115 protein-coding genes and 1 pseudogene (2 of these 116 cut by a window edge) are annotated in these 115,343 nt (G+C 50.7%); 37 read left to right on the top strand and 79 right to left on the bottom strand.

The features are described from left to right. On the top strand, positions 1-1,315 hold the 3' portion of the coding sequence (locus IPP75_02100) for a hypothetical protein (protein QQS69907.1). The gene continues 191 nt to the left of window position 1, outside the view; only the last 1,315 of its 1,506 coding nucleotides appear in the window; its start codon lies beyond the left edge, outside the window; it ends in the stop codon at positions 1,313-1,315. Here the strand turns inward: IPP75_02100 and IPP75_02095 are convergent. The 11 genes from IPP75_02095 to IPP75_02045 form a co-directional block, all read right to left on the bottom strand. Continuing rightward, positions 1,312-2,283 carry a glycosyltransferase family 2 protein gene (locus IPP75_02095; GenBank protein ID QQS69906.1) on the bottom strand — a complete coding sequence of 324 codons (972 nt, stop codon included), beginning with the start codon at positions 2,281-2,283 and terminating at the stop codon, positions 1,312-1,314. The two genes, IPP75_02100 and IPP75_02095, sit on opposite strands and share 4 nt — an antisense overlap. Positions 2,284-2,575: 292 nt before the next feature. Further along, the gene (locus IPP75_02090) at positions 2,576-2,839 is read right to left on the bottom strand and encodes an RNA-binding protein (GenBank protein ID QQS69905.1); all 264 of its coding nucleotides are present in this window, start codon (positions 2,837-2,839) and stop codon (positions 2,576-2,578) included. A gap of 254 nt (positions 2,840-3,093) precedes the next feature. Further along, entirely contained in the window at positions 3,094-3,732 is a 639-nt protein-coding gene (locus tag IPP75_02085; protein ID QQS69904.1) for a GIY-YIG nuclease family protein, read from the bottom strand. Between the two features lie 33 nt (positions 3,733-3,765). After that, a complete protein-coding gene (locus tag IPP75_02080; protein ID QQS69903.1) occupies positions 3,766-4,194 on the bottom strand; it encodes a GIY-YIG nuclease family protein in 429 nt (142 codons plus the stop codon). Next, positions 4,169-4,987 carry a Bro-N domain-containing protein gene (locus IPP75_02075; GenBank protein ID QQS70151.1) on the bottom strand — a complete coding sequence of 273 codons (819 nt, stop codon included), beginning with the start codon at positions 4,985-4,987 and terminating at the stop codon, positions 4,169-4,171. Before IPP75_02075 ends, IPP75_02080 begins: the two co-directional genes overlap by 26 nt. Before the next feature lie 26 nt (positions 4,988-5,013). After that, a complete protein-coding gene (locus tag IPP75_02070) occupies positions 5,014-5,418 on the bottom strand; it encodes a hypothetical protein (GenBank protein QQS69902.1) in 405 nt (134 codons plus the stop codon). Beyond that, the gene (locus IPP75_02065; GenBank protein ID QQS69901.1) at positions 5,396-6,124 is read right to left on the bottom strand and encodes a DUF4065 domain-containing protein; all 729 of its coding nucleotides are present in this window, start codon (positions 6,122-6,124) and stop codon (positions 5,396-5,398) included. The genes IPP75_02070 and IPP75_02065 overlap by 23 nt, the downstream gene beginning before the upstream one ends. Positions 6,125-6,353: 229 nt before the next feature. Next, positions 6,354-6,743 (bottom strand): hypothetical protein, encoded by a 390-nt coding sequence (locus IPP75_02060; GenBank protein QQS69900.1) that lies wholly within the window; start codon positions 6,741-6,743, stop codon positions 6,354-6,356. Positions 6,744-6,752: 9 nt separating this feature from the next. Continuing rightward, a complete protein-coding gene (locus IPP75_02055; GenBank protein QQS69899.1) occupies positions 6,753-7,610 on the bottom strand; it encodes a hypothetical protein in 858 nt (285 codons plus the stop codon). A 76-nt stretch (positions 7,611-7,686) separates the two neighbouring features. Continuing rightward, positions 7,687-10,812, bottom strand: coding sequence for an N-6 DNA methylase (locus IPP75_02050; protein ID QQS69898.1), 3,126 nt, complete (start codon positions 10,810-10,812; stop codon positions 7,687-7,689). A 219-nt stretch (positions 10,813-11,031) separates the two neighbouring features. Next, positions 11,032-12,681 (bottom strand): hypothetical protein, encoded by a 1,650-nt coding sequence (locus tag IPP75_02045; protein ID QQS69897.1) that lies wholly within the window; start codon positions 12,679-12,681, stop codon positions 11,032-11,034. A gap of 314 nt (positions 12,682-12,995) precedes the next feature. Here IPP75_02045 and IPP75_02040 point away from each other — a divergent pair, with 314 nt between their 5' ends. Beyond that, positions 12,996-13,175 (top strand): hypothetical protein, encoded by a 180-nt coding sequence (locus tag IPP75_02040; protein ID QQS69896.1) that lies wholly within the window; start codon positions 12,996-12,998, stop codon positions 13,173-13,175. Positions 13,176-13,180: 5 nt separating this feature from the next. Here IPP75_02040 and IPP75_02035 read toward each other — a convergent pair whose 3' ends face one another. From IPP75_02035 to IPP75_02015, 5 genes are all read right to left on the bottom strand, one after another. Further along, on the bottom strand, positions 13,181-13,813 hold the full coding sequence (locus tag IPP75_02035; GenBank protein QQS69895.1) for a DUF4352 domain-containing protein: 633 nt from the start codon (positions 13,811-13,813) through the stop codon (positions 13,181-13,183). Positions 13,814-13,854: 41 nt separating this feature from the next. Next, positions 13,855-16,323: a hypothetical protein gene (locus IPP75_02030; protein QQS69894.1), complete on the bottom strand. Its 2,469-nt coding sequence runs from the start codon at positions 16,321-16,323 to the stop codon at positions 13,855-13,857. Continuing rightward, positions 16,323-16,931, bottom strand: a complete 609-nt coding sequence (locus IPP75_02025; GenBank protein ID QQS69893.1) for a DUF4352 domain-containing protein — start codon at positions 16,929-16,931, stop codon at positions 16,323-16,325. Before IPP75_02025 ends, IPP75_02030 begins: the two co-directional genes overlap by 1 nt. Before the next feature lie 27 nt (positions 16,932-16,958). Next, a complete protein-coding gene (locus tag IPP75_02020; GenBank protein QQS69892.1) occupies positions 16,959-17,729 on the bottom strand; it encodes a hypothetical protein in 771 nt (256 codons plus the stop codon). 229 nt (positions 17,730-17,958) lie between these two features. Beyond that, positions 17,959-19,359 (bottom strand): ferric reductase-like transmembrane domain-containing protein, encoded by a 1,401-nt coding sequence (locus IPP75_02015; protein QQS69891.1) that lies wholly within the window; start codon positions 19,357-19,359, stop codon positions 17,959-17,961. A gap of 255 nt (positions 19,360-19,614) precedes the next feature. Here IPP75_02015 and IPP75_02010 point away from each other — a divergent pair, with 255 nt between their 5' ends. Both IPP75_02010 and IPP75_02005 read left to right on the top strand, forming a co-directional pair. Then, entirely contained in the window at positions 19,615-19,806 is a 192-nt protein-coding gene (locus IPP75_02010; GenBank protein ID QQS70150.1) for a type II toxin-antitoxin system HicB family antitoxin, read from the top strand. After that, the gene (locus IPP75_02005) at positions 19,799-20,005 is read left to right on the top strand and encodes a type II toxin-antitoxin system HicA family toxin (protein QQS69890.1); all 207 of its coding nucleotides are present in this window, start codon (positions 19,799-19,801) and stop codon (positions 20,003-20,005) included. Before IPP75_02010 ends, IPP75_02005 begins: the two co-directional genes overlap by 8 nt. Positions 20,006-20,007: 2 nt before the next feature. Here IPP75_02005 and IPP75_02000 read toward each other — a convergent pair whose 3' ends face one another. From IPP75_02000 to IPP75_01975, 6 genes are all read right to left on the bottom strand, one after another. Further along, positions 20,008-20,895, bottom strand: coding sequence for a hypothetical protein (locus IPP75_02000; protein ID QQS69889.1), 888 nt, complete (start codon positions 20,893-20,895; stop codon positions 20,008-20,010). After that, positions 20,892-21,449 (bottom strand): serine hydrolase family protein, encoded by a 558-nt coding sequence (locus tag IPP75_01995; GenBank protein QQS69888.1) that lies wholly within the window; start codon positions 21,447-21,449, stop codon positions 20,892-20,894. The genes IPP75_02000 and IPP75_01995 overlap by 4 nt, the downstream gene beginning before the upstream one ends. Further along, entirely contained in the window at positions 21,446-22,354 is a 909-nt protein-coding gene (locus tag IPP75_01990) for a hypothetical protein (protein QQS69887.1), read from the bottom strand. The genes IPP75_01995 and IPP75_01990 overlap by 4 nt, the downstream gene beginning before the upstream one ends. Before the next feature lie 323 nt (positions 22,355-22,677). After that, entirely contained in the window at positions 22,678-23,613 is a 936-nt protein-coding gene (locus tag IPP75_01985; GenBank protein QQS69886.1) for a Fic family protein, read from the bottom strand. 57 nt (positions 23,614-23,670) lie between these two features. After that, entirely contained in the window at positions 23,671-24,318 is a 648-nt protein-coding gene (locus IPP75_01980; protein ID QQS69885.1) for a Type 1 glutamine amidotransferase-like domain-containing protein, read from the bottom strand. Further along, positions 24,315-24,659: a cupin domain-containing protein gene (locus IPP75_01975; protein QQS69884.1), complete on the bottom strand. Its 345-nt coding sequence runs from the start codon at positions 24,657-24,659 to the stop codon at positions 24,315-24,317. Before IPP75_01975 ends, IPP75_01980 begins: the two co-directional genes overlap by 4 nt. Positions 24,660-24,722: 63 nt before the next feature. Here IPP75_01975 and thrC point away from each other — a divergent pair, with 63 nt between their 5' ends. Genes thrC through IPP75_01960 form a run of 3 tightly spaced genes read left to right on the top strand, consistent with a single transcriptional unit; the run spans position 24,723 to position 27,612 of the window. After that, complete coding sequence (gene thrC / locus IPP75_01970; GenBank protein QQS69883.1) at positions 24,723-26,009, top strand: threonine synthase; 1,287 nt, start codon at positions 24,723-24,725, stop codon at positions 26,007-26,009. A gap of 25 nt (positions 26,010-26,034) precedes the next feature. Continuing rightward, complete coding sequence (locus tag IPP75_01965; GenBank protein ID QQS69882.1) at positions 26,035-26,874, top strand: ATPase; 840 nt, start codon at positions 26,035-26,037, stop codon at positions 26,872-26,874. Positions 26,875-26,886: 12 nt separating this feature from the next. Continuing rightward, on the top strand, positions 26,887-27,612 hold the full coding sequence (locus IPP75_01960) for a zeta toxin family protein (GenBank protein ID QQS69881.1): 726 nt from the start codon (positions 26,887-26,889) through the stop codon (positions 27,610-27,612). A 181-nt stretch (positions 27,613-27,793) separates the two neighbouring features. On the opposite strand, the gene IPP75_01955 is transcribed toward IPP75_01960, so the two are convergent. From IPP75_01955 to purK, 14 genes and pseudogenes are all read right to left on the bottom strand, one after another. Next, on the bottom strand, positions 27,794-28,348 hold the full coding sequence (locus tag IPP75_01955) for a hypothetical protein (protein QQS69880.1): 555 nt from the start codon (positions 28,346-28,348) through the stop codon (positions 27,794-27,796). Beyond that, on the bottom strand, positions 28,345-29,049 hold the full coding sequence (locus IPP75_01950) for a DsbA family protein (GenBank protein QQS69879.1): 705 nt from the start codon (positions 29,047-29,049) through the stop codon (positions 28,345-28,347). The genes IPP75_01955 and IPP75_01950 overlap by 4 nt, the downstream gene beginning before the upstream one ends. Positions 29,050-29,108: 59 nt before the next feature. After that, positions 29,109-30,014 (bottom strand): PepSY domain-containing protein, encoded by a 906-nt coding sequence (locus IPP75_01945; protein ID QQS69878.1) that lies wholly within the window; start codon positions 30,012-30,014, stop codon positions 29,109-29,111. Continuing rightward, positions 30,011-30,523: an RNA polymerase sigma factor gene (locus tag IPP75_01940; GenBank protein ID QQS69877.1), complete on the bottom strand. Its 513-nt coding sequence runs from the start codon at positions 30,521-30,523 to the stop codon at positions 30,011-30,013. The genes IPP75_01945 and IPP75_01940 overlap by 4 nt, the downstream gene beginning before the upstream one ends. A 44-nt stretch (positions 30,524-30,567) precedes the next feature. Next, positions 30,568-32,328: an alpha amylase C-terminal domain-containing protein gene (locus IPP75_01935; GenBank protein ID QQS69876.1), complete on the bottom strand. Its 1,761-nt coding sequence runs from the start codon at positions 32,326-32,328 to the stop codon at positions 30,568-30,570. 299 nt (positions 32,329-32,627) lie between these two features. Next, complete coding sequence (locus tag IPP75_01930; protein ID QQS69875.1) at positions 32,628-32,960, bottom strand: hypothetical protein; 333 nt, start codon at positions 32,958-32,960, stop codon at positions 32,628-32,630. 111 nt (positions 32,961-33,071) lie between these two features. Further along, complete coding sequence (locus tag IPP75_01925) at positions 33,072-34,703, bottom strand: hypothetical protein (GenBank protein QQS69874.1); 1,632 nt, start codon at positions 34,701-34,703, stop codon at positions 33,072-33,074. A 29-nt stretch (positions 34,704-34,732) separates the two neighbouring features. Then, the gene (locus IPP75_01920) at positions 34,733-35,188 is read right to left on the bottom strand and encodes a four helix bundle protein (GenBank protein QQS69873.1); all 456 of its coding nucleotides are present in this window, start codon (positions 35,186-35,188) and stop codon (positions 34,733-34,735) included. Continuing rightward, positions 35,155-36,147: a phosphoribosylformylglycinamidine synthase subunit PurQ gene (locus IPP75_01915; protein ID QQS70149.1), complete on the bottom strand. Its 993-nt coding sequence runs from the start codon at positions 36,145-36,147 to the stop codon at positions 35,155-35,157. Before IPP75_01915 ends, IPP75_01920 begins: the two co-directional genes overlap by 34 nt. A gap of 30 nt (positions 36,148-36,177) precedes the next feature. Beyond that, positions 36,178-39,204, bottom strand: a pseudogene (gene purL, locus IPP75_01910) (phosphoribosylformylglycinamidine synthase). A 145-nt stretch (positions 39,205-39,349) separates the two neighbouring features. After that, on the bottom strand, positions 39,350-40,456 hold the full coding sequence (locus tag IPP75_01905) for a phosphoribosylformylglycinamidine cyclo-ligase (protein ID QQS69872.1): 1,107 nt from the start codon (positions 40,454-40,456) through the stop codon (positions 39,350-39,352). After that, a complete protein-coding gene (gene purE / locus IPP75_01900; GenBank protein ID QQS69871.1) occupies positions 40,456-40,974 on the bottom strand; it encodes a 5-(carboxyamino)imidazole ribonucleotide mutase in 519 nt (172 codons plus the stop codon). The genes IPP75_01905 and purE overlap by 1 nt, the downstream gene beginning before the upstream one ends. After that, positions 40,971-41,636, bottom strand: a complete 666-nt coding sequence (locus IPP75_01895; GenBank protein ID QQS69870.1) for an HAD family hydrolase — start codon at positions 41,634-41,636, stop codon at positions 40,971-40,973. The genes purE and IPP75_01895 overlap by 4 nt, the downstream gene beginning before the upstream one ends. 94 nt (positions 41,637-41,730) lie before the next feature. After that, entirely contained in the window at positions 41,731-42,876 is a 1,146-nt protein-coding gene (gene purK, locus IPP75_01890) for a 5-(carboxyamino)imidazole ribonucleotide synthase (protein QQS69869.1), read from the bottom strand. Between the two features lie 538 nt (positions 42,877-43,414). Between purK and IPP75_01885 the strand changes: the two genes are divergently transcribed. After that, the gene (locus IPP75_01885; protein ID QQS69868.1) at positions 43,415-44,368 is read left to right on the top strand and encodes a phosphoribosylaminoimidazolesuccinocarboxamide synthase; all 954 of its coding nucleotides are present in this window, start codon (positions 43,415-43,417) and stop codon (positions 44,366-44,368) included. Between the two features lie 133 nt (positions 44,369-44,501). Further along, positions 44,502-45,887, top strand: a complete 1,386-nt coding sequence (purB, locus tag IPP75_01880; protein QQS69867.1) for an adenylosuccinate lyase — start codon at positions 44,502-44,504, stop codon at positions 45,885-45,887. Positions 45,888-46,588: 701 nt separating this feature from the next. Here the strand turns inward: purB and IPP75_01875 are convergent. The 10 genes from IPP75_01875 to IPP75_01830 all read right to left on the bottom strand — a co-directional run bounded on the left by IPP75_01875 (position 46,589) and on the right by IPP75_01830 (position 54,307). Next, a complete protein-coding gene (locus tag IPP75_01875; protein ID QQS69866.1) occupies positions 46,589-46,888 on the bottom strand; it encodes an RS21-C6 protein in 300 nt (99 codons plus the stop codon). Between the two features lie 9 nt (positions 46,889-46,897). Beyond that, complete coding sequence (locus IPP75_01870; GenBank protein ID QQS69865.1) at positions 46,898-47,857, bottom strand: hypothetical protein; 960 nt, start codon at positions 47,855-47,857, stop codon at positions 46,898-46,900. Between the two features lie 1,012 nt (positions 47,858-48,869). Next, positions 48,870-49,343 carry a hypothetical protein gene (locus tag IPP75_01865; protein QQS69864.1) on the bottom strand — a complete coding sequence of 158 codons (474 nt, stop codon included), beginning with the start codon at positions 49,341-49,343 and terminating at the stop codon, positions 48,870-48,872. A gap of 114 nt (positions 49,344-49,457) precedes the next feature. Further along, a complete protein-coding gene (locus IPP75_01860) occupies positions 49,458-50,339 on the bottom strand; it encodes a WhiB family transcriptional regulator (GenBank protein ID QQS69863.1) in 882 nt (293 codons plus the stop codon). 70 nt (positions 50,340-50,409) lie between these two features. After that, on the bottom strand, positions 50,410-50,718 hold the full coding sequence (locus IPP75_01855) for a hypothetical protein (GenBank protein QQS69862.1): 309 nt from the start codon (positions 50,716-50,718) through the stop codon (positions 50,410-50,412). 191 nt (positions 50,719-50,909) lie between these two features. Beyond that, entirely contained in the window at positions 50,910-51,155 is a 246-nt protein-coding gene (locus tag IPP75_01850; GenBank protein ID QQS69861.1) for a hypothetical protein, read from the bottom strand. A gap of 192 nt (positions 51,156-51,347) precedes the next feature. Next, positions 51,348-51,578, bottom strand: a complete 231-nt coding sequence (locus IPP75_01845) for a hypothetical protein (protein ID QQS69860.1) — start codon at positions 51,576-51,578, stop codon at positions 51,348-51,350. 322 nt (positions 51,579-51,900) lie between these two features. Continuing rightward, complete coding sequence (locus IPP75_01840) at positions 51,901-52,776, bottom strand: IS3 family transposase (GenBank protein ID QQS70148.1); 876 nt, start codon at positions 52,774-52,776, stop codon at positions 51,901-51,903. 5 nt (positions 52,777-52,781) lie between these two features. Continuing rightward, the gene (locus tag IPP75_01835) at positions 52,782-53,039 is read right to left on the bottom strand and encodes a helix-turn-helix domain-containing protein (GenBank protein QQS69859.1); all 258 of its coding nucleotides are present in this window, start codon (positions 53,037-53,039) and stop codon (positions 52,782-52,784) included. A 236-nt stretch (positions 53,040-53,275) separates the two neighbouring features. Next, a complete protein-coding gene (locus IPP75_01830) occupies positions 53,276-54,307 on the bottom strand; it encodes a hypothetical protein (protein ID QQS69858.1) in 1,032 nt (343 codons plus the stop codon). 221 nt (positions 54,308-54,528) lie between these two features. Between IPP75_01830 and IPP75_01825 the strand changes: the two genes are divergently transcribed. Both IPP75_01825 and IPP75_01820 read left to right on the top strand, forming a co-directional pair. After that, on the top strand, positions 54,529-55,110 hold the full coding sequence (locus IPP75_01825; GenBank protein QQS69857.1) for a hypothetical protein: 582 nt from the start codon (positions 54,529-54,531) through the stop codon (positions 55,108-55,110). Positions 55,111-55,239: 129 nt separating this feature from the next. Continuing rightward, complete coding sequence (locus tag IPP75_01820; protein QQS69856.1) at positions 55,240-55,851, top strand: hypothetical protein; 612 nt, start codon at positions 55,240-55,242, stop codon at positions 55,849-55,851. A gap of 13 nt (positions 55,852-55,864) precedes the next feature. On the opposite strand, the gene IPP75_01815 is transcribed toward IPP75_01820, so the two are convergent. After that, complete coding sequence (locus tag IPP75_01815) at positions 55,865-56,938, bottom strand: polysaccharide deacetylase family protein (protein QQS69855.1); 1,074 nt, start codon at positions 56,936-56,938, stop codon at positions 55,865-55,867. A gap of 112 nt (positions 56,939-57,050) precedes the next feature. On the opposite strand from IPP75_01815, the gene IPP75_01810 reads away from it, so the two are divergent. The 8 genes from IPP75_01810 (at position 57,051) to IPP75_01775 (ending at position 68,150) form a co-directional block, all read left to right on the top strand. Then, positions 57,051-57,926 carry a hypothetical protein gene (locus IPP75_01810; protein ID QQS69854.1) on the top strand — a complete coding sequence of 292 codons (876 nt, stop codon included), beginning with the start codon at positions 57,051-57,053 and terminating at the stop codon, positions 57,924-57,926. Positions 57,927-58,269: 343 nt separating this feature from the next. After that, a complete protein-coding gene (locus IPP75_01805; GenBank protein QQS69853.1) occupies positions 58,270-59,370 on the top strand; it encodes a hypothetical protein in 1,101 nt (366 codons plus the stop codon). A 318-nt stretch (positions 59,371-59,688) separates the two neighbouring features. Then, complete coding sequence (locus IPP75_01800; GenBank protein QQS69852.1) at positions 59,689-60,756, top strand: hypothetical protein; 1,068 nt, start codon at positions 59,689-59,691, stop codon at positions 60,754-60,756. Beyond that, on the top strand, positions 60,753-61,289 hold the full coding sequence (locus IPP75_01795) for a hypothetical protein (protein ID QQS69851.1): 537 nt from the start codon (positions 60,753-60,755) through the stop codon (positions 61,287-61,289). Before IPP75_01800 ends, IPP75_01795 begins: the two co-directional genes overlap by 4 nt. Beyond that, on the top strand, positions 61,289-62,743 hold the full coding sequence (locus IPP75_01790; GenBank protein QQS69850.1) for a hypothetical protein: 1,455 nt from the start codon (positions 61,289-61,291) through the stop codon (positions 62,741-62,743). Before IPP75_01795 ends, IPP75_01790 begins: the two co-directional genes overlap by 1 nt. 16 nt (positions 62,744-62,759) lie before the next feature. After that, entirely contained in the window at positions 62,760-63,752 is a 993-nt protein-coding gene (locus IPP75_01785) for a hypothetical protein (GenBank protein ID QQS69849.1), read from the top strand. A gap of 26 nt (positions 63,753-63,778) precedes the next feature. Continuing rightward, positions 63,779-67,111 carry a C39 family peptidase gene (locus tag IPP75_01780; GenBank protein ID QQS69848.1) on the top strand — a complete coding sequence of 1,111 codons (3,333 nt, stop codon included), beginning with the start codon at positions 63,779-63,781 and terminating at the stop codon, positions 67,109-67,111. A gap of 28 nt (positions 67,112-67,139) precedes the next feature. Further along, positions 67,140-68,150 (top strand): M15 family metallopeptidase, encoded by a 1,011-nt coding sequence (locus tag IPP75_01775; protein ID QQS69847.1) that lies wholly within the window; start codon positions 67,140-67,142, stop codon positions 68,148-68,150. A gap of 19 nt (positions 68,151-68,169) precedes the next feature. On the opposite strand, the gene IPP75_01770 is transcribed toward IPP75_01775, so the two are convergent. Continuing rightward, entirely contained in the window at positions 68,170-69,078 is a 909-nt protein-coding gene (locus tag IPP75_01770; GenBank protein QQS69846.1) for a DMT family transporter, read from the bottom strand. A gap of 289 nt (positions 69,079-69,367) precedes the next feature. Here IPP75_01770 and pyrF point away from each other — a divergent pair, with 289 nt between their 5' ends. From pyrF to IPP75_01755, 3 genes are read left to right on the top strand one after another with little or no spacing between them, the layout of a single operon-like run. Continuing rightward, complete coding sequence (pyrF, locus tag IPP75_01765; GenBank protein QQS70147.1) at positions 69,368-70,180, top strand: orotidine-5'-phosphate decarboxylase; 813 nt, start codon at positions 69,368-69,370, stop codon at positions 70,178-70,180. Continuing rightward, on the top strand, positions 70,149-70,856 hold the full coding sequence (locus tag IPP75_01760) for a hypothetical protein (protein ID QQS69845.1): 708 nt from the start codon (positions 70,149-70,151) through the stop codon (positions 70,854-70,856). The genes pyrF and IPP75_01760 overlap by 32 nt, the downstream gene beginning before the upstream one ends. Next, positions 70,856-71,938: a diguanylate cyclase gene (locus tag IPP75_01755; GenBank protein QQS69844.1), complete on the top strand. Its 1,083-nt coding sequence runs from the start codon at positions 70,856-70,858 to the stop codon at positions 71,936-71,938. Before IPP75_01760 ends, IPP75_01755 begins: the two co-directional genes overlap by 1 nt. 453 nt (positions 71,939-72,391) lie before the next feature. On the opposite strand, the gene IPP75_01750 is transcribed toward IPP75_01755, so the two are convergent. Then, positions 72,392-73,240: a zinc metalloprotease HtpX gene (locus tag IPP75_01750; protein QQS69843.1), complete on the bottom strand. Its 849-nt coding sequence runs from the start codon at positions 73,238-73,240 to the stop codon at positions 72,392-72,394. A 509-nt stretch (positions 73,241-73,749) separates the two neighbouring features. Here IPP75_01750 and IPP75_01745 point away from each other — a divergent pair. The 6 genes from IPP75_01745 to IPP75_01720 are packed head-to-tail and all read left to right on the top strand — an operon-like array spanning position 73,750 to position 78,081. Continuing rightward, positions 73,750-74,715 (top strand): ATP-binding cassette domain-containing protein, encoded by a 966-nt coding sequence (locus IPP75_01745; protein QQS69842.1) that lies wholly within the window; start codon positions 73,750-73,752, stop codon positions 74,713-74,715. Positions 74,716-74,717: 2 nt separating this feature from the next. Further along, positions 74,718-75,527 (top strand): ABC transporter permease, encoded by an 810-nt coding sequence (locus IPP75_01740; protein ID QQS69841.1) that lies wholly within the window; start codon positions 74,718-74,720, stop codon positions 75,525-75,527. A gap of 26 nt (positions 75,528-75,553) precedes the next feature. Then, complete coding sequence (locus IPP75_01735; protein QQS69840.1) at positions 75,554-75,976, top strand: DUF1801 domain-containing protein; 423 nt, start codon at positions 75,554-75,556, stop codon at positions 75,974-75,976. Continuing rightward, a complete protein-coding gene (locus tag IPP75_01730; GenBank protein ID QQS69839.1) occupies positions 75,973-76,347 on the top strand; it encodes a DUF1801 domain-containing protein in 375 nt (124 codons plus the stop codon). The genes IPP75_01735 and IPP75_01730 overlap by 4 nt, the downstream gene beginning before the upstream one ends. Beyond that, on the top strand, positions 76,344-76,739 hold the full coding sequence (locus IPP75_01725; protein ID QQS69838.1) for a DUF3052 domain-containing protein: 396 nt from the start codon (positions 76,344-76,346) through the stop codon (positions 76,737-76,739). The genes IPP75_01730 and IPP75_01725 overlap by 4 nt, the downstream gene beginning before the upstream one ends. A gap of 49 nt (positions 76,740-76,788) precedes the next feature. Further along, a complete protein-coding gene (locus tag IPP75_01720) occupies positions 76,789-78,081 on the top strand; it encodes an adenylosuccinate synthase (protein ID QQS69837.1) in 1,293 nt (430 codons plus the stop codon). Here the strand turns inward: IPP75_01720 and IPP75_01715 are convergent. From IPP75_01715 to IPP75_01695, 5 genes are all read right to left on the bottom strand, one after another. Next, positions 78,078-78,884 (bottom strand): aminotransferase class IV, encoded by an 807-nt coding sequence (locus IPP75_01715; GenBank protein ID QQS69836.1) that lies wholly within the window; start codon positions 78,882-78,884, stop codon positions 78,078-78,080. The genes IPP75_01720 and IPP75_01715 overlap by 4 nt on opposite strands. A gap of 53 nt (positions 78,885-78,937) precedes the next feature. Next, positions 78,938-79,186, bottom strand: coding sequence for a hypothetical protein (locus tag IPP75_01710; GenBank protein QQS69835.1), 249 nt, complete (start codon positions 79,184-79,186; stop codon positions 78,938-78,940). A gap of 2 nt (positions 79,187-79,188) precedes the next feature. Further along, entirely contained in the window at positions 79,189-80,385 is a 1,197-nt protein-coding gene (locus IPP75_01705) for a DEAD/DEAH box helicase (protein QQS69834.1), read from the bottom strand. 289 nt (positions 80,386-80,674) lie between these two features. Next, positions 80,675-81,550 (bottom strand): IS3 family transposase, encoded by an 876-nt coding sequence (locus IPP75_01700; GenBank protein QQS70146.1) that lies wholly within the window; start codon positions 81,548-81,550, stop codon positions 80,675-80,677. 5 nt (positions 81,551-81,555) lie between these two features. Further along, positions 81,556-81,813, bottom strand: coding sequence for a helix-turn-helix domain-containing protein (locus IPP75_01695; GenBank protein ID QQS69833.1), 258 nt, complete (start codon positions 81,811-81,813; stop codon positions 81,556-81,558). Positions 81,814-81,908: 95 nt separating this feature from the next. Here IPP75_01695 and IPP75_01690 point away from each other — a divergent pair, with 95 nt between their 5' ends. Further along, a complete protein-coding gene (locus IPP75_01690) occupies positions 81,909-83,120 on the top strand; it encodes a transposase family protein (protein QQS70145.1) in 1,212 nt (403 codons plus the stop codon). A gap of 76 nt (positions 83,121-83,196) precedes the next feature. On the opposite strand, the gene IPP75_01685 is transcribed toward IPP75_01690, so the two are convergent. The 14 genes from IPP75_01685 to smpB all read right to left on the bottom strand — a co-directional run bounded on the left by IPP75_01685 (position 83,197) and on the right by smpB (position 99,657). Beyond that, a complete protein-coding gene (locus tag IPP75_01685; GenBank protein QQS69832.1) occupies positions 83,197-83,451 on the bottom strand; it encodes a YdeI/OmpD-associated family protein in 255 nt (84 codons plus the stop codon). Positions 83,452-83,512: 61 nt separating this feature from the next. Beyond that, positions 83,513-85,228 carry a cytochrome c biogenesis protein DipZ gene (locus IPP75_01680; GenBank protein QQS69831.1) on the bottom strand — a complete coding sequence of 572 codons (1,716 nt, stop codon included), beginning with the start codon at positions 85,226-85,228 and terminating at the stop codon, positions 83,513-83,515. Positions 85,229-85,240: 12 nt separating this feature from the next. Continuing rightward, complete coding sequence (locus IPP75_01675; protein ID QQS69830.1) at positions 85,241-85,783, bottom strand: thioredoxin family protein; 543 nt, start codon at positions 85,781-85,783, stop codon at positions 85,241-85,243. Positions 85,784-85,866: 83 nt separating this feature from the next. Continuing rightward, positions 85,867-86,232: a hypothetical protein gene (locus IPP75_01670; protein QQS69829.1), complete on the bottom strand. Its 366-nt coding sequence runs from the start codon at positions 86,230-86,232 to the stop codon at positions 85,867-85,869. Next, a complete protein-coding gene (locus IPP75_01665; protein ID QQS69828.1) occupies positions 86,219-86,443 on the bottom strand; it encodes a helix-turn-helix transcriptional regulator in 225 nt (74 codons plus the stop codon). The genes IPP75_01670 and IPP75_01665 overlap by 14 nt, the downstream gene beginning before the upstream one ends. 539 nt (positions 86,444-86,982) lie before the next feature. Beyond that, positions 86,983-88,404, bottom strand: coding sequence for a hypothetical protein (locus tag IPP75_01660; GenBank protein ID QQS69827.1), 1,422 nt, complete (start codon positions 88,402-88,404; stop codon positions 86,983-86,985). Between the two features lie 922 nt (positions 88,405-89,326). Then, the gene (locus IPP75_01655) at positions 89,327-90,088 is read right to left on the bottom strand and encodes a hypothetical protein (protein QQS69826.1); all 762 of its coding nucleotides are present in this window, start codon (positions 90,086-90,088) and stop codon (positions 89,327-89,329) included. Continuing rightward, positions 90,088-90,918: a hypothetical protein gene (locus tag IPP75_01650; GenBank protein ID QQS69825.1), complete on the bottom strand. Its 831-nt coding sequence runs from the start codon at positions 90,916-90,918 to the stop codon at positions 90,088-90,090. The genes IPP75_01655 and IPP75_01650 overlap by 1 nt, the downstream gene beginning before the upstream one ends. Further along, a complete protein-coding gene (locus tag IPP75_01645) occupies positions 90,893-92,782 on the bottom strand; it encodes a hypothetical protein (protein ID QQS69824.1) in 1,890 nt (629 codons plus the stop codon). The genes IPP75_01650 and IPP75_01645 overlap by 26 nt, the downstream gene beginning before the upstream one ends. A gap of 261 nt (positions 92,783-93,043) precedes the next feature. Continuing rightward, a complete protein-coding gene (gene dcm / locus IPP75_01640; GenBank protein ID QQS69823.1) occupies positions 93,044-94,084 on the bottom strand; it encodes a DNA (cytosine-5-)-methyltransferase in 1,041 nt (346 codons plus the stop codon). A gap of 243 nt (positions 94,085-94,327) precedes the next feature. Beyond that, a complete protein-coding gene (locus tag IPP75_01635; GenBank protein ID QQS69822.1) occupies positions 94,328-95,227 on the bottom strand; it encodes a hypothetical protein in 900 nt (299 codons plus the stop codon). A 761-nt stretch (positions 95,228-95,988) separates the two neighbouring features. Beyond that, positions 95,989-96,237 carry a GIY-YIG nuclease family protein gene (locus IPP75_01630; protein ID QQS69821.1) on the bottom strand — a complete coding sequence of 83 codons (249 nt, stop codon included), beginning with the start codon at positions 96,235-96,237 and terminating at the stop codon, positions 95,989-95,991. Positions 96,238-96,627: 390 nt separating this feature from the next. Continuing rightward, positions 96,628-99,069 carry a hypothetical protein gene (locus IPP75_01625; protein ID QQS69820.1) on the bottom strand — a complete coding sequence of 814 codons (2,442 nt, stop codon included), beginning with the start codon at positions 99,067-99,069 and terminating at the stop codon, positions 96,628-96,630. A 102-nt stretch (positions 99,070-99,171) separates the two neighbouring features. After that, complete coding sequence (gene smpB / locus IPP75_01620; protein QQS69819.1) at positions 99,172-99,657, bottom strand: SsrA-binding protein SmpB; 486 nt, start codon at positions 99,655-99,657, stop codon at positions 99,172-99,174. 66 nt (positions 99,658-99,723) lie between these two features. Between smpB and IPP75_01615 the strand changes: the two genes are divergently transcribed. Further along, positions 99,724-100,536 carry a hypothetical protein gene (locus IPP75_01615; GenBank protein QQS69818.1) on the top strand — a complete coding sequence of 271 codons (813 nt, stop codon included), beginning with the start codon at positions 99,724-99,726 and terminating at the stop codon, positions 100,534-100,536. A gap of 109 nt (positions 100,537-100,645) precedes the next feature. Here the strand turns inward: IPP75_01615 and IPP75_01610 are convergent, their stop codons facing one another. Genes IPP75_01610 through IPP75_01600 form a run of 3 tightly spaced genes read right to left on the bottom strand, consistent with a single transcriptional unit; the run spans position 100,646 to position 104,372 of the window. Further along, on the bottom strand, positions 100,646-101,338 hold the full coding sequence (locus IPP75_01610) for a hypothetical protein (protein QQS69817.1): 693 nt from the start codon (positions 101,336-101,338) through the stop codon (positions 100,646-100,648). 5 nt (positions 101,339-101,343) lie between these two features. Further along, positions 101,344-103,425 (bottom strand): DUF87 domain-containing protein, encoded by a 2,082-nt coding sequence (locus IPP75_01605; protein ID QQS69816.1) that lies wholly within the window; start codon positions 103,423-103,425, stop codon positions 101,344-101,346. Between the two features lie 38 nt (positions 103,426-103,463). Continuing rightward, positions 103,464-104,372 carry a hypothetical protein gene (locus IPP75_01600; protein QQS69815.1) on the bottom strand — a complete coding sequence of 303 codons (909 nt, stop codon included), beginning with the start codon at positions 104,370-104,372 and terminating at the stop codon, positions 103,464-103,466. A gap of 49 nt (positions 104,373-104,421) precedes the next feature. Here IPP75_01600 and IPP75_01595 point away from each other — a divergent pair, with 49 nt between their 5' ends. Next, the gene (locus IPP75_01595) at positions 104,422-104,634 is read left to right on the top strand and encodes a hypothetical protein (protein ID QQS69814.1); all 213 of its coding nucleotides are present in this window, start codon (positions 104,422-104,424) and stop codon (positions 104,632-104,634) included. Here the strand turns inward: IPP75_01595 and IPP75_01590 are convergent. Further along, positions 104,624-105,769: a hypothetical protein gene (locus tag IPP75_01590; protein QQS69813.1), complete on the bottom strand. Its 1,146-nt coding sequence runs from the start codon at positions 105,767-105,769 to the stop codon at positions 104,624-104,626. The genes IPP75_01595 and IPP75_01590 overlap by 11 nt on opposite strands. 55 nt (positions 105,770-105,824) lie before the next feature. Between IPP75_01590 and IPP75_01585 the strand changes: the two genes are divergently transcribed. After that, entirely contained in the window at positions 105,825-106,628 is an 804-nt protein-coding gene (locus IPP75_01585) for a glycosyltransferase family 2 protein (GenBank protein ID QQS69812.1), read from the top strand. A gap of 2 nt (positions 106,629-106,630) precedes the next feature. Here IPP75_01585 and IPP75_01580 read toward each other — a convergent pair whose 3' ends face one another. From IPP75_01580 to IPP75_01560, 5 genes are all read right to left on the bottom strand, one after another. Continuing rightward, positions 106,631-107,197 carry a thermonuclease family protein gene (locus tag IPP75_01580; protein ID QQS69811.1) on the bottom strand — a complete coding sequence of 189 codons (567 nt, stop codon included), beginning with the start codon at positions 107,195-107,197 and terminating at the stop codon, positions 106,631-106,633. Positions 107,198-107,234: 37 nt separating this feature from the next. Further along, positions 107,235-108,389 (bottom strand): hypothetical protein, encoded by a 1,155-nt coding sequence (locus IPP75_01575; GenBank protein ID QQS69810.1) that lies wholly within the window; start codon positions 108,387-108,389, stop codon positions 107,235-107,237. 10 nt (positions 108,390-108,399) lie between these two features. Beyond that, positions 108,400-108,969, bottom strand: coding sequence for a cob(I)yrinic acid a,c-diamide adenosyltransferase (locus IPP75_01570; protein QQS69809.1), 570 nt, complete (start codon positions 108,967-108,969; stop codon positions 108,400-108,402). A 71-nt stretch (positions 108,970-109,040) separates the two neighbouring features. Next, a complete protein-coding gene (locus tag IPP75_01565; protein QQS69808.1) occupies positions 109,041-109,490 on the bottom strand; it encodes a GNAT family N-acetyltransferase in 450 nt (149 codons plus the stop codon). A 36-nt stretch (positions 109,491-109,526) separates the two neighbouring features. Beyond that, the gene (locus IPP75_01560) at positions 109,527-109,769 is read right to left on the bottom strand and encodes a glutaredoxin family protein (protein ID QQS69807.1); all 243 of its coding nucleotides are present in this window, start codon (positions 109,767-109,769) and stop codon (positions 109,527-109,529) included. An 84-nt stretch (positions 109,770-109,853) separates the two neighbouring features. On the opposite strand from IPP75_01560, the gene IPP75_01555 reads away from it, so the two are divergent. The 5 genes from IPP75_01555 to IPP75_01535 all read left to right on the top strand — a co-directional run bounded on the left by IPP75_01555 (position 109,854) and on the right by IPP75_01535 (position 113,176). Then, positions 109,854-110,009 (top strand): hypothetical protein, encoded by a 156-nt coding sequence (locus tag IPP75_01555; GenBank protein ID QQS69806.1) that lies wholly within the window; start codon positions 109,854-109,856, stop codon positions 110,007-110,009. Between the two features lies 1 nt (position 110,010). Beyond that, complete coding sequence (locus IPP75_01550; protein QQS69805.1) at positions 110,011-111,462, top strand: AarF/ABC1/UbiB kinase family protein; 1,452 nt, start codon at positions 110,011-110,013, stop codon at positions 111,460-111,462. A gap of 94 nt (positions 111,463-111,556) precedes the next feature. Beyond that, on the top strand, positions 111,557-111,748 hold the full coding sequence (locus tag IPP75_01545) for a hypothetical protein (GenBank protein ID QQS69804.1): 192 nt from the start codon (positions 111,557-111,559) through the stop codon (positions 111,746-111,748). A 71-nt stretch (positions 111,749-111,819) separates the two neighbouring features. After that, the gene (locus IPP75_01540) at positions 111,820-112,740 is read left to right on the top strand and encodes a site-specific DNA-methyltransferase (GenBank protein QQS69803.1); all 921 of its coding nucleotides are present in this window, start codon (positions 111,820-111,822) and stop codon (positions 112,738-112,740) included. A gap of 13 nt (positions 112,741-112,753) precedes the next feature. Beyond that, entirely contained in the window at positions 112,754-113,176 is a 423-nt protein-coding gene (locus IPP75_01535; protein ID QQS69802.1) for a hypothetical protein, read from the top strand. A 15-nt stretch (positions 113,177-113,191) separates the two neighbouring features. Here IPP75_01535 and guaA read toward each other — a convergent pair whose 3' ends face one another. Both guaA and IPP75_01525 read right to left on the bottom strand, forming a co-directional pair. Then, on the bottom strand, positions 113,192-114,733 hold the full coding sequence (guaA, locus tag IPP75_01530; GenBank protein ID QQS69801.1) for a glutamine-hydrolyzing GMP synthase: 1,542 nt from the start codon (positions 114,731-114,733) through the stop codon (positions 113,192-113,194). 154 nt (positions 114,734-114,887) lie between these two features. Next, positions 114,888-115,343: the 3' portion of an IMP dehydrogenase gene (locus tag IPP75_01525; GenBank protein QQS69800.1), read on the bottom strand. Its footprint extends 675 nt past the window's final position; the window shows 456 of its 1,131 coding nt (coding positions 676-1,131); the start codon falls outside the window, past its right edge; its stop codon occupies positions 114,888-114,890.

The raw sequence follows: 115,343 nt of genomic DNA, 5'->3' as shown, positions 1-115,343 counted from the left end.
CCCATGGCAGGTAACGCAACCGCCCGGCCCGGCAGAACTGAGTGCTTTTACGGCTGATGGGTCTTATCTGTACCACTACCTAATGAGCTGGCCGTATCGCCTTATGGCTCTTGTTACAGACTCAGTGACGGCGCACATCATACTCATACGCCTTTTCGATGTTGGATTGGTCGCGGTTGGCTTTATGCTGTTTCGACGGTTATTGCTGGAGCTACGCGTTAGCAAGGCGGGGACACATACCGTTCTTGGACTTATACTGCTCATGCCGATGACACCGTTTCTGGCCGGGCAGCTTACCTACGACGCGCTCTTTTTCACCATGTGCGCGGTAACCATGCTGCTGATGTTTCGTCTTGCGCGCGGGCTGCAAAGCTCTCATACGATTCCTTTACCGCTTCTGCTTTGGACGGGAACAGCTGTACTCGTGACGCTGCAGACAAAATACGCGTTTTTCCCGGCCGTGCTAGGCGCTGGGCTGTACTTAATGGGCTTGGTTGGGTGGCTATGGAGGGCAAAAAAACTCAATGTGGCTAACATGTGGCGCGCCTGGGTTTTGGCCGCAAAAAGTGGCGCTGGCATGGTTGCGCTGGGGGTATTTCTGCTTGCTAGTGTGCTGTTTTTGCAGCGCTATGGTATGAATTACGTGCAATACGGCAGCTTGGTGCCGGAGTGCCCTGCTGTGCTTGGGCACGAACGGTGCCTTGGTTTTGCGCCGTATGGCCGCGATGCGGAAATTCGCGAACAGGGTTGGTATACTTCTATATCTTCAGAACAAAAGCGAGAGTATGTGGGGGTGTGGTACGAAAAAATGGTATACGAGTCGTATTTTTCGGTTGGGCCAAAAGAAGTAGGATATCCTACGGCCGACCCACTTCGTGTGCCGTATACAACTGGTCGGGTGCTTGCGGCAGTCGCGCTTGCTGTCATTGTGTTTCGACTGCCGTGGATTATCCGTTCAGGCGTCTCGGCGCAGCTGAGCATAGCACTGCTAGGTACCTACGTGGTGTTTTTATTTCTAAAAAACTACGGAGCTTTTTTGTCGACTGCTGTGCCGCTTTCTATACATGGTCGTTACGTGTTACCGTTCTTGCCCTTGGCGGGATACCTTGTATACGTTGGCATACGGCCACTAGTCGGCCGAAGAGTTATCCGAAAGCTGGCAATCGCTTTGACTTGCTTGCTGCTCGTGGGAAGTCTCTGGGGCGGTGGTATTGCCGCCTATGTCATTCGCTCGACTGACACGTGGTATTGGCCAAGCGCTCAACCGGTAACCCGGGTAGTGCGCAGTGCCGTCTGGCCTTTGGTTATACGTTAGTTACGGGGGTAGCGGAGGTGTTTGACGTCTTCGTATGTTTTTTCGCTGGTTCCCTGCAAACGGACAAGCATGTCGGCAACGAGTCCGAGCGACCAAAAGAAAATGCCAAGGGTCGTTAGATACAGTCCGGCTATGCCAAACGCTTTATACGGCGAAATAGTGCCAGTTTGTACCCAATGCCAGCCCGCGACAATGATGCCGAGCATCCCGACTGCAAATGGGATGAAGCCAACAGAGAAGAAAAAGCGTAATGGGGCGAAATCGCGGTAAGCGCGCAATATGTTGAGGCTGCTGATGGCGATGTAGCTGACGAGGCTTTTTACAACCCGCGACTTACGGCCCTTGTAGTAGGTGACGTGTGTGGGGATGGTACGAATGCGCATGCGTTTGGCGGCAATAATCTGGAATGATTCTTGGGTGTAGGTGTGTGTGCTGTTGAGGTTAAGGGCCGTGAGGGCGCGGTAGCTGTAGGCGCGGAAGCCGCAGGTGACATCGTTGAACTTTTGGCGAGAAAAGTTGCTTACTACTCTAGCGCCTACTTTGTTGCCATAGTATTTTCCGGCAGGCATGTTTTCTGGGCGGCGCTGTTCGCCAGTCTTTGGGTCGGTAAAGCGGTCGGCGGCGACAAAGTCGGCCTCGTTTTTCACGATGGGTGCGACGAACTCAGGGATGTCTTCGGGTCGAAACTGCAAGTCGCCGTCTATATTCACTAAGACGTCGGCGCCGCGTTCGAGTGCAATATCTATGACTTCCCGGAACCGAAATGCTAGCCCCTTGCCTGCCCCGTCGCTGTAGACTTTGGTCGCGCCGGCTTTTTTGGCCGCTTCGGCTGTGCCGTCGGTGCTGCCGTCGTCTACGATGCAGATATCGAGTTCGCTGATACCATCGTATTTTTTTGGTATACGCTTAATCAGTTCCGCAACGGTTTCGGCTTCGTTTTTACATATGGAAACAATAACTAGTTTCATGGGTACTCCTGTATCTGCCCTATATCATACCACCGCCAGACCGAATATCTACTGATATTTCCGTGCTACAACCAGTTAAACTGGACTTACGAAACTCCCACTACACCAGAACCATTACCAGCGTTCATAAAACAGTTTTCTCTCGTCAGAGTAGCTACGGCTACTCTTCCTCCAGATAAACTGTCTTCTGAATCACTGCTAGAGGAATCTGGATGCGGTGCGATTTTGCGTGAGTCCAGTTAAATAAAAATAAGCACCCCCTTGAGGGAGTGCTTATTACCAACATTCGCAATTAGCGACGGTTGTCTTCGCGTGGGCGAGCTTCGTTGACTACGATATTGCGGCCATTCATTTCGCTACCGTCAAGTTTGGCGATAGCGGCCTTAGCAGCAGCATCATCTTCGAATTCGACGAAACCAAAGCCCTTTGAGCGGTTGGTGTCGCGGTCTATGATGACCTTGCTGTAAGACACTTCACCGAATTCGCTGAAGAGGTCTTTTAGTTGTTGGTCGTCGACTGCCCATGGAAGTGAGCCGACAAATAGTTTGGTTGCCATTAAGTATGGATAACCCTTTCTTTTCTCGTCATGCACGTAAGTGGATGCCGAGATTAATTCTGTCGCTGAAGGTAATCTTTACAAAGAAAGGATTAGCTGCGCCTTGCATCGAACATAACTTGTTAAATCTTTCTAGAACCTGATCTGTAAACCTACAAAACCCTTTTTCGCAGCCTTCTAGTAACCCGAAGCATAACATTAATCCGCTTAGAATACAATCAGATTTGGTCCAGAGAATCTTTTATAGTCAGATATTAAGAGCGAGTACTCTTGGGTAGATAGTTCTGGTCGAACGATTTTCGAATATTTGAGAGGATTTTACCGTTGAATTTATAGACCTGGAACCCATTCCGGTGCCCACCTACAGCGTCTATCACGGCCCTTGATATGGATTTTATACTACCGTCCGGCAGCCGCACCTGATTTATTTCATCTAATACGGTCACGTCCGGGATATTTTTGTTGGTTGCCACCAATTTACTTCCCACGGGCACCCCGAGCATTTTGAATGTTGTCCTGTTACCCTGTTGTGCTATAGTTGCTTCGCTCTTTTCTTCTACGCTGCTGAGATTGCCATACTCGACTATTTCGGCATCGTCGAGCAGCCGTGCCAAGTTTTTGAGCAGGTCCGCGGCGTCTACTGGGTCAATTTCAAAGAATTCACGGTTTTCTCGAGTTCTGAAATCAGTGAGCTTATCGAGTTCGTGGTGAATAACTTTTTCTAGCTCTTTATACTTTGCGGTTTGTACCGTCATGTACGGGTCGAAAGGTGTTGGCACCCCCGTTTTGTCAAGCTGCGCCAGCCGGTCCTTGAGATTGGTTGTAAACCCAATTTTGATGATGTTATCTTTGTAGCTCGGATTGGTCAGTATGTACACGAAGCCTTTTTGCATAATGACTAGTATACGGTAGCCTGAGAAAGTTCGCTACCGAATATACAGTACTACTGTTTGATATAGAATGATAAGGATGAGGAATGAAATCACTACTATTGCCTCCCAGTCATCCTTGGGAAAAATGCGGTTGAAACGTGCGACTAATACATTTGGCGTGGTTATATCGCCGCCTCGAACATTGTTAATTCCTTTCTCCGTAATGTACTTCCGGACGACACGATTTTCGTAAGCTAGGGCTGCTTCCCGGTCTAGCCCTCCTAGGTCAACGGTCTGGATGATTTTTATCGGAGGGTATTTTTCTGTCCAGTAGCTTTTTCGAGCATGCAGATGTTCCTGAAACCGCTTTTCTGGGGTTTGTGACGTTATGCCCACGTAGTACTTGCCCTCTTCTAGAAGTAAAACGTACAACGTCCAGCGCTTTGTACTTGCAGGTTTAGTGTAGTTTTTTGCGTTTATCATTTTGTAGAAAGTTATTTTTGCTTATAACACGTCGGCCGGTTTCGGTTTCTAGCTGCTTGCGGGCGTTTCCGGCCACCGCTCCGCCTCGGTTGGCGGTGCTCATGTTTTCGTTCATACCTTGCGCATCGTCAGCTCGGGCTATTTCGGTGGTTGCGGCTTCGCCGAGCTGGCTAAAAATTAGTTCGAGGTCATTCATGTGATATCGCAGGTTTTCTCGCTGCAGTCCCTTCAGTTTCTTGTACTGGCTAGGAGTAATACCAAAGGTGGCTTTGGATATTTCTGCCGTCAGGATGGCATAGTCGCGCTCATTCTGCACGCCACGTTTGTCCCGTTCATCGGTGAGTTCCTGTCGTATGGCTATGCCGCGGACCCGCCGCTCGATCCACGCTTCGTCGTAGCCCTTTGCTTTGTACAGTGCCTTCATGCGTTTCTGGGCAAGTTCCGGATTCTCAATCTCTTGCGCACGCTCATACCCTACACGCGCCAACCACCGCTTGAATGGCTCTGCTTTTTTACTCGGGATCGATTGGATGAGGCGGAAGAGGTCATCTGTTTTCATAGCGTCGGTTCGGCGCTGTTTACCGTCGGCTGCTGTCATTTTCAAACCGTGACAATTTGTCACGGTTTGCTCAGACCCTTCACTTACCAGCCTCTGTTTTAGTTTGCGCCAATACGCACCCGCATCGGCCGAATTAGTTAAAACCGCCACAACATCCGCCACAGCAAACCACCACTCACCATTATGCAACTGCCGTCGAATTCCTTTCCTACGAAATACCGCGATTTTATCCATATCATGCTTCATTTTGACGATCTCTTTCATAACGGGATTAGCTTCATTATTTCTGGATACTGCTTTTTTATCAATAGCTGCCATTTTGCGGTTTCATTTGGCGGGCCGATATCATTTTTAGAGTATGCGAGCAATATTTCTACGTGACGCACAGCTTCGTCCACGAAGAGTATACAGCGGTTTCCTGAAGCCTTTGCGGAAATCTTTGTGCCAGCGATAGCAAAATCAAGCTTCACTATTTTGTACTGCTTGTGTGTGGCGATGAGGTCTGCGCGTGCATAAGCCAGCATACTATCTATGCGCTTGCACACCTCATCAATAGTGTCTCGTGTTTGTAGCCAGCCAGCTTTGTACTTTTTGGAAAATACTTTTGCATAATGACGCTCGGCATATTCCCGCCAGCTGCAGCTATAGTTCAGCGACTCGGGCATTTCCATACACCTTTTTTGGGTCTTCCTGTGTGATGAGCCCGTATGGAATTACCTCGCCCTCCCGGCAGATTTGCCACGGTAATTGTTCGTGCGTAAAGTTTACTATTTCCTGGGTTTGTTTACCTTGCCAGGCCTTGCCGATTCGCTGAAGCATTTGTTTTTCTTCTGGCTTGAGTTGATTACTTGGCGCGCTCCCTGTATCGGCCATACTGAGCATGAAAGCCCTGCCCCGTTCTTCCATATTGAGCGCGCCGCCTTCTATCAGCTCGTCTATAGCGCGAAAGTATACATCTGGCACCGGACCCTGTGGCAGGCGGCGGTAGCTCATGCCCGACATCGGTACAAGGTGGTTGTAAAACCAGGTGAAATCGGCGAGATATACTAGCTTGGCAAGCTTTGTTTTGGTGATTTTACCATCCCTATCCGCTCCGGTTTCCAGAGCGTTAAGAATCATCTGCTTGTATTTTTCCATGCTTGCTTCAGGATTTAACTGAGCTACAACTCCATCGGCTGCACCGCGCAGTTCGTCAACGCTCACTCGCAGCATGGCAGCCAATGTTTCGGCTTGCCCAAGCGTAATATCGCGTTTATTTACTTCTACCAGCGCATACGTCGGCCGAGTCAGCCCAATCGCCTCTGCCACCTGCGCCTGCGTAAACCCCCGCGCGAGTCGCGCTGCCTTGATGTTACTTCCAAGCCTGCTCATCGCCATTCCTTTCTGCTATTTTCTATTTTCATGCTACTGAAATAACAGATGAATGTCAAATTTTTTTACACATATTTTATCACACAATAACTATACAATACTTGCAACACTTAACATATCGTGCTATTATAGGATTGTGTTCGTGGGGCTTGCCCTAGAACCGACCAAGGTTAAATCTCCTAAGTCTGGAAGCGAACACATTAAAAACACCTTTAGCACAAAGGTGTTTTTAATATTTCATTATACTTTGAAAATAATGCTTACCTTTATCGCCAACTTTCCGGGTGACGACTCGCACGCGTACGCTATCTTTGCCGACATGCGCTTCAAGGGCGTAATAAGTCACGCGGATTTTCTTGCCATCTATCGTTTCCCAGCGTATGCGGATTTCAACTTCTTCCGAACAGTTGCGTATAACGGGTACAATAAGCGGGATTAGTACGAGTCGATTCAGGATGGCTTTCGTCTCTCGACGATGCTTGCCCTTAAATAGTAAATGCTTAAATCCGTACATATTGAAGTAAACTTTGTCGCCAATAGCTTCCGACTCAAGAGGTCTGAGCTGCTTATATGCAACACGGTACTTTGCAATGATATCTTTAGTCGATAGACGGTCCATGTTTGTCGCCTACTCTCTGGTCCCTGTAGAGCCTATTAGGTAGCGGCTCCCAGAGTATAAGATTTTGTATCCATCCGCAGTTTTTGATACATTGCTTTTACTGACGTGGCCCGAGAGGGTAGCTGTAATCTGATTACGCTGAATATGATCTGCGAGCCCATCGGCGACAGCTGTTATGTCTGCCGCCGTAACTCGTTCGCGACCTTTTGCTGTAGCCCATTGCACTATCCACAGGGCCTTGTCGCTCTTAGTGTTCATTTGCCGATAGGTCGGGTAGCCTTCCATATGGTCGTCAATTTCCACCGAGTCTAGCCATTCAGGTTTCGGTGCAATTTTTGGGTTGCGTCTTTTTCTACTCTTACGCCCTCCGTTAGCACTAGGGGTTGACGAGTGTTCGGTGGCCTCAAAACCGTTTTCGAGGACATTGTAGCCCGTGTTCGTTACTATATACATGTCAGATCCAGACATACTCTCAGTTATATAGCCAGATTTTATTGCATATTTCAGATCCCTTGAAAGATTGCGGGGGGCCGATTCACCGGCTTTGATAAAAAGATTCTTCAGCTCAGTCGAGGCAAACTCTTCGGCACCATCTCTTTCTACTATATATGCTCCCAAGACGAGAATTTTTTGGGCATTTGTTCTTGCGCGGGCATGTATAATCGCCTCCCGCGGCGAAGAGACCACTTTGTTCTTGGGTGGATCGATAAAATTCGTTGCTCCTTGGTGCGGAGTATTTTGGTAGCTGTCGGCCGCACCAAGCGGCTCTTCTGTATTAAGGAATCCAATAATTTTCGCGGCTTGAATAATATTTATATTTGAAGTATAGCTCAACCCTTCCCCGTCGATCGTAATTTGTACTGCCATAATAACTCCCTATGTAATCTTATGTGATTATCATACAGTAGGTAGGATTGTGTTTCAATACGACAGTGTTGTAAAATTAGCCGATTTCCTGCATGATTTCTTGGGTTTTGGTGAGGATAGTGATAATGCGTTGGTAGTGGGTTATGTCGTTACTAGTGAGTTTGCGGCCTTTGCGGTCCTTGAGCCACTTTTGCGCCGGCTGGTAGCCACCTATGTAGAAATTCCATGCCGCTTCAGGTACATTGCCAAAATATTGCTGAGAATTAATGTATACTCTGCCATTGCCATTTGGCTCACGAGTATCTTTTGAAAATAAGGGTAAATTTACTTCATTTTGCCACTCTTCTGAGCTTTCTGGATAAGTGGTTGTAACTTCATGCGATTCGCCAGATGTCATTAAGTGCAGTTCACGCAGCCGTTTACCAAGTGGGGTTAGTCGTTCAAATTCTTTCTGGATTGGAATCGGGATTCTGGGAAAATCGGATTTAAGAAATTCTTTATATTTTTTGCGATAACTTGGCGAGTGTAAGGTAGCATATACATAGTCAAAAACGTCTTCTGGTTGATGTGACACTTCCGAGACTTCGTTATTACTGCATAACCGAAGTAGTTCACTAAGTCTTATTGGGTTGTAATTCTCAATTTTTTCGCCATTTTTAGCGTAGGTATATAGTGGAAACGCATAGCCAGTTTCCTTTGTCTGTGACGAGATGGAACATATATCGGTAAGGTCGGTGCTCACCAATGCATGTTGATAATCAAAACTACTAAGTTGCCTTGTTGAGATTAGCATTGGATTGTCTTCTTGCTGATGAGACATTACAGCATAACCCGGGCGACTAATTACAGAGCGATCATAGTATATATATCTGTAATCAAAAGGCCTGTATTCTTCTAGCTTAATATGCTCAGCTGAGAAGCGGTTTTTTTCTAAAATGCTGGTAAGTTTGTAGCTACTGGAGTCTTCTACTCTATAGTCTGTTCTAAATCCCTCGTTCAAATCACCGCCGAATAATTTTTCGACACGTTTGCTCAGAATATCTTGTTCGAAATCGATAAATAATTTATCCCTATCAGTCTTGATGCCAGAATTGCTGACTATAAACAACTCATTGAGCCCGATACCTCCAGCGTACTCGCTACTTAGGGTCAAGTCTTTTTTTACAAAGAAGTAGCTTGGTTCATGAGTGGTTAGTTTTTCAAATGCGATTTCATCTCGACTTAACATTATGAACTTGTCTCTGCGAGTGCCGAAAAGTTCAGCATGGTAGACTTCACCAATAGCTGAATCGTGTTTGGCTCCAATCTTGACCATGAGAACGATTGAAACTCCCTGCATGATTGAGAAGACGTTTTCGTCTTTGCTCCCATCGGGTGCTTTTTCTTTCTTCATAGTACTTCCATGTAAATCCAAGATATAGATTTTATCGAATGTTTGTAGCAAGTGTTTACGCATTCTACGATGTGTGATGCCATCGATGTAGCTATTATTGGTAATCATGGCAACGATTCCCGAGCCATTTTTCTCAATCATCTGTTCCGCGAAGCGGATGAATTTAATATAGTCATCATCAAGGTTTATTTTCTTCTCGTTAAGATTCTTTTTGTAGTCTTTTATGAGATTTTGGATCCATTCACTTTTGTTATTGCTACTCACTGAGTATGGAGGGTTGCCCACTACTATCATGATGGGTTGGGTGGTTTTGACATCGGCGGCAAGGCGGGATTCTTCGCTGATGGCTTCCGAGAAGCCAAAATCGAAGCTATGCTGGGTGGGCACGCCCTCTTCGAGAGTATTTGTGAGGTATATGTTGAGACGTTCGTCGCCTAGGTCGGTTACGCCCTGTTCCGCAAGAGTCATGCCAAGCTTTAGGTGGGCTATGGTATACGGTGCCATCATCAGTTCAAAGCCAAAAAGTCTCGGAATAAGGTGTTCGCGCACATAGCTAGGCCACTGTCCTGCTTGGGTGCTCCGCTTTTGTTCGTAAATGTACTTTATGGTCTCATTCAAAAAGGTCGCGGTGCCAACGGCTGGGTCAAGAATTTGCACGCGGTGACTCTTTATTTGTTTAGTCGTACGGTCTTTGCGCTCTCCGGGCATACGCCACGGCTGTGTTTCGACTTCACGTTCAACCATTTCACCGCTGGCTATGCCATCGGCTATATCGAAATCCTCTTTGAGTATCCGGTCGACTTCGCGAATTATGAAGCGCACCACGGGAGTCGGTGTGTAGTAGGCGCCCATCTTTTTTCGCAGGCTGGGGTCGTATTCTTTCAAAAAGTCTTCGTAGAAGTGAATGAGTGGGTCGCGGTCATTTTCCACTTCAAAGAGTCGCAAATGTTTTTCTATGATGCGCCGTACATCGCTGACAGCAAACACGGCGCAAAGTTCATCTACGACTACGGCGAGTCGCTCATCGAACTCTATCCCTGCTATGTGGTCGAAAAACTGCCTTAAAAAAGGATTGCTGCGCGGTATGTTTTGCTGTGCCTCATGCCGTGTGAAGTCTTCCAGTGAAGTGTCATTGTAGCGCCCTACAAAAAGCCCGTAAACAAGCGTCTGAGCGTACATGTCTGCAAATTTCTCTACGTTGAGGTCGTGAACGAGTAGTTCCTTCATTTTGGAATAGATTTTCTCGAGAGATTCATTTTTTTCGTTCTCGGTCGATAGAAAACGGGTAACATTGCCCTGAATGCGCCGGGCGTACCCGCCCATGATGACAGCGAGGCGTTTGCCGGAGCGAATTTGTTCAGGTGCTCCTCCTAGAAACGACTCAAGCTCGTCGTGAAGCAGCTGGCTATGCTGTGGCGTGAGAGCCAATTTGCCATCTTTCACGTGCCCTAGTGAGATAGTCTGATATTTCTCGCCGTTTTTGAAGAAGCGGAATTCCAAATAGTCTGTCAGGAATAGATTGTCATATCCACTATAACGTTCCATCTGGTTTGACTTTTCAACTTTGTCTAACTTGATTCCTATATCTTTAGCTTCGGCGTAGCCTTTGAAGATTTTTGTGTTGGACTTTTGGATAAACACAAAATCTGGTGCCCCATGCTCGCTGTGCCGAGGGTCATTTACGGCTATAACATCGTCAAAGGATGACATAAGTTGTTTGAGGGCGGGACGATATGCGTGTTCAATCGCTTGTCCAGATAAAAACTGCTCTTGAATATCAGACAGGTATTTTTTGATTGCCTCGTTCATACGTTGAAGTATACGATGGATTCAATCTGTTTTAAAGCTTGGTTTGTATGCTCCTATGAGTTCCAAATCATCCAAGCATCTTTTTGGCGGCTGGCGGCTAGTAAGGAATTTAAAATTAACGGCCGCTTGTCAATTAAGCGTTAATTTTGCATGAAATCGGGATAAATTAACGGTATCACAGGCTGGCTACATAGGCTTCTTGGGTATGTTCAAGGGGCTTTAGCGCACAAACTGTTCGCATATGGTTACGAGTTTTTTGCGCGTTGGGTAGGTAGCAATGAGATGTGTGAGCTGGGGGCGAAGCCAAACGTCGTCGCCGGCGGCGTGTAGTTTTTCGCAGTAAAGCGTGAAGCGGGTGTAGTTCGACGAGGTGGTGACGCGGCCTTTTTCCTGCGTAAATAGCTCTCGCCATACGGTGAGACCGTCTTGAGCAGAGACGGCAGATAGTTTTTGGGCAAAATTTGCTATGATGTCAGCGACGACGGGTGCATTGTACATGTAGCTCACGGGAGGCTTGGCGAGTACTTGCAGGCAGTACACGGCAGCTTCGTTGAATCGTTTCAGCTTGAGAAGCAGATCGAGCCTAGACTCATACGACAGACGACCCTTGGTAAGGATTTCTTCGATGATGGCCGGTAGTTCAGCGCTCCTTCCGGCAGTTTTTAGCATGTGCTCTAGCTTCGGCAGTGCGCGGTTTGGGTTTTGAAGAGCAAGCACTTCATCTGTTTGCATGATGATGAGTTTGTCTGTGTCGCCAACGGCCTGCAAAGCTTCGCGCAGTGGCCGGTGATAGTACTCATCACCTCGTTTTGGCCACAAAAGCGCGACTACCTCTTGCCATTCACCGCGTTTGCCGTGATACACAACGAGTGCGTGCAGGCGAGTGTTTTTGTGAAATGATGCGTCTTTCAGTACATCGAGCAGCCGAGTATCGCCGTGGTTTGCGTAGTGTTGAAGCAGTGTGTATTCTGCACTTTCACGGACGATAGCTGCGAGGTTTTGGTCGCGTGCGTTGCGATGTTTGTCGAGACGCTGCACGCAGTTTTCTTGGACATGCTGGTCACCACTGGCCAATATGGTGTCTATGAGCGGTAAATCGGTTTTCTGAGCAAGAGGTTCGTACAGGAGTGGTGTCCATGCATGTTGTGCATTGACAATGGTGATAGCGCGGTTCGTAAGCGCTGCGATACCATCTTGTAGCTCACCGTCAGAGTCATCTAAATGGTCAAGTCTACTATATGCCCAGACGGCAGCCTGCAAGAGTCCTTGAACGCTAGCCTCAGATATTGGTGCTTCGCTTGCGATATATTCCATATCTTCGGTTGCGCGCAAGGCAGCATCGACTTGTCGCTCCCAGCTGCGGGCTCGTTCTACTGGGGCAAATGCTTTTTTGACGAGCGCAAGTATATCGTGGGGAGTGCTGATAGTAGGTGGATACAGCACGCGTTCCACGATATCCCATATGTCGGGATGGGTATCGGCGGCTGTTTTGATAATGCCCGCCAGTGTGTTGGCAGCTTGTGCGCCTAGCTCTTGCTCGAGCGTGTCGGCTTTCAGTTGCTTTTTCTTGCCGGAATTTTTGACGGCGGGTTGCTCTGTCGCATGTACAGTACCATGCGCGATTGTCAATGCCAGCGCAACAACGTGCTTGCACCATATATCTCCGCCAGCGACGTAGCAGTTGCAGCCCTCTTCCAGGTTTGCGGTATCGAGAGAAACGTGATATTTGTCAGTGCCCACAACAGTCGCTTCGGCGACGGCGCCAGTTTGCGTGAAATCAACTACTCTGCCCTGCTTGTAATATTTCAGTCCGCGTTCGTATGAAGCTGTATTTGTGCACGCTTGGATGGTTTCTGTGGTAAGACTCATGAGAAAAGTATACAACTGTTAAACCTATATTTCCTGGGTACATTCGAGAGAGTGATGCTTCTTTTGATATTTTGTATGACCTCGAGCCTGAGAACTAGCGATTCTGCTGCAGAGAACTCTTAAAGTAAACAGGCATTCTAGTATTTGCTATGAGGAAGGGTTCTGCGCCGAAGACTAGCACAATATATTGGGAAATCTGTAATCTAGCTCTCAGACAAACATAAGGGTTTTGGTGTATGGTAGGGGTGATGCGCATGACACTGTGCCGATGCGCCCCAACGTAAACTAACATCGTCGAAAGGAACTCTCGCCCTATGAAACGATTACCATACATCAAATCACTCAAGAGACTGCAGATTCTCAATAAGCCTGTACAAGTTGCAGATATCTCTACCGAACTCGATAGCGACGCTTACACTGACACATGGCTGCTGCAAGCCGAAAAAATCCAAGCCAAGCGCCTGCGTCGCTTCCGCCAGCAACTCGCCAGCTAGTTTTTCTAGTGTAGGACGTCTATAACAAGGGGGGTGGCGCGGTTCCACATGGTGTCGACGTAGAGTAGCGGTGTAGCGGTGCGCTCTGGGATAGCAAAGCTGAGCTGACCACTGGCCGATTGCCCGGGCCGAAGGTCTTGTGGCAACAGAGCTTTCGTAATCTTTGTGCTTGGGTACAACGTGGCGTACTGACCATCGCCGCTGCGTACATAAAACTGACTGACTGGTATCAGCTGTTGGTCGCTAGCGGTTCGGTTTGTGACGGTAACGTCCATAATGAGGAGTGTTTTACCCGGCTCGAGTGGGAATGCCCTGTCCTGCTCTGTTTTTGTGCCAACATTGCTAACCCGGGCAGATATGGCAAAGTTATGGGCAGTTTGCAATGAAGTACTGCTGGTAAGGTTCGCAACGGTTGTGGTGACCCGGTTTTCTTTTTCGTAACGCCGGTTGGTAAACTGTACCCAAAACAGTGTGTTGACAACTAGTATAGCCACAACGGCCGCAACAAAAATGCCAAATAACAAGCTGTTTTCATCGCGAAATCGTTCAAAACGTCTATACTCTCTTTTGAGTTCTTTTGCCTCATCTTCGATAGCGCCTTCTAGCTTTTCGATGGGTGTCTCTTGCTTTTTTCTCATCTCAGGGTTTCCTTTCTTGTCTCATGACTCATACCTCTTATTTATGGTTTTGTCGCATCGTAGTACCCTACCCTATAGGCGGTGAGGGTTGTATTGGTGTTCTGTTTGGTGTTTGTGGCGTGGTTGCGGCTGCCGACGCCGGTCAGGCTTGTCCCTGCCAGGAACGGCGCAATATCTTTTGCTCCGCACAATACGCCGGCGGTGGTGGTGCTGGGCAACAGATTTTGGCGCGATTGGTGCCAGCCACTATTGAAGGTAGTGATATTGTACACCGATTTATTTGACGCGCTGGCGGTCGAGGTATTGTACGCCCAGCAGTTCGCGAGTGTGGTATGGGTGTTGAGATCGGCCGTGCTGTAGCATGGGGTGAGTCCACCGCAGTACACGGCCGCATTGACAGTTACGCTTGCGGTATTGCTTGTGGTTGAGCCACCTGCATTGGTACATGTCAGGGTAAACGTATAGGTGCCGGCTGTGCCGAGCGTTACACTTTGTGAGCCGCCTCCCACGGCTTTGCTTCCTGACCATCCGGTGCCGCCTGCGGTGCAGGAGCTTGGGCTATTGCCTGTCGTCCAGGTGACGGTTGTGCTGCTGCCTGCGGTAATCGTGCTTGGCGAAACTGCTACAGAAACGGTTGGCGTAGCTATGACGGTCAGTGTCGCCGAACCCGAACCAGACCCGGCTGCGTTTGAACAACTCAGACTGTATGTGTGCGTACCAGCTGTCGTCTGAGAAACGTTTTGTGATCCACTCGCACTTTTTGCACCAGTCCATGCTCCACTTGCCGTACAACTGGTGGGGCTATTTGTGGCAGACCATGTCAAGGTTGCGGGAGCGCCTGTTCCGACACTTGTTGGGCTTAGGGCTACCGAAACCACCGGCGGGCTTGATGCGCCACCACTCGTCGCCGTGACACTAGTGCTGGCGCTTCCCGTTCCGCCCGCATTTGAGCAAGCGAGCGTGTAGGTATATGTTTGCGCGGTTCCGAGTGCGCCAGTGCTCTGGGTACCGCTGCTGGCTTTTGCACCGCTCCAACTGCCGCTGGCGGTACAGCTCGTGGGGCTGTTTGTGGCTGACCATGTTAGGTTCGAACTGCTACCGACACTAACAGAGATTGGGTTTGCACTGAGGCTGACGACTGGTGCTGGAGGGTTCGAAACGGTTAAGGGTACATTATTGGCGTAGCCAGTGCCGCCTGCATTGGTGCAGCTTAGGTTGTATACGTAGCTCCCTACGCTCATTGCCCCAGTACTTTGTGACCCGCTGCTGGCTTTCGCACCGCTCCAACTGCCGCTGGCGGTACAGGTCGTGGGGCTGTTTGTAGCCGACCAACTGATGGTTGATGATTGACCATTCAATATACTGCTCGGACTGAGTGTGAGTGACACGTTCGGCGGACTTGGAATAACCTGTACTGTTGCGGAATCTTCTATGGTGCCTGTTTGGTTGGTGCATGTGATGGCAAAGACGTATTCCTTTATGGTCGACAAGTTTGTGATGATTTGGCTACCGCCGCTAACTGCTTTCGTGCCGCTCCAATCGCCACTAGCCGTACAGCTCGTGGGTGAGTTTTCGGTTGTCCAGCTGAGCGTAATGTTTGCCCCTGGTTGTACAGGGCCGGTTGGGTTGCTACTGAGGAATACTACGGGGCTTCCTGGTGGCACTGACTGAACAGTGAGTTTTGCACTAATTGCCTGACTGCTGCCGCCCGCATTGCTACATACTAGTGTATACGTATATGTCTTCGCCGTGGTCAGTGCGCCGGTACTAATGCTGCCGCTCGCGGATTTTGTGCCGCTCCAATCGCCACTAGCGGTACATGAAGATGCACCGTTTGTTGCCTCCCAACTGATTGTTGAACTATCGCCAGCAAAAATCAGGTTCGGTTTTGCGGCTATGCTCACGGCCGGTACGCCTGAAGAGGTCGTAGATGTGCTACCTGGCTTTGTGGTGTTTGGGGCGGTCACACTAACTGCAACAGTTTTGAAACCCGTCCCGGTATCTGTTTTGCAGGTAAGTGTGAACAAGTAGTTTTGGACTTGGGTGAGTGCGGCAGTTGTTTCGGTGCCGCCACTGAGGTTTTTTGCCCCGCTCCAATCGTCGCTGGCAACACACGATTTTGGATTGTTCGTGACGCTCCATTTGAGGGTACTTGTCTGACCTTGTACTACCGATGCGGGGTCGGCCGTGAGCGTAATTTCTGGGGCATTTTTGCCCGTGGTGCCGCCTATGCCTACTGCAATACCGCCACCAGGTAGCGCCGAGGAGTTCTTTTCGGTACCACTTGTTTGAGGGGCATTTATATCAAGTCCATGCTTTTTGCTGAAGGCTTCGTTATTGCTCTGGACGGTAAAAACCGCAAAACTTACCATGCTCGCAATCATCACAAAAGACGTGATGACTATCATTATCTTCGTACCGCGTGGCCCGACGTGGGGTAGTTTGTCGCGCCACCTTCCTATAGGCGTTTTCGGTGCGTTAAATTCGACGACAACTGGGTCAAATGCCATTAGGGTGAATCCTGCTTGTGTTTATCTGATTGTACCATGAATGACACGGCGCCGCCCGACCAGCCCGATTCAACGTAGAACTTGTACGCGGTGTTTTTTGGAACAAGGTAGCTTAATTCGCCCGTCGTTGACTCCCCTGGCAGTACTTGCCCACTTCGAAATGGGCGCGTCAGCGCAAACGGTGTAACGTAACTCACCTCACCGCTACTTGTCTTTACATACGTATCTGTTGTCGGTAGAACGTCGAATGGTTTTTCGCTGTTGTTTTTTATGGTGAGTGTGAGCAAAAGATATTCGAATTCTAGTGGAGCGACAAATGGTTTTTTGCCACTTGTATGCTGGACATTGGTTACTGTCATACTACTAACTCCGCTCGTAACTGGCTTGCCTATTTCCATGCCCACAAATGGCACGCGTGTTCGCTCGCCCGCAATGGACACGGCGGCCAGGAGCATAGCGAGCGATATCGTGAAGAGTATTAGACTGCCCGCGAACAGCTTTTTTTCAAAATTCCACCTGGGACGGCGTTTTACATCTGAAAGTTTTACCTCATTTATGGACTGACCTTGCTTTTTACCCTTGGCCCTCTGTGTTTTCTCTTGACTCATATCTCTTACTTCTTATCTCTCAATTTCTTACGGTTTATTTGCATCGTAATACCCCACAAAATACGGAATCATGTTGCGGTCGGCGTTCGATTTTGTGGCTGAGTTGTGGTTTCTGGTTTGTCCGTCAGCGCTAACGTTCCCGCCCAGGGAGCCAGTGAGGTCTTTACCGCACACGCCTCCAACCTCGATACTGCTGATGCCACTTTTACCTTTATGGTATGCGGCATCAAAGCCGGTGATGTTCAAGATGCGCCCGGCGTTGTAGCCCCAACAATTCCCGGCACCGCTATGCGACGCAACTTCGCGTGGGCCGTAGCACGGACTTGCACCGTCGCAGTAGACGACTGTCTTAGGTGTCGAACCGGTTGTTGGTGTAGTGGTGCTAGTTTGGGTAGGTGTGGTCGCAACCGTGGCCGCTGGCTTCACCGTAATTGTTGCAGTAGCGGGTTGGCTTTGGCCAGCTTTGTTAGTGCAAATAAGTGTATACGTTTTGGTACCTTCGGCGGTGAGTCTGCCGGTGCTTTCGCTGCCAAAGGGCGTTTTTGTACCACTCCAATCGCCGCTGGCGGTACAGGCTGTGACATCGCCTGTGACGTCCCACTTAAGGGCGCTAAAGGAGCCAACGGAAGATTCGGCAGGCTCTGCCGTGAGCGTGACTGTCGGTGGTGTAGCGGACGTTTGTGAAAGCGCAAAATTGCCTTTATTTTTATCGGGCCCAAAAAATCCGGCGAGAACTATGGCGTTCATGCCGACGAGGGTGATAAGCATGCTCAGGCCCACGAGTTTCTTTAGCCACATACACGTGCTCCGCACCAGCCGGCCGGCTTGTCGGCAGAGCCGCCAACTCTGCTGGCTTCTTCGGCTCCTGCACATTTTTCCGCTACAGTACTCACTCGCCGTACCCTAGTACGGCTCCTTCCGTGCTTCGCCGAGAAAATGCGCATGAACTCGAAGTGCGAAGCCCGTGACATGAGCGTGGCTGTTGTGGATTTTTCATGATTCATCATTCATTATTCTCCATTCTTTCTTATGACATGCCGAATTCTTCGCTGTGGATACTGGTGGCGGGAACACCGTGAGCACGGAGCTGCTTTTTCAGTCCTTGCATCATGGGTGGCGGGCCGCATATGTAAAAATCTTTGCCCTTCAGTTCGCCGCTGTTTTTTTCTATAAAGTCTACGTCAAGGTGCCCTGGTTGCTGGTCGCCTATGTAGGGTATAACACGCACGTTCTCCCGTGCATGCGAATGCTGGGCAAGTTTGTCTCGGTCAATCATTTCGCTGGCGGTTTTGACCGCGTAGTACAAATCTACCCGATGTCCCTCGGGTGGCAAATCCTTCAGCATAGACAGAAACGGTGTTATCCCTATGCCTCCGGCAATCCAAACCTGGTCTTTCACTTTGTAGTTCACATAGCTAAAGCGCCCGTAGGCTCCCTCGACGGTGGCGGTAGCACCGACCTGGAGGTTTACCAGTGTGTTTGTGTAGTCGCCCAGCCCCTTGATACTTAGTTCTAAGCCAGGGTCTTTCGGGCTAGAGCTAATAGAAAAGGGATGCCACTCGCCTGTTACATGCGGTCCGCCGCCGCTAAACTTTACGAAGACAAACTGGCCCGGCTTATAGTGCATAGTAGCAGCGAGCGGTGTCATGAGTACCTGAACGACATTGCCGGCTACAACTTGCACTGAGCTTACCTTGTATTTGTATTTGCGAATAACAATATTGCCGACCAGTGTTTTATAGACAAAAGCGGCCAACCCAATGGCAACAATGGTAAGAATGTACCATTTCATCGCTGCATCATTTGATGTGTCACTGCTGATGAAAAATATATGAAGTCCGGCTATGAAAAAAGCGACGCCCAGGAACTTATGCGTAAACAACCAGAGGCGATATGGTAGTTTTATAAAAAACGTTACTAGCAAGAGTCCAACCATGCCCCAAAACGCAATACTCCCGAACATGGTTGCCCATTGCTGGAGCACTACGGCGTGGTATTCATGCTTGGTGTCGAACAGTGCGCTCAGCGGAAATAGCCCATTCGGCACGAGCAACAGTGCTGCCTGTTTGATGTTTGTCGTGACGTAGCGCAGTGCTAAAAAAAGTGGGTGAAACGAAAGCATAATGAGCGCTAGCCCCCCCAGTAGGTGGTGGGCAATGTATACGCGGTTCAACCCGCCAAACCAGTACTCCAGAAATCGTAAGCGGGTGGCATACACTAGGTTCAGCGCGTACATAACCGTGCCGACCAGTCCGGCTATGCGACCAAGATTGAGCATGGTCGGTATGAAGCCATGAATGGTGCTAAGCGGATGAATTCGCATCCAGAGCGCAACGGGCACCAGGCAGAGTATAATAGTCACGCCCCAACCAACCAGGTGCTCTGGTCGAAAACTCATAACGACTTTTCTATTTCCGTTTGGCTGCATGGACTACTCTCGTCGTGCTCTATGTATCTAACTTATGTTTTATTGTACCGAATAATCCTCATTTTTCCAGTGCCATAAATTTGCCCCCCTGTTCCTTAAAATAAATCGTACGGCCGTACGATTTATTTTAAGATAGCTTAGTGTACGGTGTCTTGAGCTATTCCTTGCCGGAGCGCTTTATACGATACAGACGCAAGCGTGAAACCTTGTGATATACTTATACATGTGAAAAAGCAAGTTACCTACCAGTCGGTGATGTATCAGGAAGGTGCCTACTATGTGGCGCAGTGTCTGAATGTTGATGTGTCGAGCTTTGGTGTAAACCCCGAAGAAGCCTTGGCAAACTTGCACGAAGCGCTCGAACTCTATTTTGAGGACGCGCCCAATTCTGTCGTAACAGATGTGAAAACTCCTTCAATACATACGCTTCGTCTGCGCCATGCCTAAACTGCCATCTTCTAAAGAGATTATTCGTACGCTCGAAAAACACGGGTTCGAGTTTGTTTCACAGCGTGGAAGTCACGCAAAATATCGCAGTGGTGAGCGCACTGTCATTATCCCGACGCCACGCAAAGAAATTCCACTGGGAACCTTCCGCTCTATCGTTCGCCAATCTGGCCTCTATGCCCGAGATTTCAAAAAATAGGGCTACTGCGCCGACGCGATATACTTTCTGAGATTATCGACTACAACTGTTCCGCGGCGTTCATCTGTTTCATAGGTATCACCACCAATTTTATCTGAGAAAATTACGCGAGGGATGTTCTTGAGTTGCTGGTAATTTTCTTCACCAGCAGACTTGTCAAATATGGCAAAATTGCCTTCTTTCGAAATCCACCGGGAAAACGCCTCCTTATCAAACGACGTTCCTGAACTCGTCTGTACTAGTACGCTGCCGGGTCTCATCATTTCAAATTCAGCAGTACCAAGTACCTGGATATTCGTTGGAGCACATAAAACCACAAAATCACTGCTTTGCAAAAGCCCATTTACTTCACGATAGCCCACGCCACGTTCTTCCCATTCTGGTTTATGATGCGGACTGCTATATAAAACGTTCATTTTGTAAGCGAGTGCCATATGGGCGATTGCTTCTCCGACGTGACCAAGCCCAATGATACCTATTGTGTGCCCCATAAGGTGATGCTGCTCGGCTTTCCACTGGTAGTCACCAACTCCACGAGCAAGCCGTACGAGCTGCATAAATACAAACTCCGCAACAGATTCTTTGCCGTGACTCTCTACATTTGTAAACGCAATATTTCGCCTTTTGAGTTCCTCCAGATCTATATTTGCCGTGGATGTGCCACAAAGACCGATATATTTGATAAAAGAACACGCGTTTAGATAGCTCGCAGTAATTTTATCCCACGGGCTGACGAGGACGATATCCGCATCGCCCGTACGCAGGATAAGTTCTTTTTCGGAAATATTGCGTTCGACTGGGAAAATTATAGGCTCTGCCGTAAAAGACTGGATTTGTTTTTGCGCTTTTGGCTGCAGCCGATTATCAAAAACTACTATTTTATGGTTCATAGCTTTGACTCTATTATATTGAGCAATTGTGGGAACTTAGTATGGCCTGATGCGGTGTTGAAATGCCCGGCGTTTTGCAGCATGTGGAAGTCGGTGCCAAGTTTTTCTGCGATTAATTCGCCGTTGCCGAGCGATATATATGGGTCGTTGTCGCTATGAAAAACAGCCGTCTTACCAGCTACGCGGTGAATTGCGCCCCAGTTAAATACGAATCCGCCACTAAAAGCCGCGTCTAGCTCGTAAAATTTGATTGGCTTTACGCCGGCAGAAGCCGCTACGAATATGGAGCTACCCACAGCGCGTTTGAGCTGCTCCAAGTAGCGCAGTAGGAATAATCCGCCCAAGCTGTGGCCAATAAGGATTGTTTCGGCGTTCACCTCCTGTTCGTACGGCTTCATGATTTCTAGCCATGCCTGCAACGACTGTCCTTCGGGCGTTGGAAACTTTGGCACAGTTACCACAATACCGCGTTTTTCAAGTTTGTTCTTGAGCCACGGAAACCAATTTTCCTCTGGGAAGCCGCTCGTACCATGAAAAATAAACGCGTTTTTCATATATTTACATCTTTCGCAAGATTATTGATTACATTTGCTTGTGGCAGTTTCTGAAGTTCTTTCGGGTCAAGTACAATTTTGCTGGTGCGGTTGCCGCCGCCCATGACTACCTTTTCTTGCTCGAGAACAAGGCTGTCTATATAAACTGGAATCTTTGGGTTTGTGCCTATGGCCACGACACCGCCTATTTCCATACCGGTAAGCTCCCGTGTGGTTTCGGCATCGGCAAAAGATGCACGCTTGACGCCCAGCAGTTCGCACACTTTTTTATTTACGTCCAGCCTGGTCGTGCCGAGCACAACACACAAAGCATACTTAGTTGGTTCGGTTTTGCGTGATGCGACCAAAAGGGTATTTGCTGCCTGCTCCAGTGTGAACCCATAGTGTTCGCAAAATGCAGCCGTATCAGCCATGCTCGGGTCGCAGGCCAGTACTTCGTGTCGGATGCCATACTCATCAAGGGCGGTTTCCACTTGGGATTGCAGGGTTGAGGTGCTCGAAAGACGTGCTTGGTAGTCTCGGATGAGTTTACGGTCTGCCACATCCTTCGGTCGGTCGGCGGCTTCTTTCCAACGGCGTACGTCTTCTAGCGAAGCAAACGGCACGCCGTTTTGCACGACTGCGCGAGACAGTAGTTCGTCCAGCGTTGGCTGATATGCGTCAAAGTTCCAGGCATCATGCGCCTCGAAAACATCATGTGTTACGGGGTGGTCATTTTCACCTTTCCGCACCTCGGCCCACCCAGAATTCGCCAGCTGCTCGCGCACCTCAACAGTTACCAACAGGTCAATATCATTGGTTTCGCGCAGCCCGGCCAGTGCCATGGGCGCAGATCCAAACACAATATACTGACCCTCAGGCAAACCAAGTTCTTTTACTCTTTCGATGATTGCTTGCCAGGTCATAGCATCTAGCATACACTACCCCGGATTGGCAAAATAGCTTACGCGCGGTACTACATAAGCAAGACTTTCGGCCGGTAGTTTCTCGCCTACCCAGTGCGGAAGGCCTTTTTATTTGCTAGTAAACTCATCGAAAAAACGTTAATATCATGGAAAAACCCTACCTGTTCACGTTATATTGACAAAAAAGCGTGAATGAGGGTCCAGAAAACCATCAAATATAGCCTTAAGCACCCAGCTGGTATTGGCAAGAAGGGGGTGTGCATGCAAGTATTTCACCAAGACCTTCGGCCGGTAGTTTCTAGGCTACAACGCGGAAGGTCTTTTTATATTGCCGGGCTTTCCGGTACCTTTGTTTTTGCAAGGGATTTGTATGCTTCCAAGGTTTCTCTGGCGAGTAGATAGGTCAGTGGCTGGTAGTTTTCTTCTAACTGGGCAATTTCAAGGTAGCGGTAGTAGGCGCTGCGTGACTCACGGCGGATAATGACGGGTGTTATGCCCGCAGAGAGCAATAGTCCTGCTAAAAGCAGCCGTCCAACTCGACCATTGCCGTCGCTAAACGGGTGGATTTTTTCAAACTGTGCATGAAACTTAGCCAAACTTTCAAAATCGGTTGGCGGTTCGTGCCGGAAAAGAGCTGCCATTTTTTCGGGAACCTTTTGGTAATTTGCCACAGGCGTGTGAGAACCCATGATGCGTACACCATGCCCACGGTACTGCCCTGCATCGCTGAGTAACCCGTTCATGAGCCGAACGTGTAGCTCACGAGCAACGTGTTCTCCATAGCACGCAGTCATACCGCCGTCTGCAACTTGCTGCAGCAGCCAAAGTAGGGCTGCCTGATGGTTTCGTGCTTCTAGCTGCTCGCGGGCGCTACGATTCCTGAGGGTTTTTTGGCTTAAAAGTACCTTCTTGTTATCGGCGAGGGTCATCGTGCTGCCCTCTATGGAGTTTGTGTTGTACGTCATGAGAACGCACAGTGTATCAAGGGTACGTTGTTCCTGTAGTATGTCTTCCAGATGTAGTTTGGCATGGCTTGCTGCCCGCACCGTCTCATCTACAAGCGATGCGCTGACCGTCCCAATCCCAAGCAACTCAAAAGCCGCTGCCTGTACGCGCTCGGCCGCATCCTTTCTGGGAGTGCTTTTACCGTGTAGCCATGCGCTGAACGTCGGGTGCGAGACGCCGAGTCTTTCCGCAAGCTCAACTTGGGTCAATCCACTCTGCTGAAGGAGGGCTTTCAGTATTTGTGTCGTTTTCATACGCTATAGTTTATAAAACTTTATAAACTTTGTCAAACTTTATAAAGTTATGTAAAGCTATAGCTCCGAGGCTTGAAGTACGAAATGCTGACCTGTTCCAACAACTTCAATTACCGCACCGTCAACTTTTATAGCCGTTTCGTCGTCAAGCGCATATACGGGATAAGGACAACCCTTGGCTCTTTCTCGAACAAGAGCTTCGGTTTCTGCGATTGCAAACTCGGGGTTTAGATAATGCGCCTGGATACCAAAGTGCACAAGTCCTAAACCCCGCAAGACTGAATTGGTCTCATCAGAGTTAAGTCTGGTGTCTGGCGTGGCTATATAGCTTCCAGCGCTTACGCCTACATATAGCCTTTCCTGCAAGAGACGCGGCATTTCTGCCGCAAGACCGGAATCGGTTACACGCTCCATGAGGTACGTTGTGTTGCCACCGTTTACAAATATCACATTGCTTTCCTCAAGCCGAGGTAGCCATACGCGCTTTGGCGATGCCGTGATGTCGACGATGTCGAGCTGAGCAATCCCCATATCGCGAAGCCTATTCATCTCGTCGACAACCCAGCTCTTGTCGCCCGACTCAACATTCATGGCAGTGGGGATGAATGCAATTTTCAGCTTGGAGGCAGGGGCATTGGCCAAGTCTAACAGCGCTTGCCTGATAGCATTGTTTCGTAGTCCGCCGGATGTAAGCAGTAGTTTCATGTCTTGACCCTGACGAATATAAACTCGTTTTCGTGGGTGGTGGGGTTGGATATTTTGTGGCGGACACCCGCTGGAAATACAAAAACATCGCCTGGTTCGTAAGGGTATTCGCCGTCCTCGTCGTGAACAAACCCAGTGCCTTTCACGGCCACCATTATTTCTTCAACGCCCGGGTGGTCGTGCCAGTCATACATCCCGCCAGCGGGCATAAACCCATGCGTCATCATTTCAAACGCCGTACTTTGCAGGTGTTCGGGCGAGGCATACACCTTTCGCTGCCCACTCCCCCCATGTGCTTCTTCTTTTGCAATTGTGGCTTTCGCTCTTTTTACAATCTTCATGCTTTTAGTATGCCATAAATAACACCATTTGCAGCCACGGGAGGATAGAGTAGTATTAGGGTTATGAAGTTTGTGAGTTTGGGAAACCCGGAAGATGTTGTTTCCTTTCAAGAAGCGCTGTCGCGCGGCATTCCGGCCGATGGCAGTTTGTACTTCCCGGTGGAAATTCCGAAACTGACCGCAGAACAAATAGCGTCGCTGCCGGGGCTTGATACGAAGGCAATTGACCGGCTTGTGCTCTCGGCGTGGCTGGGTGATGAAATACCGCCAGAAGACATTGCAGCCATAGTGGAGCGTGCAGCCACATTTGAAACGCCAACTGTGCCGGTGGCAGACAAACACGTGCTCGAGATTTTTCATGGCCCAACCATGGCGTTCAAAGATGTTGCGGCGCGGTACTTGGCCGCGCTCATGGGCTATTTCAATGCTAAGACTGGCAAGACCTCAACCGTACTCGTCGCCACTAGCGGTGATACGGGTGGCGCGATTGCCCATGGTTTTGGCGATGTAGCTGGCACAAATGTTGTTGTGCTCTACCCGAAAGGTCGCGTCAGTCAGTTGCAGCAGGAGCAGCTGCGGCGTGTCGCTGGCAATGTTCACACGCTTGAAGTTGACGGCGATTTCGATGCGTGCCAAGCGCTGGTGAAGCAAGCTTTGGCCGATACGGCGCTGGTCAGTCAGGTTGGCTTAACCTCGGCAAATTCCATTACCGTTGGGCGCTTGCTGCCGCAAACTCTCTACTATGCACGGGCCTTCACACAGCTTGGTGGGAGAACAGATTTGCGGTTTGTGGTACCGAGCGGCAACCTCGGCAACATAACGGGCGGCGTGCTCGCGCAGCAAATGGGCGTGCCAATTGCCTCGTTCTTTGCTGCAAATAACGCAAATAACGCCATAGACCAATACGCTCGCACCGGCAGCTTTACCCCATTTGCGGCCGTTGCCACCATGTCAAACGCTATGGACATAGGTGCGCCAAACAACCTGCCTCGCTTGCAACGAATATTTGGTGGTGATGTGGGCGCTTTTCGTGCAGACATTCAAACGGCTCAGGTTTCAGATGAGCAAACAGTTGCTACCATACAGAAAGTGTACGAGGAAACAGGCTACCTGCTCGACCCGCACACGGCGGTGGCATGGTATGCAAGTGAGCAAAACCCGGGTAAGACTACGCATGATGTCATTGTTTCTACTGCTGCACCCGAAAAATTTGCCGAGGAAATCACCCACGCCACTGGCATAGCAGTCGATAATTCTGCTGAACTTGCCAAACTCCGACAGGTCCCAGAGCGTTGTACGGAGATTGCCAATTCCCTGGACGAACTGAAGAAAGAAATTCTTAACTCTTAACTCATATCTCTTATCTCTCATAACTATGGACCACCCCATAAACCCCCGCCAACCCATCCGCATCGCCGTTATGGGTTTGAGTGGTGTTGGCAAGACGACGCTGGCGCGCTGCCTACCCTCGTCGCGGTGGTTTCACTACAGTGTGGACTACCGCATATGGACGCATTACTTGGGAGACGAGCTGAATGACTACCTCAAAAAACTCGCCATGTCTCACCCGCTGCTGCGCGACATGCTGCAGCGCGATGCCATTACGGTTGAACACCGCGTCCATTTTGACAACCTGCTCGCAACTTCGCTGTATATGGGCATGCTGGGCAATCCAAAGAAACACGGCTCCACGCTGCCGGATTTCACGCAGCGCATGGCTACGCACGCTACTGCTGAAGTGGCTGCCATGCTCGATATGCCTAAGTTTATTGCCCGCGCCGAAGACCTTTACGGCTATCCGAATTTTCTGGCTGACCTTTCTGGTAGCTTATGTGAAGTTGTTGAGCCGGCTGCCAAAGACGATGCGGTGTTACGCATGCTAGACGAAACGGTTACTCTTATTTACATTCGCGCTACGAAAGCGCACGAAAAAGTGCTTATAGAACGCAACATTGCCGACCCGAAGCCTATTTACTATCGGCCAGATTTTGTGGCGGCCGAGCTACCCGGCTTGCTTGAAAAATTGCAGGCACGCGATGTAACAGAAATCGACCCACGGAAAGTCGGCGCGTACCTCTACCCACGCCTGCTCGCTCACCGCGTGCAGCGCTACGAAGCCATTGCGGCCCGCCACGCCCTCACCCTCACCATGGAAGAAGCCGCCGCCATCCGCAGCGAATCCGACCTGTTGCGGGTGCTCTCTGAGCAGAATTGATATACTGCTTCTATGGATAGTAATAGCAATCATAGCAGTAATACCCAGCTTTCGCTTAGAGCGAAACAGTGGGTTCGTGAAAATCGCAAAAAGTTAATCGCTGAATTTTGTAATCCAGAAATTTATCCGCCTTCAGACAATCCCATTACTATCTTTATGGCGGGCACTCCAGGTGCCGGAAAGACCGAATTTTCCATAACCCTTATTGAGACATTTGGTGGTAGTTTTGTCAGGATAGACGCTGATGAAATTCGTGAACGTATGCGGCCGCTTGGCTATGATGGATTAAATGCTGAGCTATTTCAAGAGGCCGCGAACAAAGGAGTTAATGTACTTTTTGACCATGCAAATCGCAAAGGTGGCCAAAATGTCGTCCTTGACGGCACGTTCGCATATGGTAATTGGAGGGAAAATGTTGAACGGTCACTCGACCATGGACGTACGGTCGAGATCTATTACTTGCACCAAGACCCATTAGTTGCCTGGGATTTTGTGCAGAAAAGACAGGCTGAACACGGTAGAGCTGTACCGGTTGATGTGTTTGTGCGGTCATATCGTCAGTCAATCGAAAATGTTCAAAAAGCAATCGAGCTTTTCGGCAAGAATGTCACAGTATATTTTGCAAAAAATAACTACATGAAAACGGTCGAATCAATAGCGGTTGATGTGTATAACATTGAAAAGCTGCTTGGTAAACGGTATACTGAAGATGAATTAAAGGAACTCCTCCATGCGTGAAGCCATCGTAAATTACCGAGCAAAAAAAATTGTCGACAAGTACAAGACGTATTCCGACTTCTCTTCGCGCGCGACTCCATCTGAAAAAAAGACTGTGTTAGAAAGTACTCTATTTGCTGCGAATAAGCTGCAACGTCGCACCGTTTCTCGCCAGAAATAGTGCAAGTTCGTGACACGCAAATTAGGTTTTTGTTGGGGTTTGCAGGGTGATTTTGTATATGGAGTACAGAAGAAGGGCGCTGCCTATGAGGCTAAAGGCTGCGCCGATGTTGTGGACGGCACTCAGTGAGGTGGCGCCAAACGTGGCAAGGAGCGGACCAAGCAGTGAAGTTCCGCAAGCCGCACACCCGCTGCTAAGTATGCCGAGCGTGGCGGCAATGCCGCTGGTGCCGGTAGCTCGCGCCGAAGCAGTTTTGCGCCTGAGTGCGTACACTAGGACGGCTATGTTTATGCCGAACAAAAAAGCTAACGAGATGACACTGACAGAGAGAAAACTATCAAATGAAGTGAAAAGTGTCTCGTAGCCATAGCTAAAAAAGCGCAGTTTTTGCGCTGGTGACATATCTGGGTTGGTGAGTATATACCCAACGAGCTGGTAGTTTAGTGACCAGATGATGATGGTGAGCATGAGAAATGCACACAGCAGCGCGAGTAGCCCGTACAGTGGCTTTGTGCCGATTATTTTAAAGGTATTCCTCGCTGCAAGCTTCAACTTTAGCCAAAGTGGGAGTTTCATGACCGTTGTTGAATCTCAAGCAGTGCTTTGTAGACATTGTACGGCTGCGGACCCACCACTTTTTGCCCGCCTATGATGAGCGTGGGCGTGCCCTGCACCGAGTCGCCCGCGGCTTTGTCGACGGCGGTGTTGTAGGCGGTAGCATGGGTGCGTCCACCTGCGCAGGTGGTAAATTGCTCCGCGTCCAAGCCGGCCTCGCCAGCCAATTGGCCCAGTTTTTCAGGGCTGAACAGTGTGCGCACGGTGGCATCGGTGTCACCACGACTTAGGAAGTTTATCCACATGTAGTTGAACATTTTATCGTGGTAGGCACTAAACTTGCCCTGCTCTGCGGCGCAGTACGAGGCGTAGAGCGCAAGGCCGGAATCTTCACCAAACAGGGGGTATGGCCGGTAAATTATCTTCGCCTTGCCGGTGTCGACCCAGTCGCGGCGGATGTCTTTGCCAGCCTTTTGGTGTAGTTCGTTGCATTTCGGACATTTGTAGTCCCCGTATTCAATGATGGTAATGGGCGCGGTGGCCTTGCCAATCAGAAGTTCAGTTGTCGAGCCAGCCGCCTCGCTGGGAGCGGGCGTGCCGACCATGTTTGATGGCGTGGTGGACGCTTTGCGAGTGGGCTGGGTAGTCCGAAACACTGAGGCATAGAGGGCGCCACTAACCAGAACGCATGCAATAACGATTAATGCCGCGTGTTTCTTCATATACATAGTATAGCAAAATGAGCCCCCCCGGGGCTCATTTTGCGGCGGAAGTCGGCTGATTAATCGTCCGAGCTTCCCCCTCCTGAAGAACCGCTGTCATCTGAACCTGACCTCGAGTTTGAGTCTGAACCGCTGCCAGAGTTATCACTGTCTTCGTCGTCATCTGAGTTGGTGTCATCGGAACTAGACCCAGAGCCAGATGTGCCTGACGAATCATCATTTGCATCATCGGAGCTATCCTCGGCGCTGGTGCCAGCTTGACTGCCACTCCTCACGCGGAGGACTGCACCACTCGTAGCATTTACATCGACACGACCACCGTCGCTAAACCGCACACTGTATACAACAACGCCGTTTTCTGTTTCTAGTTCAATCTTCGTAATACTACCGCTGCGCTGTGCAAGGGCAATGTCTCGGGCTTGCTGCACGGTAATACCCGCTATAAAGCCAGCTGGAACGCTCTCGTCTTGTTCGGTTTCGTCCTGTGAGCGCATAACGGCAACGCCGGTTTTTGCGTCGTAGTAGCGGAAACTTCCATCGCTAAATCGCACCTTGTACAATAACGCGCCTTCTTCTTGTTCGAGCTCAACGCCGGTTATCGTGCCGTCTGGAACGTCTTTGAGCGCAGCTGCACGGATGTCTTCTATGGGAAGGACATCTGCTAGGTTTGTTGGTAGTGCGGTCTTCTGCTCGCTGTTCAGCCTAGTTTTATTTGCCGCGACAAATGCCGACATACCGCCAACTACAATCAGTACTGCCAAGGCGGCAAGGCCTGTTGCGGTTGAAAGTTGTTTGAATACGCTGCGGAAAAGTGACCGCGCAGATACTTTGGTTTTCTTCTGTGCCATGGAGCCTCCTTGTGATTGAGTGAATAACTGTTCCTTCAAATTTTGCTTAAATGTTTTATCTATGGCGAGCTGTTGGTTCCCCACCCGCCGACGAAGGTCTTTTGGTAATTTGCTCATACTGTCTCCTTTCTTTCCAAGTATGGGTTATCGACTATGGCGCGCAGGCTTCGTATGGCGCGGGCGTATGTGGTCTTAATGTAGTTGGCGTCCTTGCCGAGTGCGTCGGCGGCATCTTTAACGCTAAGATGTTGAAAAGCGCGTAGCATGACGACGGCACGTTGTTTTTCTGGTAGTCGTTTTACATAGGGCATGAGCCGCGAAACAGGCTCCTCGCTTGCTTCAAAATCGGTTATTTCGCTAGTGGCGTATTCCTCGAAGTTCTCTATTGACTCGATATCGGTCAGTTGGGCCTCGTATTTTTCGCGTAAGAAGTTGGTCCAGATGTGACGCATTATGCCGTAAAGATACTTTTTGTGGTCCTCTACCTCAGTGTTTTGGACTTTTTTTAAAAACGCAGTGAAGGCATCGGCCGTTAGGTCTTCAGCGACATGACGATTCAAACACTTTATGTAAAAAAACTTGTATACCGTGTCAACGTATTCGTCATAAAAAGTTTCTAGATTCATATACCCTCTACTATACATGTCGGAGGAGGTGTACACGTGCGTGGTTACTGCGAGAGAATGAGGGCGGCGTAGGCGGGGAGATTAAGGGTAATGAGACGGTTTTCGTCGGTAGCAATTTCGCCTAGTGCAACTTCGTGAAAGTCCGGGCTGTAGCCTTTCCAGGTACTATTGAAGCGGACGCGCCATTTCCCGGGAAGCGGCACCTGTAGCTGATACGTTTCGTGCGCATCACCGCCAAAGTTGGCAATGACAAGGACATCGTCGCCCGGGCCGCCTTTGTCCCAACGGTGATAGCCAATGACGCCGTTGTTGTCGTCTTGGTGAAATACGGCGGTGCTTTGGCCAAGCAGCCCAGCAGTTGTTCCGCCTTGGTTTAGACGGAGGTTTACGAGGTGCTGATGCGCGAGCACTATGCCACTGTAGGTTTCGGCTTTATCCCACTCAAGTTCTTGCCAGTCATTGAAACTGCCTTCCTGCATGAACTCTTGGCCCTGAAGGAACATCGGTATGCCTGGTGCGGTGAGCATGACGGTGTTTGCAAGGACGGTTTTTTCGCGGGCATGTTTGTCGGCGGCATCACCGCTACTGGCGGCTTCGTTGAGCCGAACTGAACCGTTGGCGGCGGTATCATGCGAGTCGCTAAAGACGACTTTTTCGAAGGCGTTGCCGTTGTAGCGGCGCTCTAGTTCGTAGCGTACGCCCGCGAGTGTCCGGCCGCCACGGAGACCGAGGCCATCGCGTAAGGCATGCGGAAAGCCAAGTTCCCACTGGGCATCGAAGGCGCAGCCGTTTTCGCTGCGTGGCTTAGTAAGGTACGCGCTATTCGCGCAATCTTCGGCCACAACAATAGCATTTGGATTGAGTTTGTGAGCAAGCTCGGTGATGTCTTGCAGTAGGTACCAGGCATGGGAAATATCGTGCGCCGGGTCGTTGTCATGACCTTCGGTGTTGCGCATGTAAATGGTGGAGTCGACACGGAGTCCGTCTAGGTGGTATTCCTCTAGCCACATGGTGACGTTGTCGAGTATGAACTGACGTACCTCTGGCCGGCCATAGTCTGGACGTCCTCCCCACGGCGTGTCGCCGCGTGTGTCGTTATAAAAATATATGCCGCCGCGACCATTTTCACTCCATCCGTCAAACTGCCAGAGGTCGGTTTCACCTGAGAAGTGGTTGTACACAACGTCGAGAATAACAGCAATTCCCTGTTTGTGGCATTCGCGCACAAACGTGAGCAGCCCGTGACGCCCGCCGTAGGCGTTCTCTACCGAATATATGTGGTTCGGGGCGTAGCCCCAGCCGTAGCTGTGTGCCATGCTGGTAACGGGCATAAGTTCTATAACGTTGACGCCGAGGGCTTTCAGGTAATCGAGCTTCTCGAGTGTATCGCTAAAGGTGCCTATGGTGGCGGCATCTGGTCGGTTGAATGTGCCAACATGGAGCTCATACATAACCTGCTGCTGCGGAAGTACAGGGGTGAAGGCATCTCCTTGCCAGTCAAAGTCTGGATCGATTATGACCGACGCGCCGCTGTCAGATGTGGTGAGTTGCCGAGCACGCGGGTCGTTGCGCGTGAGCACGGTGCCGTCTGCTGTGGTTATGAGAAACACGTAGTTCTGCCCCGGTTCGACCCCTTTTATGCTCACCGACCAGTAGCCGTCGTTTTCGCTTTTAAGGGCTATTTCTTTCTCGCCGGTGACGGTACCTGCCAGATTCACGGCCGAAGCAAACGGCGCCCACACGCGGAACTCAGTGTCATCCCCGTGCCGGGTCACCCCTAAATTTTTCTTCAGTTGATGCTGCATCCACTTCTAGTATGAAAGCATGAGCAGTATTAGGCAAGATCCTTACACTTAATTATTTCAAAATGCAGCGCTTGATTTCTGTTTTATCGAATCCAAGTTCAAGAAGTTTTTTACATTGAGATTCTGTGAGGCCATTACTTAGTGTATTGTGGCGGGGGATGGCAAGTTCGACATCTTCTGAACCAGGTAAGGAAGCTATCATATGACCTCCACTCTCTCGGATTGTAAATCCCTTTTTCCTCAAGAATTTCTTAAATGCTCGGTAGCTAGAAGGTTTGTAGAACTCGCCCATATGGCAGCTAAACTTTAACTAATAACATTTCTTTAGCATTGTTTTTATAACCTTCGGGCTTAAAAACGTTGCCATAATATGGCCGAATCTGGGCTGGCATATTAATCTTTGTGTAGATTAAATCATTCACGTTATTTACAAGAGTTTGAATGTCTTTCGCCTCCGTCATCAACGAGCCTTTTATGGGTGTATCTTCTATTGTTTTAATAGTTGCGATAAAATATTTCCCGTCTTTGCGGACTGTAACGTCAATTTGTCTCGGCAAGACAGTCTGATAGGCTGCGACAGCTTCTGGGTCGACTCCAATTAGCTTACTTCGGATGCTAGAAAGAAAGTTCATTTCTGTATTATACCATTTATTGTAGATATCAGCAACATACATTGCAGCTGATATAGAAAGTATAGACTAAATAATATAGTCACTGCAAATTTACGATGATATACGAATGACTTAGTGGCCGAAGAAGCCGCGGCCGGTTTTGTCGGGGAGCATCATGACGGTGACGTTCTTTTTGGCCAGGGTTTCCACGACTTCTGGGTCTTTCACTGAACCGCTGCTGGTAAGTATGGCCGTGATACCGGCGTCTGCCAACACAAGCGGGCCGTCGGGGAATGGGAAAAAGCTGTCGCTGTAGGCAGCTGCGCCGGTGACATCGTGGTCGCGTGAAGTTGCACGGGTGACGGCAAGTTTGGCTGCTCCGACCCTGTCTTGCTGGCCGACGCCGTTGCCGAGCATGCGGCCATCTTTCACTATGCAAATGGTGTTGCTATTGCTGGTGCTGCCAACTGCCCAGGCGAGCAGCATGTCTTTTTTGGCCTGTTCGCTTAGGTCGCCGTGTTGTTCCATGTAGTCGGCGCTATAGTCGACTACAAAGGTGTAGTTGGGCTGCACAAGCATGCCACCACGAACGTTTCGGAGTATTGGCGCTGTTTCTAGAGTGTCTTTGCTAAGGTTTGCCAACGCCGGGTTGGTGACGATGCGGAGTTTGGCGCGAGAAAGGATTTCCATGGCTTCGGGTGTGACTTCGCTTCCCACGACGCCGTCGAGCAAGCGGTTTTTGCCTTCGGGCATGTGGTGTGTCATGAGTGCGGCCGCGACGTCGGTATCAATCGGGCCATTTATCATGACCACGCCGCCAAATATAGCAATCTCATCGCCCTCCAGCATCTTCTGCACGGCTTCCACTGCTGTGTCTGCTACGCCAGCGCCGCAGGCATTACCGTGCTTAACGCCCACCGCAACGCTTGGAACTTTACCAAAATTCACTTCGAAGCCAGCGGCAACGTGCGTGAGTGTTTGCAGCAAACGGTGCATGTCAGTTTCGTTTATGTAGCTCAGTTCCCAGCCTTTTTGGTGTGTAAACTGGTCGAGTCCGAGCGGGTCGGCAGCGACGCGGTTGTCGGCATACAGCCCCGCAGGGGTTTGCCACGGGTTTTCGCCGTATTTGGTGGGAGCGACCCGCTGGCCTATCCAGCCAGCCACGTCTTCGCCGCCGTGGTACTTGGCGCTGATGAGGATGTAGCGGGCGCACTCGTACTCGGCGACGGCGCATAGTTTGTCTCGGAAGGCTTTTTCGTCTGGTTTTCCATCTGTTAACCATTGGAGCACTTCACTTCGTTGGCTGGCACGCGACAGCACAATCCGACGTGCTTTAGCGCCAGCTCGTAGCATAGTTGGGCCGCCTATGTCAGTCTTTTCTATGACGCTTGCGAGCGTGGCGTTGCCGCTGGCAATTTCTTTCTCCAGTGGGTACATATCTACTGCCACGAGGTCAATGAGTGGTATACCGCGTTCTTTCAGCTCGGTCAAATCTTCCGGCTTGTCGGCGTCTGCCAACAGTCCGCTGTGTACTTCACGCGAGAGCGTTACCACGCGGTGGCCCAATATGGCCTCCCCGCCCACCAACTCAGCGACGTCCGTTACCGGCACGCCAGCCTCGGCTACCACTTTTGCGGTGCCGCCAGACGAAATGATATTCCAGCCTAGTTCGTGTAGGCCTTTCGCAAACTCGGCAATGCCTGTTTTATCGTAGACGGATAGTAGTGCATTGTTATTTGTTTTTAGTAGGTGGTCGATGGACATTTTTACTCCTTGTCTAATTGAATCTTGAATTATGAATTATGAATCTTGAATCTAGAATTTGGAATTTTGTGGTGTTTTTGTTTGGTTGATTTTATCAGACCGTTGAGTAGTTTGTGTATTACTACAGTTTGTTCGGCTAATTTGTCAAACTCAGCCTGGGAAAGATAGCCAACATCACGACTTATCAAAAGCTGATTTTGCACTTCAGTCAGTGAGCCATGAGCAATTGTGAAAAAATGGCCTTTATCACCGTAAGATGATCTCGAAAAGCCCTCTGCAATATTTGACGTTACCGAAACGGCTGCCCGACGAATTTGGCTTGTAAGACCAAACTGCTCATCTATTGGGAATTGTTTTGTGACACTGTATATATGAATTACTAGCCTATGGCCCTGCTTCCAGGTATCTAGGTCGGTAAAATTCCGGATTGTTGTTTTACTAGATTCAAGATTCAAGATTCCAGATTCCCTTTCTCCGCGACCCATTCCCGGGCATTCACAAACATCTGCATCCAGGGCGAATCTTCTGCCCAGTCGGCAGGGTGCCAGCTGAGTTGGCGGGTCAGGAAGGCGCGTTCGGGGTGTGGCATCATTATGGTGGCGCGGCCGTCGGGGGTGGTCAGTGCGGTGATGCCTTCGGGTGAGCCGTTGGGGTTAGCCGGGTAAGCCTCGGTGACCTTGTGATGGCCATCTACGTACTGGGCGGCGACAAGGCCGCTTTTTACCGCGGATTGCTTTTCTGCCTCTGTTGCAAACACCGCATAGCCTTCGCCGTGTGCCACCGGAATAGGTAAAATAGAACCCTCCATGCCGGCAAAAAATATTGACGGCGTTTTGTTCAGTCGCACCTGTGGGAGGCGCGCTTCAAAGCGTTCGCTGCGGTTTTGCAAGAACTGCGGCCAGGTTTCTGCGCCGGGAATGAGTTCTTTCAGTTCAGAAAGCATTTGACAGCCGTTGCAAACGCCGAGAGTGAAGGCGTCTGGGCGTTCAAAAAACGCCTTGAACTGGGCGCGCAGTTTTGGGTCAAGCAAAATGGTTTTTGCCCAGCCGCCGCCAGCACCAAGGACATCGCCGTAACTAAACCCGCCGCAAGCAACCAGACCGCTAAAGTCTGCGAGGGTCACGTTGCCCTGTATGATATCGTTCAGGTGAACATCGACGCTGGTAAAACCGGCGCGGTCGAAAGCGGCAGCCATTTCGACTTGACCGTTGACGCCTTGTTCGCGGAAGATTGCGACGCGTGGTTGTTCCTTCTTTGTTTGACTAAGAGGGGCTCGCCCCTCTTGAGGTGGACTCATCGCTTTGCTCGAGTCCAGCCTCCACTCCCCCGCTCGCTGCTCGCTCGCGCCGCCGCTACGCAGCGGTTCGGCCACTGGCGTGACCTCATTGGCACTCAAAGCCTGCGTGCCTCCAGTCTGTGCCATTGTAGCCATTCCAGATTCCATATTCCAGATTCCAGATTCCACCCTGGGCGTCAGCCCAGGATCGGCGTCATCGCCGATCGAAGCGTACTCTTCATCCGCACATTCTGGATTATCGCGCAATTTTTGTATGCGATAACTGGTTTCTGCCCACCACTGTTCTAGCTGGGCCCGAGTATTTTTATAAACTACTTCTGACCCGTTACGGAAAATGATTTCTTGGGCTTTGGTTGGCTTGCCGAGTACGAAGCAGGAGCCCGAAAACGCCTGGGATATGGTTTTCTCATCTGTCGCTTTCACCTGGATGACAGCACCGAGTTCTTCATTAAACAGCGCCCCAAGTAACGACCCCCCTTTATTGACAAGGACTGTCCTTGTCAGGCTACTGAGGTCGATGTCTAGGCCGCAGCGGCTGGCGAACGCCATTTCACAGAGGGTGGTGAAGAGGCCGCCGTCGGAGCGGTCGTGGTAGGCGAGGATTTTGCCCTGCTCTTTTAGTTTGGTGAAGACTGCAAAAAATTTTTTTAGTGCCTCAGGGTCGGCATCGGGTGTTTCGCCCCCGGTTTTGCCGTAGGCTTGAGCGAGTGCTGAACCGCCCAGCCGAGCATGCCCGCCGGAAAGGTCAACGAACATGAGTACCGAATCTTGGCCAACGTCGAGTTGAGGGGTCAGCGTTTTTGTAACGTCTCCTACGGGGCTGAAACCAGTTATGATGAGTGACAGCGGTGAGGCGACGCTCTTTGCTTTGCCGTTTTCACTCCACGTGGAACGCATGCTCAGAGAGTCTTTGCCGACTGGTATGGTGAGGCCAAGCGCGGGGCAAAAACCCTCGCCCACGGCGTGCACCGTATTGTACAACTCTTCGTCGCCGCGCTCGTGGCCGACGGCTGCCATCCAGTTGGCGGATAGTTTGATGTCACTGAGTTTTTTGATGTCGGCCGCGAGCATGTTAGTAATGGTTTCGGCAATGGCCATGCGACCAGAGGCGGGGGCGTTCGTCACGGCTATAGGAGCGCGCTCGCCCATGGACATGGCTTCACCGGCGGTGGTATCAAAAGCTGCGGCCGTGACGGCAACATCACTGACTGGAACCTGCCATGGTCCAATCATTTGGTCGCGCGCGACCAGACCGGTAATGCTGCGGTCGCCGATGGTAATGAGAAATTTTTTACTTCCTACACTGGGCATGTGCAAAACGCGCTGCACGGCTTCTGCTATATCTATAGATGACACATCAAATGACGTTGGTTTTTTTGTAATGCGGGAGAACGCGCGGGTCATTTTGGGCGGTTTACCAAAGAGGGTGCTCATGGGGAGGTCGACGGTGTTGTTACCGAGCAAGCGGTCGTGTACAACGAGGCGGTCTTCGTCCACGGCTGTGCCAATGACCGTATACGGGCAGCGTTCCCGTTCGCACATGGCTGCAAAACGGGCAACATCTTTGGAACGGAGGCCGATGACGTAGCGTTCCTGAGCTTCGTTGCACCAGATTTCCATGGGTGACATGCCAGGATCGGCATTGGCGATGTCGCGCAGTTCGACGCGGGCGCCGAGTCCAGCATCGTGAACTAGTTCTGGTACGGCATTGCAGTAGCCGCCAGCGCCAATGTCGTGAATCATGACGATGGGGTTTTGTTCGCCGCTCGCCCAGCAAGCGTCGATGACTTCCTGTGCCCGACGTTCCATTTCGCCGTTGCCCCGCTGCACACTAGCAAAGTCGAGGTCGGCACTACTGGCGCCAGTTTGCATACTGCTGGCTGCACCGCCGCCGAGGCCGATGAGCATGGCTGGCCCGCCGAGAATGATAATTTTGTCACCTGGGCGGAGCTTGCCCTTTTGAACGTGCTGATCACGGATGTTGCCGAGGCCACCAGCAATCATAATCGGTTTATGATAGCCGCGGACTTCGTGGCCGTCGTGTTGTTCGTAGGTGCGGAAGTAACCAGCGAGGTTGGGGCGGCCAAATTCGTTGGCAAAGGCAGCGCCGCCCAGTGGTGCATCTAGCATAATCCCCAGCGGTGAGGTAATACGGTCGGGTTTGCCGTATGGTTTTTCCCACGGCTGCGCAGCGTCGGGCAGGTGAAGGTTCGAGACGCTAAATCCGGCTAGCCCCATCTTGGGTTTTGCGCCGCGGCCGGTGGCTCCTTCGTCACGGATTTCGCCGCCAGTGCCGGTGGCTGCACCAGGGAACGGCGCAATGGCGGTGGGGTGATTGTGTGTTTCTACCTTAATGACGGTGTGGATTGGTTCGGTGGTGTAAGCGTACACATGTGTCTCGGGGTCAGGGAAAAATCGGCCAGCGGTGGGGCCAGCCAGCACGGCGGCATTGTCTGAGTATGCCGACAGCACGTCTTCCCCGCCTAGCTCAAAGGTATTACGAATCATTTTGAATAAACTTTTTGGCTGCTTGCGGCCGTCTACTACCCAGTCGGCGTTGAAGACTTTGTGGCGGCAGTGCTCGCTATTGACCTGGCCAAACATCATTAGCTCGGCGTCGCTGGGGTTGCGGCCAAGACGAGCGTACGCGTCTACAAGGTAATCGATTTCGTCGGCGCTGAGGGCAAGGCCTTGTTCACTATTGGCTTTTTCTAGTGCCGCTTTGCCGCCCTTCGATACATCGATAATAATGAGCGGCTTGGGCTGTGGCTCACCGAACAGTGCTTCGGCGGCTTCGAGTGAACTAAGCACGGTTTCGGTCATGCGGTCGTGCAGCAGCGGCGCAATTTTCTCGCACTCGACTGAGTCTATGTAGTACGCGAGGCCGCGCTCAATGCGATGTACGTGAGTGAGGCCGGCATTGTGCGCAATATCGGTTGCTTTACTGGACCACGGCGAAATGGTGCCTGGGCGTGGCACTACCAAATACACACTGCCCGTGCGGTTGCCGCTAAACGGCGTGTCGTAGGTGAGGAGCTGCTGAAGCTTGGCGTCGTCTGCCGCCGATAGCGTAGCGTCTGTATCAATAAAGTGTACAAACTCGGCGCTTACGCTGCGCACATTTTTGTCGACGTCTTGCAGTCGTTTGAGCAAACTTTGTGCTTTAGAAACGGATAACGCGTTTATACCACTGTAGGTTTTCACTACCGCACCTCCAGTGTTACTCTACTATTCCCTGTCATTCCGGGCTTGACCCGGAATCCATAGGTTCCCACAGAGGATGCATTTCGACGTATGGATACTGAAACAAGTTCAGCATGACAGCGCAGTGAGGGCCATGCTTTTTTCACTACCGCACCTCCAGTGTTTCGGATTTGAAAGTGAGATTTTTGGGTGTAATGACAACCTGCTTTTCACCTGGGATGACTGTTCCACCCCTGATGGCTTTCAGCCCGTTGCCTTCTGCGAGCGCAATGACCTGGTCGGCCTGTTTGGGTGCAACGAACAACGCAAAGCCGACGCCCATGTTGAAGTTGCCGTACATTTCGGCGTCGTCCACACCAGATTCTTTTTGCATAAGCGCAAACTCCGGCTGAGTCGGTACTATTTCAGTAATCTCATAGGTAAAGTCTGCGTTGGCGCGCATGAGCTTGCGCCAACCGTGTCCGGTGACGTTGACCATGTAGTGCGGCACGATGCCCGCTTCGAGCACGCTGCGCACAAGTGGCACATACAAGTGTGTGGGCGTAAGAATTGCTTCACCAAATAGTTTGCCGTTTGGCAGTGCTGTATCATATAGCTTAGGATTTTTTTCATACAGGTGGCGGACAAACGAAATGCCGTTTGCGTGGATGCCGCTGCTTTCGACCAAAATAATGGCGTCACCCTCGGCCAGTTTGTCGCCGAGCACCAGCCGTTCTTTGGGATTGATGATACCGACGGCCGAGCCACCCAGGTCGATGGTTTCAGGATTAATGATGCCTTTGAGGGCTGGGGTTTCGCCGCCGCCCCATGTTGCACCAATGGCGTTGCAGGCTGCAGCCCAGCCGCGCACAAGGTCGCTTGCTCGCTCCCGGTCGTTCATCCACGCGCCGTCGCCGAGGGCGAAATAGGCATTAACCACTTGTGGCAGCGCACCGACAACAATGAGGTCGTTTACAATCATGGCCACTGTGTCTTGAGCAAGTGCATCGTAATATGTTTTGCCGGTGACGCTACGCATGGCATCGGCCACAAGATTTTTGGTGCCGAGTCCCTCGATGACAAGCGCCCGGTAGCAGTCACCTTCTTCCCACACATAGGCAGATTCGCCCCGGCTGGCACTGACTTCACTCGCGCCAAATGCGTGAAGATTTGGAGCGGTCGATACGGCGGATTTTTGCGCCAAGACCTTCACTGGATCCATCGCGCTATAGTCAACTCCTGTTTGTGCATAGGTCGGTGCTTGCTTGCTCATCAATCCTCCTCCTTCAGGTAGCTTTGCCAGCCTTTTTGTTGCACCTCTGTGTCGGCGGCAATAACGTTGTCGTGTTGTTTTTGGCGGAAAGCAGCGTACCGAGTGCTGAGGTTGGTATCTAGCAGAGAGAGGATTTCTATGGTCATAAGAGCGCCGTTTTTTGCGCCGTTTTCGGGCATGGTGGCGAGCGGCACACCGGGAGGCATTTTTATGCTAGACCAAAATGCTTCATGGCCGTGGTGGTCGCGCTTTACTGGCACGGCAATAACGGGCAGTACCGTGTGCGAAGCGGTCATACCTGGCAGGTGCGCCGAGCCGCCTGCACCAGCAATGATAACCTTGAGCCCTCGTTTGGCTGCGGTTGCCGCGTACTCTTCCATAACGTCTGGCGTGCGATGCGCTGAGACTACCCGTACTTCGTATGTCACGCCGAACTCATCGAGTACTTTTGCGGCTTCGCTCATGATGTCGAGGTCGCTATCTGAGCCCATAATAATACCGACCACAGGATTATTCATGCCAACTCCTCCATTGCTTTACTAAGTTGAAATAGTGAGCTTATGATTCTATCTGGTTTGGCTTTTTGCAAACGCTTTCTGGAACAAGTTCCTCCAGTTATCGAAATTACTTTAGTCCCAAGTGCATGAGCAATTCTGATTTCTTCAAGTGAGTCGCCTACAATCACAACATCTGTAGCGGAGATGTTGTGCTCCTCTAAGTACTTTTCGAGCCGGTGTTGCTTGCCTGTTCGATGGACTAATCCGCTGTGTTCATTTGCCAAAATATACTCAAAATGATGAGCCAGTTTCAGTCGCTCTAGTTGCTCGGTTATGCGGTCTGTGATGTGGTTGCTCAGAATGATGCGTTGTATTTTTTTTTCATGTAATATACCTAATGCATGTCGTGTGCCGGGTCGAGTTCTGGTCTTTCCAACAAGTTGTTCATAATGATTATGGAACCCTTCGCTTAACGCTGCGGCGTGCTTCTTGTGGTCTTCGTCGCTCACCCCAAGGGCTTGGTAATAATGACGGAGTGGCACGTCGTAAAATTTCTGGTAATCCGCCACAGTGATGGGAGGATGCTTGAGTATAGGCATCTCTCCAAAATTGATTGCTGCGACTACTACTGCTGTATCGGCAAGAATTGTGCCGTTCCAGTCGAAGACAACGAGTTTAATCATAACGCTCCCTCATTGTTGTCATCCCCGGCTTGAACGGGGATCCAGTAATTATTTATTTCTGGATTCCCCCCTACGCGGGAATGACAGAGGCTAATCATATGTCTAGCGCCTTCCGCGCGGCGTGGGCGTTTTGGCGGGCGGTTTCTAGGGTGTCGGCGGTGGCGGTGATGTGGCCCATTTTGCGGTCGACTTTGGTGGGGCTTTTGCCGTACAGGTGCACATGTACACCTGGGATGGCCAGTGCATCACTGAGGCCTTTCACCTGAGTTTCGCCGTTTCGTTCGCCGAGGATGTTCACCATGCACGCTGCCGGTGCGGCTAGATTGACGTCGCCGAGTGGCAGGCCAGTGATAGCGCGAATGTGCTGCTCGAACTGTGAGGTACGGTTGCCCTCTATGGTGTGGTGGCCGCTATTGTGGACACGCGGAGCGATTTCGTTTACCAGCACTTCCCCGCTGGGGGTGAGGAACATCTCTATGCCGTACATGCCGGCACCTTTGAGGAGGTTTGCGACAGTGACGGCGAGGGTGTGGGTTTTTTGGGCGACCGTCTTTGAAACTGGTGCGGGCGACAGAACTTCGACGCAGATGTTTCGCTCGTGTATTGTCTGTACCACCGGGTAGGCCTGCACATCCCCGCTGGTGCTACGGCCGACCATGACGGCCAGTTCCCGTTCAAACGGCACAAAGCGTTCGGCGTAAAGAGCCTTTCCATCAAATAGTTCAAAGGCTTTTTTGATATCTGCCGGGCTGCTCACGACCATGTTGCCACGGCCGTCGTACGCACCGTGACGGGTTTTGAGGAGCATTTTGCCGCCGAATGCTTCGAGGGCTTTTTCGGCAGCCTGGGTGGAATTCACCTCTGTAAAATCGGCAACCGGGACGGAATGTTCGCGCAAAAAGACCTTTTGGAGGTATTTATCCTGTATGAGCCGGACAGTGGCGGGGGCTGGATGTATAACGGCACCTTCTTTTTCGAGTGCCTCTAGTACGAGCGTGTCGAGATGCTCAATTTCCACGGTTATGACGTCGCTTCGTTTCGCCAGTTCGTGTAAGGCAGCTTGGTCGTAGAGATTGCCCGTGATTTCGGCGGCGCCAACCTGGTGTGCGGGGCAGTTTTGGCCGGGGTCAACCACCACCACATCAAATCCGAGTGGTAAGGCAGCTTCCGTCAGCATCCGTCCGAGCTGGCCGCCTCCGACAATACCAATGGTAGGTTTTTTTGCCGCTCCCTGTTCCATACTGATAATTGTATCGTATGTAACACAAAACTCCCATAGTCTAACCGTTGCCACAGACCGTCATCCTGAACTTGTTTCAGGATCCATGCCTTTCTAGGGCTTTGTGCTTTTACTTAATCTCACAGTATCACCAACCCCCTCACTTCACGCAGGTTCCCGTACCTGCCAAGCGGCTCATTTTGTACGGACAAAATGAGAGTAAACCGCCGGGGATAATGCAAACGACCGGCTTACTTGCCCATGACTGCTTGCTTGTTTGGCTTGTGCAGAACTCACTCAACTTCGTTTCGTTCAAACAGCTTCCGCGCGCAAGCAACCAAGCAGTCATGGGCAAATCAGTCGTTATGCATCCCCGGTTCCCCAAGAATCATCCCTTACGGCGTCGAAGCGAGCACTCACTGCATATCGGCATCTGTTCTAGTTATATCGCTGCGGCGACTTAATTGCTAGCGGCCTGCGGCCGCAGCTTTGCCCTTTGCCCTCAGCCCTTTGCCCTACCTCATGACTCACGGCTCATTTTTCTGTATACTACATAATTATGAGTGGACATATTCTTGAGGGGACTGATTTTCAGCTGCCGGGATGCCAAGCGGTGTACCACGGTAAAGTGCGTGATGTATATGACTTTGGTGACCGGCTTATGTTGGTCGCGAGCGACCGCTACAGCGCGTTTGACCGTATACTCGCGCTCGTACCGAACAAGGGAGCTTTGCTTACCGCAACCAGCGCGTGGTGGTTTGCCCAAACCGAACACATTGTGCCCAACCATCTTATCTCGTGCCCCGACCCAAATGTGGCGTACTGCAAAAAGTACGAAGTCATCCCGCTCGAAATGGTGGTGCGCGGCTACATTACCGGGGTCACAAACACCTCTCTGTGGCACACGTACTCGGAAGGTCAGCGCGATTACGGCACCTTTCACTTGCCAGATGGGCTAAAAAAGAATGACAAACTGCCCCAGCCTGTTCTTACTCCCACAACCAAGTTTGAAGTTCACGACCGAAACCTCACACCAGCTGAGGCTATTACCGAGGGGCTTTTGAAGGATGAAGTCTGGGAACGCGTGAGCGACATAGCACTCAAGCTGTTTGCATATGGACAGGAAAAGGCCGAAGCGGCAGGGCTACTGCTGGTGGACACCAAGTATGAGTTTGGGCTGACACCAGAGGGTGAGATAGTGCTCATAGATGAAATTCATACGCAGGATTCTTCGCGTTACTGGCTGGGCGAGTCCTATGAACAGCGCATAGCAGCTGGTGAAGAGCCCGAAAATTACGACAAAGAGTATATGCGGTTGTGGTTCAAGGAGCGTTTTGACCCCTATGCAGAAAATGAAGCGCCGAGTGTGCCAGCAGACATTATTACCGAGTTAGAACGCCGCTACGTGTACGTGTACGAAAAACTGACTGGCCAAACTTTTGAAAGACCAGATACAACTGATATAGAAAAACGGATTGAAACTAATATGCGCCACGCATTGGAGGAAAAATGAGTAGATTACCCATAATCCTGTCACCTGTGACATTGGATTGCCCTGTCACGTGTCACCATGGCTACATGTCACACGCTACACCAATGCCACATGTCACACGCTACACGCTAATCTCCCTAGAAGAGGTTTGCTCATGAGCCTACAGCCCCTTAATCTCGACCTGCCCAGTGAAGACAATCGATTTAACTCAGTTGACCCACTCGATGGCCGTTACTACGACCCCGAAATTGCCCGTTACCTTTCGGAGCGCACACGGATTCTCACACAAGCTCATGTGGAAGCAGCTCTGGCCTACGGGCTCGCCGAGTTTGGCATATGTAGCCGCGAAGTGGCCGAGCAGATTGATACGGCGAGCCGGAAGATTCGGGTAGAAGACGTTGCCGAAGAAGAAAAAACCACACGTCACGATGTAAAAGCCATTGTAAACACTATTAAGAAAGAGCTGCCCGAAACGGCGCAGCCGTATGTGCACTTTGGCGCGACATCGTACGACATTGTCTCAACGGCCATGAGCTTGCAGCTGCGTACTGCGGTGCACGAGCTACTACTCCCCCGCCTCACGGCATTGCACAGCACGCTCGCAGAGCTGGCGGAACGCTACGCCGAAACCTTGCAGATTGGCCGAACGCATGGCCAACACGCCGTGCCGATTACTTTCGGGTATTTCCTGGCAACCTATGTGCAACGGCTGGGCGATAGCATGGCACATCTCGAAACGCTGGCCGGTGAGCTCAAGGGCAAGTTTTCCGGTGCAGTGGGTACCTACAATGCTATTTCGGTGTTTGTAGATGACCCGCTGGCATTTGAAAAAACAGTGCTTGGCTATGTGGGACTGGAACCGGCTCCGGCCGCAACGCAAATTGTACCTGCCGAGGGCTATATACGGCTATTGGACGAGCTGGCAATTACTGCGGGGGTTATGGCGAACCTTTCGCACGATATGCGTAACCTCCAGCGCAGCGAAATCGGCGAGGTGCGAGAAAAGTTTGAAGAAGGTCAAACAGGCAGCAGTACCATGGCGCACAAGCGTAACCCGTGGAATTTCGAAAACATTATTGGCATGTGGAAGCAAGTAACTGCGCAGGTGATGAACGCCAACCTGAATATATCGAGTGAACACCAACGGGACCTGACCGATTCGTCGTCAGCGCGGTTCTACACGATATCACTCGCTAGTGTCGCGGCCATGGCGTCACGGCTACAAAGCGTCATGAGCAAGATTGAGGTTGACGAAGAAGCCATGCAACGCAACCTCTACCTCACCAAAGGTGCCATTGCTGCCGAACCGCTGTATTTGCTGCTCGAAAAATACGGCCACACAACCGCGCACGAGGCTTCAAAAGCACTCGCCCACGAGGCAATGGAGCGAAACCTCTCTCTGTACGAAGTGGCATCCCAGACGGAAGGCATCGCTAGCTACTGGACTCAATTCACCGACTCAGAAAAAGAACTCATCCGCTCCCCCGAGACTAACTACACGGGCCTCGCGAGTGCTAAGGTAGGATTCATAGTCGCTTGATTACATAACCCTTGGGGTCTTTCAGAAGAGTTATAAACCTGAATCACGAAGCTTTTGTCCGTGTCATTCCGAGTACTGAATCAAGTTCAGCATAAACTCCGTCTGAGGAATCTCCTTATTTTACTTGTAGCTATATGGTGAAAAGAAGATCTTTCGACTTCTCCGCTGTGCAGCGGATTCGCTCAAAGCCTGCCCTCGACCCGATCGGGCCTGCCCTGGACCCGATCGGGGGATGACATTGTACGGTGTTATTTGGTTTCGTGATTCAGGTTTATAAGCATTACATACTGGGAGAAGAAGAAGGTAGAAAACCGAGGAGGTGGTTGATTGTGGGTTGATGGTTTGTGATTGATGGGTAAAGGCGAAGGTCTTGTTTAGGCTGGTTTTTGGCGGGGAAGGTGGCGCTGAACGCCTAATGTGCCACCTTCCCCGGCAGTCTAGGCCTGCTTAGCGCCGTCTACGCCGTTTGCGGCGACGCGCCCTCTTTTGCTCTGCCGGCATTGCCGACTTCTTCTCCTCCTGTTCCTTCGAGTGAACGTTCATCCTGAACTGGGTGTTGATTGACCTACCCAATCCCATCCTCCTCCAGTAGACTACCCTCTTCTAGGGTAGCGCTCGACGCGTTTTGCGGAGTGTTACCTTGACCGGTGGTCAGGTAGTATCATACGAGTAATAGGCATTATATGCAATGTTATTTAAAACTATTTCCAGTTGCGCAGTTGGTTGACAGCTTTTTTTTGCAGGTACGCCTCAGTAAGGTCGATGTCGAATCGATTTGCGAGCTCCATAAAATAGTTGAGCACATCAGCAAACTCGGCGTTTAGATTGGCCGTATTTTTCGGTTTCTTCTCGCCTTTTATACCGGTATGAAGACGTATTTCCTTCGCCAGCTCTCCAATCTCTTCGGAAAAAAGCAAAAAAACCGCTGTAGTATCAAGTCTACTCCAGCCATTTTTGTTGCAGATATCTTTTAAGTCAGCCTGTAACTCTTTAAGGTTCATGGGGTATCCTTATTTACGATGGCCTACCTTAATGTAGCACATCGGAAACCCTGATTGGCCACGAGAAATATCTTTGCTAAGTTTTTCGACTGGGAAACCGGCATTACTAATCTGAGCTGGCCAGTCTACTCCCGCAGCAGGAGACTTTAGTGGTGCCATTATGATTGAACCTTTTCGTGTAACTCGCTGAAACTCAGGAAGACAACCAATTAGCAACCCTATTCCACCACTATCATGATTCTTACTATAGGGAGGGTCTGTAACGATGTAGTCAACAGAATCATTCGGGACTGGTAAGGACTGTGCGTTTGCGCTAAACCTATCTACCACGATATCCATATTTGGTTTATACCACGAGGGCAAACCGTCGAATAAAACGTGAGACATCTGTGCGTTAAGTTCGGCGGCGTAGGTGTGTCCATCGTCATCAATCGGCTCGCCGCCTCTGTACGATAAATCAGTAACGATCGCACTCGATATTATTCCGCGTGCAGCTAATAGGTTTATCATTGTTCCCGCGCCTCCGAAAGGATCAAGTACACTTTTTTTCTTCAGTATAGTGCTTAATATTGGCCAAGCTTCAGCAATCTTATAATATTCAGGGGACCATGTATGTGAGATTGTATCTAGAGATATATTGCCATCTTTGTCTTCAAAGAATCGTGGGACTTCCTTCATCATTAAACCCATCCAGCAGTCGACTAACGCTTTGCGTAGGGCGTTGCGGATATCCTTTAGGCCTGCAGGGTGAAGAGTGGTCTCAAGTCGATCAAGATTGTACAGTACGCTTTGGTATTGGAAGTCAAAATGTACACGATCGTTAGCTCTGGTAGTTTTGTCAAACACGACCTTCAGGTATGCAAGTGAAGCTAGGGTATTACGTACTGCCTCGATTTCCCAGTCCGGGACGTAGTCTTCAAAATGCTTACTCTTGGGGTTACCGCTAAAATATTCTAGTATCTCGTCCATGGACATGGAGTTTGTATTAATTGATATCGCAAAATCCGGTTTTCGGTCTTCAGTTTTCGACCCCACTTGGTCTCGCATGCTATTATCGTGATTAGCCCTGGCTGAAAGTAAGGCTAGTCGAGAGACTAGCACCGAGGCCTCAGTGGTAAGTAGCCTTTCAGTCGTGACTCCTGACTCTCTCTCAAGAACTCGCTTAGTACTCGTTAGCAGATCTGAACTCAGGTTGATAGAAACAATCGGCCGATTATTCGGTAAGTGTAATGGCGCAGTAGTTGTAGCTAGCTTGCCATCAACGATGCATATTCTGTCGTCTGGCAGCTCACTATATATTGCGCGATCGATTACGTTAGGGTTGCCAACTTCACCTAATCGACCCGCAAGCTGCTCCTCATTAGCTACCCCGAGGCGCTCTCTTATCTGCTGTCCAACTTGAACTACTGCTGGGTCAGGGAAGCCTAAACGTTGTATACTCTCCCCAATTCTTTTTACTAGCGTGGTGGCTCCACACCCAGGCATATTTGCAGACACCAATAGGACGGGATTATTTCCTAGATACGAAGGGGACATTACATTGCAAGAGCTATCAAGACCATCGGCAACGTGAAAGGACATTCGCTCACTCATTTTAAAAAACCTCATGATATGTAAGACTAAATTAGACCTTATTATACAACTCAAATGTGAATATAACAAATAGATTTTTAAAAATATAATCGGTACATGTATGAAATAGAGGTCAAATTTGACGCATAAGTCTGATGACACTGAGCATCATTAAGAAGGTCCTAAACAGATCAAAGAACTAAGCTTGTTACTAGGACGTAAGTAGGCCGAGGTTATTGTTACGCGGGTGTTGAGCCGAGTTTAGTTACAATACCGGCCGGGCCGCCCAAAAAACCCGGAATCTCCTAGCTCCGACAGGCGCGTAGGGCAACGATCTTATGATTTCAGATGTTTGCCCGGGCAGAGAGACTTAAGAATCCATATCTGAACCTAGTAGTTGGTTCGTAGTTTAACTTTGTTCGGCCTGAGCTACCATGACAATTTTGCCTACGGTAGTGGGATCTTGTGCGAAGAAAGCTGGAATTATTTCATTACCATCGCAGAACTTATTAATCTTTCCCTTCATGATTAACTCGTTGCCACCCATAAACGTGGTGTTATCAATAGCATGTATTTCACCGGCTGAGCAAGCTAACTCAAAGTCGCCGACTGGTTTATTTGTTGACTTATCTTTCACCTGCAAGAAAATTCCACCAATTGATGAGCGTTCGCCAAATACACCCTCAAGGTTCGGGTTTGTATAGATTTCTACTGCTTGCGAAGTAGCCATGTCCTTAGTTGTACCCGTTTTTGGACTTGGTGACGGGTTCGTTTGGCGGTAATCACCACAACCGCCAAGCGCAAATGCAGCCGCCGCTACGCCTGCTACCACTAAACTCCGTGTACCTCGCCCCTCCCCTATAAGTGTTCCGCGTCGTGCCATAAATATTCTCCTAAAACTTACTGTGAGAAACACTGTAGTAGGAATAATTGTAAAAGTCAATAAAGTTTTTTATAAAGCAACATTAGTATAAAAAATGTGAGTCAACAAAAAGGTTTAGGACGTGCGGACAACTGGCTCTGTCTCTGTAGGGTGTGATGTTCGAGCGCGCTCAACAAGGTACGCAGACTCGGTGGGAGACGCACCTTGCTGCAGGGCGGTACGGAGTTCACGGCGTGCACCTTCGCTGAGCCCACCCCAGGCTCCCCAAAACCTTTGGCGCTTACCAGCATTGTGTTGGTCCACTGAAAGGCCGGCGGCAAGGCAGCTATCTGCTACGGGGCAGTTTGGGCAATTTTCTTGCCGTATGCTATTCCAGACTGCAGTTTCCCGTAGGGCAAACCGTGAGTCAAAACCATCGCCATAACAGTTCGTTTGCTCTGGCCAATGCTGCCCGATTCGGGTGCCCGCCCAAGATGATGGAATGTATTCTCTCCGTTCCACAGAATGGCTTGCGGGAGCTAATTTTGGCGGGCCTGAAAACACTTCGCGCATGTACCGTTCTGCGGTTGGGGAGGCGTTTGTTGTAAGGGCGCGAAATGGCTGCGCTAGCGGAAAGGCACAGCGGAGCAAACGAATAAGCCGTGGCGCCAGCTGGTGAGGATTATCGAACACAACAAGTTCTTGAGTGTCCCGGTCAATCTGCCGCACGCCGTAGGGAGTCTGTGCCGCTTGTAATACTGCACCGTAGCTTGCAACACTTATGCTAGGGCGGTCTTGCTGTGAGGGTACTTTCTGGACTGACTGTATGCGCTGCCCGCTCCCAACCTGCAAACGCAGTACTTCCTGCTGTGCTTGTTTGGACGAAACAACGACCAGAGCTTGTCCCGCAACAGAGCCAAGCAGCTCACACATGTATGTGAGCGCAGCGGAACGGTTTTCGAACGTCCTATATACCTCTGGTTCGGGCGCGGAATTGCTTGGTTGGCTTAGGGGCATGCAAGAGTTGCCTTTTGCCCGGCAACGAGGTGCGTAAAATTGATGTAAAACAGCATATATCTCATGTTTGCTACATACCTGGGCAGTTGCGACTGAGCTTGTGTATGTCTTCTTGGGCAGCGAGGAAGATGTTTTTTATGGCGACACCGAGGGGAGCAAGCTGCTGCGGCAATTTTGAAGGTGCATCTGGAAAGGCCCAAAGGGTGCCGGTGCTTAGATCCACAAGTCCGCTGCCCTCCATAACGCGCGCTTGCGCCTCGCGGTGCGGTGCCATGTCTGCCAGGGCTGCACTAACAATACGGTTTAAGGACGGACAGCCAACGCACCGTGTTGGGATTTCAAAGCCGTGTTTGTAGGATATTGGGCTAGTTTGCTTCATATAGAGTAGTTTGTTTAGTTGATAAGAGAAATGTAACGAAAGGCGAGAGTGGGGAGTGTGAGAGGTTTTGGGTTGAGAGGGAGGCACGAACGACGTGAGTTTGCGAGGCTTGAGCCTGCAGGGCTGCCAAAGTGCCGGGGGCGGCGCGGGTTGCGAGAACGAATCTCGTACTTCCGCGCCGACCGGCGGGTTCATCGTCGGTTGTTCCACCAGGGGAGAACCACCCCGACCACGAACCCGACGAGCAGGAAGGTCAGAATCTGAACCTTCCACGCCCAGGCTGCGTGTGAACGAGCCGGCTCCCTTCCCTTCCATGAGTACAGGAGGAAGACCACAAAAAGCCCCACGAAGAGGCTCCATGCCGTGATGCCGCCCCAACTGAGGGTCAGGGTGGTTGGCTGGGGAACGGGGTCTGCCGTGATGAGCGAGGTCGTCATGCTGACCACCTTACCTCTCTGCGGTGCCACAGGGGCGACCGCGGTATGTCAAGCCGAATCGGACGGGAGTGTCCGTTCGGGTACTACACCTCAAGGCTCTACGAGCCTTTCGTTACCCATATAGAGTACTACTTTTTGCCCAAACGCAAATAAAGTATACGATTTTTACAACATCGGAATGCTATTTGAACCTTAGAACGAATTTGGCTCGGTTGGGGTATCTGGCTGTTGCATACCCTCGATGTACTCCCGGGTAGGGTAGAATTCCTTGTCTCCATTTCCTCCTGTCCAGTGGCCTGGTACGCCGTGCGCGGTCGTGGCCGGCGTGCCAAAAAGGATAATGCCGGAACTCTTTTCACTCGCTGGGCGAAATGGTTCCTCGCCCGGTAGCTCTGGTACTGTTTCAAATGATGCTTTTGCCATAGGGTTCTCCTGTACATTTAATTATTACATAAAATTGACACGGAAGCAATAGTCTTCAACCTGAATCACGAAACCAGAGAACACCATACAATGTCATCCCCCGATCGGGTCGAGGGCAGGCTTTGAGCGAATCCGCTGCACAGCGGAGAAGTCGAAAGATCTTCTTTTCACCATATAGCTACAAGTAAAATAAGGAGATTCCTCAGACGGAGTTTATGCTGAACTTGATTCAGTACTCGGAATGACAGGGACAAAAGCTTCGTGACTCAGGTTCTTCAGTCTGAATCATGAATCTCACTGACACCGTGAAGACGTCATCTTGTCAACCTCCCCTTTTAGCGAACACCCTGTCTCTCTTGTTGAGACTGGCAGCGTAAGCTGCCGGGCTCATCTTTAATGCGCTGTGGATACGCTTATGGTTGTAATAGTAGATGTGCAGGGCAATGGCTTCGTGGAGTGCCGCTAAGTTTTTGTATTGTGTCAGGTTGCAGACTTCGCGCTTGAAGCCACCAAACCATCGCTCCATGAAACCATTCTGCCAGGGGCTGGCTTTGGTGCTCGCACTAAGTTGGATTTCCATTTTGTTGCAGAGGTCTTGGTGCCTGTAGCTCAAGTATTCAGAACCTTGATCAGAGTGGAGGATTGCTGGCGCTGGATGCTTGCTGAGTGCATCGAGTAGTGCCTCGTGGGTCAGCTCGCTGGTATGTCGTGTACCGAGCCGCCAACCAACCACTTGCCTGGTTTTCAGGTCGAGCACCACCGCCAGATAGTGCCAGCGCTTCTCGAACCACAGGTATGTAAAGTCCTGCGCCCACGCATGAGCATTGACCATGTCGGCATAGCTTTGACCGTCCTGTGGCCGCAGCTCGTCTTTAAGACGAGCGTAGCACTGTAGAGCGTTAGGCGGTGCGCTAATCTCTGCTGCTGCAGACCAACCGCTCCGACGCTTCTTAGTTGGTGTCGGTATGATAACACCCGCAAGCGTACGGATACGTCTGGTTTTCTTTTTGTTCCAGCCAAGGTGCAGTGCTAACCGGTCGACGCCGTAGAATGGGTGGAGTTCGTGGGCTGCCTGTAGCCGCGCAATAGCCTGTCGGTCGGTTTCTGCTTGTTTCGCTGGACGAACATAGTAGCTTGTCCGGCCAAGGCCCAGGAGCTTGCTGTATTGCTTGCGCCACCCTGGGTCGACCTCGTCCAGGGCAGCTAACCTTTTGGGCGCTGACTTTCGGCGGTCAGCCTACCAAGCACTCGGTAGGCCTGCTCAAGCTCACGCTTGAGTCGATTGTTTTCGAGGATGAGGTTACGGTTGCCGTCTACAACACCAGCTCTTAGCCAACCGTAGATGGTCTTGCTACTAACCCCGTACTGGTCAGCAGCTTCACTGACCTTGAGACCACCATCTCGTATTTTGAGGATGATTTCATCTTTTATATGTTGCTCAATATGTTTGCCAACAGGCATACGAAAAACTCCCTTCAGATTAGATATATTGTACCGCCTGCTAGCTAGACGGTGTGTTCAGTATATGGGGAGGGTGACATCTTGATTTAGTGCTCGGAATGACACGGACAAAAGCTTCGTGATTCAGGTAATGTAACTTCTTTTTATACATAGAGTGTCTTGGAGCGCGGCGGGGTGTGAGGGGTTGCCTCGTACGCCCGCCGCGCTCCATGTCCTTCAACACCCTTTGCGACCCGTCAGGTCTTGACGTATCGCAAATACTTCGTCGGGAACCATGGGATCTCATCGAACCCCTGGTTTTGTCCCGCGGTCTCGACCTTGAGCGTGCACCATGGCAGCTGGATGCGGCGCAATTTGAAGGGGTAGACGGGAGTCAAGTCGGTGATTTGGTCAAAATCGACCTTTGGTTCCGACTTGCGGAGAATTCCCGACACGGCCGTGATCGACGCCTCCGTGATCACAATGGGGTTGCTCGCCCAGACGAGCAGCGAGAACACCATCTTGATGAAGGCGAACGCGATGACGACCGTCATCGCCGTGGCGGGCGACTGGAACACCGCTTGCGCGAGTCCCCACAGTCGCTCAGCGAGCCACACCAGCGCCGACCACAGCCAGCTGAGGTCCAGTGAGACCTGGGCTTGGTACCACCAGAGGACGAACGCCGCGATGAGACAGCCGATGCCGATGCTCGTCCACGCGATTGTGGTACGCTTGATGCCCCGGAGTCGTCGGTAGGCTTCGCCAACCTTTTCTACGGCTGCGAAGTAAGGCCGCAGGACGATGATCCCGAAGCCAATCATCACGAGGATCGCGATGACCCAGCCGTAGACGCCGTTGTCCTCGTTCGCGCGGACGACGACCAACGCGACGAGCGAACCGGCTGCCACGAGCAACGATGGTAACTGGGAAATCCAGTGTCGTAGCGCGCGCTGAACCACAGGGTCGTCACCTGGCTCGTCGTGCGTTGGCGTCGGTTCCGGTGCGGGTGGGAGCTCCTGGGTGGGAGCTTCCTCCTCGACCGTGCCGGCGACGGCGTGCATGACGCCGCGCTCGGCGAGTTCGACGCCCAGTCGCTCCTGGAGCGACGGCGGGAGCGGGCGGCGTGGGCGGCGTGCGAGCCATACGGCAGTGCCGATGAGCAGGGCGGCGGCCAACCAGCCCGGCGCGGCGTTGCCGCCGACCGATATCGTGACTAGGGCAAGCCCCAGCACAATGACTAGTGCGGTTGCTATGAACGCTACTGGCGCCCATTTCTGAACGTTTCGCATGGTCTCCTCCTTCGGGGGGTGTAAAAGGACATAAGCCCAGCAGACCGGGTTGGTCCGGGGCCTAATGTGTGGGTACGGGTTGCCTTGTGGGCGGCCGCGTACTACAACGCGAACCATCAGGACGGGTGTGTCCGAGATTCAGGCCTAGTTATACATGCGTATTGACAAAAACACAAAGACAAGCAATTTACTTTTTGGACATGATGAGGTAAAACGGTGGTATGAAATTGCCTAGGCGCGCTACTATTGTAGAAAAAAAACTATCCCGACCTGTACCGCTCGTCGCTGCTGCACTTGCCGCAGGAATTGCACTTACTGCGTGCAGCGCTAGTGAGGCCAGCGGAGATAACAGTGCGTCAGCCGCAGCCCAGTCTGCTGAAGCCTGTGTTGTCTTTAGTTACGATAAGCTCCGAGAAGATGTTCGTAACCCCGTGCCTCGTACCGCTCAGGCAATCCTACAGCTACTTCCGGTCGCCTATAAACTTCAGTATGGTCAGGATGTACCGGTTGAACTTACCACAGAAGTATCAGCAGGCGTAGACCCTGGCACACAGTTGCCGCGGACGGTAGATGAGCTGGGAAAGCAAATAGACGAAATGCTTCAGGCCCAACACCCTGGCCTCGGGAACGGTGGTCCTGTTGCAGATGACCGGGTGTCATTATGCTATGTTTTTGACTTAGCAAAAGAAACAGTTCAGGTTGGTCCCGGCAGCTACGTGCTACCCTTCACCTACCCAGACGGCGTGGGCCGCGAACCGGTTACACCAACACTCATTCAGGCTGGCACAACTGCTCTGCGCTAACCAAGAACCAGCGGGTACCTAGCGGCGGCTCCTAATATTGCAAAAGTACTAGTTGCGCTCTTGTCAAAATTGCTGAATAGAGTATACTTTGTGATGTTTTTACTATAAAGTCGTTTGAGAGGTTTTGCTATGGCATACGAAAACTACGGGACAGGCCACGGAGCTCCGGACTCTGCCGAACAGCTACTGCGCAAGCTTGAAGCACTTGCCGGATACCAGCCTAGTTCTAGTGAGCATGAGCCATTGCGCGGGTATGGGAACCCTAGTTTACACCACGATTCCGCTGAACCATCAGAATACGGCACGTCTTGGCCAGCCCGAAGACCGGTTGCTAGTAGGCAGGATGTCGATGGTTCAGTGCCCCCCGGGACTGACGGTACGCCAAAGCCAGCAACAACCCGTGCCATGCAGCAACGTGCCTACCAGGCTGGCTACCGGCGCCATATGGCTGAGCAAGCTGCGCGGCGCGCAAGGCGACGCACAACAGGTCTGGTCTTATCAGCGGTACTAGTGGTGGCACCAGGCGTAGCGGCTGGTTCCCGGACGGTTGTGGAGGGAGAGGCCAGTGTGCCAGCTCTTACTCGATTTGTTGACGGTGGAGTGGCCGGCTATGTCGAGCCCTTTGAAACCGCCGGTTGGCTTTTGGACAAGCTTCGCGGTAAACCACATCCCACGCTCACCGAAATAGAGCAGCAGCGCAATGCAGACCGACTGCATAAAAATAGTTCGGTAAAGAAATAGCGACCCCGGCAGATTATTTTCCGTCAAGCGTGACAAATGTATAGCCATGCGCTCGGTACCACCGGATAATTTCCGGCAGCGCAGCGAGGGTATTGCTTCTGTTCGACGAAACCTTAGTCTCAGGCTCGTGGCTGGCTTTATCTTCGTGTATGAGTATGATAGGGTTCGTTTGGTCTTTTACATTGGTTGCAGCTTTGACGATAGCGGCAGTTGCCTCAGTAGTCGTGCCCGCTGGTTGCTTCCAATCCTCGCTATCTACGGACCACATAACCGTGCGTTGCCCCACACGCTGTGCGGCTTCGATAACGTTGGTCATAAAACCGCCTGGTGGACGGAAAAAGCAAACCGGATTATTGGTAGCTTTGGTGATGAGGCTGTTTGTCCTGCTCAGTTGGTCGGCAAGAAAAGCTGGTGTCCAGCCGCCGCTAACCTCTGTAGGATAGCGGTGGTCGTAGCTGTGCCCGGCCACAAGGTGGCCAGCGAGCGCTATCTTACCAAGCTCGGCTGGGTAGCGCGCAGCGTGCTCACCCGTTACGAAAAACGTTGCCGGTACACCCTCGCGCTGTAAAATCTCGAGAACTTTCGGTGTTTGCGGGCTAGGACCGTCATCTATAGTCAGCGCAACGGTCTTTCCCTTGCCTGGTGCGGCCTTCATGGGCGTGGCAGCTGGTACCGGACAAGCTTCTGCATTTGGCGACGTACCGGCTGGCGCAGTCGGAGTGACAGTACTCGTCACGCTGGGTGCAGTGGTCTTTGTTTTGGTCGACTGTGCGCTAGAGCTTGGGCTTGCGGCCGCTGCTTTGCGTGCAGTCGTTTCCGTTGGTGTAGCGGCTGCAACGGTGCCAAAATGAGGTGAAACAAATGTTTCCCAAGCGGGAGGAATGCCAAGGGTTAAAACTACTCCAGCCACAAATGCAGGCCACCGCCGGCGAGGGAGTGTCACTACTGGCTCAAAGCCGCTCGCTGGGTAGTCCCCTGCACCGGGTTGGGTGTAGAACCGAGGAGGGGTATTGCCGTATGCATCTGGTCCATATACATCATATTCGAAGTCGCCGTAACCACCTTCATCATAATTATTGCGTGCCATATAGTTGCTCCTTAGTCTTGCCTATAGTTTAATCAGCTTAACATAATACATTTATTTGTATATTGCAAATGTGTGATGAAATAGTGTATACCTATGCATGGTGGTGACCCCTATGGTCATTTCACTGCTCTTCGCAAAAATCCTCGTCGAAAGGAAGGTGAGGGTCATGAAGATGACTCTTCAAGCACGACAGCTCATGCTCACCGCGGGTGAGCGACAGTTCGGCCACTCCCAGCGCCACGGGACGCGGCCGCTGTGGCGCCTCGTCGCAGCTCTGGCAGGGCTGTGGCTCGTGTCGAGGGCAGCCCTGCCCGTCGACCAGCGCTCGACCATCGAGGTCGTGCGCTACCTGCAGCCCGTCGGCTGGTACGTGTTGTTGGCCGCCCCGCTGATGGTGTTGGTCTTGGCCGGCCCCATCGACTGGTGGAACCGAACGGCCGCGTACGAAGGCCGGTGGGCCTTCGGATGGCGTGCCGGCAGGTTCGTGCTGGTCTGCCTCCCGGTGCTGCTGCTGGCCGCGGCGCCGGTCGTCGGGCACTTCCTGCCCCGGCTGGCAACGCTGCCGGTCGTTGGCAACGTCGCCCCCTGGGGTGATGTCCGGTTGGTGCTGAGCATGGTGTTTTGGTTGGTGGTCTACGACTTCATGCACAGCATGCTGGCGTTGGCATATACCAGCCAAGACCCGCAGTACAAGACCGAGTTGGACTGGTCGGTCAAGTGGGTTCTCCTGCTCGTCCAGGTCACATTCGCCGTCGTCGGCATACTCTTCGGCCTCCTCCGTCGGTTCGGGCGCGCGGCGCACCAGCTACAGAAGGCCAACAAGGGGCCCTCGACGGCCAGCCTGGAGGACCTCTACGAGGTCCCCAACCACGCCGACCGCGACGTCATCGCGGGCGAAGTGGTCGACGACGCCGACGACGCCGCCGACGACGTCGAGGAGCTGCTCGCAGAGATGCACCGCAAGCACGTCTACGCTGACGCCACGTAGGCGTCGACGGGTCACCACCACGCTGGGGAAGAAGGATAACACTAAAGCTGAGTACTCATACTCACTCCTTCTCCCCCAGCACGACCCAAGATAATACATCGCTGAAACCTAACTTTCAGACGCTTCACAACACGAGTTTCGCACCAGCCAGCCTGCCGTCCAGCGAAGCTGGCCGCACCGCTGGCTTCTTCGGCTCCTGCACATTTTTCCTCTCCAGTACTCACTTCACCGTACTTTAGTACGGCTCGTTCCGATGTTCGAGGAGAAAATGCACATGAGCTCAAAGTTTGAATCTCGTGTACAGTACGAAGCTCGCATGCAGCAGAATACCAGGAGTTATATCATGTCAGAACAGTTCGAATCACCGCTTATATCTCGCCGAAGCTTTATGCTTGCTAGTACGGGCCTTGTCGCTGCTGGCGTTTTGGCGGCCTGCACCCCGGGTGGGTCAGCTCACAGTGAAGAACGGTCTACTACCGGTACGACGACAGAATCACCCATTTTTACCACCACGCAGCCCCTACTTATGGGGCCGGACTTTTCTCGCTATGATGCGCTAGAAGCAAGGCCAGACGCAGCCAACAATCTTGCAAGTGGGCTGCTAGATGCGAAAAAAATGGCTAAAGCTGGCCTGGCCTTTTGTGCCGTCCGCGCAACGGTGGGTATGCCAAAATCTAGCACGCAAGGAGCTACAGTACGTGAGCCCAATTATGACACTATGCGGCGCCGGTTGGCAGACGCGGGGCTCGTTACCATTGCCTATCACGCTCTGACCGACTCAGACCCGGTAAAACAGGCAGACTATTTTACAGAAGCTACAAACGGCGCTACTGGAATTGTCCCGGCGGTGAACTTTGAGCAATATCAAATACGCGGTGAATATCATGATTTGACGCGTGATATGCTACAGGCTTTTACTGAGAGACTTCTTACGAATCTAGCAGACCCTAAACGCCAGCTGGTTGCCTACATTCCACCTTGGATGTGGGGTTCGCGTGACAGAATGCAGGCGGCCAATACACATAAGGCCATGAGCGCTCAAGAAAGCGTCATGAATAACCCACCGCATGTGCCTGGAACGGTGCTGTGGTGGGGCAGGCAGTGGCGGGCTAGCGAAGTCGCAGGCGGAAACCTCCTCATGAGCCCAGAGGAAATTGCCCATGCGGTACGGGCAGAAGACCAGTCAGGGCTTTGGCAGCGTGAGCGACTTGGAACGTATACAGCCCCAGGCTTTCGACAGCTACTTGTGAGTTATAGAATCAAGAAAAGCGATGGTACGTTTATGAATTCGGGCGCGAAACATCAGCAATTCGATGGTTCATTAGCAGGCTCCCGGCTACGATCATTAGACTGGAATATTTGCTATATGCCACACAATGAGCTGCTCGGGCTGGCAGGATTGCCAGCTGGTTCTGTGCCGGTACCTAAGGCCAGCATAGAATAAGCATAAGCAGATTGAGTACATTACATCATTTATACAAAAAGTAAAAAATGTGTTGACATACGATACTGAGAATGTATACTCAAAACCATACTTGCGTGAGGTATAAGGAACGCAAGAGCTGTATGACCAGCAGACACGAAGGGGTGGTTCCCGTCCGCTGGCCATGCAACTTCTTGGGCTACGTGCTCATGAAATGGTGCATGGACGACATCCGAGCTGACGTGTCGACATTGTCCACGTGCTTGGTTGCCGCAACAGAGGGATCCGGTGCCCTATTGGACGCCGGCGTAACAAGTATAACCAAAGAGGTAATGCACCATGAGTCTCTCGGCTCCAACACCTGAAACGCAATCGCAACCGAATGACGGTATGCCAGACTGCACGCAAGACAGTGCACAAATAACAGGTATGAACCGACTCCGGTCTGACGCTGGTGTGTTTATGCCCGGTATGCTATTTGGCAACGTAGCGAGGCACCCGCTACGCGCCGGTGCTTTCTTGGTCTTGGCAGGTGCCGCACTGCACGGTGCCTTCCAGGGATTCTCGAACCTGATAGAAGATACAATGGCCCAGGTCGGCGTACATACATCGGTAGAGGTGAAACACGGCAAGGTCACCGATACCTTTGCTCTTGACCGAACCTGTATAGGGGGGTATCGCTCAGACGTGGCAACGAAAAGCCAGGTTGATGTCGATTTACCAGTTGTGATGGGGCCGTTAGACCCGACTATTGTCACGACATACACTGGGAATATGACGAATATTATTTGCCCGCAGTCAAAAACGCTCGAACGTATCATAGATAATGACGCAAAAAAAGGTACACCGCGGGTTACGCTAACGGCCGATGGCTCTACCTGGGAAACATTCGTATATCCGACAAACCCTATCGACCCAAAGGCCTATGGCCAAGTGATGAATATTGGCGGCACGGCGGCATCGCAGATTGACGAGCAACTCAAGACGGTGCTATTTACCCTTGGGCTCAATAATGACCCCAGCGCCTCTGGTGCTGACATTTTGCGCACCTACGGGCGCGATGTGGCTCGCTGGGCTGCGGCAGACTATGTTACAAAGGCCTGCGCGAACCCAGCCTGGATAACGCTGAAGGAACAGGTTGCGACAAGTCTTAAAGACAAAGTTGTGAAAGAATACAACCAATACAATCCAGGTAATCCAATAACGCCAGCCGATGTTGCCGTAACGCTCCCCGACAGCATTACGCTCGACAATCAGTATGCAGACGCCAAGAAAGAGGTTTTAGAAAAAAATACTTCAGACCAGTCATTAAAGCTCACTTTCGAGCTCCAGGGTCCTGCTCCGGTTTGTAAGCCTTTGTCGCCTGAGCAGGTAAATAAAGGCTTGGAGGGGGCGACGAAACTATGAGTAAGCGACATGATGTTGGGGCCGGTCAGCGCGTGATTCGGGTTGTGAATACTCGAACGGGTCTTCAAGAACTGGTTATCGTAGACCCAAATGCTCCTGCAAATTTGCCGCAAACTCGCGCAGTCGCTCCGTACCGGCAAGATTTTGCCCCACATGACCGCATTCCTTACCCGCAGTATTCGCAAATGGGCGCTGAACGACGGGGTCCTAGCCCCCAGGGGAGGAAAAGCGGATTAGCGGGGAGGGTTGTTAGCCTCGTGCTATTTGCAGCGGCCGTTCCAGCAGTACACTACGGTGCTGAAGTGGGCGCGTACAAGTCTGGTGCGGCAGGTATATGCTGGGCAAAACAGAATCCCGTTGCCAATGTCGCAATCAATACCCTTATGCCCAAGAGTGATGTGCTATGCACGCCGCCAGCAGAACCCACCCGGGGAATCTCGTCCATCTCGTCTATTGTTGTCCCTAGCGTGGTTGCGGTCGAGTCTCGTGAAGTCGCTATACCGCTCCAAGTGAACGAAAGTGAGGTGTGGTAATGCCCCCACTGCCATGGCGACGGTCTGCTTCTGGGCCGGCTGCTGAAATACCGCCAGCGGCGGACCAACCGCCAGTCCGGCCCGCGCCGGAACCATACGTTGTGCTACCGCACAGTGCCCCGATTGGTTTATCAACCGACCGTCAGGCCGCACGCACTCGTCACGAAGCCCTTGGTTCCCCTCATGCCGGCACGGTGGCGCGACGACAAACCATACCAGGCACAGATGATACTCACCCATCCGAATACTATGAGGGTACGGGGTCCTCGCCGCTAATGGGTATAGACGTAGAGGGGGCAGCACTTGTGCTTGCGCAAGGTATGTTTGGTGCTGCGTTAGAGAGTCGCCGCCGCGGCACGCCCTTAAGGTACGGTAATAATTCTGCGCCCGTAGCGCCATCTGGCCCGACCACCGTTCGTCATATAGGTGAATTACCCTCCCATTTGGTACCACTGGAGCGGCCAAGAACCTCGCACAAAAAACGTGTTGCCGTTGTGGCTGCACTTGCGGTTGGTCTATCTGGCGCTGGGGTGGTATTTCGCGACAAGCTAATGAGCTTCCTGCCCGGCCGCTCAGGTATATCGGCAGAGAGTCTTGTTATTGCCGACGGTGCTGCAATTGTGAATGGTAAGACAGGGCCGCTCAAGGATGCCACAATCGCTACCTTTAAAGCAGAAACAACCGCTAAAACATCTTGGAATTTTACCTCTCCTGCTGACCCGACCAAATTTAATGGTTTCACCGATTTGCCGGCGGAAAATATGTTCCGTACTACCGCACCCTGGACGGGCCTGATTGTTTTGAATGCGCCGTACGACGTCGACCCGGCCAAATCGGCGGTGGCTATAGACAAAGCAAAGAAAATCGCAACTGTTGACCTCAGTAAAGTCTCTGTGACTATCAAACCAAACCCGTCCGAAGCTGCAACCAAAACTGATGTGCCGCCGTTTTTTGACCGTATTGACTGCAAAAAAGACCAGCCAAGTAACCCGTATGAGACGTGTATCGCTAATGTTGCGAAGCTGTTTACCGAGCCAACTGCCCCACTTAAAGAAGTCATACCGCCCAATCTCTATCCAGCCACTTCAACCCAAGAGATGGCCGTTCAGGCAGTAATTACTCACATCAAAAAGAAATACGAAGAAAACCAGGTCAATATGATACAAGAGGTTATTGCGGCAGGTATGCAAAGTATCTACAGTGGTCAGCATAAAGTAACACTTATCGACATGGTTAAGGAAGGTATGAAAAAGGCCTATGGTCTGAATGACCCAAATACCATCCTCCAGGTCATATTTAAGGGTGATGACACCATCTCCGCCCAAGGAGAGGCTGTTGTTAAGGCGTATCTTGCGGCCGCGAAAGTCAGTACGAGCACCGTGCAGCTCGTCACGAAAGCCACCAAGCCCGACCAACCCGACCCAGTAACAACCCTAATACCGGATAAATCATAAAGGAGTACCAGCCGACATGGGAATAATGGATACACTGAGACAAAGGATTCAACCTGAGAGTGATAAAAGCTTGGCGCTTGTACATGCAGATGCTCAGTTTGCGGTAGCACCAGTGGGCAGTCTGGCGGTTGGCGAAGAATTGGTGGACGTAGCACCAGTAAATCTGCCCCAAATTGTGAGGGGTCTATCGACCAGTTTTTATGAACAAGAACAGTACCCGGTGAAAAATCCTTTTGAGCGGGTTGAGCTTCAAGTGGGGGCACTTTCATTTGTGGTCGGGGCTGTGCGAAACGCAGCAGATATTCGTAGTCAATATTTTCGCACGGAGTTATTTGCCCGCGATAGAAAGCTCCCTGGCCAGCCAACTGCAGAAGACGCACGATTACCCGAAGATGGCATCGTGACGAGGGGGGATGAGCTGTTAATAGCCCTGGGACGTTACGGTTCGCATAACAGGAGTCAAGAAGAACTATTTCGTGGTTTTCACAAGGGTTATGAAGCTGCCGTCAAGACAGAGGACTCTCACTCAAAGTTAGCACTTCAGGACATGCAGTCAATTGTTCGCCAGCGAACTCATCTTGTGCAAAATCCACCCAAAGGACGTATCCTGGGTGATTTTGAAAAAGAGATGAAAGAATATGATGTTGACCAAACAGTTGAAAGTTTACTAAATCGTTTACATGTGGCTATCCCGAACGCCCAGAATGATGCGGCGAAGCAGCGGGAAGCAATGCGAAAAATTATTGCTGCTACTGAAGGGTTGTCCGATGAACTTGCGACGGTAGTCCTTATGAGAGTCATGGATTTTGTAAGACAGTATACATCTATTGTCGCAACAACACGGCTTGTCGCGGGAGGTTTGCGCGATAGGGCGCAGGTGGTACTAGATGCTCCCAGCGGACTATTTCCGCATTCCCCTGATCCTCAGCCGAGCACAATATCGGGTGCAGTTGTTGGGAAACCCAGAGAGGTTCCGTCTATCTTAAATATCGTTAAAGACCAAGGGTAAATAATATACGGTAATAGGAGCCAGTCATGTTTAGAAGAAGTAGAAACGCAGCACCGGAAGCTATGCCACCAGTCGAAACCGAAACACCAGCCGGCGCGCAGCAGGATTTTGCACCTGACGCTGTTCGGACACTCAGGCAGAATGCTGCCGGGCTGTTACATGATATGTATCAGACAGTAGTACCGCTTGAGGCGCTTCCGGTGTTTGCGAGCCGAGCAAAAGGTTCAGTATTAGTGCGGATTGCCGATGATAATGACCCAGAAATGGCCAAGAATCCTTACGTTTCAGGGCTTCGACGCGATTTTGATGAACTATACAAACGGGGCGCGTTTACCGGTTCGCTACAAGCAGGGTTGCCTGTGTCGGAAGCACGGGTTTTGGCTTTAAACGACATTGACAGAGTAGCACATCGAGAAGCTTTACTTGAGCGTCTGAAACATGAACTACGTAAACCGGAAAAGGATTTTAATGAAAAAATATTTATTGAAGCCGTTCGGCACCTCCCGGAGCACAAAAAATTGCCGCCGAGCGAGGCCGCAAAGAAGGCCGAAGCACTCGCAGGAAATTTTGCGAATAGTGTTATAGTTGGCGAGCGGGCAAAAATGCGCGGCTATGATGAGGTCAGCCGGTTCGTTGGGCTGCCGCAGGCGCTTGATGCACGTATGGTGACACTACTTAGCCGATGCCTGGCACAGCTAGCGAGTAATCCAAAGAAGCCAGTAAGCCCCGACCCCATAGATGTGACACATCTCATGCAGACAACCCTTGCTATCAGTCAAGAAATCGTAGCTCACAACCGTCAGAATCCACACAACCAAAAAGGGTTCGAAAGTGTGAGTGCTACGGTAAATCATTTGGTAGCGGCAGCCGAAAGAATGCTGAATGCTCCTAGCTTCCCTGCGAACTATCGGCACTCTGCAGCCCAGGTGCTCCAGGCCTGTGGGCGCACCTATGTTGAGCCACAAAAGGATGGTTCACGGCGGTCGGATTCTCCTGCGCAAACACCCGAGTCTGCGCCCAAAAAATCACCGATTGTTGATGTCCGTATGCCTGGTGCCGAGAAAAAACAGCCCAAGATTACCGACCCAACGTATATCCCCGGTCAAGAGTCGGGCGGCAGGGTCACAACGGTAGATGTTGGGGAATGGCTTCGAACACATAAAGGTCCCGTCCGGACCGCTGCAACCGCCGCTGTGGCGGGCGCAATAATCGTTACGAATGCATCTGGCGCTGCTGCCATGCCCAGCTCACCACGGCCTGTCGCAGAGTCTAGTCGCACGACCGCGCAGCCAGCTGACGTTCAGGCTGGTTTCGGCGGCATAATCGTCGTTTCAACCGGACTCGGCGGATCGGTCAGTGGCGCACAAGCTGCCCCTGCTGCCCCACCCGCTGCCTCCGAGGTTAGGTTTTCAACTGCTGCGCCTAGAGTTTTTAGCAGTGGCGAGGCGCTTGGTGCGGTGGCCGTTGGCCCGACACTTGATGGGCAAGCGCCCTCACAACCGGAAGTCGGTTCTGGCCAATCGATTGTGACCCCAAAAAAAGTTACGCTTCCTCCCGCCCAAGAGACTATCTTAAAAGATGCAGTTAAGCATGCTGAAGTTCTTACGAAGAGTACCCTGGAACTCGCGGATAGTCTGCTCCGTGGGTTCCAGGGAGTGACCGGTGCTACCCTGAAAGATCCTAACCGCGTTACGAATATGTTCTTAGGGGTTGCCGATACCGTGAGCAAGAAAGACGGTGATTTTACGACGACAGCCAAAAATTACATTGCACACGCAGTTGTTGCCTCGCAGCTTCCAGATGTTTTTGATAACTCGCAAACCAAAGAAGTCTATAATATTTTGCTCTCAAGCCTCCCCGAAGGTATTGCCCCGGCAGACAAGAAGTATATTTTGCAGTTTGTAGAGGATGGCATGGAAAAATTCCTCAAAACAGAACAATTTAGCGCTGGAAAAAATCTCTATAGCGAAGAACAGTTACAGAAACTAGCGAAACTAGTTGCGCTTTCTGATGTACATAACTTAAACGCGCAAGAACTCGCCGATATTATTGCACAAGCAAAAGCAGCCGAGGCCGCCCAGCAACCAGTCGCCCCAGTGCCTGTACAAACAGAAACTCCAAATGCTCCGGAACAGCCCGCTCCAGGGGAACAAAAGCCTGTAAGTCCTGGTGCAGAAAAACCTATAGACCCAGAAGCGCAATTGGCAGCGTTAAAAAATGCCTTGGCTGAATTTAAAGTACCACAAGAATATATTGACTTATTCATTGCATCAGCTAATAAATATGGCATCCCTGTGTCTATTACTGTTTCGGATGCTCAAGCAGAATCGAACTTTAAAAAGGACGCTGTCGGTCCGATGACAAAATCCGGCGAAGCTAAAGGGATTGCTCAGTTTATAGATGCAACCTGGGGGCAAATAGTTAAAGACCTAAACTTCCCGTCAGACGCAAGCCCATTTGATGTCAAGTATGCAATTCCTGCTCAGGCATATTATCTTTCCCAGCAGTTCAAGAACGCGCAGAGTGCGTTGGCTGCCGGTAAGGTACAGGGGGATCCATATGAACTCATGCTTGCAGGCTATAATGCCGGGTTCGGAAATGTATTGAAGTACAAAGGCATACCGCCATTTGAAGAAACCCAGAAGTATGTCAGGAAAATCATGGCAAACAAAGCAAAAATTGAGGCTATGGTTGCGGGTCAGGCAGTAGTACAGCCAAAGGCTGAAAAGCCAGCGGCGCCGGAAGGAGCTGAAGGCGAATGGCACGGAACAATCGTGCCAGTATATGAGAACGGCAAAGTAGTAGGCATGAAAAAAGGCAGCGAAACCGTACCAGACAAGTGGAAGGGTCATACCTACTTAAACCAGCATGATGAACGGTGGGCCGAAAGTGCATATCAACGCCCTGACCAAAGTGGCAGAACAATAACATCGAGCGGCTGCGGCCCTACCAGCCAAGCTATGGTCTATTCTAACCTTTTGGGGCGGTTTATTAGCCCTGTTGAGGTTGGCGAATTAAACGTAAAGAAAGGTTTTCGAGCCGACGAAGGAACGTCACACGGCGCATTTGCAGCTATCGCGGAACACTTTGGTCTAAAAGCAAAAAACATTAATCCCGATTCTCTTGAAGAGATTAAAAAGGTTACTGACGCTGGGGGCTATGTCATTACCAATGGAACCGATACAGATCCCGCGACACCTGGTACAAAAGGTGGCCACATCTTTGTCATTCGAGGAGTTACCGCCGAAGGAAAGATACTTGTCTTAGATCCTAATAGTTTTGCAAAAACCATGGTAGCCTATGATCCACAGAGCGATATTTTTGATGCAAACAGCGTTGCTGTCGCAATATTTAAGTAGGATATAAAGTAATAAAAGTGTTTGTAGCATGAAAACAAACCATAATGTGATTATTGGAGCAGGGTTGGTCACTGCAGTCTTATTGGGTGGATGTTCGTCGGATGAATCGGCAAGACCAGCAAGACCTGCCTCTGTGTTAACAGCAGAGGCAGACGCCTTCGCCACGGTTGGTCCGTCACCGAATGCTATAGGTGCTACGCCGTCGCCCAATGACCTATCTGATACATGCCGAACTCTTGTGGCCACAGGACACACGCGTACCCCTGTCGAAAAACCGATGGACCTCGGGCAAATAGCAACTCGAGAGGGATTGCCCGAGGAAGATATTCGCCGGTTTAATCAATCTGTTCTAGGTGAAGCAGTTTTGGGCGCCGTTCTGCAGACAGGCGGTGGTTGCATAGGGTTGCCAAAAAGTCGTATAAATACCCTTACAGATTTGCAAATAGCTAGAATGAATAATGTGTCGTGGCGGGCTGGTTGCTTGGCTACGCCAGCTGAACTCAGGCGAGTGTATGTTCCGTATGTTGCCTTTGATGGCAGTAGTCGCACGGGTGAGATTGATGTGCATAAATCGGTCGCTAATGATATTGCCGAAATCTTTGAGAAAATGTATTCGTTAGGGTTTCCGCTCGACACCGTTAAGCCGCTTGAAAAGCTTGCACCAAAAACTTTGGCAACACCCAATCTATTTGAGGCACAAAAAATCGACGCATATTCTATGAAAGCGAATAACACGTCTGGGTTCAATTGCCGGAATGTTCCCGATAAAACACCGCCGACCGTATCTAGCCACGGATATGGACTCGCGGTAGATATTAACCCCTTGCAGAATCCATTTCTAAGCTTGAACGGAACAAAAGTATCGCCATTAGCAGGAACAGATTATCTCAATAGGGATCAATTAAGTCCTGGAATGCTCGGCAGAGATACCGCGCTGGGTGCTCAGGTAATTCAACTGTTCACTGAACGGGGCTGGACTTGGGGTGGCGATTTTAACGGCTTGAACAAAGACTGGCAGCATTTTTCTAAAAAAAAGTAAACAGGTCCTGTTGTGGCGGCTATGTAATTTCGTTGTTTGAAGAAACAAGCAGGTAAGTTGTGGCGAGCAGGGTTATGGCTCCTAGGGCTTGGGTGAGGGTCAGGCCTTGGCTCAGGAAGAGCCAGCCGATGATGACGGCACTGAGGGGCCAGGCGAGTTCTAGGATTGCGGCGCGGCTCGCAGCTACTCGTTGTAGCCCATAATAATAGATGAGTAGTGCAACCTGGCCAGTGCTAAACGTAATAGCAAGTAGGTAGAAAAACTGTGTTTGTGTGAGCGCAGAAATCGCGCTAGCCGAGCCGCTGCCAATGACGAAAAACAGTGATAGTACGGCCGTAAGTCCAAACCGTGCTGCCGTGACATGCGGATAGGATGTGCCCTTCAGCGCGTACTTTGAAAACGCCGTACCGATACCCCAACTTGCGGCAGCACCAGCGGCGTACAGCGCAGCAATAAGTGTCCCCTTGCCCGTATCGAGGTTTACGCGCATGTCTGGGAAGCTCACCAGGTAGGCGCCTGCGAGGGCAATGACCGAAAGCAAAATAAACTGTTTACTCAGTTTTTCACGCAGCAGCACGGCGGCGGTGGCTATGGCAAAGATGGGGTTGAGTTGCTGCAGAAGTACTACAACCGAAAAGTTGATGAAGTTAATTTGCCCAAGTGCTGCTGTGTAGAGTATGGTTCCGAGGGCGCCGGATAGTAGCGCCACAAGACCCATCGCCCACCACTGTTTACGGGTGAGTTCGCCAAACTTTTCGCGTGTTTTTAGAAGAAACGGTACCAGAAAAACCAGCCCAAGCAAGTGCTCCCAGAACACGATGACGCTTGGTGGCAGCGAGTATAGGTGGCGACGCAGGAGGCCATCTATACTCCATAGCAATGCGGCGATAATAACAGCCAAAGCTCCCGCCTGGGCAATCTTCTTCATACTAGTTCCCTTTCTGCCTCCTTGGGAAGCATCCGTCGTTTGACGGATTCCGACTGTACGGCCGGTGAACGAATTGCACGTTCTCATTCCGTCAGCTGACGGATCGACGACTTATGACCCCAAACGGTCAATCACGTCCGATTGGCGAATTTCACGCCACCCTGGTTAGATTTATACCATCTCAAGCATAGCATATGTCTGACGCTATCTGGGTTATATAAATATCTCGCTGTCTGGTCAAGAGAAAGGTTTTCCGCTAGACTGATAGCAGCAAATGGAGGGCTCGGACGTGAATTTTCAGGAGCGATTAGGACAGGCTACGGCAAACGGTTCTCTAGTATGTATTGGGCTTGATAGTGAGGTTACGAAGCTGCCTGCTGGTCTTGACCAGCTGGCGTTCAATAAGGCCATAGTCGATGCCACGCATGACCTGGTGTGCGCCTACAAACCAAACACGGCGTTTTATGAAGCGCGGGGTGCCGAAGGCATTCAGGTACTGAAAGACACGTGCGGCTACATTCGTTCGGTGGCGCCCAATGTGCTTATCATACTCGACGCCAAGCGGGCCGACATAGGCAATACCAACGCCGGGTATGTGCAGTTTGCCTACGAATATTTGGGGGCAGATGCGATTACCCTGCACCCGTATCTTGGGGGTGAAGCACTCGAGCCGTTTCTGGCGCGTGGTCATAAGGGTGCAATTATTCTTTGCCGCACTTCAAATCCCGGCTCGGGTGAGTTCCAGGACCGGCTAATCGATGGTCACAAGCTGTACGAGCACGTTGCGAAGATGGTGGCAAACGACTGGAATGGGCAGCAAAATTGCATGCTGGTGGTCGGTGCAACCTACCCCGAAGAAGCTGCGCGCGTTCGTGCGATTGTGGGCGATGATGTTTGGTTCTTGGTGCCGGGTGTGGGCGCGCAGGGCGGCAGCGTGGAAGCTACCATGGCGGCCGCGCAGAATAGCCACGGCGACGGGCTCATTATTTCCAGCTCGCGCGAGATACTATTTGTATCCTCCGGCAGCGACTTTGCCGAGGCCGCCCGCAGCAAAGCAGATGCACTCCGAAGTGAAATTAACTCCTACAGAAAGGGCAAATGAAGTGAAGCCAGAAGATATTTTGAAGCAAATGGGCTGTATTTACACGGGTCATTTCGTAGGTGTGAGTACGAAACACCTAGCCGGTTACTGCAACATAGACCCACTTATGCCCCATGTGCGCGAGGTGGGCGAACTAATGAAGGTGCTGGTGAGCCATTTTTCGGATGAAAACGTGGAGGTTGTTGCATCGCCCGCTGTGGGCGCAATTCCATTTGCGCACTGGGGAGCACAACATCTTATGGAAGGCACCACAAAAGACATATTAGGTGTGTGGGCAGATAAAGTTTCGGGTGCGTCTCAACGAGAATTTGTATTCGAACGTGAAGGTTTCGCCAAAGCGGTCGCAAGCAAACGTGTACTCATACTGGAGGACATGGTAAACCAAATGGCTTCTGTTAAGGCTATGATAAAAACGGTACGTGAAGCTGGTGGCATAGTTGTGGGGGTTGGTTGTGTTGCAGCGAATAAAGGGGCGACAGCAGATGAACTGGATGTGCCAAAGTTTGTGAAACTGACCAGTGTTGAATACGAAGTTTGGACGGCGGAAGAATGCGCTGCAAATGGGCTGTGCGCAAAAAGCGAGCCGATAGTGACCGATATAGGTCATGGCGATGATTTTCAGGCTGACCACCCCGATTATGCCGGCGGGTATGTAAAATTATTGAGCGTAGAGTAATGCTATACGACCCAACCAAAACATATGCAGAGAACGTAGCGGAGGGGCCCTTTGATGTTGATGCCAAAGATTACCGCGACTCAAGTGTTGAACCGGCCTATACGTTTCTCGGCTTTCCTATAAACTTCCCATTTGGCATAGCGGCTGGTTCCCTGCCGACCTCTCGGCATACAAGCGCGGCTTTTCGCCTGGGCTACGATGTAGTGGTGTATAAAACCCAGCGAGCACACGAGTTTCCGTGCAATCCTTTCCCGAACGTTCTACCGATTGCGGTAGATGGTGATTTGACGCTCGAAAAGCTCAAACAACCGCTGGTCGTGCTTCCCGACTATCCGCCCACCCCGACTGCCTTAAACATCACTAACTCATTTGGCGTGCCGTCGCCAGACCCGAGCGTCTGGACAGCAGACCTGCCTGCTGCGCTCGCGGGTGTGGGCGACGGGCAGCTGCTCATAATGAGCGTGGTGGGGACAATCCGTGAGGGCTATGGGGCAAATGAATATTATGATGACTTTGCCACGGCCGCAGGCCTCGCCAAACAAGCGGGTGCAAAAGTGGTCGAAATAAACCTATCGTGTCCGAATGTCGCAAGCGAGGGTGTTATCTGCTACAGCCACGATGCGGTCGTTGAAATATGTAAGCGTACCAAAGCAGTGTTGGGTGATACTCCGCTCGTCATAAAAATTGGCTATTTCACCCGGGATCAGCAAATTACCCTTGAGGAAATCATCCGGGATGTCAATGAGTATGTCGCTGCCATTAGTGCTATCAACACGTTACAAGGAACCATTGTGGATGAAAACGGCGAGCAAGCGTTACCTGGGCCGGGTCGGCTACGAAGCGGCGTGTGCGGTGCGGGCATACGTTGGGCGGGGCTGGATATGGTACGACGGCTGGATGCGCTCCGCAAAAAAGAAGGCTACGGCTACGAAATTATTGGTGTGGGCGGCGTCATGACGCCGGCTGACTTTGCCGAGTATCGTGCAGCCGGTGCAGACGTAGTGCAGGCCGTGACCGCTCCTATGTGGAACGAACACCTCTCGCAGGACGTCAAGACCGTATACTCCACCCCGTCATCCTGAACTTGTTTCAGGATCCATGCGCTTTCTCAGGCGTTAGCGTATTTACCGAACTTCACAGTATCACTAAACCTTGCTTCACATGGCAGTTCTCGGACTTCCAGCCGACCAAGGCCTTTTGCTGTCAAAAGGCCTTGGAACCAAAACCAGGCCAGAGCTCCAGCGTCTTGGCAGACATGTTTTTCGTTTCTACAACCAACTCGACAACTCCTCTCAGTTAGTATGCCACCGGCATACTAACTGTTCGTCAAACAAGTCTCGTTGCCTGTCGGAAGTTGTAGAAGCCGACAACAGTCTGGCCAGGTGCTTCCGCATGGCCACCACTAGTTACATCGCTTGCGCGATGATGGTATGTAGCGGCCTTACGGCCGCATTCGTTTGTCGTTAACCTGTGTTTCGCAATTCGTTGTAAGTTGTTTGTTGATAACTCGGTAGTTGATTGCTGAACGTTGAGTCTTATCTCATTCGCTGGAGCCGTTCAACCCGGGCGGCAGTACTTGGGTGGGTGGAAAACAGGCTGGACAGTCCCTGCATACTAAACATGTTGGTAAACATGAGGTGTGCGGTCGCTTGGTCGTTCGGGCGTGGCTGTAAGCCTGCCATGTTTGGCTTGAAATCTTCGAGCTTCTTTAGGGCGCTGGCAAGGTCGCCGCCCTGGCCTATCAAGTGTGCGCCGTGCTCATCAGCACCAAACTCGCGGCTACGTGACACGGCCATTTGTATGAGCATGGCGGCAAACGGCGCAAGAATAAGCATAGCTATGCCGCCAACCCAGTTGTTGCCTTCTTCGTCATTTCCGCCAAAAAGAGAACCGCCCCAAAACGCCATTTCCGCCAAGATGGATATGGCGCCGCCAACGGCTGCGGCTATGGTAGAAACCAGCATATCGTAGTTCTTAACGTGGCCGAGTTCGTGGGCAATAACGGCGCGAAGCTCACGTTCGTTCAGGATTTCGGTAATCCCCCTGTTTACCGCTACAACGGCATGTTTGGGGCTGCGACCAGTGGCAAAGGCGTTTGGAATGGGTGAATCTACGAAGTAAAGTTTTGGCATGGGCAGGCCATCTTTTTTAGCCAGTTCTCGTACGGCTTTTTCTATGTGCGGGTACGCTTTGACGTCAAGCGGCACGGCGCGCTGCATTTTTAGGACCATGCTGCCGCTAAACCAGTACATGCCAAAGTTCATGATGGTAGCGAGCAGCAACGCAATAATTGCCCCGCTCCGCCCGCCGAGCATGTAACCCACGGCAAGAAACAGACCTGTCAGGGCGCCCAGTAGCAGTGTTGTTTTTGCAAAACTTTTCATCAATCCTCCTTAGTCGTGCCGTGCTGTTGCCACGGTACCAACCTATAGTATAGCGAATGGGAGTGAATAAACTGTGGTCTAGACCACAATCTGGCACGCATTTCGCACCAGCCAGCCAGCCAACCAGCAAAGCTGCTTGCACCGCTGGCTTCTTTGACTCCTGCACATTTTTCCTTTCCAGTACTCACTCGCCGTACCTCAGTACGGCTCCTTCCGTGCTTCAAGGAGAAAATGCACATGAGCTCAAAGTGCGAAATGCGTGTCTGGGCTCGAACTGTTTGATACATTACAGTTTTTTTTGCTCAATTCGGTATACTTAAAAAGGCAAAAGAAATAGTGAGTGCAGCAAAAATCATTATAGGTATTACTAGAACACCGTCTCTGTTTGTGTCGTAAATCTGACGCTGCGCTTGCAGCGATACCGTGACAGTGCCACAGGACATGATTTAATAAGTTAGAATGGAGATGTAAGGTATGTTTAAAAGGGACACAACAGACGGTAGTCGCGTATGAGTGTGAGCTCTACTCGTAAACCGGCTATAGTCGTTCAGAGCCTGCGTAAGTCGTATGGTAGCAACGAAGTCCTGCGCGGCGTTAGTTTCGTGGTCGAACGCGGGACCATGCTCGCACTGCTTGGCCCGAATGGCGCGGGCAAGACGACAACGGTTCGTATTTTGAGTACGCTGTTACTGCCTGATAGCGGGTCGGTAACAGTGGAAGGACACGATGTGCGCGACGATGCCGAAGCGGTCCGCTCTGTTATTGGGCTGACTGGCCAGTCAGCCGCAGTAGACGAACTGCTGACCGGTCGTGAAAACTTGGTTATGATGGGCCAGCTGTACCGCCTGACGACCCCAAGTGCCAAGGCTCGGGCCCAAGAACTCCTGGAGGAGTTTGACCTGGTGGACGCAGCAGACCGCCCTAGCAAAACGTACTCGGGCGGTATGCGCCGCCGGCTTGACTTGGCCGTGAGTCTGATTGCGACGCCCCCCGTCATCTTTTTGGACGAACCAACAACCGGGCTTGACCCTCGCTCGCGACTGGTCATGTGGGATATTATTAAACGTCTTATGAGCCAGGGTACGACTATCTTGCTCACGACGCAGTATCTTGAGGAGGCTGACCAACTGGCTGACCAGATTGTACTCATAGACGGTGGCAAGGTGGTGGCCGAAGGGACAGCGGCGGAGTTAAAGAGTAAGGTTGGTAAAGACCGGCTGGTACTGACGTTTGCGCAAAACAAACAGGTGCAGGACGCGGCCCGTGTGCTTGAAACGCATGGTGGTGTTGCTCACCCCGAAACACTGCAGGTAGCCTTGCCTATCGAGCACCCCACTGAGGTCAAAACTGTTCTCGAGCTCCTTCAGCGGCACAAGATTACGGTAGCTTCGCTTGATATTCATAAGCCGACGCTGGATGACGTTTTTTTGGCGGTTACCAAAAAACCAACGGGGGCCGGAAAGGAAGATGTGTAAGTATGGCGGTTGAACTTGTCTTTACCTCAAAATCAAAAATAGGTTCTATGGTAAGCGATTCGCTCATTATGATACGGCGCAGTAGCCGTCACATACTGCGCAATACCGACCAGCTGCTGGGCGCGTTTTTTCAGCCAATTATGTTTCTGGTGCTGTTTGCATCGGTGTTTGGTGGCTCTATAGAAAAGGCCTTGCCGAGCGGTGTGAGCTACATAAACTTTCTCATGGCGGGCATTGTTGTGCAGACGGTGGCGTTTGGCTCGACGACCACTGCTATTGCGGTTACGAATGACCTCAAAAAAGGTATTGTCGACAGGTTTCGTAGCCTTCCCATGTCTAACTTGGCGGTGTTGAATGGCCATGTCATATCAGATATTTTGCGAAACGGCATTTCCACGCTGGTTATGCTGGTGGCGGGTTTTGTAATTGGGTTTCGGCCGCAAGCCAGTGTGTTTGAATGGTTTCAGATACTTGGTTTACTGCTTCTCTTTACGCTCACGTTTTCCTGGCTGTCGGCCATTATTGGGGTGCTTGCAAAAAGCGTTGAGGCGGTACAGTGGCTGACATTTGTCATTATTTTTCCGCTCACCTTTGCTTCGAGTGCGTTTACCCCAACCGACGGCATGGGAAAGTATTTGAAACTATTTGCCGAAAATCAACCAATCACTCAGGTGGTTGAAGCGATTCGGGCACTCATACTTGGTAACCCGGTTGGCGGGTACCTGTGGAAGGCGGCTGCCTGGTGCGTGCTGCTGCTTGTCATTGCCGTGCCAGTCGCTGCCCAGCTTTTTCGTCGTAAAACAACGTCATAAAATAGCGTACATACAGGAGGTACCATATGGCAAAAAGCGAAAACAAGACCAAACCGACCGATGTCAGCGTCGATGCGTTTATTGCTGGCGTGGCGGAACCTCGGCAGGGTGAAGCACGCAAACTACTAGCAATCATGCGCGACATAACAGGCGAGGAGCCAGTGATGTGGGGGCCGAGCATGATTGGGTTTGGCAGCTATCATTACACGTATGCATCTGGCCGCGAGGGCGACATGCTCAAAATTGGTTTTTCACCGCGCAAACCAGCACTCGTACTCTATGGGCTTGTGCACTACGAGGAAAATGAAGTGAACAGCGAACTGCTTGGTAGCCTTGGCCCACACGAACGAGGCAAAGGTTGCTTGTACATAAAGAACTTGCATGCGGTGGACGAGGCAACGCTGCGGCAGATGATTACAAATGCCTATCACCACACTACTACTACATGAGCATCGACGAATACCTCAGCAACTTCAGCGGCGAAACTCTTCGGCGGCTCTGTACCATACGCAGTATTATTCGCGCTGCAGCACCAGACGCCGTTGAGTCGGTGGCGTACGCTATGCCAGCGTACAAGCTGCATAACAAACCGCTCGTGTATTTTGCTGGCTACGATACTCACATTGGCTTCTATGCAACTCCCAACGGCCATGAGGCATTTAAAACCGAGTTTGCTCCCTATGTACAGGGCAAAGGTTCCGTGCAATTCCCGCACAATCAGCCCCTGCCAGAAGAGCTTATTCGACGTGTGGTGACGTACCGCATAGCGGAAGTGAATCGTTCTGCTTCGGAGCACCAAAAAACGAGGAGCCGAGCATGAGTGCTCCCGCAGGGTATAGCGGCACACCGCTGCTACAAAAACTCGGCTATGTCCCTGGCAAGATATCGTACGTGGACAGTATTGCCCCCTACTTTACAGAAGTACGTGATGATATCACACTGAACGCTCCCAGCTCATACGATTTCATTCATATTTTTGTAAAAACACCCGACGAGCTCCAACGCTCAGCCGACTACGCTACCTCCAAGCTCGCAAAGAACGGTATGTTATGGATTTCATGGCCAAAACAAACAGCGAACCCCACAGCGGTGCTGAGTAGCAATATTGTACGAGCCTACGGGCTTTCTATTGGATTAGTCGACGTCAAGGTCGCAGCAATTGATGCCGAGTGGTCGGGGCTGAAATTTGTCTACCGTACAAAAGACCGCTAACCTTTCCCGTTTACTTGACTGTTAGAAGCCGTACGCGTACCATATACAGGTGAAAATCATCGGTGTATTTGGGCAGCAACGCGGCGACGAAGGCAAAGGCCGTGTTGTGGATATGCTCGCAGAGGAATGTGACATTGTAGCGCGGTTCAATGGCGGCAGTAATGCTGGCCACACCGTGGTACTGCCGGACGGCCGGGAACTCGCCCTGCACATTGTGCCCTCCGGCATTGCTCACCCGAAGGCCGTGAACGTTATAGGCAATGGCACCATTGTTGACCCTGTACGCTTTGCCGATGAGTTACGTGACATCGAAAAACTTGGCATACAGGTTACGCCGGAAAACTTAAAGGTGAGCGCCAGCGCTCACCTGGTGCTGCCGCATTATAAGCAGCTCGAGGAAATCCGCGAGCTCGGCCGTGGTGCGCAGGGCTCTACCAAGGCCGGTATAGCTGACACGTACGCCGCCAAGGCGCAGCGTGCTGGTGTACGCGCAGAGCGCCTGCTCGGGAGCCATGAGTCGCTCCTACAGGTTGTGCGCGAAGGGCTTGAGTCTGTGGGGCCGGCACGAAAAGAGCATGGTCTAGCATCTGTTGACATAGAAAATGAAGTGAAATCGTACGCGCTAGCGCTCCAAAAACTCCAGCCGTTTGTAACCGACACATCGTTGTACGTAAACGAGAGGCTAGTTGGCGGCGCAACGCTGCTTGCCGAAGGGGCACAGGCATTTTTACTGGACATAGACCATGGCATGTACCCGTACGTCACGTCCTCCTCTACTACAGCAGGTGGTGTGGCGCCTGGGCTCGGGATTGCCCCGACGACCCTCGAGCGTTCAATAGGTATTGTTAAAGCGGTGCAGTCACACGTGGGCGGCGGGCCGTTTGTAACGGAAATTCATGATGAAAAACTTCTGAGCGTTCTCCACGGCGACATGTCGACTATAGATGCCGAAAAAGGCACCACGACCGGACGCGTCCGCCGGCTGGGCTACTTAGACATTACCGGCATACGCCGCGCGAATATGGTCAACGGCACAACCGAACTCGCCATTACTAAGCTCGACTGGGTGCCTCGCTACGGCAAAACAATCAAAGTGTGTATCTCGTACACATACCGCGGTGAAACACTGACCATGGCGCCAGATTCTGCCTGGGCGCTCGAAAAGTGCGAGCCGGTGTACGAAGAGCTTTCCTCCTGGGGCGAAGATATAACAGAGGTGCGTTCCTTCGCGGATTTGCCGCAGGCCGCTCAAGACTATATAACCGCACTCGAAACATGGACCGGCCTCCCCGTTACCTACATAGGCGTTGGCCCCCGCCGCGACCAGGTCATCATCCGTTAATACAATGCGTTAAATGTGTTCATTAGACTACGAAGTGCTGCTGGTACAGATTCGAATGTTTTCCCCGCGATTGACTGGATTGGAAGGATTTTCGCGCTGGTGCTGGTGAGGAACGCGGCGTCGTAGCTGCTGAGTGTGTCGAGAGGTATGGGCTGGTGAACAATGTCAAAGCCCTGTTCTTTCGCAAGCGCGAGCACATGGTCGCGCGTGACGCCCAGCAAAATATCTTCCTCGGGCGGTGAGTAAATGGTACTGCCCTTCAGTGTAAAGAAGTTGCTGCGCGTACCTTCGGTAATTTCGCCGCGGCGGTTTATAAGCAGCGCGTCATGTGCGCCCTGTGATTGGGCGCCGCGGTACGCCAAATAACTCGGCAGCATATTGAGCGTTTTGGCGTGAGGGTACATGCGCTCGTACTCATAGGTAACGCAGTGACAGCCAGTTTTGTAGAGTTTGCGCTCAACAAAATACGGCGCCAGGCAGAGTATGTATAGCTCGGCATCGGCCGCTGTTTTGCCCCCAATGAGCAGTAGTTTGATGTTACACGTTTCCACTTCATTTGCAGCGATGATATCTGTTATATACCGCTCAATTTCACTTGGTTGGTAGTGGTGTTCGAGCCCAATTGCGTCTGCAGATAGTTCTAGCCGGCGGCAATGCTCATCTACAAAACGTGCTATGCCGTGCGAAACGCGGATGGTTTCGTACACGCCGTAGCCGTAGGAATACTCGATGCTCGCAAGCGGCACTGTCGCCTGCTCTACGGGCAATACAACGCCGCCCCGCGAAAAAAACGAAAAACTCATAGCACTATGGTACCGTGGTTCTGGTACGAACGCTATATGTCGCCAGTATTTACTTATCGGATGCGGGTAATGAGACGAAGGTTTGAGAGGTAGTGCTGTGGGTCGGTAGTGGGGTGCGTGCGTAGGTATTCAATATGCTTTTCCACAAACGGAATGACATGGCTCGGGTAGAGTTCGCCGTTTGGGCTGTAGCCTGGGTTGGTAATGTAGCGAGCGTCGGCCGTCATTTCTTTCAGAGACTGTATAAATGCCTGTCCTTCTTCGCTGGCGAAGAAGGCGGCGCTTTTTGTGGAAGACGGCATGATTATTGCTCTACAAACGTTAATGCATAGCCAATACGCCCTGCTCGGCCAGAACGCCCAATACGGTGAATGTAATCGTCGTATGTCTGTGGCTGGGTGTAGTTAATGACATGGGTTATGTCGGTAACGTCGAGACCACGCGCTGCAACGTCGGTGGCGACCAGAATAGTTACATCGCCTTTTTTAAAGCTGGCGAGGGCATGGGCGCGCTTGGCCTGGCTTTTGCCGCCATGGATGCTGGCAACATTGAAGCCGCGCAGACGAAGCTCGTTTTCCAGCCGTTCTACTCCGCGCTGGGTCGCCTCAAATATAATGGCTTTTTCTGTGTCTGGGTGAATGAGGGTGTCGTGGAGTTTGTTTTCTTTGTCTGTCTTGCCGCTAAAACGAACAACGTCTTGATGCACGTTCTCACTGGTGTCATTTGTTTTTACGGTGACAAGTTCTGCGTGTGGTGAGAATGTTCGAATGAGTCCGTCGACGCGGGTATCCATGGTTGCAGAGAAATAAAACGACTGGCGTTTTGGAGCCACATGCTCGAGGAGTAAACGGACGTCGTTTACAAAACCCATGTCGAGCATTCGGTCAACTTCGTCGAATACAACCAGGTTGAACTGACCAAGCTGGAGCGTGCCGCGGTCGAGGTGGTCCTTTATCCGGCCCGGTGTACCTATGACAAGTCGCGGTCGAGAGCGCAGGTCACGAAGCTGAGGACCGTAGGACATACCGCCAAGGAGGAGCGCGCTCATAATATTGCTGCCCTGCGCCATGCCTCGGCACTCGGTTGCGATTTGCTGGGCAAGTTCCCTTGTTGGGGCAACAATGAGGGCGCGGCTCGTGTGGTCGTTTAGTATTTGGTGCAAAATGGGTAGCGCAAATGCGGCTGTTTTGCCGGTACCGGTTCCCGCGATGCCGATGACGTCTTTCCCAGCCAGTCCAAGCGCGATGGTTTGGTCTTGAATAGGCGTTGGGGTGTCGTAGCCTTTGCGAGCTATGTTTTGCTGCAATCGTTTGTCGAGCGCAAAGTCAGAAAATTTGTGCTTTGTCTCGTACGACTCGCTGTCTTTAGGTGTCGCGACGCGAACAAAACGCTCTGGGTTAATATACTGACCGCGGCCGCGCGGTTTGCGCTGCGGTTTTGGTTTGCTGTACGGCGAACGGCTGCTTTTGTAAGCAAAGCCACGTCTTGTTGATGTGGGCATAAAAATAAGTCCTTTTTGTAGCTTGGTTAATACAAACAGATTGCTATGAATCCTGAGAGTAATAACTACGAAACCACTTCTGGACTCTTGGTGCTGCGCGGGACGTACCTTAACGCATCAAATAACAATTCCCTTACATCTTAGCATAAATAGAATCAAATCGCAAATTTCACTCTTATCCAACGCAAAATGAGCCTGAACCGCCTATCAGGTTCTAAAATACTATGAGCCTGAAATATCGACAGCTGGCATAGCATGGGAGGATGACTATTACTATGCAGCAACACTGTCAACCTCCCCTTTTAGCGAACACCCTGTCTCTCTTGTTGAGACTGGCAGCGTAAGCTGCCGGGCTCATCTTTAATGCGCTGTGGATACGCTTATGGTTGTAATAGTAGATGTGCAGGGCAATGGCTTCGTGGAGTGCCGCTAAGTTTTTGTATTGTGTCAGGTTGCAGACTTCGCGCTTGAAGCCACCAAACCATCGCTCCATGAAACCATTCTGCCAGGGGCTGGCTTTGGTGCTCGCACTAAGTTGGATTTCCATTTTGTTGCAGAGGTCTTGGTGCCTGTAGCTCAAGTATTCAGAACCTTGATCAGAGTGGAGGATTGCTGGCGCTGGATGCTTGCTGAGTGCATCGAGTAGTGCCTCGTGGGTCAGCTCGCTGGTATGTCGTGTACCGAGCCGCCAACCAACCACTTGCCTGGTTTTCAGGTCGAGCACCACCGCCAGATAGTGCCAGCGCTTCTCGAACCACAGGTATGTAAAGTCCTGCGCCCACGCATGAGCATTGACCATGTCGGCATAGCTTTGACCGTCCTGTGGCCGCAGCTCGTCTTTAAGACGAGCGTAGCACTGTAGAGCGTTAGGCGGTGCGCTAATCTCTGCTGCTGCAGACCAACCGCTCCGACGCTTCTTAGTTGGTGTCGGTATGATAACACCCGCAAGCGTACGGATACGTCTGGTTTTCTTTTTGTTCCAGCCAAGGTGCAGTGCTAACCGGTCGACGCCGTAGAATGGGTGGAGTTCGTGGGCTGCCTGTAGCCGCGCAATAGCCTGTCGGTCGGTTTCTGCTTGTTTCGCTGGACGAACATAGTAGCTTGTCCGGCCAAGGCCCAGGAGCTTGCTGTATTGCTTGCGCCACCCTGGGTCGACCTCGTCCAGGGCAGCTAACCTTTTGGGCGCTGACTTTCGGCGGTCAGCCTACCAAGCACTCGGTAGGCCTGCTCAAGCTCACGCTTGAGTCGATTGTTTTCGAGGATGAGGTTACGGTTGCCGTCTACAACACCAGCTCTTAGCCAACCGTAGATGGTCTTGCTACTAACCCCGTACTGGTCAGCAGCTTCACTGACCTTGAGACCACCATCTCGTATTTTGAGGATGATTTCATCTTTTATATGTTGCTCAATATGTTTGCCAACAGGCATACGAAAAACTCCCTTCAGATTAGATATATTGTACCGCCTGCTAGCTAGACGGTGTGTTCAGTATATGGGGAGGGTGACAACACACGCTACCAACTATTGAAGAACTCAGACAGTTTGTCTCAGGCACTCAGTCACTTGACCTTACAATCGTACATAAGCAAGAGGCTTATGCCTGGTTACAGCAACTGGTCGTTCGTCTTGACTACCAGCACTTGGGCAAAAAAGACAAAGGCGTCGTTCGAGAATACGCCATAGCCGTCACGGGGTACAGCCGTGCCCAGGTGACTCGGCTTATTGGACAGTACCTGCGGACTGGCTGTATTGCGCTGGAGCCAGTGAACATGAGAAACCAGTTTGCACTGCGCTACACGCGTGAAGACATTGGGCTGCTAGCAGAGCTGGATGATGCCCATGATCGGCTCAGTGGCAAAGCGGCAAAAGTTCTAGCCCAACGAGCCTTTGTGACATTTGGCGATGCACGCTACGAACGACTTAGCGCAATCTCCGTCAGCCACATATACAATCTACGTGGCACCGTAACATACCGTAACCAAAGCCATACGTTCACCAAAACGCAAGCAACAACAATAGCTATTGGCGAGCGCCGCAAACCACGCCCGAACGGTCAACCTGGCTTCATCCGTATAGATACTGTCCACCAGGGAGATAAGGACAAAGAAAAGGGTGTGTACCACATCAATCTGGTTGATGAAGTTACCCAGTGGGAGGTGGTGGTCGCGGTCGAGAGAATCACTGAGCGTTACATGCTGCCAGCCCTCGAAGCAGCTTTGGTGCTGTTCCCATTTGTCATTGTAGAATTCCACGCCGACAATGGCTCGGAGTACATCAACAAACAAGTTGCTGCCCTCCTGAAAGCAATGCTCATCAAGCTCAGTAAGTCTCGAGCCTACCAAAGCGGAGACAATGGATTGGTTGAAACCAAGAATGGTAGCATTATCCGAAAAGCCCTAGGCTATGCGCATATACCCAGGGAATATGCTCCGGATATTAACAGCTGGTACTGTACGTGGTTTGTGCCCTACCTGAACTTCCACCGACCCTGCGGTTACCGCATAACGAGCGTTGACTCAAAGACGGGCAAGAGGACACATCGCTACCCAGTCAATGGGTACATGGTACCGTACGAGAAGCTGAAGTCATTGCCAGACGCCAAACAATACCTGAAGACAGGCAGCAGTTTTGAGAAACTAGACGAAGTGGCGTATGCTGAAAGTGATACAGCTTGGGCGATAGCCATGAACAAAGCAAAAGACCAGTTGTTGAAGACACTATATACAAAACGCTAGCTGTTTGTTTCTGGTAGCTTCAGGCTCATTCTTGGATTGGAATATACTATTTCGACAACATACTACCAACCCGGCATTACTTTCTATGGGTGCAGCCGGCCCAGCAGCAGGGGCGGCGCATGCCGGACTGCATTTTGGAGCGACCTACCTCTATGCGCCGAGCGCGGGTTTCGGGCTTTTTGGCATCTGCGACCCAGCAAATCCACTCGTTTCTGGCGAGCGGCGTGATGCTATGCCACATGTTGAGCATCTTGGAGTCAGCTAGTATGGCTGCCCGCAAATCGTCGGGAAGTTTGTGTACAACACCGTCTGCCAACGAGACATCTTTCATGTTTCTAGTGTAGCCTATATGACCGATGAATCAAGCACTGCATTTTCCTCGCTACCGAGTTCTAGCTGCCGAACGTGAAGGCGTTTATGGTAACACCTGCTGGGAACGTCAGTTTGAGCGTTTGGTCGGTCATAAACTGGTCTAGGCTGGCCAGGGTGTACAAACGTGGACCGTCGAGGGTAACGGAACTGTTCTTGCTTTCTTTGCTCCCTGGTGCAGGTTGGCCAGTGACCGTTACATCGATACGGGCACCGGGCGGACCACTCATGACGAGGTAGACTTGGCGGGCAGAGAACTTCAGTGTGAGCGTTGCGCCTTGCGCGAGGCTTTGGCTCGATTCGTCGCCCATTTGCCAGCGGCCACCGATCGACCAGCTATCCCTTTCAAGATTCTGAGCGGTTGTATAGGTAACGGGCTTGTCGGCCACAAATTGGTCGGCGTTCATAAAACGGGCTGCGCGGTCGTAGCCAAGGTATGTCTCGGGGGTTTGCCCGCGTCTAACGCTGCTTCCTTTTTGTGCGGCTTCGAGCGGAGCAGTAACGGCGTTACCGGATTCTTTCAATAGCGCCTGAATGGTTCTTTCGGTTTCGTCGTAGGCGCCTTCGCCGAAGTGGGTGTAGCGTACTTGGCCGTCCTTGTCCACGAGGTATTTTGCGGGCCAGTATTGGTTACGATACGCCCGCCAAGTCGCAAAGTCGTTGTCGAGTGCTACCGGATATAAAATGCTTTCGTCTGCTATGGCGCGTTTGACGTTTTCGGGCACTTTTTCGAACGCAAATTCGGGCGCATGCACGCCGATTATTTCAAACCCGGCATCTTTGTACTTGCTATACCATGCATTCAGGTACGGCTGTGTTCGCTGGCAGTTTATGCACGAATATGTCCAGAAGTCTATGAGAACAACCTTCCCTTTCAAGCTTTCTACGGTCAGTGGCGCTGTGTTTAGCCATGTAGATATATTTTTAAATTCTGGTGCGCTGTAGGGCGTAACATTAAACCGCTTTTTGCTGCCAGATGTGGTGGAAGCAGGCGCCGTTGTGGAGGAGTCTTTAGGGACTAGTTTTTGTTCAAGCTGAATGAGGTTCAAAATGTCTTTGTCGACCAGGTAGGTTTGGATTTTTTTATCCCAGCCAGTCGCGACAAATATGCCAACGAGAATAAAAAGTACGGCAATAGCCCGCTGGAACCAACCGCCGGGGTTGGTTGCCCACTTGATTTTTTGCAACAGACGGCGGCCCAAAAGCGCAATTGCCAGCAGCGACGATGCAACACCAAGGCAATATACGCCGAGATAAAAAACGCCGCGCAGAGTACTTTCGGGCAGTACGGTTGCGATGACCCATGCGTAGGTTGGGCTGCAGCTGCTAAAGACCGGTCCGAGTGCGGCACCAATGAGTACGGCTGAAAGAGTACCGTTTCCGCTCTGGTACGCTTTACCCAATAGGCCCTGCGTGCGGTGCTCAATTCCGAGCCGACCTATCATCTGCGCCCAAAGCATTGGAAATAGCATGAAAATTCCAAGCGTTACAACCAGCAATCCCGAGCCTATAGACCATACACGCGGGTCTATACCAATTAGTGCCGTCGAGGCTTTCAGTAAAATGGTAAATACTATGAGCGACACGACCAGGCTGGCGGTGATGATGTACGGTCGCCACCGGTCTTTTTTCTCACCCGCAAGACTGCCGCCCAGGATAATGGGGAGCATGGGCAGCACGCACGGAGCAAGTACGGTGAGTAGTCCGGCTAGGTAGGAAAGGACAATAGTAACGAGCATTGGTACGTTTGCCTACGCCCTTATACCAGCGAGCGCATCAGAAAGTGAGGTTGCCGACCACTGGGCTGTTTCGTTGCCGTTGGCATCGACCTGAACGAACGTGTACTGCGTGGTGACGCCGTATTTTTTGCGCAGTTCTGTTGAGCTGTCGAAGTCGGTTTTAATGAGTGTGACTCCAGTGGGAAGTTTTGTCATGTCGGCTTTGATTTCCTTGTCTATACCCTGACAAATAGGGCACCAGCTCGCGTGGAAAAAATATACTTTCTTGCTGTCTACGTAGGCGTTCGGGTCTTTCGTGTAGTCGGCGAGTGTAATGTAACTGCCGTGTTTCGCCATAGCATCATCCTTCATCGTGGAGTCTTCGGTTTTGGTCATAGCGTCCTGTTCCATGGCTGCGTCTGACTGCTTTTTTTCCATGGCTGCTTCGTCGGATTTCTTCTGCATAGCCATCTTTTCTTCTTTTTCATTATTTTGGTTGTTTGTGTAGGCGAATACTCCGCCCCCGATAAGTATGAGCCCTATGATAACGATGCTAATAAGTGCTTTTTTATTCATATTGCTATGTACCCTCGCTTACGTTTATGAGCTATACACCAGTGTATTGAGCTATATTGAGAATGTCAAGTCGACTTTACATATTATTCTTGATCTTTGTGCCGTTGCACTATGACCTTTGTGGCAATCATGGCCAGTAAGGCAAGCGGTATAGCAGAGTCGAGTTGGTGGCGCAGACTTTGGATAAACAAAGCGCCAATAAGCACCACCGAGCCGACGACGTACGCCAGGCGGCTCGCTAGAGCCTGGTTTTGCATTTCCCGTTCATCGCTCGGTTGTTCACGCCACAGTAGGACAAGAAATGCCGCTATAAGCCCAAAGGCGCAGGCGAGTATTAGCATTTGTAAACTGGAAGGCATCACAAAGGTCTTAGGGGCGACGGCAAGCAGTGATACGGCCGTGAGGCTCACTAGTAGGACAATGTCGAGTACTGGTTTATATTTTTTCATAGCGAAAGAGCTCCTCAACGTTTTTCTCTAGTATACTCGCAATCCGTAGCGCAAGCAGTACGCTCGGCACATAATTTCCTTTTTCAATGGATATGATTGTTTGTCGGGTTGCCTCCACCCGCTCTGCTAGCTCGTCTTGGGTCATCTTTAGCCCGGTGCGCACTTCGCGTACCCGATTTACGACGGTATGATTTCTATCTCGTATAAACATAATGTATGGTTAACTATACATATTGTAACACGGGGTTTGCAACTATAGAGCGTGAATATAATGCAGTGTCACCTAGCGGTTCATATAGCTGAATCACGAAACAAAAAAACATCATACAATGTCATCCCCCGATCGGGTCGAGGGCAGGCTTTGAGTGAAACAAAGCGAAGTCGAAAGACTGACCCATGTGCACTTTTTATTCCATTGTCATCCCGACCCCCGTATCAAGTACGGGGTAAACTCCGTGGAGGGATCCCGTTAGATGTAAATACGATGAGATCTTTCGACTTCGCTCAAGATGACACCCAAAAAGTGCACGTGGGTCAGGTCGAAAGATCTTCCTTTCACCGTATAGCTACAAGTAGGACAAGGAGATTCCTCGACTTCACTCAGAATGACAAGGACAAAAGTTTCGTGACTCAGGTTTCATATTTATTGCCGAGTATTTCACTTGGGGTGAGGAAAACTCATCTGGAGTTTTCGTCTGGGATATATTTTGGCGACAAGGAGCCAAAGGTACCGTTTGGGGCACCTAAGGGCTATTTTTTATTTTGGGGTGAAGGTTTTTCGGGGGTGCTGGAGGCTTTGACTTCTTCGCGAATTTTCTTAGACAGTTTTTTGCTGGGGCGGCCAAACACATCGACAAACGAATTCCACACGCCCCAGAAGCTAAAGATGCTCCGTACCTGGTAAGGGTTGTGCGCTGGGTTTTTGTCGCCGTATTCTCGTTGCATGCTTGATATGGTCATGCTGAGAAACTTATTTTTCTTGCGACGCAACACAAGAAGCGGGTATTTGAGTAAGTAGCTGCGTGAGGCGAGCCCGACTAGCAGCCCCGCTCCAACCAAAAACGGATACACAATGTAACGGCTGTCTACCAGTACCCGACTAGCAGCTAACTGAACGGAGTCCGTTTGCACCAGCTTGTCGGGAGCGACTTTGACGGTTTTTGAAAGGTTTAGGTTGTTATAACTAACAGTCAGTGCTTGGTTGCCGGTATTGCTGGTGAGCACTGCCTTGCCACTTCCGTCGGTTTGCGCTGTTTGGCCATTTAGGGTTACGCTGGCATTTGGCAGCGGCTTGCCGTTCGAACCGCGCACCGTGAGAATGTACTGCACACCTTTGGTCGTAAAAACAAGGTCTGTGCTTCGCACTGTGTTGTTGCTGCTATCCACACTGGTGACACGGTAGTGAAACAGCGAGTTTGGCAGTAAAAATGGTGTCTTCAGGGCCACACTGTGCGAGGTTGAGCGAGTATTTTCACTGCTGCTCAGGCCATAGGAAGTGTCTAGGCCGTATTCCACCGTAGACGTACTGGGTTCGTTTGTGGTCCAGCTGACCGAAACGGCATTTGCACCTGTTTGGATACTTTGTATGTTCGACAAAATGGGCGCAGCGCCGTCGAAATCGCGGGGAGAAGCAAGTATGGTGTATGTGGTAGGGGGTTTTTGCGGCGCTGCCACTGGGGGTGCTTTTGCGCCAAAATCTAGTGCTGCACTACCATAGGTTGCTGCGACTGGCGCATCGGTATTCTTAAGTGCGGAGTTACTTTGTACGCTCATTGTGCCGGTACCGTACTCTGCCGTGACGGTAAAGGTAAGCACAGCCAGCGGGAGTTCGCCGCTGACAGCAGCGTCTGCACTTCGTTTTATGTGAATGTTCCCGCCGCCACCCGACCATGCCATTTTGTTGCTAAACGCCGAACCGCTGTAGGAAACATCCTGAAACAATATCTGGTTTGAGGGGTAAGTCAGGTATACATCTGCCTCGGTAATTTCTGAAGCCGTAGATATACCCACGGCCACCGTAAATATCGTACCCTTTGTTACGGTTTGTGCTGCCGGCGAAAGGTAGATGTTTGCGGTGGCGGCAAGGGTCTGCCGCGCCGGAACGAGCGACATCAGTAGCGCAGCGCTGAAAATAACTGCTACAAACCGGCTTTTGAGGGGTGATATATGCATTGTGTTTATGCTTCGACTACGCTTGCAATATACCACCTCCCCGCCCCTGGTGCAATCAGTATGCTGCTGAATCAGGAATAGCGTCGCAGGCACTTCTATGGGCATAAGTCGTATGCCCAATTGTCCTTGACACAAAATCAGAGATGTAAGGGCGAAACCCTTACGCTGGAGAGATTAGCTAGCCGAAAACATCGAGAGATTAGTCGCTTATGTTAACCAATAGACTGATGACAACACCCCAATTTATAAGGAAAAATATGCGGTACGCGCTCGTTGCTTCGCCCAGAGTGCGAATAGTAGCCAAACTGAGAAGGCAGCTCGTAACTACAAATGGAATGCAAGCGTACCATATGAATACGGCAAGGACCCCGCCCAAACTGTCACTATTCAAAAATGCCCATATAGTACCTAATAAGAATAGTCCCGACTCTATTAAGCCTAAAGCCAACGCGGTCTTTTCTAGCTGGTTGTGTGAATGTCTCTTTAAGAAACTTTTATTCTTTCGTGATTTCATAACTACACTGTAACAAAAATTACCTTAACAACGCTAGCGGTATGCAGCTACAACGGCTTACAGGACTCGACTTCGTACAGATAATATAAATGTGATTTCACCCGGGATGGTACGTTTTACTCTGGTGGGTTCATCTGGGATTGGTTTTTGGCTCCCAGGGACTGGGCCGCTGTGCTCTTCCGCCTTCCCATGCTCGTGCGTCAACCGACGGACTGTGTGTGCCCTCGCTTCACCGAGCCAGCAACTAAGATCTTTCGCATCTGGCAAAATTTCTGTCACTGTTTCAAACCAGTCTCGGGATAAATAAAAAGAGCCAGACTTTCAGCCCGACTCTTTTTATATGGCTCACAACAATAGAGAATGTTATAACTGCAATTAAAGCCGATTTGGTGGTTATTTGACCCGATCCTACGCGTAAGTAGAAGTACGCGCTTCAAATAAAGAGTCGGCAGCTTCCTCGATTAACGACTCGAGCTCCTTTGCATTCAGAACTAGAATTTTATTAGCACCTGATATGAGGTTAAGCTCTTTCATTAGGTCGCCTACGTCTTCGTTATTAACTAGTTCGGGATGTTTGTCCAGGTAAGCTAGCAGGGCAATCAATACCTTGCTTGATCGTCCGAGACTGCTCTCCATCGTTACTTTAATGAGTTCCTGTAAAGAAAAGAGCTTTTTAGTAAAGTAGAAGTCATCTTCATGTTCAAGGTGGCCGAACTCATCAGGATTTACTTTCCATGGAGAAAATGTAAGGCGAGCACCCCACCAAAGCCGGGCGATAGCGTTATTTTCTAGCGTACGATCACTGCCACCCTCGGCAAACCAGCGCCTCATTACAGCGTTTTTCTTTGCCTCTACGTCGTCAGATTTGGCTGGCCATCTGTCAATAACGTACCCTCGAAATGTGGTGTGAGTAAGTGTGGTCCACAGCCGTTTGTCAGAAGCTTGCAGTTCGTTTAGTTCACCTAAATAGCCATATACAGCAATAGCGGCTGAGGCGTCATTACTATTGCCCCCAAGTACGGGTGCATCGCCATTCGTTTTTATGGCAGGTCCATCAATGCACTTCTCCGACTCTGGTTCAAACTGTCTGCTGTCATATGCTTCAAGACCGCTACCAAGACGCACCGCTTCGGCAAGTTCCGCACAGTATGATGATTTGAATAGCTTCATTACTCAGCCTCCCTTATCTGTTGCAGCTTAGATAAAGCTCTGGAAACCGGGGCCTGTAAAATTTCCTGTGCGGCCACAAATGCTTCTTCTTTCATTAACCCCCTCTGCTCAAGAATTGCGAGCAAACGATCATTATAATCGTTGCCTCTCTTGTTCTGGGCGAACTGTACGGCTTCAACAAGAACGGGAAATACAATCGCCGCGTGCAGAATATCTTCAACCAGCTTTTGGCCTGCCACTTCTTGAAAGCGATCATAGTCTTCCTGGGGCAGTCGTATGATTATTTCACTGGAGCCATGTTCGGCAATAATGTTTCCTTTAGCTTTTGGTCCTCGCTCGATTTTAATAAATGAACTAGCTGAGGCACGAAGAGGGTCAAACTCTGTATCGGCAATAAATGTCTGGGATCCTCCGACTCCGAGAATATCTCCTGTTGAAATTTTGTACGCACGGCTCCCATAGTCCTCATGTGCGTCAGTCGGCTTGTATTCCTGAATAGGCTGAAGCGCAACAATGAACGTATCGAGCTTAACTTTGCCACGTAACCGGGTTGTAGGAATAGTGAACTGTGCCGTCTGCTGGTTTGTATCAAACGAGTACCGGTAGAAGGTGTTTCCGCACTCAACTTCAAGGTGGTATGCAGCTAATCCTGTGCTAACGAGCTTCTGTAGTTGTTCATTATCCATTGCTACCTTTAGCCCAATAACCCAGTCGCTCTTGTCTTCGGATACCTCAATGCCATATGCAACATCGAATGGGTTACTGAAATCATCTCCGTTGCCAAGAACTGGATGCGAATAGGTTCTAAGAATTGTTTTTATGGCTCTCAACTCCTATTGCGTATCTAATATTCTTACCGTCCATGCGAGCAGTTATTCTTGTAGGACGAGACGGATCAATCTTTACGTTTTGTATGCGACCGCTTTTGATAGGATAAGCCGCGCCGCTACTATCCGCATTAGCGTGTAGTACGCGTATACCCGTATTCATATCTTCCCCCGCAGCGACTAATCTGATCGTGCCCTCGAAGGGTTGCTTCGAGTAAAGACATAGCTCAACATCTGTAAACTCGCCGGAGGGGGTCATGCCGATATTCCTAACGCGGATGGTTGAACGGTTCTGTAATCTACGCGATCTTCCGCCCGGGTTTGGCTGGCCTCCACCCCCTCGGCCACTACCGCCACCACTACCACCACTACCGCCCTCATCAGGACCAGTATCAGCTTTAACTGCATTGAGGCTGTACTGTAGAGGTCGACGAGCCGATACAGCAGAATTGACGGGAATAATGCGCTCTACATCAGTCTCAGAATCTGGATCATCATCAGATTTGTCCACTCGGCCAAATAGTGCAAGGTCATCACGCTCCATGCTGGCTAAGTATTCTGCCAATCCTGGTATTTCCATGACTTCTCCGTCGGAAGCACGCGAGAGACTTTTTAGTTTGCTTCGTACCCAATCCTGCAGCGATTTATATATACGTTTATTATTTCTAATAACGTCGGTATCGTCGCCAAGTGTTGGATCCCATGTATCATGTTGTGGTGGCTCAAGCCCTTTGAGAAAATTGTTGCCTTCTTCGTCTCTGCAAATAAGTACTGCCGCAAAAGGATCAAGTAACGCACGGCGGTAAGGTTCGGAAGAAACCACCATCAGTGGCGCACGCATTTGCTGAACTTTTTTCGGATAATCATCACCCCGCTTAATATACAGTTCGACTTCGCCGAGTCCATCGATTGGCTCGCTGAAATAGCCGTCCTTATCAGGACTGGTCTTTGCCAAGAAGTAATAGTAGGCGTTGCCCGTTTCTTCGCCTGGATATTGTTCAAGAAGAGCGGCTAGGTTCTCGGCGTTAATGTTTTGCTTTAAGTCGTTACCGTCGTAAATTTCAACTTCCAGCATGCGTTCGTGTATTGCTGGCCAAAAATTCTTGAGAACAGAATGCACCAGACCTAGCTGCCAGTTGTCTGACACTGCTCGATAGGCAGGTATTATGATGTCCGTACCGCGTTCGCCCCTCACGAATTCAGCAGGCATTTCTGCTTTTGTACGAATAGATCGGCATGCGTCATTTGATCTTGCACCGTAGAATCCTACGCCTCGCTTCATCTTGCCATCTGAGCCCATATGGCTGACTAGTCGTGTTTTGCCCTGAAAAACATTCTCACTCTTTTCGTTATACGTGGCATAAAAAACAGTACGAATACCTGACGCTGCGAATGGAGCACCCTTGCCAAGACCGTAAGAGCCACCGCCTACACCCGATGGATCGTTAGAACCCACGGCACGCACAAGCCTATGCCAGCTTCCGGCCTCATCATAATCTCCGCCAGTTAGACCCTCCGTGTTGTAATCTCGTACAGTAAGTGTTCGTATCTGCTGACTGGATACGGACTTTTTAATAACCGCCAGCTCCTCTTTTGCACGAGAACTGCTGGACGCGTTGATGCAACAGTCAACTATATCGGCAAGTTCGTCTATAGCCGGGAAAACTGACCGAGGATAACTTTTAAGTCTAAACTCTACCCGGACTGGGGCTGTCTTATCCAGGCGGTGGTCAATCGAATTCTGTATACACTCACGAGCTATAAAGTGCTCGTGATCACCTGCAAATGCCTTAGTAATGGAGTCATTGATACCTTCACGCTCTGAATCGTCCAGTGCTGGGAAACGCCAGCCAAGATCACTGCTCATATATCGATCCCCCTATTTCGGCTTATGGTTTTTTGAAAACGTGAACGAGAAAACCTAAGCTCTTGTTCAAGGGTGGCAAATATTTTTTTGACGTCCGCTTCAGTGTAGGTGTAATTATTCGTGTTGGATAAGTTGCCCAATAATTGTAAGTCTTTTAGTATACGTTCTCCGCGCTGCTTTGCGAGTCGCTTAAATTTGCCATGCTTATCTTCCTGCATAATTCCAGGCTACTATATAGCGGAAATGTAGTCAAGAAAATAATTATTTAATGGATACTAGCTCTCTCTTAGTGATCTCGGGTATAGACATTTTTTTATTCTTTACAGAATCGAGTGCCTGTAGCATTGCCTCAGCTACAGCGTTAATCACTGGTACGGTAACTGAGTTGCCGATCTGTCGATAGATTTGATGATATGAAAGCCCGGCAGGTATTACTAAATTATTGTATCCCTGCAAACGACCGCATTCAGAAGGAGTGAGCCGACGTATGCCATACGCATCTTTTATGATTGGCACGTTATGGCCACCCATGCCCATATTCGCCATTAGTGTTGGTGATACTCCTTTGGCATTCTCGCGTACATAATTCCTGCGGTACTGATAAACGGTTGAGTCAGAAGTAACATAATCCTTGATGCGATCATAAAGCGGCTTACCCTCATAGTAATGAACGGGGTCAACTTCTGAATCCAGCAAATCTTGTACTTGCAGATTACCGCGACCAGGTATCTCAGGCCATTTGAATGCTGCCATGACTTCAGGCGAACGAAAGCCCACAATGTACACCCTTTCACGGTTTTGTGGCACACCAAAATCTAGACTGTTGTAAACTCTTTCATCCAGGTGATAACCAAGCGCTTCGAGCCTTTGCTTAATAATAGGGTAGGTTCGTTTATTGTCATGATTAAGGAGATTCTTAACATTTTCTAACATGAAACCCTGAGGAGGTATGGTCTGCGTGTCGGCTGCCTCTTTAAGTAAGCGTTCGATTTCTTCGAAGAGAATACCTCGTCCCTTGTGATCGTCAAGCCCCTGCTTGTGGCCTGCAACAGAAAATGCCTGGCATGGAAACCCGCCTAATAGAAAATCAAACGACTCAACGCCGTCCTTAACTAGTCCGACTTCGTGAATGTCTTTGACAGTAAGGGGTGTGTTTTTGAAATTGGCGTCATAGGTCAACTTGCAGTGCTTATCAAAATCATTGGCATAAATTGTCCTAAATCTGCCAGTTGCTTCGAACCCTTTGCGGATACCGCCTATCCCCGCAAACAGATCAATAGTAGTGTATGTAGTATTGCTCACAGTCTAATTATAGCGGCCGTGCCGCCACTCACCAAACATTATACTTATGTTGCTATTGCACGAACGATTAAAGCATTGCATTAGCTGGTGCTTTTAAGTACGTTGTTCACTTTTTGTATGAGAATATCACAAAGTATCCACTCACAATTTTTTTCTCAGTTATTGCTATTGATCACGGGTAAGATAGTTGTGATTATTTCGTCAGTATCGACGGGTGGTTTCGTATTTTTGAGGATTTAAGGCTCATTGAAACTTTTTAGGGTACTTTCCTCGAAGGAGCGTATCTGTTACTTTACGGCGTCGTCGTAATTTTATGCCTCTATGGACTCGGTGCATTGTTCTGAGATGACTAATACTACCATCTAACGTATTCGTCGTGTTTGGTGGGTTATCGACCGTGTGGCAGGTAAACAAATTCGGTAGATTTGTCTTGAGGCTGCGGTAAGCTGCTCTAAGTCTTCTGTGAGTGTAGCTGGTACTCCCATCGGGGTGAATCGTTTTCTCTTTCAGGAATGTGTCCCATGTATGATGCCACACTCCAAGCCATGCCCGGAACGAGGCTTCGTCGGTCAGCGTCAAAAGATCGACGATGTCTTTGAGCTTTCTAGCGGCATCTGTTTTGGGATGCTTTGTCAGATAGTTCCGAATAGTCTTCTTCTGATGGAACTGGCAGTACTGCACCGGAGCAAGGCTAGAAAGAGCTTTGACAACGCCTTTACGACCATCAACCACAAAGCCAGTGAATACCCAACCCGCTTCTTGCATCAAACGGATACCTCGTAGATACTCCTCGACAGTTTCGTACCGAATATCGTACCAGAGAAGATTACGTCGTAGCTCAGGTGAGCGGAAGATAAGGGTACCGTCACCGCGTGAACGGAAGTAGGCGTCGATAGCGAGTGTAGTTGAGGTGGGTAGTAATTCCTGGTACGGGAGCGTCTGTGGGATGTTGTAGGCGTCAAGCTTCGCTCGCATGGCCGGAACACTGACACGAAGCTCTTTGGCCAGCTGCTCGACTGTTTGCTTTCCCCAGACATAGCTATCCCAATGCATGAAGGCAACCGATGAACGTATCTGTCTGCGTTTATCTTGAAACTTCTTGCGGCAATCCCGACAAAGGTACCGTGGACGCCCAGACTGCATCCCTACATGATTAATCCGTATGCTATGACAATGAGAACATCTTTTTTCATGCAATCAGCATGACAGAAAAACGGTGAAAGAGTACCCTAAAATCTTTCAGTTAGCCAGATTTAATGTGAAGCAGGGTGAAGCAAGGTCTAACCCTAAAGAGATGTAATAAGGCCGATTTTACAATTGACTGTATAATCGGGCCTACAATGTGATTTCACCCGGGATGGTATGGTTCCCTCTGGTGGGTTCGTCTGGGATTGGTTTTTGGGGCCGAGGACTGGATGGCGGACTTTGTACTCCTCCCCTCAACCATGCTCGTCCGTCAGTAGATGGACTGCGCGTGGCTTCGCTTCACCGAACCAGCGACCTCACTCGCTTTGCTCGCTGGTCGCAGTTTCAAACCAATCTCTGAGCCAAGAAAAAACGAGCCCAAACGACTCGTCTTTTCTTGGCTCCGGGGACTGGATTCGAACCAGCGACCTAGTGGTTATGCTTATCTTGTACTTTCGTGCAAGGGCGGACTATCTTATCAACCGTCGCATAACGGTTGTCGGGCGCTTACGAGAGATTATTGTTAGGCTCACTCTCTAGTCTCTGAACCTTCCCTGCTCTTTTAACCTAAGCAAGGCTTGGCTGCGGATTACCTTGTCTTTCGATGTAGGCTTCCCGTCAATTCACCCGATGTTCACTACTTGATTGCCCAAGTAGGCTGCATTTATTTATGAAGTAACTCTTCAAGGCGACTTACAGCCACCCGCTCTACCGCTGAGCTACCCCGGAATATATTTTTTAACGAACGCTCGTCCCCTTGACGATTTTAATTGTCTTTCGCGCTGAAGTGCTTCAGAGCGAGTGGCGACTGATTCAGAATAAATCAGCTCCCAATCACCCTCAAACTTCGCTGTAAAGTGGTTGCCCCTTTTATTATTATGTGAAGCGAGTCTCACTTTCAGATTATTAGTTTGACCAATATATATCTTATTAGCAACTGCATTGTAAAGCACATAAACTTCAAGCATGAAGTTTATTATACAGCCACCCGTCCGTCAGCTGACGGACTACCCCGGAATATATTGTGTAATGTACGTCCAGTCCTTTACTATGTAAGCTAAATTTTTGCGCTTAATACTTAAGGACGGGTGATAAGTGACTTCTTGCAAATCAGTTTTCATTCGCCCTCAAACGGTTACCATGTATTGTACATAAAACCCCTTATAAAACAAAGTGCTCCGATACCCTTCCCGCCGGTGCTTGTAGCACCATAACCAGGGAACAATATCGGAGCGATGTAGATATAAGGTGCTTACTCCCGTAAGGGAGATACAACTAGTATCATACCGGGTTCGACTACGTGTGTAAAGGCCAAAACTCACAGTTTATCCACAATGCAGCGATATTTATCACAAATACTACTTTTTACCACGGATAAACGCGAGAGCCTGACGACGGAACACGAATGTACCGGCAGCAAGGGCGATTATGCTCAAGCTTAGTGCCGTGATAACCCCTGTAGACGAACCAGTGTTCGCGAGTGTTGAGGTAGGTGTTGTTGCGGTTGCAGCGGTTGAAACTACCGTAAGGGTTACTTCGCCGCTGGCATAGTAGTTTATGCGGTAGTTGACGCCACTGGCTGTAAACACTGCCCCGTTGGCCAAACCAGCAAATGTGCCCGTAAGCGACGTACCGTCTATGATGGTAAAGACAAGGTTTTGCACAGGGCTAAAGCCAGCAAGCTGACTAACTTGCAGCGTTGCGCCACCCAGGTCAACTGCTCCGTTTACGGTAGCGCGGTCGTAGCCGCTGCATGCCGTTGTACCAGTCATTTCTTGCTGCCAGGTTGAGCCAGTATTGAGCAAGAGTGAGCCAAACGTCATACAGCCAGGGCTGTTGCCTATGGCTACAGTTCCGCCACTATCTACCTCGACATCCCCAACAGACCCAGTGCCCTTAAGGGTTGAACCACTGAGAACGTAGGTACCTGCTTCTGAAAATGCACCGTTTAAGATGAGGGAGCCTTCTTGACTGCCAAATACTGGAGCAACACCAGGGACATAGCTGGTATCGAGACCCCCAGTCAGGATTGCTGTACCGGTCCCTTTTTTGACGACAAAGGAATCGCCAGCGGGGACGTTGCTAAATTTCGAGACAGTCCCGCCAAATGTGTAGTTGGCGTTGCTAGCAAGAACAATGGCTGCGCCATTGCCGCCGACCGACAATTCACCATCACCCGTGACATAGCCGATGGTTTCAGTTGCTGTTGTGCCGATATACAGAGCGGCTTTGTTGCTACCGTTTTTGACAAGATGCACATGGCTTGTGTCGGCAATCGATTCATCGAAAGACGTTTCAACGGTTGATGGCTTAGTGCTTGTCGCAAGCACGTCCATGTCGCCGGTAACCGCAACGACATCTGCTGCTTTGCTGGGGTAAAACCGCACGCCTTGAACAGTTAGCTTGCCAGCGTAGGTGTTGGCCGAGGCACCAGTAAACTGGATGGAGCTATTGGCGACGACCGTCGTTGGGCTGGTGGTAAGGGTAATATTGCCAGTGCCAGATATAACTCCCGATAGGGTGAAGGCTGAAAACAGCGCACTGCTATCGACGCTAAAGACTGAGTTGCCCGACAATACAATGTCCCCCGAAAGCGTGGTTGACTCGCCCGCCTGGACAAGCACACCGTTGCCACCGACACCGCTGCCATCAACCCACAGATTCTCGGCGACGCTTGACGCACCGGCAAAGTCAAAGCGCACCGTTCCGCCTGAAAGGATATTCGTGTCGCCGGCGGTGCTGCCCAAGCCTTGCTCGTTAGTTACCATGACAAGCGCGCCGCTGTTGACAGTGTTTGTGCCCGCGTAGGTGTTTGCCCCGGCTAGGCGGAAGCTACCACCGCCGATAGAAAAGCCGCCATTGCCGCTGACCGTGCCATCGACCCGTATTTGCGCAGAAGCGTCTACTGTAAACAGAGAGATACCGCTATTGTTGGTAATGGTTCCGGTAAACTGCAGATTTCTGCTGGCAGTTTCTTGACTTATGCCAATACTATCGTTGACAACCCCGTTTCCGGTAATTGTGATGTTGTCGTATGCGGCAAGCCATGAGGTGTCTGGCGTCGTCACGCTGGTTTGCCAATCATTTGCAAAGGCGGCATTTACATATATAGAAACCACTCCGCCGCCCATGTAGATGTCGTTGGCGTTACTGCCAAAGCAGGTGGCTGAGCGGCATTCAAATGAGGCATTTGATTCGGCTCCAACGGTACCCGCCGTAAAGGTGTTTGTGGCGCCGCGTACGATTGCCGTTGCGTCATTAACGGCAACAAATTGAGTCGTTGTACCGGTGATGTTGTCGGTAAAATCGACCGTACCGTCATAGCCAGACTGCCCGACATTTACCTCGCCAGCCGCCGAGAAGTTACTGGTACCGCTGAGCGTTATTGTTCGGCCTGTACTCGCGATGAGTACGACATTGAAGGCTGTGTAGCTGACATTGACATCAATAGAGACTGATTGGGTTGCCAAAATAGCTGTGACGTTTGTGATGGTGAGGTCATTACCAGTTACCGAATACCCGCTATCGCTAAAGTTGAGCGTTGCGACAGAGAGTCCGGCGATGTCATTGTTCATAGCCTTGTTGGCGGTTCCAGCTGGGAACTCTAGAGTATCGCCGGCGTCAGGAACATTGCCGTTATCACAGCCTGACCAGTTACCACCGTTGCTCCAGTCTGCGTTGACAGCGCCAGACCAGGTACACGTATCAGCCGCAGCCCACACAGAGCTTGGTATTGCGGCAAGTGCGCTTACTGCGATACCCACAGCAAGCGTTAGGTTTATGAGTCTTTGTTTCCACATGAGATAACCCCTCATTTACATAGTCTTCAAGAGTAGTATCTCAGAAAGTGCTCATGTTTTTTGTAAGATTTCTCACAGAAAAAAGTTGTGCTTATAACAGTGCTAATGATTTTTCATAGCACGCTCGGAGTCGCGGGCATCGTCTCGCTTGCGTAAGGTTTGGCGTTTGTCCCAAGTTTTCTTGCCTTTGCCGATGGCAATGCGGAGCTTGATGTAGCGGCCAGCGGTAAGGATTTCGAGCGGGACAATAGTGCGGCCTTGTGTCTTGGCTTCCAGTAGTGCGTCTATTTCGCGGCGCCTAGCGAGGAGCTTGCGTGTACGTGACTGGTCTTGTTCGGGTACCGGAACGCCACTGGTCCCGTTGACCGTGCCATTTAGCAGGTACAGTTCGTTTTCTTTGACGGTCACGTACGCGCCACGAAGCTGGCCGTGCCCCATGCGCAGCGACTTTGTTTCGGCACCGGTGAGTTGTAAGCCCACCACCAAAGAATCGCCGAGCTCGTAATCGTGCCGTGCTCGTCGGTTCTGAATGACCTTGCGTGGTCCCTGCTGCTTCTGGTGGCCGCGACGCCCCTGTTTCTTTGCCATGGCTACATTGTACAACAGAGGTAAAATATTGACAAAAATATACAAAAAGTTTATTATATAATTAATATGGTTATTTCGCATGGTGGCACTTTCCCTTCACCTCCACGCAATGAGCTGCTTGTGGCCTGTCGAAACGTGTATGCGGTGGCAATGGATGATTTTGCCCCAAGATCCCCCCTTTGGGTTCGAAGACAGCCTCTAGGGCTGGTTGCCATCCACTTTGCAGGTGTACTCGCAACACGTAGCAGCGGGGAGCTGGCGGTACAAAAATTTGATATATGTCCTGTTTTAGAGGAATATGATGACAGTTATATGGCAGGAGAAGAACTGCCGCCCACACACTCTCCTCTAGGTATGGGGTTGAGGGTCTACGACCTAACACCCCTAGAAATTGCTGCGACGTACGGTACGGTAGATAAAAGGAATAACGCATTGAGCTATAAAGTTCACGATTTTGATGTGCACATACCCGAAGACGCAACAAACCAAGCAAGTCAATTTTTGGAAGTATTGAATAGATATGTAGCAGGCGGTAGACCATGCCGGAGCCAAAGAGTTGAGTCGTCGCATGTTGATGGTTGGTCTATCGGTCATGTGATTATGCCCAGACTATCGGTCCATACCGTGCTTGAAGGGAATGAGCCACCAGACTTTATTCGGAATTTATCCGATTTTCTCAATACCAAATATGCAGCTATTAATACTGAGCTTGACGCAATGCTCGGGAATCGTAGCCGCAGAATTGCTGAAGAAAGTATGCGTGTTGATACTGATGTCGCAAAAGACCTGGTGGATGAGGCAATTAGTCGTGCGGCACAAGAAAGAAAACGCACACTTGCTGCCCTGGAGCACTTGTGTAGGGTCTATCCGTATTCCTGAGAACTGGCGTGTTAGTGACGTAGCTACAAATTTGACGTCAATGTCTTGGAGGAGCCGTCATTCTCGTGTACCCGGCACGCATATCAGAGCAACTTTGCCATAGGTGTTTTTAGGAGGTGAGAATCCAGCGGAGAACCATGTCTTTGAGCCGACGGTACTCGGCTTCCTCGAACTGGATGTTGGCTATGCAGAACTTTTTGTTCGAGACGTGGCTACAAAACATGCACTCGAACATGTCGCCGCAGTCTTCTATAAAATAGCAGTTGACGATTTTCTTTGACCATATAACCGAAAAGCTGTTTGAGGTGCTGTTGCTGTCTTCGACACGAGCGCAATAACTGAGCCCTTTCGAACGCTGGCACGCCGCCACAAATTCGCTGTCGTTCACGCCGTCTGAAAACAGGATGTTTTTGGAGCCGCTAATGTCCTGCGAACGATATACCTTTTCCGAGCTGTAAATATTGTCCGACTCGCCGATGTTTATACTGTCCAGGTGGCGTTCCGTAGCGGTATAGTTCACTTCATTCCAGGCCGCAAGGATGTCCGGGATGGAGTCGAACTGCCGCTGTGGTTTCTGATCCCAGTCCAGTCTGTTCCAGGCATTCTCAGTGGTGATAAATTTACTTGGGTTGACCGACTGGGTCCAGGTGGCCTGTCCGGTGGTGCTGTCATTGACCTGCTGCGGCAAACGGACGTCAAAAGCAAATTTTTGACGGAATTGCTCTAGGGTAAGTGGGTTTTTATAGCCAAAGATTTGACCAATAATATTGTCCAGGAGTGCTTTTGCGGCAGATTCGTCCATGGGTTTTACCCATCCTTCCTTACTTTTATTCGACTAGATGAATGTTCGGCGAGCAAGTCGCTCAAGTTAAATGTCTGTGGCTCCAGCGAACTGGCGGTGTCAAATGGCCGTGGCGGTGTGGGCGCAGCAGTCTCTAAGCCCTGTGGAGCAGATGCAAGCGGTGTTGACGCTACAGTAACCGGCGGTTCTGGGGCATTTTCACCTGGGATGGCCGTTTTAACAGGGCTACGTAACACCTGGGATTCTTCGAACTTGGTTGGGAGTTTTGGGCTGGGCGAGGTCTGGTACGTTGCGAGATTATCGGGTGAAATGGATTTTTCGGCATGTGGCGCGTCTAGCGTACGGGCTTTGACTGCCGGCACAACCTGGCCATTGGCGAGCACCCGAACGAGGCATTCTCGCGGGTGCAGTTCGGTCATGATTTTGACGCGTACTTCCGGCTCGTCGATGCCTTTGGCATGCTCTTTCTCGACGAGTTCTTTCGGTAGCTCAATATTTAGGTTGCCCTCGAGCGCCCGAGCATCTTCCTCGGAAACTTTGAACGTGTAGTAATTGTAGGTGTTTGCAAAAATGGCATCGCGTAAGTCTTTATCTATCTGGCCAAAATACTGCTGGGTCAGAACTACCGTTAGGTTAAATTTGCGCGCCTCGGACAAAATGGCTGCCAGAGCTGGGTTTTGCACTACCGAAACCTCGTCTATTATGAGCATAACGCGCTGGTTGAACGCACGGGCTTGAGCAAGGAGGAATATTTGCTGAATGAGCAGACCAGCAACGGTTTTGACAACTTTTTCGCCCATGCTGACTTTGTTCAGAGAAAAGACTGTCAAAAAGTGCTCCTGGATGGTCTTGCTCAGTGAAAGTTCACCTTCGCTTATCAGCGCTGGTTGGAGCTGCATCTCATCTACAAAAGAGACGATGGGAGATATAGTCTCGGTGTAATATTTGGTACGAAGCTCGTTAAAATCGGCACCAAAAAAGTGAATGATGTTACTCGGAACGTAGGACTCGACATGTTCAAGAATTTGGTTACGAAGCTCTATATCTGTCACAAAGCGTTTGAGGTTGCCGAGCGACATTGCTTGGGCGGTGAGGAGGACATACAGGCTAAAACGCAGCAAGCGGTCGGCTTTAGGGTTAGCCATGTCGCCCATAAGCGAACGAAATAGCGTGCCTGTTAGCTCCGTAGCGGCTGATATATCGGTGGCGGTGCCGCTAAATAGCTCGGTACTCTCGTGGCCAAAATTGATTACTTTTTTGTCGGCTATGTGGGTAAAATCTTCGGCTAGCGAGGCGTGTGGGTCTATGACAACGACGCGGTAGTTCATGGCGAGTGCCGTTTTGCTCAGGCGGTCTACGAGCAGGCTAATGAACTTTGACTTGCCGCTTCCGCTCGCTCCGACTATAAACGAGTGCTTGTCAAATTCGTAACCGGTGAGATGTAAGTAGTAGTTGCGTGGAAAGAATGGAAAAGTGTCGACTTCAAGTAATGCTCCGGCGCTATCGCTTGACAGTATGGGGACGGCTTTCTCAATATTGAGATATTTGGGAACGGTTTTTTTCAGGTAATGTGTGTTAGTCGTAAAGTCTATGGCGAGCAGGTTGGCGGGAAATGCGGTTAGTAATTTCGTGGCCTTACTCCAGGCTTTACCTACCGACATAAAGTACATGCTGGTTTGAATAACGGCCTTGTCATGCCGAAAAGCTTTGACGCGGAAGCTGGCAAATTCAAGACTTTTCATTTTCTTTATATGGTATTTTTCTTTGAGGTCAAGGATGTTTCCACCACTCACAAACTGCACAAAATGTTCTTTTCCGGTCGCAGAGGGCAGCTCAAGGTCTTTTTCGTGCGCCGGACGAAGCAGGACGCCTTCAATGGCGTTCGACAACATGCTGAGGTCGTGGTCGCACCGTACAAAAAACCGTACGACGTTGTCTGTGCAGCGAAACACTAGATCGTAGTTTCCGCCAAGTACACCTAGGTGGCCGATGATGGCTTTGTTGAGTTGCAGCCATTGCCCTTGCGTGAGGCTTTCACTGAGGATATATAGCTCAAACAGATGCCACCGGATAGGTTGTTTTGCCATATGCTGTATTGTATCACCACTGTAGATAGCAGGAAAGATTAATCGTTTATGGCTTTTTGTACGGCTTGCCAGATGGTTTTATCGCCGTTTTTGTGGCGCCAATACCACCATTCTCCACCCCAGAGGTCTATGGGGTGCGCGTCGACGCGCTGGGCAAAGTCTATGTTAAAACGTATGCGCTGGGCGCTCATGGACAAGGCTTGTTCCTCGGTGGTCATTTCCCATATGGCGCGGTGACCCCATGGTTCTAGCTGTAATTCGTGAATGAAGACTGGCTTTCCGATGATTTTCTCTATAATGAAGCGACGCAATCTGTGGAGCCATGGTTTCTGGATGGTGTGCCGGTAAGCGCCCTTGTTGAACATCATGGTGTATATACTGAAACCAACGCCGCCGCGGGGGTGTGGGCGGCGCAGCGGAATCCCCCAGCCGTTGCTGGTGCTCATGTAGATTGGCTTTTCGGTGAGCTCGGCGAGCAGCTGGTATTCTTTGCGCAGTCGCCGAAGATTTATGTCGATTCCCCTGCCGAACCCTCGAAGCACTGCTTCGTTTTCCAGCTGATAACCATCTATAAAATCTGCTTTGTCGTACCATTCTACCGTTGCCTGTACAAAGTCTAACAACGCCTGAGTCTTCTCTGGCTCGGGTAGGGTCATTGCCCACTGGGGCCAGTGGTACTCTGGCCAGCGCGGCTGCTTCACGCCCAAGCAGAGCGTGACAATGCCGCCGGCATTTTCGACCATTTTCATTTGCCAGTCGAGTTCGCTAAAATCGTAGGTGCCGCGCGTTTTTTCACACTCGTTCCAGTAGCTCATAAGGCGGAAGCGTCGCCAGCCCATCTTGAGCAGCCACCGAAGCGTGGCTTTGGGGTCAAGGCCAAAGCTCCGGCATTGTTTGACACTAAAACTGACGCCGTAGCGCTTCGGGTCGATTGTGTGCATAACCATTGCGTAAAATATAACAGATTTCCTCGTCCCGCGGTGCTACAATGTCCTCATGACGAACGAAGAAATGCTGGAAGATATCAAACAACTGATTACGGCCAACAACCGTATTTTATCGCTTGAGCTCGAACAGAAACTTGATGAAAAACTTCGTGCCCAGACCGAAGAATTACGTTCCATTATGGATGTTAGTTTCGATGCCGTTCAAGAACAACTAGACGACCACGAACGGCGTATTGGCACGCTTGAGCACTCTACGGCCTAAAACTCTCTCTGGCAATGTTCCATACCGAATCATCACCTAAGACTTTCCAGCGGTAGTACCAATATTCGGCACCCCAGAGGTCTATGTGGCGGATACCGGTTTGTTTGGCGAAATGGAGCGTGCTTTCAAATCGGGCAGCGTCGAACGTTTTGTTTTGCTCTGTTAGGCTGATATCGGGGATGTTTTTGCCGTTTGGCGGCCACGGTTCCATCTGGAGCTCGTGAATAACACTTTCCTGTCCCTTCAGTATTTTCTGCGCCCCAGCAAGTGCGGCGTAGTGCCAGCTGGGAAACGGATAAGTTTGGTAGCGTTTTGTAAGAGTGGCGTCCCAAACACGTCGGTATAGCGATATGCCGTTTATATCACCCAAGGGGCTGCGCAGTGCAAAGCCAGCGTAGTTGTTGCTGCGACTTATGATGACTGGGTGTTTCGAGTCAGCCTTTTTTACGAGCGCGAGTTCGTCGGCCAGCCGCGCGCGGTCAAAATTGTAGCACGCACCAAAGTGGTTGAAAAACTCGTTTTCGAGCTGGTAGCTTTGTAGTGCCCGGGAGGCTTTATAGCGATTAATAATGGCTTTCATGAACGTTTCTAGTTGTGGCTGCCACTGCTCGCGCGGCTGTTTGGTGTCGTAGAACGACGGAGCATGACACTCTGGCCAACGTGGCTGGCGCAGCCCAATCGCGAGGCTAATGTACCCACCAGCTTTTTCTATGGTTCGGAACTGCCAGTCGAGCTGTTCGAAATTATATGTCCCAGGTGAAGTCTCTATCTGGTCCCAATAGCTCACGAGACGAAATTGCCGAACGCTGAGGTCGTTGATTATGGCATTCAATGTTTCCTCCGGATCTACGCCTAGGTATCCGGCATAACTCGGGATAAATGTGACACCTAGCTCGTATGGTTTGCCCTTTTGTGAGTGTTGGTACCAGAGGGCGAGGGCGTAGCTGGAGCTGGAAATTAGAAGCGCCAGACACAGAACAATGACGACGCTGCGTTTTACCCAGACGCGGATAGTCGGATAGGCGGATAGGCAGATAATCTTCCTGTTCTTCTCTGCCCGACTAGTCAGACTATCCGACTCCGCCGCTACTACGTTCTTTGCCCTTTGCCCTTTGCCCTTTTTGACTTCATTCATAATTCAATTTCCATATTCTCAGCCCCGCTGTGGCGGCTCGTGCTACCATTATACCGTGTCAAAGCCAGTAACGGTTTCGGTAATCATACCCGCTTACAATGAAGAGCAGTGTTTGCCTGCGTGTCTCGATGCTCTGGCCGCACAAACAGTGAAACCATTTGAAGTGATTGTGGTAGATAATGCCTCCACTGATAAAACGGCCGAAGTAGCCGCCCGGTACCCTTTTGTGACCGTGCTGCGCGAACCGGAACGCGGCCGTGTGTTTGCTCGCAATGCTGGGTTTCGTCATGCTTCTGGTACCATCCTGGGGCGACTTGATGCCGACGCCATTGTGCCCGAAGGCTGGGTGGAATGGATTTCGAACTTTTATGAATCTAGTGAGGGAACGGTAGTACTCACCGGTGGAGCCCATTTTTACAACATGCGGCCCACCTGGCTGATAAGCTGGGCCTACAACTGGCTTGTCTTTCGCTTCAACACCATACTGACTGGCGCGCCGACACTGTGGGGGTCAAATATGGCACTGCCGCGAACCCTTTGGGAAAAAGTGGAAAATGATGTCTGTCTCGATAATGCACTGCACGAAGACCTCGACCTCACTTTCCATGTGCGGCGCACTGGTGGGCATATACGGTACGACAAATCTTCTCGTGTGCGGGTAGAAATGCGCCGTGTGCATACCGACCGCCAAGCACTGTGGCCCTACCTGCAAATGTGGCCGCGCACTCTCCGACGCCACGGGTACTGGACGTGGCCAATCTGTTGGGTGGTTGGCGCACTTATGCTCTATATAGCCTCGCCTGCTCCGTTGATTTTTGAGAAACTTGCTAGCGCAATTCGACGGAAACCTGTTGCCTGAGCCTACTGATTACTACTCTGCCACTGGCCGGATGAGAGTTGGTAGGGCGCGCAGTTGCCCCACAAGCCACTCTTTTCAGCTTGGGCTTTTTCCATGGCAGCGTTAAACTCTTGGCTTTTGGCAAATGGAAAAGCGTAAGCGAATGCGTAGCCTTTTTGGACGAGCTCCAGGTTTAGGTTCACGCCGTCCTCCAGATACACGTAGCGTAGCAACCGGTCGTAGCGATCCCGGTTTGTAGTCAGGCTGTCGGAAACGAGTCGGATGCGCTGGCTACCAATGCGGTTTTTTGTGTAAGCTGCCGCGGCTGGTCCGTAGCATTGCACCGGGGTGTTTTCCTTGTGGGTTTCCGGTGTGTCTATGCCAATAAAGCGAATTTTTTCCTCTGTTCCATTCATGTCCACTAGTACGGTATCGCCGTCCAGAAATTGTTTTACGGTATATGACCCTGGTTGAGCGCGCATAAACACCTTGCTATTGAGCGGCTTCAGCCACCCCTGTTTCTGTGCTACAAACGCAAACAGTACCAGCACCACCGCAAACACCATCAACCCCCAACGTTTCTTGGTCATTGTGTGTCAAGTATACCACCGCAGATGGTGATGATTATCATCGCAAAGGGTTCAATAAAAATCCAACTTGGCGCTTTGTCGGTAGCGAAGTAACCATTGTGGTCACTGCTGCAGCTAATGGAATCTGAGGGCGAGTGACCCGGGCGTTTATATTTGCGACCGCCATAAAGCCTAGCTTCGAAACCCTGACTTTTACGGTACTACCCGCGTCAATCACTCTGTGATTACCATCAAAATGTGCGTCGGTATCAGTAAGCAGACAAAAAATATCTTCTTCGCCTTCTTTTAATACTTCCCGAGACCACGTGTCGGTTTGCGCTCCCCAAGTCCACAGGGGAAGCTCAAGCGGGTTTTTGAGAGTCAAAATTCTCAATGAGCGTGAATCAAGCCGTTGCCCGGGGAAGACGATGTGCTTTGCCAGGAGCGGCCCATTTGCATAATCGCGCGAAACCAGAAGCTCTTCTTCGTATTGGGGAGAAGAGGGGTCTTTCCCGTTGGATTTGCGTACAAATATTTTTCCGTCTTTGACTTTCTCGCTCAGTCTTACGCCCATGCGTCCTTCATGAACAATAGTTCTAATGACGTCATTGTTATAACCAAATGCCCGACGATGTTTGCCCGCATTCAGATCGCGTGCGCCTTCACCGATTGCACCAACACCAAAGCCGAGTACGGCATACTGCGTCTCGCCGTTAATCTCTATCTCTATCAATGGCACATCTTGCATTTCGGCAATCTCAGGACTAATGAGCTGCGACGGCCGACGTATACCTTTTGCGCCATTGAGGATGTTTTGCAGCACATTGCCGTTGCCAAAACCCTCTGCTAGGAGTGCCGATCTTTCTTCGGTGCGAACTTGGAGCGCGTGTTCAGTCACTGCAATATCTTGCCCTACTCGTGAGGTTACGCCATCTCCGCTCAACACTGCTATCAACGCTCTTCCGCCCGCAACGATATCATCAACACTTGTAAGCCTATCGTTTTTCTGATTTCTCAGTCGTAAATTGCCGCCTTCAAACTCAGTAGTGCAGACGGGTGCTTGTGCAAAGATTGGGTGAGCGTTTTGAGTCCAGGCGACGCCAGCTTTTGCGTCTTTTTCATTTGAACAACCGCTTCCAATAATAATTGCCGCATATTCAAAATGGCCGTAATCAATACTAGGGCTAACAGCGTTTTCAAAATTTACAGGCATTTTAGTAGCTTTAGTAGTCTATACCTTTATTGGCGAGGAATTTGTCATCGAAGTGATGTTTTACCTTCGTCATATCCGTTGCTATGTCTACATACTGTAACAGGTTTTTGGGGAAGTTTCTGCCGGTGAGGCAGAGGCTGGTTTTGGGCGAGCGTTTTAGGATGAGGTCTTTTAGCTGACGCTCGGTGAGGAGGCCGTCGTGGACGGCATTGTTTATTTCGTCGCAGATAACGAGGTGAAACTTCTCAGAGGTGGCAGCCTCAAATGCGGTGAAATAAGTGTCTTTTGCGGCCTGCTTGTGCTGTTCGGGCGTGACATCACTGGCGCTTAAATCTCCGGCGTCGTAAAAACCTTTGCCGCCTTTGTAAAACAAAAGGTCGTCACCGTATACGGGTAGAATATCTCGTATGAATGTGTGCTCGCCGACCCCCCAGTATTTTATGAACTGCACATAGGCCACCTTCCAGCGGTTGCCCAGGGCGCGGCACATCAGCCCTAGCGAAGCCGAGGTCTTCCCCTTTCCTTCGCCGGTATACACCACTACCACAGACTCTTTGGTCTGAAAATCCTCAAAAGACATAGAACCAGTGTACAAGAGACAAGAGATAAGAGACAAGAGCGGCTAGGGGTAATGCGGTAAACTCTTCGACTCTATATTTCGGCGTCAAATGGCGAAGGAGGGAGGTTGTTCTCGGTACATACGACTCCCCTTGAGAGTGCAAATGCTACGAAGCTTCCGTCGAGTATAATTGGAGGTAGCCCGATTTTAAGAAAAGCCGCTCCCTCACCGCTTCCCGTAAGCTCAGTATGAGCACTGCTTAGGAGATTGCCCCCAATCCCTTGCCCGCGACTGCCTTCATCAACGTACATACCAACAATGCGGTAGTGTACGCCATGTTCATCTGGTTTTTTAAGTTCCAAAACAGCAAGAGCACCAACTACTTTTCCCACTTGATTTTGTCTAGTGAATAGCTCGAGGCCGTCAGTCGTGTCGAGTGGTTCAACACCGGCGACTCCCCGGCCACAATTTATGAGCGCGAGAGCAGCGTGCTTATCTTCGCCACTATGTCGTGGAGCTTTGGTCAAAGTATCGCGTGTCATTAAATATATAATAACACAGAATAATGACAAGAGCAACTATACTTTGAGGGCGGAATCAATGCGGGCGCGGTCGAAGCCGACGATGATTGTACCGTTTATGTCCAGAACGGGTATACCCGTTTGGCCGGATTTTTGCATGGCTTCTTCAGCGTATTCACGCTTTTCGTCAACGTTTTTTTCGCTAAACTTTACACCGGCGCGGTCGAGGTACTGCTTGGCTGCCTGGCAGAATCCGCACCAGTCGGCGCTGTATACGGTAACTTGGGGTGTATCTGACATAGTTGTTGCTCCTTCTTTACTATACAAAGTATAGCGTATTATCTGCACGGTTTCAAGTCATATTTTTGCTATACTATCATCAGTATGCGCTACGCTTTTGTATTTTTAGCCATTGTAGCGATGTGGGTGGCATTGCTGCTACTGGCGCTTAAAACCACTGTAGACACGCTGTTTTTGGCAGCCGTCGTCATGGTGCTCACGGTAGTACTGTTCCTCATAGGGTTCCAGAGGGGTCGCTAGGATGCTCCGAACCCTTCAGGTAGCTCGTTCGGTTTTGCGAGTGGTGTGGGCGCGCCTGACGAGCAAATATGATTGGCAGTTTCAAATTGCCCAGCAGTGTCAAGAGCTTGGCGGCGTGTATGTGAAGTTTTTGCAGATGCTCGCGGTGCATAATAGCACGAAATATCTTGTAGAAGGCATGGGTGCGGAGCTGGCGTTTGAGCAGGTGCCATACGAGTCCATACACCTTCACCGAGAGCTGGGCGACCTTACCGAGCAACTTATGAGCATAGAAGAAACGCCATTTGCGGCTGGGTCATATGGTCAGGTCTACCGCGCAAAGCTTCATGGCGGTGACGATGTGATTGTGAAGGTACTTCGTCCATCTGTGCGCAAAACACTCAAAACCGATATTCGTATCTTAAACGTCATTGGTTTGGTGGTGAGTTGGTTTACGGGTAGCTCTATGGTAAATTTCCGCACCATGGCTCGGGAGTTTTCTAGGGCCACCTGGGCAGAAACAAACTATCGGCTCGAAGCCCAAAGCGGCGAGCGTATTCGTGCCTATTTTGACCAACGCGGCACGCTGACCATTCCGCGCTCGTACCCCGAACTCACATCTCGAACAGTGCTAGTGCAGGAATATATTGGCGGGGTATCCATAGTGTCGCTTGAGTCAAAGCAGCATGAAGGGTTTCGCATAGACGACCTTGTGCGTAGTGCGGTTGGCTCAGATGTATGGGAGCAGCTGCGCTTACTTGGAACAGAACTGCTGCGCGCCACCGTGTACGCTGACTATCTTATGGTAGACCCGCACCCGGGGAATGTACGGTTGCTACCCGGTAACAGGGTAGCGCTGATAGATTTTGGGCTTGTTTCGCCTGCCCCCACAAACCGTGAGGCGTTTGCAAGCCTGATACACCAGTTTCGTAAGCTGTACGATGATGAGTTTGAGGCCGGGAGTTTTGCGGTGGCAATGCTGGCATTTTTCGACGTAGAATTACACGACGCACTTGATGTTGTAGCCCGCGAACGTCACGATGATTATACGTTCTCTCTGGGCGAGTTTATTGACAAGTTTGTGGCGGCACAGTCGCAGCAGGCGAAACTCCAAAATTATCTTTCCAGCAAGCAGCTGTTGCAGCTATTTATAGATATTTTGAACCAAGATAACAAACTCGGCATTCGCATAACAGAGGAAAATGCTCTCCTGCAGCGTTCTATGACCATGTTTATGTCTGTCATACGGGCAATCAGTGATGCTCACGGCGAAGAAGTGTATGCGCCAATTATTCGTGACTGTTTGCGAACGGTCGACAAGGAAGTGAAACGTACTGGCGTGACGCAGTCGGCTCGACACCGACAAATGAGTGAAGAGCGTGCCTTTGAGGTTGCCTCAAGCTGGCTAGCGGTTGTCGCAGAGCGCGACCGAAATTTGTATAAACACATCATAGGAGGAAGCTACGCCACATGAATATCGTTTTTTGTCATTCCGGGCTTGACCCGGAATCTAGCGCTATGGATTCCGACTCGGAGGTCGGAATGACAGTACCCAAGGAGTATTCACGATGAGTGATTTGAAAGAGTGGGTTATACAGCTTCGCTACCCCTACACGGCCGGGGTCATTGCGGTAATCTGGCTCGGTACCGCCGTGTTGGCCGTGATACGTCCGGAGGATTCCATAGAAACCCTGATAGTTCTCGCCGCCGCCGCAACCATCATCATCGCCCTGGTCGGTTTTTCCTCAAGCCGCCGGTAAGCTGAGAGCTACACTGGTTACTATGCTCAAAAAGCGGTTGGTTAGCTTGGAAGAGTGTTAATATAGTATGTATGCACGAGGGGGTATTAGACAGAGAACACACACTAAGTACTGATTCAGGCGGTGTTTCTCGTGGTTCAGTGCGGCAGCATATATTACCAACGTCAAATCCTAAGCATTCAAATACGCTATTGGGAGAAATCAAAAAGACACCGTACTTTCAGTCAAAAAATTTTGTCCTTTATAATGCAGATTGTCTCAGTATTTTGAAGCAACTGCCAGAGAACTCTGTGGATATGATTTTTGCCGACCCGCCTTACAACCTTTCTAACGGGGGATTTACGGTACATGCAGGTAAAAGAGTCAATGTTCATAAAGGTGATTGGGATGTAAGTCAGGGCCTTAAAAAAGATTTTGAATTCCATATGGAGTGGATTCGTGCGTGTCGAAGAGTCTTGAAGCCTGAAGGAACATTATGGATAAGTGGTACTTACCACTCAATTTACTCGTGCGGTTTTGCTGTGCAAGTCGAGAAGTTTCATATCTTAAATGATATTACCTGGTTTAAGCCAAATGGTTCGCCGAACTTAAGCGGTAGATATTTCACGGCAAGCCACGAGACGCTCATTTGGGCACGCAAGGAAAAAAATGCAAAACATCACTTTGAATATAAGCTTATGAAGGAGGGCGCGTGGCCAGAAGACGCAATGAAAAAGCCAGGACTTCAAATGCGATCGGTGTGGTCACTACCGACACCAAAACCTTCTGAGAAAGTGCATGGTAAACACCCGACACAAAAACCACTCGACCTGCTGCGTAGAGTAGTGCTAGCCAGTACGAAAGCTGGTGATGTTGTGCTCGATCCATTTACCGGCAGTAGTACAACTGGTATTGCTGCTGCTATGTATGGTAGAAAATTTATCGGTATCGATAAGGACGCATCGTACCTTGATCTTTCGGCGAAAAGGTATAAAGATCTATCTATAACGTAACGGAGAAATCATTATGGTACCGAGAGACACGAGAACAGGTGGAGTACTTGAAAGTATGATTTTGCCCTCGCTCACAAGGGGCGGATACACCTATGCTGCACAAGTAAACGTCGGTCAAAGACTCGGTGGCGGCAGGCATATGGCTGATGTGGTAGTGCGTAAGGGTGAAGAAGAAATTATTGTTTCGCTGAAATGGCAACAAACCTCCGGTACTGCCGAGCAAAAGGTTCCTTTCGAAGTTGTCTGCTTAATGGCTGCAGTAGAGGACGCAGCTAACAAAGCGACAAAGGCATATTTGGTCCTGGGTGGTGCGGGGTGGAAGCTACGTGATTTTTATACTGGCGGCGGATTGGAAAAGTACATTGCTTACGAAGACACCGTTCGTATTGTCACACTTGAAGAATTTGTAGCAATCGCTAATAACGGAAGTCTCTAGGTCATATAGCCGGTATCATTCCCACTCGATGGTGCCGGGGGGTTTGCTGGTTATGTCGTAGACGACGCGGTTTATGCCGTGTACTTCGCTGACGATACGGCTGGAAATTTTGGCTAGTAGTTCATGCGGCAACTTAGCCCAGTCTGCTGTCATACCGTCGCTGCTGCTCACGGCGCGGACGGCGCAGACTTGTTCGTAGGTGCGGCCATCGCCCATCACCCCAACGCTCTTTATAGGCAACAATACCGCGAAAAACTGCCATACTTCTGGGCGGACGGGGTGGTTCTCTATTTCCTCGCGCACAATGGCATCGGCTTTTTGCAGTATGTCTATGCGCTCTGGTGTGACGGAGCCAATAATGCGTATGGCAAGACCGGGTCCTGGGAATGGCTGGCGCTGCACCATTTTTTCGGGCAACCCGAGTGCGGCACCCAACTCACGAACCTCGTCTTTAAAAAGTTTGCGCAGTGGTTCTATGAGCTTCAACTTCATTTTTTCGGGCAGGCCGCCCACATTGTGGTGGGATTTTATGGTTACACTGGGGCCGTTTACGGAAACGCTTTCAATCACGTCTGGGTACAGTGTGCCCTGCACCAAAAACTTTGTGCCCTGTACTTTCCGAGCTTCGCGTTCAAAAATGGCTATGAACTCGGCGCCAATGACTTTGCGCTTTGTCTCGGGGTCCTCAACATCTTTTAGTTTGGCGTAAAAGTCTTTGCTAGCGCGAATGGGTTTAACATTCAGCCCTACCGACTTATAGGCGGCCAGTACTTCTTCGTATTCATTGGCACGCAGTAAACCGGTGTCGACGAAGATGCAGGTTTGCTGTGTGCCGATGGCTTTGTCTACCAATGTGGCAGCTACAGAACTGTCTACCCCGCCGGAGAGCGCACAAACGACATTGGCGTCCCCCACAGTTTCGCGGATGCGGGCAACGGCATCGTCTATGAGCGAGCCTGCCGACCAATCGCGGTGAAATCCACAGAGGTCGAAGAACCGTCCCAGAATATTTTTGCCTTCTACGCTGTGAGCGACTTCGGGGTGAAACTGTAGCCCAAACAAGCCAAGCTCGCGGTCTTCCATGGCGCATATAATGCCACCGCTCATGGCGGTGACGGTAAACCCTTCTGGGGCTTTGGCCACGTGGTCGCCGTGACTCATCCAAACGACCGAATTATCTGCCTTTTCGTCTATAAGGGAGCTTTTGCTCGAGAGTGATATAGAGGCATTGCCATATTCGCGTGTAGTACCTGGCTCAACTTTGCCGCCGAGGTTAAGCGCTAGCAGCTGCATGCCGTAGCAAATGCCAAGGATTGGTACTTGCAGCTCAAACAAATCGGCATTAAGCGCAGGAGCATCCTTTTCGTAAACAGAGTTTGGCCCGCCCGAAAGGACGATTCCCTGCGGGTTCTGCGCTGCTATTTCTTTTAGGCTGGCGCGAAATGGCAAGATGATACTGTAGACACCAAGTTCGCGCGCTTTTCGAGCGATGAGCTGGGTGTATTGTGAACCGTAGTCGAGGATAACCAGGGTTTCCTGAGAAGTAGGCGCGTTCATTGCACGTATCCGTTCGTTCGAAATTCCAAATAGCAAGTAGCAAATTTCAAACAATTTCTAAAATCCAATTTCCAATCTTTCAACGGAGATTGCTTGGAATTTGAATATTGTGATATGTTTGCCTTTTGGAATTTGGAAATTGGAATTTTTCTACTCATTGGTAGTTGCCTCCGTCGTTGGTAATAAACAGGTCGTGCGGGTGGCTCTCGGTCAGGCTGGCCTGGGTAATTTGGATAAATGCGGCCTTTTCCCATAGCTCTTCTATGTTTTTTGCGCCGACGTAGTACATCCCGCTAAACATACCGCCCATCCACATATCTATAAGTTGCTTGACAGTGCCAGATGACGGCACGAGCCCTTCGACGCCTTCGGCCACCAGCACGTCTCCGGTGTAGTTTTTGCCGTGGAATTCGTCCTCACTGCTTATTTCTAGGCCCTTTTTCATGGCGCCAATGCTGCCCATGCCACGGTACGACTTGAAAACGTATTCGTCTGAACCGTCGAGGATGCTGCGAAAACGCGAGGGTACTTGGTCGGCTTTGAAACGAGTCACTTCACCGGGTGACTCCTCTGTCGCGGCAAACATGCGGCCCATCATCACCGTGCTGGC

This window comes from Candidatus Saccharibacteria bacterium (genome assembly GCA_016700375.1).
GTDB lineage: Bacteria > Patescibacteriota > Saccharimonadia > Saccharimonadales > UBA4665 > JAGXIT01.
This window is presented reverse-complemented; position numbering and strand designations above follow the sequence as displayed.

Excerpts from the sequence above, each read along its gene's own strand:
- IPP75_02095 (QQS69906.1), bottom strand. The coding sequence starts at position 2,283 with ATGAAACTAGTTATTGTTTCCATATGTAAAAACGAAGCCGAAACCGTT.
- IPP75_02090 (QQS69905.1), bottom strand. The coding sequence starts at position 2,839 with ATGGCAACCAAACTATTTGTCGGCTCACTTCCATGGGCAGTCGACGAC.
- IPP75_02085 (QQS69904.1), bottom strand. The coding sequence starts at position 3,732 with ATGCAAAAAGGCTTCGTGTACATACTGACCAATCCGAGCTACAAAGAT.
- IPP75_02080 (QQS69903.1), bottom strand. The coding sequence starts at position 4,194 with ATGATAAACGCAAAAAACTACACTAAACCTGCAAGTACAAAGCGCTGG.
- IPP75_02075 (QQS70151.1), bottom strand. The coding sequence starts at position 4,987 with ATGGATAAAATCGCGGTATTTCGTAGGAAAGGAATTCGACGGCAGTTG.
- IPP75_02070 (QQS69902.1), bottom strand. The coding sequence starts at position 5,418 with ATGCCCGAGTCGCTGAACTATAGCTGCAGCTGGCGGGAATATGCCGAG.
- IPP75_02065 (QQS69901.1), bottom strand. The coding sequence starts at position 6,124 with ATGAGCAGGCTTGGAAGTAACATCAAGGCAGCGCGACTCGCGCGGGGG.
- IPP75_02060 (QQS69900.1), bottom strand. The coding sequence starts at position 6,743 with ATGGACCGTCTATCGACTAAAGATATCATTGCAAAGTACCGTGTTGCA.
- IPP75_02055 (QQS69899.1), bottom strand. The coding sequence starts at position 7,610 with ATGGCAGTACAAATTACGATCGACGGGGAAGGGTTGAGCTATACTTCA.
- IPP75_02050 (QQS69898.1), bottom strand. The coding sequence starts at position 10,812 with ATGAACGAGGCAATCAAAAAATACCTGTCTGATATTCAAGAGCAGTTT.
- IPP75_02045 (QQS69897.1), bottom strand. The coding sequence starts at position 12,681 with ATGAGTCTTACCACAGAAACCATCCAAGCGTGCACAAATACAGCTTCA.
- IPP75_02040 (QQS69896.1), top strand. The coding sequence starts at position 12,996 with ATGAAACGATTACCATACATCAAATCACTCAAGAGACTGCAGATTCTC.
- IPP75_02035 (QQS69895.1), bottom strand. The coding sequence starts at position 13,813 with ATGAGAAAAAAGCAAGAGACACCCATCGAAAAGCTAGAAGGCGCTATC.
- IPP75_02030 (QQS69894.1), bottom strand. The coding sequence starts at position 16,323 with ATGGCATTTGACCCAGTTGTCGTCGAATTTAACGCACCGAAAACGCCT.
- IPP75_02025 (QQS69893.1), bottom strand. The coding sequence starts at position 16,931 with ATGAGTCAAGAGAAAACACAGAGGGCCAAGGGTAAAAAGCAAGGTCAG.
- IPP75_02020 (QQS69892.1), bottom strand. The coding sequence starts at position 17,729 with ATGTGGCTAAAGAAACTCGTGGGCCTGAGCATGCTTATCACCCTCGTC.
- IPP75_02015 (QQS69891.1), bottom strand. The coding sequence starts at position 19,359 with ATGCAGCCAAACGGAAATAGAAAAGTCGTTATGAGTTTTCGACCAGAG.
- IPP75_02010 (QQS70150.1), top strand. The coding sequence starts at position 19,615 with ATGTATCAGGAAGGTGCCTACTATGTGGCGCAGTGTCTGAATGTTGAT.
- IPP75_02005 (QQS69890.1), top strand. The coding sequence starts at position 19,799 with ATGCCTAAACTGCCATCTTCTAAAGAGATTATTCGTACGCTCGAAAAA.
- IPP75_02000 (QQS69889.1), bottom strand. The coding sequence starts at position 20,895 with ATGAACCATAAAATAGTAGTTTTTGATAATCGGCTGCAGCCAAAAGCG.
- IPP75_01995 (QQS69888.1), bottom strand. The coding sequence starts at position 21,449 with ATGAAAAACGCGTTTATTTTTCATGGTACGAGCGGCTTCCCAGAGGAA.
- IPP75_01990 (QQS69887.1), bottom strand. The coding sequence starts at position 22,354 with ATGACCTGGCAAGCAATCATCGAAAGAGTAAAAGAACTTGGTTTGCCT.
- IPP75_01985 (QQS69886.1), bottom strand. The coding sequence starts at position 23,613 with ATGAAAACGACACAAATACTGAAAGCCCTCCTTCAGCAGAGTGGATTG.
- IPP75_01980 (QQS69885.1), bottom strand. The coding sequence starts at position 24,318 with ATGAAACTACTGCTTACATCCGGCGGACTACGAAACAATGCTATCAGG.
- IPP75_01975 (QQS69884.1), bottom strand. The coding sequence starts at position 24,659 with ATGAAGATTGTAAAAAGAGCGAAAGCCACAATTGCAAAAGAAGAAGCA.
- thrC (QQS69883.1), top strand. The coding sequence starts at position 24,723 with ATGAAGTTTGTGAGTTTGGGAAACCCGGAAGATGTTGTTTCCTTTCAA.
- IPP75_01965 (QQS69882.1), top strand. The coding sequence starts at position 26,035 with ATGGACCACCCCATAAACCCCCGCCAACCCATCCGCATCGCCGTTATG.
- IPP75_01960 (QQS69881.1), top strand. The coding sequence starts at position 26,887 with ATGGATAGTAATAGCAATCATAGCAGTAATACCCAGCTTTCGCTTAGA.
- IPP75_01955 (QQS69880.1), bottom strand. The coding sequence starts at position 28,348 with ATGAAACTCCCACTTTGGCTAAAGTTGAAGCTTGCAGCGAGGAATACC.
- IPP75_01950 (QQS69879.1), bottom strand. The coding sequence starts at position 29,049 with ATGAAGAAACACGCGGCATTAATCGTTATTGCATGCGTTCTGGTTAGT.
- IPP75_01945 (QQS69878.1), bottom strand. The coding sequence starts at position 30,014 with ATGAGCAAATTACCAAAAGACCTTCGTCGGCGGGTGGGGAACCAACAG.
- IPP75_01940 (QQS69877.1), bottom strand. The coding sequence starts at position 30,523 with ATGAATCTAGAAACTTTTTATGACGAATACGTTGACACGGTATACAAG.
- IPP75_01935 (QQS69876.1), bottom strand. The coding sequence starts at position 32,328 with ATGCAGCATCAACTGAAGAAAAATTTAGGGGTGACCCGGCACGGGGAT.
- IPP75_01930 (QQS69875.1), bottom strand. The coding sequence starts at position 32,960 with ATGAACTTTCTTTCTAGCATCCGAAGTAAGCTAATTGGAGTCGACCCA.
- IPP75_01925 (QQS69874.1), bottom strand. The coding sequence starts at position 34,703 with ATGTCCATCGACCACCTACTAAAAACAAATAACAATGCACTACTATCC.
- IPP75_01920 (QQS69873.1), bottom strand. The coding sequence starts at position 35,188 with ATGGGTCGCGGAGAAAGGGAATCTGGAATCTTGAATCTTGAATCTAGT.
- IPP75_01915 (QQS70149.1), bottom strand. The coding sequence starts at position 36,147 with ATGGAATCTGGAATGGCTACAATGGCACAGACTGGAGGCACGCAGGCT.
- IPP75_01905 (QQS69872.1), bottom strand. The coding sequence starts at position 40,456 with ATGAGCAAGCAAGCACCGACCTATGCACAAACAGGAGTTGACTATAGC.
- purE (QQS69871.1), bottom strand. The coding sequence starts at position 40,974 with ATGAATAATCCTGTGGTCGGTATTATTATGGGCTCAGATAGCGACCTC.
- IPP75_01895 (QQS69870.1), bottom strand. The coding sequence starts at position 41,636 with ATGATTAAACTCGTTGTCTTCGACTGGAACGGCACAATTCTTGCCGAT.
- purK (QQS69869.1), bottom strand. The coding sequence starts at position 42,876 with ATGGAACAGGGAGCGGCAAAAAAACCTACCATTGGTATTGTCGGAGGC.
- IPP75_01885 (QQS69868.1), top strand. The coding sequence starts at position 43,415 with ATGAGTGGACATATTCTTGAGGGGACTGATTTTCAGCTGCCGGGATGC.
- purB (QQS69867.1), top strand. The coding sequence starts at position 44,502 with ATGAGCCTACAGCCCCTTAATCTCGACCTGCCCAGTGAAGACAATCGA.
- IPP75_01875 (QQS69866.1), bottom strand. The coding sequence starts at position 46,888 with ATGAACCTTAAAGAGTTACAGGCTGACTTAAAAGATATCTGCAACAAA.
- IPP75_01870 (QQS69865.1), bottom strand. The coding sequence starts at position 47,857 with ATGGACGAGATACTAGAATATTTTAGCGGTAACCCCAAGAGTAAGCAT.
- IPP75_01865 (QQS69864.1), bottom strand. The coding sequence starts at position 49,343 with ATGGCACGACGCGGAACACTTATAGGGGAGGGGCGAGGTACACGGAGT.
- IPP75_01860 (QQS69863.1), bottom strand. The coding sequence starts at position 50,339 with ATGCCCCTAAGCCAACCAAGCAATTCCGCGCCCGAACCAGAGGTATAT.
- IPP75_01855 (QQS69862.1), bottom strand. The coding sequence starts at position 50,718 with ATGAAGCAAACTAGCCCAATATCCTACAAACACGGCTTTGAAATCCCA.
- IPP75_01850 (QQS69861.1), bottom strand. The coding sequence starts at position 51,155 with ATGACGACCTCGCTCATCACGGCAGACCCCGTTCCCCAGCCAACCACC.
- IPP75_01845 (QQS69860.1), bottom strand. The coding sequence starts at position 51,578 with ATGGCAAAAGCATCATTTGAAACAGTACCAGAGCTACCGGGCGAGGAA.
- IPP75_01835 (QQS69859.1), bottom strand. The coding sequence starts at position 53,039 with ATGCCTGTTGGCAAACATATTGAGCAACATATAAAAGATGAAATCATC.
- IPP75_01830 (QQS69858.1), bottom strand. The coding sequence starts at position 54,307 with ATGCGAAACGTTCAGAAATGGGCGCCAGTAGCGTTCATAGCAACCGCA.
- IPP75_01825 (QQS69857.1), top strand. The coding sequence starts at position 54,529 with ATGAAATTGCCTAGGCGCGCTACTATTGTAGAAAAAAAACTATCCCGA.
- IPP75_01820 (QQS69856.1), top strand. The coding sequence starts at position 55,240 with ATGGCATACGAAAACTACGGGACAGGCCACGGAGCTCCGGACTCTGCC.
- IPP75_01815 (QQS69855.1), bottom strand. The coding sequence starts at position 56,938 with ATGGCACGCAATAATTATGATGAAGGTGGTTACGGCGACTTCGAATAT.
- IPP75_01810 (QQS69854.1), top strand. The coding sequence starts at position 57,051 with ATGGTCATTTCACTGCTCTTCGCAAAAATCCTCGTCGAAAGGAAGGTG.
- IPP75_01805 (QQS69853.1), top strand. The coding sequence starts at position 58,270 with ATGTCAGAACAGTTCGAATCACCGCTTATATCTCGCCGAAGCTTTATG.
- IPP75_01800 (QQS69852.1), top strand. The coding sequence starts at position 59,689 with ATGAGTCTCTCGGCTCCAACACCTGAAACGCAATCGCAACCGAATGAC.
- IPP75_01795 (QQS69851.1), top strand. The coding sequence starts at position 60,753 with ATGAGTAAGCGACATGATGTTGGGGCCGGTCAGCGCGTGATTCGGGTT.
- IPP75_01790 (QQS69850.1), top strand. The coding sequence starts at position 61,289 with ATGCCCCCACTGCCATGGCGACGGTCTGCTTCTGGGCCGGCTGCTGAA.
- IPP75_01785 (QQS69849.1), top strand. The coding sequence starts at position 62,760 with ATGGGAATAATGGATACACTGAGACAAAGGATTCAACCTGAGAGTGAT.
- IPP75_01780 (QQS69848.1), top strand. The coding sequence starts at position 63,779 with ATGTTTAGAAGAAGTAGAAACGCAGCACCGGAAGCTATGCCACCAGTC.
- IPP75_01775 (QQS69847.1), top strand. The coding sequence starts at position 67,140 with ATGAAAACAAACCATAATGTGATTATTGGAGCAGGGTTGGTCACTGCA.
- IPP75_01770 (QQS69846.1), bottom strand. The coding sequence starts at position 69,078 with ATGAAGAAGATTGCCCAGGCGGGAGCTTTGGCTGTTATTATCGCCGCA.
- IPP75_01755 (QQS69844.1), top strand. The coding sequence starts at position 70,856 with ATGCTATACGACCCAACCAAAACATATGCAGAGAACGTAGCGGAGGGG.
- IPP75_01750 (QQS69843.1), bottom strand. The coding sequence starts at position 73,240 with ATGAAAAGTTTTGCAAAAACAACACTGCTACTGGGCGCCCTGACAGGT.
- IPP75_01745 (QQS69842.1), top strand. The coding sequence starts at position 73,750 with ATGAGTGTGAGCTCTACTCGTAAACCGGCTATAGTCGTTCAGAGCCTG.
- IPP75_01740 (QQS69841.1), top strand. The coding sequence starts at position 74,718 with ATGGCGGTTGAACTTGTCTTTACCTCAAAATCAAAAATAGGTTCTATG.
- IPP75_01735 (QQS69840.1), top strand. The coding sequence starts at position 75,554 with ATGGCAAAAAGCGAAAACAAGACCAAACCGACCGATGTCAGCGTCGAT.
- IPP75_01730 (QQS69839.1), top strand. The coding sequence starts at position 75,973 with ATGAGCATCGACGAATACCTCAGCAACTTCAGCGGCGAAACTCTTCGG.
- IPP75_01725 (QQS69838.1), top strand. The coding sequence starts at position 76,344 with ATGAGTGCTCCCGCAGGGTATAGCGGCACACCGCTGCTACAAAAACTC.
- IPP75_01715 (QQS69836.1), bottom strand. The coding sequence starts at position 78,884 with ATGAGTTTTTCGTTTTTTTCGCGGGGCGGCGTTGTATTGCCCGTAGAG.
- IPP75_01710 (QQS69835.1), bottom strand. The coding sequence starts at position 79,186 with ATGCCGTCTTCCACAAAAAGCGCCGCCTTCTTCGCCAGCGAAGAAGGA.
- IPP75_01705 (QQS69834.1), bottom strand. The coding sequence starts at position 80,385 with ATGCCCACATCAACAAGACGTGGCTTTGCTTACAAAAGCAGCCGTTCG.
- IPP75_01695 (QQS69833.1), bottom strand. The coding sequence starts at position 81,813 with ATGCCTGTTGGCAAACATATTGAGCAACATATAAAAGATGAAATCATC.
- IPP75_01685 (QQS69832.1), bottom strand. The coding sequence starts at position 83,451 with ATGAAAGATGTCTCGTTGGCAGACGGTGTTGTACACAAACTTCCCGAC.
- IPP75_01680 (QQS69831.1), bottom strand. The coding sequence starts at position 85,228 with ATGCTCGTTACTATTGTCCTTTCCTACCTAGCCGGACTACTCACCGTA.
- IPP75_01675 (QQS69830.1), bottom strand. The coding sequence starts at position 85,783 with ATGAATAAAAAAGCACTTATTAGCATCGTTATCATAGGGCTCATACTT.
- IPP75_01670 (QQS69829.1), bottom strand. The coding sequence starts at position 86,232 with ATGAAAAAATATAAACCAGTACTCGACATTGTCCTACTAGTGAGCCTC.
- IPP75_01665 (QQS69828.1), bottom strand. The coding sequence starts at position 86,443 with ATGTTTATACGAGATAGAAATCATACCGTCGTAAATCGGGTACGCGAA.
- IPP75_01660 (QQS69827.1), bottom strand. The coding sequence starts at position 88,404 with ATGCATATATCACCCCTCAAAAGCCGGTTTGTAGCAGTTATTTTCAGC.
- IPP75_01655 (QQS69826.1), bottom strand. The coding sequence starts at position 90,088 with ATGAAGCTATTCAAATCATCATACTGTGCGGAACTTGCCGAAGCGGTG.
- IPP75_01645 (QQS69824.1), bottom strand. The coding sequence starts at position 92,782 with ATGAGCAGTGATCTTGGCTGGCGTTTCCCAGCACTGGACGATTCAGAG.
- IPP75_01635 (QQS69822.1), bottom strand. The coding sequence starts at position 95,227 with ATGCAGTCTGGGCGTCCACGGTACCTTTGTCGGGATTGCCGCAAGAAG.
- IPP75_01630 (QQS69821.1), bottom strand. The coding sequence starts at position 96,237 with ATGCTTGAAGTTTATGTGCTTTACAATGCAGTTGCTAATAAGATATAT.
- IPP75_01625 (QQS69820.1), bottom strand. The coding sequence starts at position 99,069 with ATGTGGAAACAAAGACTCATAAACCTAACGCTTGCTGTGGGTATCGCA.
- smpB (QQS69819.1), bottom strand. The coding sequence starts at position 99,657 with ATGGCAAAGAAACAGGGGCGTCGCGGCCACCAGAAGCAGCAGGGACCA.
- IPP75_01615 (QQS69818.1), top strand. The coding sequence starts at position 99,724 with ATGGTTATTTCGCATGGTGGCACTTTCCCTTCACCTCCACGCAATGAG.
- IPP75_01610 (QQS69817.1), bottom strand. The coding sequence starts at position 101,338 with ATGGACGAATCTGCCGCAAAAGCACTCCTGGACAATATTATTGGTCAA.
- IPP75_01605 (QQS69816.1), bottom strand. The coding sequence starts at position 103,425 with ATGGCAAAACAACCTATCCGGTGGCATCTGTTTGAGCTATATATCCTC.
- IPP75_01600 (QQS69815.1), bottom strand. The coding sequence starts at position 104,372 with ATGGTTATGCACACAATCGACCCGAAGCGCTACGGCGTCAGTTTTAGT.
- IPP75_01595 (QQS69814.1), top strand. The coding sequence starts at position 104,422 with ATGACGAACGAAGAAATGCTGGAAGATATCAAACAACTGATTACGGCC.
- IPP75_01590 (QQS69813.1), bottom strand. The coding sequence starts at position 105,769 with ATGAATGAAGTCAAAAAGGGCAAAGGGCAAAGGGCAAAGAACGTAGTA.
- IPP75_01580 (QQS69811.1), bottom strand. The coding sequence starts at position 107,197 with ATGACCAAGAAACGTTGGGGGTTGATGGTGTTTGCGGTGGTGCTGGTA.
- IPP75_01575 (QQS69810.1), bottom strand. The coding sequence starts at position 108,389 with ATGCCTGTAAATTTTGAAAACGCTGTTAGCCCTAGTATTGATTACGGC.
- IPP75_01570 (QQS69809.1), bottom strand. The coding sequence starts at position 108,969 with ATGTCTTTTGAGGATTTTCAGACCAAAGAGTCTGTGGTAGTGGTGTAT.
- IPP75_01565 (QQS69808.1), bottom strand. The coding sequence starts at position 109,490 with ATGACACGCGATACTTTGACCAAAGCTCCACGACATAGTGGCGAAGAT.
- IPP75_01560 (QQS69807.1), bottom strand. The coding sequence starts at position 109,769 with ATGTCAGATACACCCCAAGTTACCGTATACAGCGCCGACTGGTGCGGA.
- IPP75_01555 (QQS69806.1), top strand. The coding sequence starts at position 109,854 with ATGCGCTACGCTTTTGTATTTTTAGCCATTGTAGCGATGTGGGTGGCA.
- IPP75_01550 (QQS69805.1), top strand. The coding sequence starts at position 110,011 with ATGCTCCGAACCCTTCAGGTAGCTCGTTCGGTTTTGCGAGTGGTGTGG.
- IPP75_01545 (QQS69804.1), top strand. The coding sequence starts at position 111,557 with ATGAGTGATTTGAAAGAGTGGGTTATACAGCTTCGCTACCCCTACACG.
- IPP75_01540 (QQS69803.1), top strand. The coding sequence starts at position 111,820 with ATGCACGAGGGGGTATTAGACAGAGAACACACACTAAGTACTGATTCA.
- IPP75_01535 (QQS69802.1), top strand. The coding sequence starts at position 112,754 with ATGGTACCGAGAGACACGAGAACAGGTGGAGTACTTGAAAGTATGATT.
- guaA (QQS69801.1), bottom strand. The coding sequence starts at position 114,733 with ATGAACGCGCCTACTTCTCAGGAAACCCTGGTTATCCTCGACTACGGT.